Here is a 103,972-nt window from a genome sequence, read left to right on the forward strand (position 1 = left end):
TTGGTAGACGCGCATGGTTCAGGTCCATGTGCCTTCGGGTGTGGGGGTTCGAGTCCCTCCGTGGGCACCAACTACCGAATATGTAAGCGAAACGCCGTAATCTTTGAAAAGAGATTACGGCGTTTTTCTTTGTGCGCGCCGTTTGAACGGTTATGCTCAGTCCGATGATGTTTCTCGCTCCCCTCCTCGCCGGCATGCTGATGTCGGTTCAACTCCATGCCGCACCGGCGCCCTGGTATCAATGGCGCAGCAAGGTGGACGGCAAGCAGACGTGTTCGCAAACGCCGCTCGGACCGGGCTGGGAAAAGGCGGCCGGCCCGTTTAGCGATAGTCGTTGCGAGAAACGTATCGTTGTTAAATAATAGGTCAGACATAAAAACACGAAGGTCCCATCCGCACGACAAATCTGAGGAGAAAATCGATGTTTACCAACCCTGAACAATTCGCTGCCGCCACCAAGACCCTGTTCGATCTCCAGATGCAGACGTTCAATGCACTGACGAGCAAGGCGGTGCAAGGCGTCGAGCAAGTGGTCAACCTGAACATGGCCACCGCCAAGAAGGCGTTCGAAGGTACGATGAGCGCAGGCGCGCAAGCTGCGCAGGACCCGAAAGCGGCGATGGCGGCAGCGGCACAGATCAAGCCGGATATGGCGGGTGCGGTGCAGTACAACAGCCAGTTGAAGGTCATCATCGACGACATCCAGAAAGATTTCCGCCAGGCCGCAGACGCCCACGTGGCCGAAGCGAAAAGCACGCTCACGGCCCTGATCTACGATGTCACGCAAAACGTCAAGCCGGGCCAGGAAAACGCGGTCGAGATCATCAAGTCGGCCATCGACAATGCGTTCCAGGGCTACGAAAAAGTGACACAGGCGACGCGCCAGGCGGTCGAGGTAGTCGAGCAGCAGATCGCCAAGGCCACGGCGCAGGTTGCGCCCGGCAGCAAGCCGGCAGAAAAGCCGGCTGACGAATCCTGACAGGCATGGTGAGGTGAGCAAAACAAAGCCGGTCGCGATGACCGGCTTTTTCATGGTGCCTCGCTCTGCAAACCGAGCAGATCTTCGAACTGCGCGAACGCGGCGTCGTCCTTGACCACCGCGCGCAGCCAGACGTGCAGGGGCTGTTCGCCCCAGTGCGCGGCCTTGTCGGCCAGGTAGGCGACCGGGCTATGCGGCTCGGTGCGGCGGAAGAAATCGGCCACCGCGCGCAGCTGCGCCAGCGCCTGGGCGCGACCCTGCGTGGTGCCCTCGACTGTGTGGGCCGGCTCGGATACGGTTGTCGCTGCGGCCGGCCCGGCGGCGGCAGCAGGCCCACCCGCCAGCTGGCGCACAAAATGCAGCACCGTCTGAAGGGCTGCTTTCGCGGCCGTCAAACCGGGACCGTCGTCGGGCAAGCGCGCATCGATCACGGCTTCCAGCCGGCTCAGCGCGGCCTCGCACAGTTCGCAGTCCTGCAACAGCGCCGCGGCGAATGCGCGCGAGCTGCGCCGGCGCGCCGTGTCGAGCGCGCTGGTGGCCTCAAGCCCCGCTGCATTCGCGCCGGCCACGCGCTGCATTGAAAAGGCGCCATCTTCCGTCACGGGCATTTCGAGCATCAGCTGCGGCGCGCGCGCGGCGATCCAGGACAGGTTGCCGATGCGTTGTTCGACACCGTCGTCGAGCGTCGGATACAGATGGTCCCAGAAGCGCTCGCACAGTTCGGCCAGCACGACCAGGCTGTCGGCCAGGCCGCGCATGCCTTGCGTCTTCGCGCTCGCCTCCACCAGCCAGACCGCCAGCTGCAGGTCCTTGCTGCGCTGCGCGATCAGGCTGGCGCATTGTCTGGCCACGAACTTCCAGTCCGCTTCCTTGAGCGTGGTGACCCACGCGCCCTGGTCGATCGACGGATCGTCGGCCTGGCGCGCACGGTTGACCGCGTCCAGCTCGGGCGAAAAGGCCAGGTCGTCGCCGCAGGGCTGGTCGGCGCTGATCGGCGCCAGTAATTCTTCGAGGTTGAGCATGACAGTCTCCTTAGGCTGGCTCGATGGCGTACTTGAATTTGCCGGCGCGGGTGGCGCCGACCTTGATGCGGGAAATCGGCGCGCCTTCGGCCAGCCGCGCCAGTACCGAGTCGGCAATCTCCGGCAGCAGCGTGCCATTGAGGATCGTGTCGACGTTGCGCGCCCCCGAATCGACTTCGGTGCAGCGCGCCAGTACGGCCGCCACCAGCGCGTCATCGTAGACAAAGCCGGCCTTGTGATTGTCGAGGATGCGGCGCGCGATTTTATCGAGTTTCAGGCGGATGATATTGGCCAGCACCTCGTCGCGGATCGGGTAGAACGGCACCACCACCAGGCGGCCCAGGAACGCCGGCTTGAAATGCTTGACCAGCTGCGGGCGGATCAATTCGGCCAACTGGTCGGGTCGCGGCAGTTCCGCCACGGTCTTGTTCAGGCACGCCTGCATCATCTGGGCCGAGGCCACGTTCGACGTCAGGATAATGATGGTGTTGCGAAAATCGATGGTGCGGCCTTCGGCGTCGTCCAGCACGCCCTTGTCGAACACCTGGTAAAACAGTTCGAGCACGTCGGGATGGGCCTTTTCCACTTCGTCGAGCAGCACCACGCTGTACGGATTGCGGCGCACCGCTTCGGTCAGCACGCCGCCCTCGCCATAGCCAACGTAGCCCGGCGGCGAACCTTTCAGGCCGGAGACACTGTGCGCTTCCTGGTATTCGCTCATATTGATCGTGATGCGTTTGCGTTCGCCGCCATACAGCAGCTCGGCCAGTGCCAGCGCGGTCTCGGTCTTGCCGACACCCGAGGTGCCGACGAACAGGAACACGCCTTTCGGCTTGTTCGGATCATCCAGGTTGGCCCGCGCCGTGCGCACGCGCTGGGCCACCGCCTGCATCGCGTGGGGCTGGCCGAGGATGCGCTCTTCCAGCAACGGCTGCAACTGCATCACGGTGCGCACCTCGTCCTTGACCATGCGGCCCAGCGGGATGCCGGTCCAGCCGGCGACGATGTCGGCGACCGTGTGGCCGTCGACCTGCACGGGCACCAGCGGCGCTTCGCCCTGCACCTCGCGCAATCTGGCGAGCAGGTCGCGCAGCGATGCGGTGTCGCCTTTGGCGTCACCGTTTTCGAGGGCGGTGCGCAGGAGCCCGATCTCGACGCAGAGCGCCTGTTCCTTCTCCCAGCGCTGCTGCTGGTGGGCCTGGTCGTCGAGGGCCATGGCGCGTTCGCTGCCAAGCGCGGCGAGCCGTTCGCCATGCTCCATGCCGGCGCTTTGCTCACGCATCAGGCTTGCCACCTGCGCATCGATCTGTTCAAGGCGGCGCGTGCACATTTCGATCAGCGCCGGCGTCGCACTCTGGCCCAGCGCCACCTTGGCGCAGGCGGTATCGAGCACGCTGATGGCCTTGTCGGGTAGCTGGCGGCCGCTGATAAACCTGTGCGACAGGCGCACCGATTCCGTGATCGCGTCGTCGTAAATGCGCACATTGAAATGGGCTTCCATTAACGGCGCCATCGCGCGCAGCATGGCGCAGGCGGTCGCTTCATCGGGCTCCTCGACCTTCACCACCTGGAAGCGGCGCGCGAGCGCGGCATCCTTTTCAAAATATTTTTTGTACTCGCCCCAGGTGGTCGCGGCAATCGTGCGCAGTTCGCCGCGCGCCAGTGCCGGCTTCAACAAATTGGCCGCGTCGTTCTGACCCGCCGCGCCGCCGGCGCCGATCATGGTGTGCGCTTCGTCGATGAAAAGAATGATCGCGTGCGGGCTTTTTTTCACTTCGTCGATGACGTTTTTCAGGCGGCTTTCAAATTCGCCTTTCACGCTGGCGCCGGCCTGCAGCAGGCCCATGTCGAGGGTGTGGATCTCGACGCCGCGCAGTACTTCCGGCACGTCGCCGCTGGCGATGCGCAGCGCCAGTCCTTCCACCACGGCGGTCTTGCCGACGCCGGCCTCGCCGGTGAGGATCGGGTTGTTCTGGCGCCGCCGCATCAGGATGTCGATGGCCTGGCGGATCTCGCCATCGCGCCCGATCACTGGGTCGACCTGGCCCGCGCGGGCGCGCGCGGTCAGGCAAGTGGTGAACTGGTCCAGGGCCGGCGTTGTCAAGCCGGCCTGCAATTGCGTGACGGGGTCGGCGCCACGGTCCTGTACCGGCGCCGTCACGGGCGACTCCTGCGAGCCGCGCATCAGTTTGTCGAAATCGTGCTTCAGGCGATCGAGTGGAAATTCGGCGAACAGGGTCGAGCCGCGCTGGGCCAGCTGCGCCAGTGCCGGCTCGGTTAGCAGCGCCAGCAGCAGGTGGCCGCTGCGGATCTGGTTCGGGCCGGCCGTGCCGAGCGAGGCGATCAGCCAGGCGTGTTCCAGCAGCAGCGGCAGGTGGCGCGAAAACACCGGCGTGCGCGTGCTGCCGCTGGCGAGGTGCTCGACTTCGCGGCGCAGGTCCGCCTCCAACGCCGTCACGCTGATGCCGCAAGCGCGCGCGGCCACCGCCAGATCGCACTTCGGTTGCTCCAGCAGCGCCAGGAACAGGTGCTCGATGTCGACTTCGTACTGGCCCATGCCGACGCACAGCGAAGCGGCGCGGGTCGCAGCCGCACGGGTGGTGTCGTTCAACTTGCCGATCAGGGTTTTCAGGTTGATATCCATATGCTCCTCAAGTGATGTTATGCGCGCGTGGCGCGCGCGCCGCGGCTGATGGCGTAGTGCAGCGACGACGGCTGCAGCACCGCATTGAAGTTGACCGGCTCGGCCCCCGATTCGAGCTCGAGCGTGCCGTTGATGACGAAATTGAGCCGGTTCACGCTGCCCGGCTCCTGTTCCAGCGCGGCGCAGACGCCGGACAAGCGCGGCTCGTGCGCGACCACCGCCTCGACCAGGCTGGCACAGATCTGCGCACGCTCCTCTGTGCTCGACAGGCAGTAGCCGGCGAAGTCGATCAGGCCATAATTGAGAACCGATTGTTTCGCCTCGGGATACTGGTCGAAGGTCTCTTTCGGCAAGGCCAGCCGGGTGTTCAGGAGCGCTTCGAGATCACGGGCGATGCTGTCCTTGAGCTGCTCGATGCTCATGCGCGGCAGGACGCCGCCGCTGGCCTGGTGGCGCGGGTCCATCAGGCGGTCCAACAGACCGGGCACATTGCCTTTCATGCCACTCTCCAAAGAAAACCGCGGCGCATGGCCGCGGTCGGGTCGCTTGAGCGCTGCGTGCTGTTAGACGATCTTGTTGGTGGACAGGTCCCAGCCGCCGGACGTGTTGCCGCCGGCGCCGCCGGTGACTTTCTGCTGGGTGTACTTCCACTTGATCTTCGAGAATTTCAGGCCGACGCTTTCGTTGAGGATGTCGCCTTCGGTCACCATCGGTGTGACTTCGCCGATGAGGACGTTCTCGATTTCGATTTCAAAGTACTTGATGCGTTCACCCTGGCCGTCGGCGCGCATGAATTCGAACTTGGCCTTGGGGATGGTTTTGCCCGACGAGCAGGTTTGCAGCAGCAGCGGCGTGGCCAGGTCGGCCAGCTTGTTGAGGGATATTTCGGAGTGCTCGCAGCGCTCGGCGGTGTGACCACCGCCGGTCGATGCCGTCGCCGATTTTGGCTGCGAAACACCCCACGACACGGATTTGCACTCGATCCAGTCGCGGTGCTTGTCGTCGGCCGACTCGCCCTTGATACCATCAATTTGCAGATATACGTCAATTGCCATGTCTTGCTCCAGTTAGGTTAAAAAACATCAGGATTTGGTCGATTGCGGCAACTCCGCGACCAGTCGGAGCGAAACGGACAGCTCGTCGAGCTGGAAATGCGGACGCAGGAACGACACCGCGCGGTACACGCCCGGCCGGCCCGGCACTTCGGATACCTGCACACTGGCTTCGCGCAGGGGAAACTGGGCCTTTTGCTCCTGGCTGGCGTTATCGTCGAGCAGCACGTACTGGGTCAGCCAACGGTTCAGGTAGTCTTCCACGTTGACCGCCGCGGCAAAGCTGCCGATCTTGTCGCGCATCATCGCTTTCATGTAGTGGGCAATGCGCGAGACCGCATAGATGTATTGCAGTTGCGACGACAGCACGGCGTTGGCATTGGCCGCGTCGGTGCTGTATTTGCGGGCGCGCTGCGCCGACTGGGCGCCGAAAAATGCGGCGTACGAGGTGTTCTTGCAATGCACCAGCGAGATAAAACCGAGGTCCGACAATTCCTTTTCGCGCCGGTCGGTGATCGACAGCTCGGTCGGGCATTTCAGCGCGACTTCGCCTTCGTCGGTCTTGAAGGTGTGCGTGGGCAGGTTTTCGACCAGGCCGCCGCCCTCGACGCCGCGAATGGCCGCGCACCAGCCATAGTCTTCGAATGCGCGCATCAACTTGGTGCCGAAAGCATAGGCCGCGTTGCACCACAGGTATTTTTGGTTGTCCTTGCCATCCACGTCTTCGATGAAATTAAAACCTTCGGTGGTGCTGCCGTCGATCGGGTTGAACGGCAGGCGGCCCAGGAAGCGCGGCACGGTCAGGCCGACGTAGCGCGCATCTTCCGAGTCGCGGAAGGCTTTCCACTTGGCGTATTCGACAGTATCGAAAATCTTGGCCAGATCGCGTGCCTTGCCCAGGTCGCTGAAGCTGTCGACGCTGAACAGCTCCGGATCGCATGAGGTGATGAACGGCGCGTGGCTGGCGGCGGCCACGTGCGACATCTGCTCGAGGAAGTACACGTCTTCCGGCTGGCGCGTCATTTCGAAGTCGCCGATCAGGGTGCCGTAGGGTGCGCCGCCGAAGGTGCCGAATTCTTCTTCGTACACTTTTTTGAACAGCGTGCTCTGGTCGAATTCCATCGCGGCCTGAAAATCCTTGACCAGTTCGCGCTTGGTGGCATTGAGCATGCGGATCTGCTGGCCGGCGCTGGTGGTGGAGTTGCGCACCAGGTAGTGCAGGCCGGTCCAGCTGCGTTCAAGCTTTTGAAATGCCGGTGCATGCATGATGGCCGAGAGCTGCGTCGAAATCATGCGGTCCAGTTCCGCCAGGCGCGCGTCGAGCGTGGCCGACAGATTGTTCGACATGACCACGGTGCCTGCCATCACCTGCGTGACCAGCTCCGAGATGATGTCGCGGGCGCGCGCATGCTCGCTGTTGGATTTCGCCACACGGCTGTCTTCGACGATCTGGTCGAGCAGGCTGGTGTCGAGTTCGATGGCGGCGGGTGCGTGCGCCTGTTCCAGGATGGCGTCCATGTCAGTCCTCCTTGCCGGCACGGCGCAAGCTGGCCAGTTTTTCGGTGTTGCCCAGCACTTCGCTGAGGATGTCGTCGAGCAGGTCGTTGCCGGCCAGCTTGTTGCGCAGGTCGGCCAGCCGGGTGCGCGCATCGAGCAGGCCTTTCAACGGCGCCACCTGCTGCACCACCGCTTCCGGACGGAAGTCCGCCATCTGGCGAAACTGCAGCTCGACGCCGAACTGGCCACCCTCCCCGCTCAGGTGGTTGTCCACCTTGAACGCGGCCACCGGTGCGATACCACCGAGCACTTCGTCGAAATTGTCGGAATCGATATTGACGAAGTTGCGGTCCTTCAGGCGCTTTTTTTCGCTGGCCGGATCGGCGCCGAAGTCACCGACGACGCCCACCACAAAGGGCAGTTCCTTGTTTTCGATCGCGTCGCCGATTTCCACGTCGTAGGTCATCTGCACGCGCGGGGCGCGCACTTTTTGCAGGCGCTTCTGCACGCTGTCATTTTTTGCCATGTCCACTCCCGGAGAAATTGCTGAAATTATTTGAGCGCGCTGAATGGATCGCCGCTCGGCTTGGCGTTTGTAGCTGCCGCTGTCGTCGCCGTCGCCGTGGTCGCGGTGCTCGCTTTCGGTTTGACCGGCACAACGCGCGGCGCCGGACGAACCGCCGGTACCAGGATCTCTTCGCCGAGGCTGTTGCGCAACAGCCTTGCCAGGTCCTGCGCTTCCGTGCGCACCGTGCCCGACAGGTTGTTCTTGCGGGTCAGGTCGGCCAGCGCCTTGCTCGACAGGCGCAGCCCGCTGACTGCCACCACGCTGTTGGCCAGCGTGTCGTCCGGGTCGCGGTGCAGAGCTTCGAGGGCGTTGACGATCGCCTCGCCGTAGTTGTTGCTGTCGAAGCGCATCTGGGCCATGCGCACCCATGGCGCCTTGTCGGCCGGGTAGGTGGCGCTGGCCTGTTTCAGCAGGGCGTAGGCCTTGTCGGGATGGCCGGACAGCGCGGCGGCATTCGCTTCGGCCATGGCGGCCTTGATGCTGACCGTCCTGGCGACCGGTGTGTCCGCAGGCGTAGGGGACGTCGCACACGCGCTCAGCATGGCAACGCAAACAAGGCTAGGCAAAATGCAGTGGAACTTCATCGCTCTCTCCGGTGGCTAAAAACAGACGCCATTATTCGGCAAGCTTTTTTTCGTCAATTGCGCAGAGTCAACTCCAGTTTAGTTCCTGTTACTTTCGCGACCGATGCTCGAAAGCTTGTGCAGGCGCAGATATCAACGTTGTACATCCCGTTAAATGGGCGCTGTGAATAATTTACGAAAGGAAAGGAATTCCATGAGAGCAAATTATCTGGCCCTGCTGACCAGCGTTGCCTTGCTCGCGGCCTGCGGTGGCATGGGCAAAGCGCCGGAACTTGCCGATGCGCAAAAACCGGCGCGCACCGTCAGCGTTCGCCTGCACGCAGCCAACAAACTCAATACCGATGCACGCGGCCACTCGCTGGCCCTGGTCGCGCGCGTGTACAAGCTGCGCCAGTCGGCCGCGTTCGAGTCGGCGCCGTATGCGGCGTTTTTATCGCCCCAGGCGGAACAGGCCGCGTTTGGCGCCGACCTGCTGGAAGTGAAGGAAATCACGCTGGTACCCGGCCAGAAATACGAAGTGCAGGAAAAGGTCAGCCGCGAGGCCGGCTACATCGGCATTGTCGCCCTGTTCAACAAACCGGCGCCGCAACGCTGGCGCCTGGCCTACACAGCCGCCGAGGCCGAGCCGGTCGGCGTGACGGTCGGCCTGTATGCCTGTTCGCTGGCGTCTGGCGCAGGGGCCAAGGCGCACCCGCCGAAGCTGGCCTTGCCGGATGGCGTGCGCTGCCAATAATCCAACATCTCGAGGTGCCATGAATACGCCATTAAAAGTCATGTGGGGCGAGGGCCTGTTCCTGCGCCCCCAGCATTTCCAGCAGCAGGACCGCTACCACGAGGCGCGATTGCACCAGACCGCCAGTGCGCTGCACCCGTACGGCTGGGGCGTGCGCAAGCTCGTGCTCGACCTGGAAGCCTTGCGCAGCGATACCCTGCGGGTGCTGGCGCTGTCGGTCATCTTCCCGGATGGCGAGGTGTACCATGCGCCGGACGGCGACACGCTACCGCCGCAAGTGCGCCTCGACCAGCTTGCGGCCGGCGTCCAGACGGTGACCTTCCATGCCGCCCTGCCCGCCATCAAGACCCACGGCGAGAATTGTGCACCGCGCGGCGGCAACGCGAGCGACACCCGGTTCGCCCAGGATGAACACGAAACGCAGGACATGTTCAGCCGCGCCGCCGACGCCCCGGTGACCTTCCTCACCAAGACCTTGCACCTGGTCGCCGACGCCGACGCACTCGATGCATTCATCAGTTTTCCACTATTGCGCTTGCGCCGCATGGCCACCGGCGGCTTCGAGCCGGATCCTTCGTTTGTCCCACCCTGCGTATCGCTCGAGGCGGCGCCGGGGATGCGTCTGCAACTGGCGCGCCTGATGGAAAAGATGCTGGCCAAGGTGAATGCACTTTACGGCCACCATCGCGAACCGAGTAAAAATGTGGTCGAACTGCGCGGCGGCGATGTCTCGTCGTTCTGGCTGCTGCACACGGCCAGCACCGGTTACGCGGCGCTGTCGCACCTGTACAACCAGGCCGACCTGCATCCGGAGCGCCTGTTCGAGCAGCTGCTGCACCTGGCGGGCGGCTTGATGACGTACTCGCGCAGCTACCGGTTGGAGGAGCTGCCGGCTTACCGGCACGACGATCCGGGGCCGGCGTTTTTCCGCATGGACCACATGATCCGCGACCTGCTCGATACCGTGATTTCGTCAAAATACTTTTCGATTGCGCTGTCCAACGACCGCCCGCCGTATTACCTCGGCACGCTCGACTCGGGCAAGATCAACACGCAAACGGTCCTGTACCTGGCCGTTTCTGCCGACCTGCCGGCACTGAAACTGGTGGAGATCGTGCCGCTCCAGTTCAAGCTGGGCGCGCCGGAAGACGTCGATCGGCTGGTTCTCTCCGCCCTGCCCGGCGTGAAACTGGTGCACGCGCCGCAGGTACCGGCCGCGCTGCCGGTGCGGCCCGATACCTATTACTTTGTGCTCGACAGCCGCGGCACGCTGTACGAGAACATGCTCAAAGCGCAGGCGATGTCGCTCTACGTTCCGGCCGGCCTGCGCGACCTTAAACTTGACCTGATTGCGATCTCCCAATGAGCTCACTGAGCACGCCCATCGATCGCCGTGACGCCCCCGCCAGCGCCAGCGCCCGCTGCGCCGGACCGGGCAGCCTGGTCGACATGATGTACGAAGGCTTCTACGCCCTGTTCCTGCTGAAGAACGGCTGCTGCCCCCGGGACCAGGCCGGCTTCACCGGCCACATCAACCAGTTCCTCGCTGACATCGATCGCAATGCCAAAGCCGCCAGCATCCATGTCGACGACGTCACTGCCGCCAAATATGCATTCTGCGCAGCGGTCGATGAAATCATCCTGCGCTCGCAGTTCGACCTGCGCGATGCATGGGAAACGCGGCCGCTGCAGCTGCGCATCTTCGGCGATCAGCTGGCCGGCGAACACTTTTTTGACCGGCTGGAAGAGCTGCGCGCGCGCGGCAGCGCACATCTGCAGGCACTGGAGGTATTCCATATGTGCCTGCTGCTGGGATTCCAGGGCCGCTACGCGCTCGACGGCGACGACAGGCTGAACTACCTCAGCGCCCGCCTGGGCGACGAGATCGCGCGCATGCGCGGCAAGAGCCGCGGCTTCGCACCGCACGCCGACCGGCCCGACCAGGTCGCCAACAAGCTGCGCAGCGACCTGTCGCTATGGGTGCTGGCAGGGGTCTTCTCGGTGGCGGGACTGGGCGCGTATCTGGGCTTTCGCGCCACCCTGGAACACGATACATTGACCACGCTGGCGGCTTACAACGACCTGATCAAGCTGCCGCCGCGCGCGGCGAACGTGACTATCACACTGCCGTAAAACCGCTGCTTACTGAATGACCTTGAATTCGATGCGGCGGTTACGGGCCCGGCCCTCGGCAGTGCGGTTGTCCGCCACCGGCCGGTCCGGTCCTTCACCGGAAACGGCAATCGCATCCAGTGCCACGCCGCGCCCGGCGACATAATTTTTCACTGCATCGGCGCGCGCCTGGCTGAGCGACAGGTTACCCGCGCGCGAACCGGCGTTGTCGGTGTGTCCGATCACTTCCACCTTCTTGTTTTTGAGCTTCAGCAGCGCCACGCTCATCTGGTCGAGGATGGCCTTGCCCGATTCCGTCAAGGCAGCCTTGCCCGATTCGAACTCGATGATGCGGTTGCCCAGCGCCGTGTCGAGCACCGCCTGCTCCGCGACCACCACGCGCAGCCCGTTGTTGACGGTGTAGGTGGGATTGAGCGTGGTGGCGATGTCGTTGGCGATTTGCTGGCGCTGCGCGTCGTCGGCGACGTCGCCGCGCAGGCTGACCACATTGCCGTCAACCTTCAGCTGGCCACGCGTGACCATCTTTAAATTCGGCGTGATCAGCTTGTGCAAATACGCGTTCCAGTTGGCCGGCACCGCGACCGTGCCGACGGCCAGCTGGTCGACCACGCGGTTGGCGCCGTAGACTTCGCGCAGGCGCGCCAGCAGCGCCGCCTTGGAGGCTTCGTCGGCCAGCGTGCCGCTGACGACGATAGGCGCTTCGGGCACGGCAGGCGCCTGCGCGTGGGCGACCGCTACGGTTGCGGCCAGCAGGCAGGTGCAGAGGACGATGGCTTTCACGGGGCAGCTCCAATAAACGTTTGCAGGAAAAGTTCACGCGCCATATTCAGGGTCAGCTGTGGCCCGGCGAGGTAGCTGGCCAGCGTGCGCGCGTCGACGTCCTGGCGCAGCTGGTGGTCGACCCAGCCGGTATCGGCAAAGCGAATTTGCTGCTCAGCCGCGGCCAGCGGGTCGATGATGGCGCCCAGCGTTTCGGCTGCAGCGTCGCAGGCGGCCAGTACCAGCACCGGACTGTCATCGATGCAGGTGAAAAATATCGCCAGGTCGACCGCGGGCTGGCGCAGGAACGGCGCCGTCAGCGCCAGCCAGAATGCAGCCACGCGATGGCGCTGGGCCGGATCGCGCGGCAGCGGCAGCACCAGACTTTTGTTCAAGTCCGCGCTGCGGCTGTGCATCACCGGTTGCAGCACCAGGCCCAGGGCCAGGATCAGGCGCGCGCAATCGAACGGCGCGCCCGACTGGCGCAGCAGGCCGCCCAGCGCACCGATGGTGGCGGTCTCCATGAAGCACGCCAGCGCATCGGCCGCGGCCACGCCGTCGACCGGCACCTGGGCCGCCGGTATCGCGTGCAGCATCGCGGACGGGTCGCGGCTGGCCAGCAGCTGGTCCGCCGCCATTGCGCTGTAATCCCACAAGGCTGCGCAAGCGAGCGGCGCCCCCACCACGAAGGCGGCCGGATCCGGCACGTCGAGGCTGCGCATCAGCAGGAATGGAAAGCGCCGGCCGGACAAATCATGGCTGGCGACCAGGTGCCCGGCCAGGGCGTGATGCCGCGCCGCACCGAGGAAGGCGAAGCTGACCGGCGCCATGGCGTCGTAATTGATCTTCCAGCGCGCACTGGCCGGCAGCTGGCGCATCACGCTGGCCATCCATTCATCGAGCACTTCGACCGCCGCCAGGTCGTGCACCTCCTTGACGAAATCGGCGCAGGCCGGCAATTTTCCGAAGTAACCGATCTGCTCGGGCGCCGGCGCGCGCATCATGGCGTGCCCCCGGCCAGCGTGGCCACTGCCGGGGTGCCCGGCGCCACCAGGACACGCCCGACGATCGCATCCGGCAGGCGCAGGCCGGCAAAGCCTTTGCCTTGCGGCGAACTGCTGCCATTGCCGTTGCTGGAGGCGTCGCTGACGATCTTCAGTTCCACCGCCACGGCGACGCCGGCGACATTCCAGCGCAGCTCGAACCAGCGCTCGCCCTTGCGCGTCTTGGCCGCGCTTTCGATCAGCCGCTGCAGGCCGAACTGGCCCGGCTCGTTGAACAGTTCCACCGTGCGCCCGTCGAACGTGACGGCGCTCACTTTCGCGCCAGGTGCGCCTTGCGGGCCGGGATGGACCATATTCGTCCACACCGGCGGCGTATTCCGGTAGCGCAGCTGCTGGCCGTCGATTTCGACCGTGTACTCGGTGGTGCCGGGCGCCGGCAGGGCCTGCAGCTGGAACACCGTTTGCGGACCGCTGGATGCGGCCACGCCATTCGCCGACAGCGGCGCGATCCAGCTCGGGAAGCTGGCAACCGCCTGCGGCGCCAGCGTGATGCCAATATCGGCCCAGGTGCGCGCGGCCAGCACATCGCCGCGCCGCACCACCAGCGGTCCCATCGAGCTTGTGACGAATTTGGCGACCACGCCGTCGGGACCGAACACCTGGCCGATCTCCGCGTTGGTCGCTTCGACTTTCGAGCCAGGCGCAAACGGATATTTGTCGGCCAGGTTCTTGTGGAACGGTTCGACCACCTGCACCTGCCAGGTCTTGTTGATTTCGGACTCCGACGGCAGCACGATCATTGAAAACGTCTGCATCAGCGGACGCACCAGCAGCGGGCGCAGAACCTGTTTCTGGGCGTCGGCCATCCCGGTCAGCATCTGCTCGTCGACGTACTTCAGGGCGTCGGCCAGTTCGGAGCCACTGCCTTCCAGCGTCTGCTGCATGAACTGCTTCGCGCCCGGTCCCGGGTCGCCCTGGTTCTTGAGCTGATTCAGGCGCGTGCGCAGGCGACCCAGCGCATCGAGGTAGCCGGTCATCAGCGACGCATCCCTGTCACGCAGGCTGACCAGGCGCGCCACGCCGGTGAACTCACGCCCGATCACGCCCTGCGCGCCGGGCGCCGCAGCGGCGTTACTACGGGCCGGATCGACTGCGTCCACGACCGTCCGCGCTTCGCTCGGTGCACGGCGCAGCACCGTTTCTTTGAACCACGCCAATGCGCCCTTCTTGACCGCGCCCATCTCTGCCCGTGCCGGCGCCCCCGTGTTGTCCCATGAGGTTTCCTGGTAAATCGTTTTGAGGAGCTTGGCGATTGGCGAGGCCTGGGTGTCGCCCAGCCGGTTCATGGCCTGCACGCTGGCATCGAAACCGGCCAGGTCGCTGATCGAGACGCCCTGCACGAACTTCGACCATTCGCGCGCATATTCCGCTTTATACAAGTCGGTGAGGTTTTTCTGGATCTGCTCCGGGCTGCCTTCGAGCGTCAGGTCGTCGCGCGAAGCGGTTTTGAGGACCCAGTCGCTGCTGCGCAATTCGCCGTTGGCGGCGTTGCGCACCGCCTGCGCCACGTACTGTTCCCACGCGTCGCGCGTAAAAGCGCCGCTGATGGCGTGGCTGCCATTGACCAGACCCTGGTCCTGTTCGCCGACGATGCGCGCCACCGTCATCATCGGAAAGCGGGTGGCGGCGCGCGCCTTGATGTCGCCGTAGACGCGTTCCCGGGCCGGCGTGCCGCGCACCACGCGCCGCAGGTTTTCGCGCGCGCCATCGAGCAGGCTCAGTTTTAGCGGCAGCTGCGGCCAGGCCGGGTCGTCGATGTGCGACAGGTGAAACGTCAGCAGGCGCTCGGCACTGCGGATCATCTGCTCGCGCGGCATGGTGCCGCGGTTCACGTCGAGCCAGCCGCGCCAGTAGCGGGTCAGCTGGTCGTTCAGGTGGCCCTGCTCGGCGCGCGTCTTGTCGCCCAACATCAGGTAAGTTTTCAGCGCGTTGTAGCTGTCGGTGATGCTGGCCGGCGTGGCGCCGGCCGACGCGTCGAGCTGGGCCGGATTGGCGATCAGTTCGGCCAGCACGGCTTCGAGCGCGCCGGCGACCGGCTGCGCCATCACTTCGCGCACGCCGGCGAAATACTCGTCGCGCAGCTTGCGTTCGAGCGCATCGCCCTGGTACAGGCCGAAACGCAGCATCAGCGGACGCTCGGCGTGGTATTGGTCCAGCTGCACGATGCGGTCCTGCAGCACGTCGAGCCCCTCCAGGCGCGACTGCAGATCGAAGCGCTTTTGCTGCAGCTTCACGACCTTGTCGAGATCGGCCTTGACGTTGGCGACCAGCTGGCGGTTGCTGATGTACGACCAGCTCCAGCCGCCCAAGGCGCAGCCAAGCAGAATGGTCGCGGCAAAAAACGCCGTGTATTTCAGGCGCGTCGAGGTTGGACTGGCGTAGCGCTTGACCAGGTCCTTGTCGGCAAAGATCACCTTGCGAAACAGGTCGAGCAAAAAGTAGCCGGACTGTTCGCCTGCTTCGCCAGCACGGCTTTCCTGCAGCTTCAGGTCGAAGCGGGTTGCCACGCGGGCGCTGGCGAGGTTTTCGACTGCCCCTTCCTGCAAGGCGCTAGTGAAATAGAAGCCGCGAAAGACCGGCTTGAACTGGTACGTGTTTTCTTCGAACAAGGTGGCCAGAAACGCGCGCAGCGGCTGCTTCAATGTGGCGAACTCGAGCGGAAATGTGAACACACCCGGGCGCATGCGCGCGCTGCGGTTGCCGGCCATGCTGGCCAGGCTCATCTCCTTGAGGCCATCGTGCAGTTCCTCAAAGTGCTGGTCGAAAAAACCGAGTACGTCAACGCTGGTGCTGCGCCGGTTGTAGCGCAAGGTCGCGCCCCAGGTGCGCTCTCGCTCGGCCGGATCGGCATCGTGAAAAAAGTCGGCAAAGCCGGCCACCAGATCGACCTTGGTGAAAATCACGTAGACCGGTGCGTACACGCCAAGGCGTTCGGTCAGTTCCTGCACGCGCGTGCGCAGGTTTTTTGCCAGCTCCATCGATGCTTCCGGCGCACCTTTGGCCAATTCGGCCACGCTCACTGCAATCAGGATGCCATTGATGGGCGCGCGTTTGCGATGGCGCTTGAGCAGCTCGAGAAAACTGAACCATTCCTCGCGGTCGCCATCCAACACCGAATAGCGCCCGGCCGTGTCGAGCAGAATGCCGTCGGTGGTAAAAAACCAGTCGCAGTTGCGGGTGCCGCCCACGCCCTGCACCGCCCTGCTGCCGGGAATCGGAAACGTCAGGCCGGAGCTGCCGATGGCGCTACTTTTGCCTGCGGCCGGGTTGCCGATCACCATATACCAAGGCAGTTCGTACAAGGCCGCTGCGCCCCGCGTCAACCCGATTTTGGAGGTTTTAATGGTCGTGATCGCTTCAAGCATCCCTTTGCGCAGCACGGCCACGTCGTTGCGCATGGACGACGGACGCAGGTTGCCGCCATCGTTGTCGCCAGGCGCACCGTCCACCAGCGCATCGGCCAGCCGATCCGCGCCGCGCCCGCGCCACCAGCGCCGTACTAGCCAGAACAGGCCCGCGCCCACGGCCAGCGCCAATGCCGCAAGCAGCGCCCACTTCGCGGCCAGCTCGAGGCTTTCAGCGCCGAGGAATAAAAAGGCCGCCAACGCGGCCAGACCGAGCACGCCCAACACGCGGCTGTTGGTCAGGAATTGCCAGATTCGAGACATCATGGGAGCGCTCACAGGAGGTTTCAGAAAAGTCCTGCGGGCAATGTTGGCACTGTTTCCCAACGCCAAATTTGATCGAACGCAATCCTTCCAGACTGGGTCAGCCCGGCGCCGCCGCGTGCGGCATCACGCCCCGCATGCGCAGTTCGGCATGGCCGAAATCCATCATTTTCCAGCGGCCACCCCAGTTCATACCCAGCGATTCGGCCACCTCGCCATACAATTGATAGCCGCGCATCGCCCACGGGTCCTTTTCCGAAATCACCAGCTTGCCGTCGCGCACGAACGCGCAGTCGGCGGCCAGGCCATACTGGTGCCAGCTCTGGAACGCGCGCGCGTTGGTTACCTGGCTGCCCATGCTGGCCAACAGGTCCTGGCGCGCCGGGCTGCGGTAGCCCTCGAGGATGGCCATGTCGTAGCCATGCTTTTCTTTCATGATCTTGAACACCAGCAGCAGGCGCTGGCTGAAGTCCGGATGCAGCAAGCCCCAGTTGCGGCTCGCGCTGGCCAGCATCGGACGCACCAGTTCCACTTCCTGGGTGCTGAATGCCAGCGGTGGCAAGGCCGTCGGCGGTACCAGCTGTTCGCCCTTGAGCAAGGCGGCGATCTGCGCGTCCGGCAAGGGCTCGACGGCCTGGTAGGCCGGCAAGCCGCTGCGCTTGCCAATCACCAGGGCCAGTACAACGGGCACCACGATCAGCGGCGCAGCCAGCGCGAGATACTTCCACTTACGCTGCAAAAAGGACAGCTGCGCGTGCACCAACTGGTGCGCATCGGCGCGTGCATTGCTGACCCGGCGCGCATTTTGCCAGCGCCATTGCGTGACCTGCTGGCCGGTCCGGCGTCGCCACAGTTGCAGCACATTTGCAACGGCATCACGTCCGGAAGGGAAAAATGCCAGCCAGATTCCCGTACAAGCCACAGAAAGATAAAGAAGGGCGAGAAAAATCAGCATCCGAATCTCCAGATTGTTTCTAATCGGAACTTCCACGCCCAATATTAGGAGTAACACCGTGCGCCCATCAGACGAAAATCAACATGGCTCCACGCGCCCCAATCTGCTGTCCGGCGCGCGTCGCCATGTCGGCGGCGATGACAATATCCTCGAACGGCTCGAACGTGATTCCGCCCGACATGCGTCGGGCAACCGCAGCCGTGCGGCCTGGTATGCGGCCGCGGCGTCGCTGGTGCTGTTGCTCATTATCGTGCTGGCCTGGACGGCGTACGACAATGCCAGCACCGTGCGCGTCGTCCCCATGACGCGCGTTCCTGACAGTGGCGCCGCGGTAAGCGCGCCGGCCATGCCGGCTCCGGCATCCATCCTGGGGCCGGCGCTCGTGCAGGTGCCGGAAACGCCACCGCCAGTGCCCGTTGCCCCGCAAGCCAGCGCCGGGGCGCCGCTGCCGCCTCTCGTTTTACTCCCTCGCCATGAAGCGACTGCCGGCAAAGCGCTGACGTCAGCACCTCCCAGGACAGCCGGGCTGGCGTCGACGGCGGCGCCCGTGCCAGCCAGGCCCGCAGTCCGCGCCAGTCTGGTCGCCGCGCCGGCGGCAAGCGCAGCGCGCCCTGCCCCGCGCCCCGTGGCGGCTGTGCGCCAGCACAAGCCTGGGAGTGGTCCCTTGCAAGCCGATGCCGACGCGGATACCGATGTCGCCCTGCTCTCCGCGATCATCATTCATGACAGCGCGCACGCTGAAGAAAAGGCACAACTGGAAGCGGCGGCGGCGTGCACGCGCGCTGGCGCAAAAAAGTGTCCGGGACGTCCCGGCAGTCGTGCCGCTCTGGCGAACTGAACGCCGGGCGAAAAACCACGCGCGGCGCGGGAATCGTGGAAATGAACTGGGTAAAACCGCGTTGACAGCGCTATACTGTATAAAAGCACAGTTGTCAGCCAGTTTGCCCCATTTTCCCGCCATGATCAGAGTTCTTGAGAACGCGTTTTATTACCTTGATAATTTTCAGCGGGTGCTGGACTGGATAGGCGAACGGTACAGCGACTTGCTGACCGAAGACGAGCACGCGTTTATCGCCACCTTCCCCACGCTGCCCCAGCCGGCACGGGCATTGTTTGTCCGCATGGTCATGCGCAAGGGCGAGCTGTTCCGCGCCACCAAACTCAACTATCCCGAAATCGGCTGTCCGGTCGCTGCCGCCGAAGCGCTGGCACCGACCGGCTGGATCGGCGCCGACCCGGTCATCTCGCTCGACGAATTGTTCAATTTACTGACGAAACCGGAACTGGCCGCGGTGCTGTGCATGCCGCGCCAGCAACGGGCCGCGCGCAAGCTCGACCAGCGCGATTTGCTGCGCGCAACCGTCGGCGACGCCCGCCCCTTTTCGGCGTGGTGCAACGCTGGCGCCGCCGCTCATGCGCCCGGCAAGCTGGACGACCGTGCCTATCGCATCCTGGTGCAACCCCTGTGTGACCGCCTGCGCCTGATTTTCTTTGGCAACCTGAGCCAGGACTGGACCGAATTCGTGTTGTCCGACCTCGGCGTATTTCAATATGAACAGGTCGATATCTCGCAGGCCTCACGCGGCTTTCGCAGCCGCCGCGATATCGACCACTACATGGCACTGCACAGCTGCAAACAGCGTTTCGCCGCTGCCGAACCGGCTGCCGACGTGTTGCAGGCGCTGCCCACCGAACCATTCGATAACGACTGGCTGGAAAGCCGGCGTGAAAAACTGCTGTTTCAAATTGGCCAGCACTTCGAACGCCAGCAAGACTGGCCCGGCGCCCATGCGGTGTATGCGCGCTGCCGCTTTCCCGGGGCGCGCGCACGCGCCATCCGCGTGCTGGAAAAAGATGCGCAGTTCACAGGCGCCCAGGCCCTGCTCGAACAGGCCCAACAGGCGCCCGAAAGCGAGGCCGAGCGCCAGCACTTGCTGCGCATGGCGCCGCGCCTGGCGCGCAAACTGGGTCTCGTCAAACCGGCCAAACCCCAGGCCACGCCGGTCGAACGGCTGGATTTGTGCCTGCCCATGCCACGCGCCGGCTGGTGGGTCGAAGGCGTCGTGCGCGATCATCTTGCCAATGACGACGCGCCCGTGTTCTTTGTGGAAAATGCGCTGATCAATTCGCTGTTTGGCTTGCTCTGTTGGCAAGCCATCTTCAGCGCGATTCCTGGCGCTTTTTTTCACCCATTCCACCGCGGGCCAGCCGACCTGTACAGCGCCGATTTTTTCCAGCGCCGCGCCATCGATTTTGCCGCCTGTTTCGCTCAGCTCGACGACGAGCGCTACCGCGCCACCATCTGGCGCAATTTTGCCGCCAAGCGCGGTATCGCCTCGCCATTCGTGGCTTGGGAATGCCTCGATGAAAAACTGCTCGGCCTGGCGCTCGATTGCATCCCGGCGGCACACCTGAAGAAATGGTGCCAGCGCATTTTGCAAGATGTGAAAGCCAATCGCACCGGCTTTCCCGATCTGATCCAGTTCTGGCCCGCGCAGCGGCGTTACAACATGATCGAGGTCAAGGGCCCGGGCGACCGCCTGCAGGACAACCAGTTGCGCTGGATCGACTACTGCACCGCGCACCAGATGCCGGTCGCCGTCTGTTACCTTCAATGGGCACAGCAAGCGTGAGTGGCCGCGATCAGATGGCCGCTTACGTCGTGGCGGTGCGCGCCTTGTGTGAATTTACCGCCAAGGTGGGCGACCTCGACTTGCGCTTCACGCCTTCTCCCACGGCGCAGGAAGGGATGGCCGGCCACGGCATCGTCACCGGCCGGCGCGGTGGCAACTACCAGACTGAACTGAGTTTGTCAGGCGACTTCGGCCCGCTGCACGTGCGCGGCCGCGCCGACGGCTACGATCCGGACCAGAATCTGATCGAAGAAATCAAGACCCATCGCGGCGATCTGGCCCGCACGCCCGCCAACCACCGGCAACTGCACTGGGCCCAGGTGCGCGTCTACGGCCATTTGCTGTGCGCCGCGCGCGGCCTCGCCGAAGTGAATCTGGCGCTGGTCTACTTCGACATCGGCAGCCAGGCCGAGACGGTCCTGCGCGAAACCCGCACGGCCACCGAGCTGGCTGCGCTGTTCGCCGCCCAGTGCACGCGGTTTGTGGCCTGGGCAGAACAGGAACTGGCCCACCGGGCGGCGCGCGACACGGCATTGACGACGCTGCGCTTTCCTCATGCCAATTTCCGCCCCGGCCAGCGCCAGCTCGCCGAAAACATCTTCAAGGCGCAGGTGGCGGGACGCTGCCTGCTGGCGCAAGCGCCCACCGGTATCGGCAAAACAGTCGGCAGCCTGTTCCCGGCGCTGAAGGCAGCGCCGGCGCACAAGCTCGACAAGATTTTTTTCCTGGCCGCAAAAACGCCGGGGCGCCAACTGGCGCTCGACGCCGCTGCCACGATCACCGCCAGCGATCCGGCGCTGCCCTTGCGCGTGCTGGAACTGGCGTCACGCGACAAGTCATGCGAACACCCCGATAAAGCGTGCCATGGCGAATCCTGCCCCCTCGCACGCGGCTTCTACGACCGCTTGCCCGCTGCCCGCGCTGCCGCACTGGGCGTGCGCGTGCTGGACCGGGCCACCCTGCGCGACGTGGCCCTGGCGCATGCTGTCTGTCCGTACTATCTCGGCAGTGAAATTACGCGCTGGAGCGATGTCATCGTGGGCGACTACAATTATTATTTCGATGGGGGCGCCATGCTGTACGGCCTGGCGCAGGCCAACGGCTGGCGCGTCAGTGTGCTGGTCGACGAAGCCCACAACATGGTGGCGCGCGCCCGCTCGATGTATTCCTGCACACTCGAGCGCGTGGCACTCAAGGCAGCCAAGGCTGTCGCACCGGCGATGCTGCAAAAAGCGCTCGACAAGCTCGATCGCGCCTGGGGCACGCTGGTCAAGGCCAACCCCGTGCCCTACCAGGTGCTGCCGGCCTTGCCCGACAAGCTGCTCGCGGCCCTGCAGGTGGCTGTCAGCGCCACGACCGAACTGCTGGTCGACGCCACCGCGCCGTTGGAACCCGCGCTGCAACGTTTCTATTTCGATGCGCTGCACTTCACGCGCCTGGCGGAGTCGTTCGGCCCCCACTCCTTGTGCGACCTGGCACCCGCCGAAAGGGCCGGCTCGACACTGAGCATCCGCAACATCGTGCCGGCCCATTACCTGGCGCCCCGCTTTGCACAGGCCCATTCGACGACACTGTTTTCTGCCACCCTGAGTCCCTGGAATTACTACAGCGACGCACTCGGCATGCCAGCGAGCACCGGCTGGATCGATGTCGCCTCCCCGTTCCACGCCAGCCAGTTGGCCGTTCACGTCGTCGACCGCATTTCAACCCGCTACCAGCATCGCGCCGCGTCGCTGGCGCCGATTGTCGCGCTGATGGCCCACCAGTACGCCGACGCGCCGGGCAACTACCTGGCGTTTTTCAGCAGCTTCGATTACCTCGAACAGGTTGCCAGTCTGTTCGCCGAGCGCCATCCAGAAATTCCGGTCTGGCTGCAGGCACGCCGCATGAACGAGACCGAGCGTGCGGCATTTCTCGCCAGCTTTACCGAGGACAGCCGTGGCATCGGCTTTGCGGTGCTGGGTGGCGCGTTCGGCGAAGGGATCGACCTGCCCGGCGCACGCCTGGTCGGCGCATTTGTCGCCACACTCGGGCTGCCGCAAATCAACCCGGTCAACGAACAGGTCCGGCTGCGCATGCAGGCGACCTTTGGCGCAGGCTACGACTACACCTATTTATATCCCGGCATCCAGAAGGTGGTACAGGCGGCGGGGCGCGTCATCCGCACCGAGTTTGATCGCGGCGTGGTGTACCTGATCGACGATCGCTTTGCGCAGCCGGCCGTGCGCGCCCTGCTGCCTGCCTGGTGGGGACTCGATACGGATACCGTCAGCGCAACAGCTGCCTGAGCTTCGGGTAACCGGTGCGGCTGACGGGAAGGCGCGCGCCGCTGTTGAGCACCGCGCAATACGTATCCTTGGTCACCGGCTCGATCCGCGCCACCGCGCGCAGCGCCACGATCCACGAGCGGTGGATGCGCACAAAGGCGGCGGGGTCGAGCTGGCTTTCCAGCTCCGACAGGCTGGCATGCTTGAGCCAGGACTTGGCGCCGACCGTGATGTTGATGTAATCGTCCTGCGCCTCCACTGTATCGATATCGGCCGCCGGCACCACGTGCACCTGCGCGCCGTCGCGAATCAGCACGCGCGTAACGGGGCCGTGACGCTGTGCAGCGTCGGCCAGCATCGGTCCGGCGTTCGCCGGCGCGCGTGCGCGGGCATGCGCGAGCGCCTGGTCGAAGCGCGCCTGGCTGAACGGCTTGAGCAGGTAATCGATGGCGTGCACCTCGAAGGCGCGCAGGGCGAACTGGTCGAAGGCGGTCACGAACACATACTGCACTTTCGCGCCGGCCAGTTCGGCCACTTCGAAGCCATCGAGCTTGGGCATCTGGATGTCGAGGAAGACCAGGTCCGGCGCCAATTGTGCGATGGCCTTGACCGCTTCGAAACCATTCGCGCATTCGGCCACGATCTCGATATCGGCATGCTGGCGCAGGTACTCGCGCAGCACGACACGCGCCAGGTGTTCGTCGTCGACGATGATTACGCGCATGGTTTCTCCCCGGTTTGCGCCGGCAGCGTCAGCTCGACGCGAAAGTTGGTGTCCGTCCGGCGCCAGTGCACGCTGGCAAGGTGGCCATAATCGGTCGCAAGACGGGCGCGGACATTGGCCAGGCCGACGCCCTGCCCGCGTGTCGGTGCCGGTGATACATCAAGATCGACATCGTTGTCTACCACGACGCGCAAGATCGATCCAGCCCGGGTGGCGGTGACCCGCACGCAACCGCCCTGCGGCAGGCCGCCGATGCCGTGCTTGACGGCGTTTTCAACCAGGGGCTGGAGGATCATGGGCGGCAGCAGACACGCGTCGGCCCCGACCCCGCAATGCGGCTCAAAGCGCAGGCGCGTGCCAAATCGCACCTGTTCGATGGCGACGAAGTGGCTCACCAGCGCCAGTTCCTGCGCCAGCGTCACCTTGCCCTGTGCCTCAAGTCCCAGGCTGTGGCGAAAAAAATCGGCCAGGCGCAGCGTCATTTCACGGGCGCCGGCCGGGTCGAACGCGGTCAGCGCGCTGATCGAATTGAGGCTGTTGAACAGGAAGTGCGGATCGATCTGGGTGCGCAGCATGCGCAACTCGGCATCGCGGGCTTGCAGTGCCCGCTCCAGTTCGCGCCGCTCGGCCCGGCGTGCGCTGGCGTATTCAATGACCAGGTAGTGCAGCACGGCAACAACCGTATAAAGCAGCATGCCGAGGCCGAACATGCCCATGAGCAGACGGCGGCGCTCAATGCCCAGGTCGATCATGCCTGGCGCGAGCATCAGCCACAGGTCCTGCCAGGCGATGCCGGCGGCGCTCCACAGCATTGCCGCGCAAGCCGCAGCGAGTATAAATACCGGCACGATCATGCCCGGACTGCGGCTTGCCAGCGGATAGGCGCGACACAAATAATAAGCCGAAAAACCGATGGCGCTGCCGTACACCAGCGTGAGCGGCACGGCAAACAGCAAGGATGCGCTCAAGCTAGCGCCACCGCCCAGGGTAAGCAAGGCACCCAAGCCCGCGCCCAGTATTATCCATGCTGCGCCCGCAAGCAGAGCGCTGTACCGGGTCTCTAGTCTCGCTTGCATCAATTACGAATCTCGACACCACCCATGATGGCATAGCCGCGGATGACCAGGCGCTTGCGGTTGTCAGGTGCCGGGACGGTTTTTTCGTCGAAGCCGCCCAGGATCGGCGTTCCTTCCAGCACGACGGTCCAGTCGATCGGGCATTTGATGGTAATCCCGCCCATCACTGCGAAGACATGGATGACGGCCTCGCCGTCGATCGACGCCTCACGCATGTCGAGCTCGCAGCCGCCCATGATCGCCGTAATTTCGCCCCCCCGCAGCTTGCGCGTGGCGACCCGGCGCTGGAAGCCGCCGAGGATCGCGGTCACGTCGACGTAGTCCTCCTGTTCTGTGCTGTCCTTGGCGAGCTTGAGCGTTTCCTCGCGCCGCCCGGATGGGCGCAGCAACACCGCCGCGCCGAGTGCGACCAGCGCCAGCGGCCACAGCGCGCGCCAGCTGATATAGAAAAAACCGAGGCGGTTGAGCAGCATCACGACGCCGGCCCCTGCGAGGGCGGCGCCGACCAGCAGGCTATTGCGGCTGCCACTATCGCAAATCTTGACTACGCCGACCACGAACAGCACCAGAGGCCAGAATGGCAAAGCGTGACGGAAATTGACGATGTCCAGGTTATCCAGGAAAAACAGGATGCCGAGGCCAATGGCCAGGACGCCCAGCACGACCTGGCTCGACCTGCCGCGCGGGGATCGTTCAGAGCGCATTCTTGTTCTCCTTCGTGATCGCGTCCGCGACCGTTTGCCTGCCGGCCAGGCGCTGGTGCAGAACCGGGCGCAGCAGCATCGTGATCCCCCAGCCGATCAGCAGGGCAGGCCAGCTATTGCTGAAGTTGATGCCATACCATCCTTCAAAATTGGCGAAGAGCCAGAGGCCAATGAGCATGGTCCAGCATCCTGATGAAACATCGCGCGGCGACGCCGGGTCGGTCATGCGGATCAGGCCGCCGACCACCAGCATCAAGGGCCAATATTGCCACACGTCCTGCATGGCGACGATATCCATCTGGTCGAGGAAAAAGACCGTACCGAGGATGATCAGTGAAACGCCGACCATGGTCTGGCTGCGGCGGCGGGAAATGTGCGGTGACACGGCGACTCCTGTGGTCTCAACAGGATTGACAATAGCGCGCCTTCGAAGTGCAGAAAAGGACATTTCGGCGAATCGCGTATGCGTGTCGGTGGACTGCGAAAATATCGGCAAACGACCTGGTGTGGCAGGCAAGCCCTGCGGGCAAAAAAAAGCCCGCATCGTTGCCGAAGCGGGCTTGCGGGCCTGGCCGTACGGCGAACCGATCAGGCTGCGGCTGGCTGATTCTTTACCTGGTTGCGGTACTTGGCTTTCGCTTCAGCCTGCTTGACCGCTTCTCGCGCAATATTCATACGCTTGATGGCTTTCTTTTCTTCATATCCGCGGTGTTGGGCCTCGTCCTTGTTACCGATGCGATTGGTCATCTTATTTCTCCTAGATTACATTTATAAAACAGCTGACGCTCATTTGCGACCGCTGCCGTTAGCGAACTTAAGTTCGGGAAACATCAACGGCCAACCGAGGCGGCGCCGGATCTCTTCCGGCGCCGGCGGCGGGCGTCGTTCGCGCCATCGCTGCGCCAGATAAGCCCGCACCAGGTCTTTCGGTGGATAAGTAATCGTAGACATCACAGCCTCCGCGATGGCGCACCCGCGATCGGGTGCGCTTCTGCAATCTGGTGCCGATCCTCGAGGCGACCGGCTAACCTGCTGAGATATTTGGCTGGCCACACAGTCCAACCGTGGCGCCTCACTCACACAGATCGATCTTACGTCAGCGCGGCCGCGCCTACCGTTAGATGACGCACACTGGCGCAACTCATCACTAAAGATGCTGATCCTTGCCTCGCTGATGTGATATTCCGCAATATCTCATCACGCGCGATTTGTTTTTAAAGAATTAATTCCAAGAGTGCTGTTGACACTTGTCAAACCGGTTATTTCATCCGAGCGTGATAATAATTTTCAACGCAACGAGCGATTATTAAAAAGCTTCCCGGACAATTCTCCAACGTTGATTTTTCTCATAAAAATTTTATTGATTTCATAGACTTAGCCAATTACCAGCGCTTTATCCAGCGCCAAACATATTCTACTCACCAGCCACCGCATTAATCACCTGTCTTTTATTGCTCCTTCGACGCGACGCACGCCATGTCCAACTCACACGCTAATGTATTGATGCAATTTTGTGCTGGCATGGTTTCACTACATCGCACCACGAAAATCGCCGTCATGGTCATGGCAGACCTGTTGGCGCTGCCGTTCTGCTTTCTGATTGCGATGATGTTACGCGGCGGCGACCTGAAGCTGGCCATGCACTACGGCCCTGCTTCATATGTCCTGGTTGCGGTGGTCACGATCGCAGCGTTCTCCCTGTCAGACCTCTACCGCGCAGTAATCCGGTTCATCGACCAGCGCTTGCTGAGCGTCACAGGCCTTGCGCTGGCGATTGCCGTGCTGTGTGCCTATATTGTCCTGTTTGCCATCAACGACGAAATATTCCCGCGCAGTGCCCTCGCCATCTACTGGTTCATCGTCTTCTCCTATGTCGTCACTTCCCGCATCGGTATCCGCAATTTCCTGCGCAACCACAGCGCGCGGCGGCGCCCTCATTGCGAGCCAGTCGCCATCTATGGCGCAGGCGAAGCAGGCGCGCGGCTGGCGCTCACCATGCGCAACAGCGATGAATATCGTCCCATGTGCTTCTTTGACGACAAGCATTTGCTCAACGAGCGCAGCATCGCCGGACTGCGCGTCTTTCACACTGACCGGCAAACAGAAATCGTCGGTGCCCTCGGCATACGCTCGATCGTCATCGCCATTCCCACCGTATCACCAGAACGTCTGCGCGACATCATGCAACGGCTGGCGCAGCCTGGCGTCACCATCAAGATTTTGAGCCGGCTGGTCGATCTGGCCGACGACAAGGTCACCCCGCGCGATTCCATTCGCGAACTCAAATTTGAAGACTTGCTAGGCCGCGCGCCGGTGCCGCCACGCATGGAGCTGTTCGCCAGCTGCGTGCGGGGCAAGAACGTTCTGGTCACAGGCGCCGGGGGTTCGATCGGAAGCGAGCTGTGTCGGCAGATCGCCACGCTGGCGCCGGCGCGACTCCTGTTGCTGGACCACTCGGAATACGCGCTGTACACCATTCGCCAGGAACTCGCGACGCGCTTTCCGGAGGTTCAGGTCGAGGCGCACCTGGGTTCTGTCTGCAACAGCGACCTCGTCAACAGACTGATGCAACAGTGCGAAGTCAATACGATCTATCACGCCGCCGCTTACAAGCACGTCCCGTTGGTAGAGGCCAATATCGTTGAAGGCTTGCGCAACAATGTGCTGGGAGCACAAGTCATCGCCAGCGCAGCCGCCGTACACGGCGTGGAGACCTGCGTCCTGATCTCCAGCGACAAGGCTGTGCGACCCACCAACATCATGGGGGCGAGCAAGCGCATCGCCGAGTTGATATTCCAGGCCGCCGCCACCAAGCACAGTGCGGCAACGAATTTTTCCATGGTTCGCTTCGGCAACGTGCTCGGTTCGTCCGGTTCCGTCATTCCCCTGTTCCAGCGCCAGATCGCGCGTGGCGGGCCGTTGACGATCACCCACCCCGATGTTTCGCGTTATTTCATGTTGATACCCGAAGCCGCGCAACTGGTCATTCAGGCAGGCGCCATGGCCAAAGGAGGCGATGTCTTCGTGCTCGACATGGGCGAACCGGTACGCATCGTCGATCTGGCGCGCACGCTGCTTGCGCTGTCGGGTCTCACCGAAAAAACGCCACAACAGCCGACTGGCGATATCGATATCCAGTTCGTCGGGCTCTTCCCTGGAGAAAAATTGCATGAGGAACTGCTCACCGATGGCGTCGTGTTCCCCAGTGAGCATCCCCGCATCATGCGCATGAAAGAAAACGCATTGCGCCCAAGCGTCCTCGACACCTGTATTACCTGCCTGATGATGGCTTGCGATACCCATGAGCGCGCCATGATCGAGTCAATGGTCAAAGCCATCGTTATCGAGTACATGCCAGCGACACCAGCGCCGCCGCCCCCTGCGGCAGAGATTGCGGAGCTTCCCGAAGCGCCCACGTGGCGTGTACGCAAATTTGTGCCTTTCCGAATCTAAAACATGCTTTTCAACCCACCACCTGTACTGGCGAGGATTCCCATGCGCGACGAACAAAAAATGACCTACCTGCAGCATCTTACCGACAAGTTTCACGAACGCCGTGCCGTCATCGGGATTGTCGGCCTTGGATACAGGGTGTTCAGGTAACTCTTCAGATCGACCTGGCTATCATCGCCATAATCAAGCGGTCGCGGATCCCAATGTGCACTGAGAATCGGTGGACTATGGACAAAGTTACTCAACGGATTTTGCTCACCATGCTTAGTCATGAAGGACTCCTGATACGCGTCACTTTCAGGGACGGCTGACGCCAACGGCCGACGTTAAAGCGCCCGGAAAAAGAAGACTGAGCTTGCGATTCCAGTTTGCCAAGGGGGTAGCAGCAACGAAAACGATATCCTTGGGCTGCAGTTCGAAGGACTCGGCCATCGCTAGCGAGCCGGTCTGGCGAGCGTCAAGTTGAAACACCCTTGTACGTTGAGGCGTCTTGCGCACCACGTAGATTTGCCTGGCATCGCCACTGAGGGGACTGATGCCACCGGTTTCACCCAGCGCTTCGTTGAGCGTCAGGCGTCCGTCATGCATGGTCAGCGCTTTCGGCGCAACAACTTCGCCGGAGACGAACACCTTGCTCTCTTCACGAGAATGCACACGCACGACGTCGCCATGCGCCAGCAGCAGACTGCCGGGATTGACACCTTTCTGGACCAATTCGCGCAGATTGATGCTGTAGCGGGCCTCTCCACGCTCCAGCCAGATCCGGCTCTGGTCGGCAGTAGGCAGCAAACCGCCGGCCCGATTTAGCGCTTCCACCAACGTCATGGGCAAATCGTTGATGGCCTGGACACCTGCGTTTTTGACTTCCCCATCGACATAGACCCGCTTGCTGCGGAAGGCCTGTACCCGCAACGTGACGTTGGGGCTCGCAATATACTTTGCCAGCCTGCGTACCAACAAGTCGCGGGCCGCCTCTTCCGTCAAGCCGGCAACCTGCACCTGCCCGGCATACGGAAACTGGATGGAACCGCGATGATCAACAGAGAAACCTTGTTGCGGTGTATTGGCGACGGCGGCACCGGTATCGAACGCTGCAGCAGCCATTCCGGCACCGGCCAACTCTGGATGGTCCCATACAGTGATCGACAAAATATCGCTGCTCCCGATCGTGTAGGGAGGTGGATCAGGCTGTACAAGGTCGCGCCAATTCATTCCGGATGGGACCACCTGAATGGCCTTTTCTTGCGCGACCAGTTGCTCTGTGATCATTTCGGTCACAGGTGCTGCGCTCTGCCCGACGTTGCCGTCCGTGGACGCGTCCTGCAGGTGCAGGTCGGATGCGCAGCCCAGCACATTGCAGAGGGCGAAGACCGTGCAGAGTACGCGCGCTGTAAAATAATAATGAGAAGACATAATGACAACCTGATCAAAAGCACTGCCAGAAGACAGCTGTGATAGTCAGGTTAAGTCTCGTCAAACTGCCGGGCTTTGCTGCACGTCAAACGCCCGCGGGAAGTAAAAACTGGGGCGTCAGTGTGGCACGTCATCCCCGCATTTCTCACCATGCATATTTTTACCTGCCTTAGGGGGCAATCGAACTTTATGCCGGCCGGGTCTGGGTGCCGGCGCCACGCGTGATGTGCAACATACGGCAGGGCGAGGTGACCTTGGCCGTGTGCCAGATTCCGCGCGGCACGATGACGGCGCCGCTCCCGCCCAGCACAATAATGTGAACGCCGTCTGCTTGTTCCAGATGGAGCGTGGCCGTACCTGACAGCAGATACACGAACTCGTCGGCATACGGATGCATTTCCCAACTGTGCCAATTCGCTTCAAACAAATATTCCGACACCAGCCAGCCGTCACCGCAATGCGCAAGATCAACTTCCGGCAATTGCCAGAATTGGTCTCCGCCAGGCAGGGGCGTAGCAACGCCATCGGCACCGAGCAGAACATAGGTTTCCTGGGGATTGAGCGACATGGACACTCCTTGAACGAAATGCAGTACGCGGGGCAACGAAAATACTGGTCTGCCCAACAGGAATCGAACCTGTGACCCTCAGCTTAGAAGGCTGATGCTCTATCCAACTGAGCTATGGGCAGTAAAATCAATTGGCGCGGCAAGATATACCGCGCGCATGTGAAAACGGGCTGTCAGATTGACAGCCCGTTTCACTAAAACTTTGGTCGGAGTACAAGGATTCGAACCTTGGACCCCCTGGTCCCAAACCAGGTGCGCTACCGGACTGCGCCACACTCCGAAGCCGAAATTATAACGCGCCACACTGCGTACGTCAATGCAGTTGGCGCATCCAGATTACTGCGCGACCTTGGCGGCAATACGGCGCGCGCTGGTCTCAGCCAGTTCAGCAGTCTTCGCTTCCACCATGACACGAATCAGCGGTTCCGTACCGGAGGCGCGGATCAACACCCTGCCCGCGTCGCCCAGTTCGCGCTCGACCGCTTGCTTCTCGGCGACCATCGCAGCGTTCTGCGTCCAGTCGAAATCCGATGCGACTTTGATATTGATCAAGGTCTGCGGATACAGGACCAGACCGGCGCACGATTGCGCCAGCGTCTTGCCGCTACGAACCAAGGCCGACAGCACTTGCAACGATGACACGATACCGTCGCCGGTGGTGTGTTTATCGAGTGCCAGCAAGTGGCCAGAGCCTTCGCCGCCAAACAGCCAGTTCTTTTCTTTCATGACTTCCAGAACGTAGCGGTCGCCGACCTTGGCGCGGGCGAAGCCGACACCGAGTTCCTTGAACGCGACTTCCAGCGCCATGTTTGTCATCAAGGTGCCAACGGCGCCTGCAACCGGCCCGGCAGTCATCCGGTCGCGCACCATTACATACAGCAGCTCGTCGCCGTTGTAGAGACGTCCAGTGGCGTCGCACATGATCAGGCGGTCGGCGTCGCCATCGAGTGCGATCCCGAGATCGGCCTTGTGCGCCACGACAGCGGCAGCCATGGCTTGCGGCGCGGTGGCGCCAAAACCAGCGTTGATATTGAAACCATCCGGCGTCGCGCCGATGGAAATGACTTCAGCGCCGAGCTCATGGTAGACGTGCGACGCGATGGCGTACGCAGCACCGTGTGCGCTGTCGACAACGATCTTCATGCCCCGCAGATCGAGCTCGTTCGGGAAGCTGCCCTTGCAAAATTCGATGTAGCGGCCCTGCGCATCACGCAAGCGATTGGCGCGGCCCAATTTTTCGGACGGCACACAATCCATCGGTTGATCGATGGCTTCCTCGATCTCGTGCTCGACTGCATCCGGCAGCTTGGTGCCGTTGGCCGAAAAAAATTTGATGCCGTTGTCCTGGTAGGCATTGTGGGACGCCGAAATGACGACACCGGCGGACAAACGCAAGGCACGCGTCAGGTAAGCGATGGCCGGCGTTGGCATCGGGCCGGCCAGCATGACATCGACGCCTGCCGACGCGAACCCGGCTTCCAGCGCCGCTTCCAGCATATAGCCGGAGATGCGCGTATCTTTGCCGATCAGGACAGTGGGATGCCCGGTGCCGGAGCGGCCTTTGGCCAGCACTTTGCCAGCCGCGTGGCCAAGGCGCATGACAAAATCTGGGGTGATTGGCGTAACGCCCACCAGCCCGCGAATGCCATCAGTTCCGAAATATTTGCGTGACATTTGTATCTTTTCTTATCTAGTTAATCAAGCTTGCTGTTTGCCATACCTTGATGGCGTCTACTGTTTCCGCTACATCATGCACGCGCACGATACGCGCACCCTGCGCCACCGCAGCCAGAGCGCCGCCCAGGCTGCCAGCGAGGCGTTGTTCGACAGGACGACCGACGACGGCGCCGATCATCGACTTGCGCGACAGGCCCGCCAGCACCGGCAGGCCCAGCTCACGCTTGATGCGCGCGATGCCTGCCAACAAGGTATAATTATGTGCCACCGTTTTGCCAAAACCAAATCCTGGATCGATGCAAATACGTTCGCGCGCAATGCCGAACGCCGTCATGGCGTCGACTCGCTCGCGCAAGAACGCGATGACTTCCGCCAGCACGTCGTCGTAGTGCGGTTCCTGCTGCATCGTTGGCGGTGTTGCCTGCATGTGCATGATGCAGAGGCCACAATCGCTGTCGCGCACCGCCTCGAGTGCCCCTGGTGCACGAAAGCCGTTGATATCGTTAATCATGTCCGCACCAGCAAGCAGGACTTCACGCATGACTTCCGGCTTGAACGTATCGATGGACAGAGGCGTCTCCAGCCCTTGCAGCGCGTAGACGACCGGCATGACGCGGTCCAGTTCATCGACGATGGAGACAGAAGGCGCGCCGGGACGCGTCGACTCGCCCCCGATGTCGATCATCCCGGCACCTGCGGCAACCATCTCTTCGGCCCGCGAGATGGCGAACTCGAGTTTGTTGAAACTGCCGCCGTCGGAAAAGGAATCGGGTGTGACATTCAGAATGCCCATCACAACAGCCTTGCTGTCGAATGTAAAGCCGAAGCGGCCGCATTGGAGATATTGACGCATGAAGAGAGAAGAATGAGGCTTGCAATAAGAAAAAGGCATCCGCGAGGATGCCTTTCAGGAAAAACGAGGACGAATCAGGCTGGCGCGGTCGCGTTCGGCGACACACCACCTGAGCCACTGTCAGCCGGCGGCGTGCGCTTGGTGACGGTGCCCGCCTTTGGTGGCTGCGGCTCATTGCCAGCCATGATATCGTTGATCTGCTCTGCATCGATGGTTTCCCAGTCAAGCAGCGCCTTGGTCATCTTTTCGACCTTGTCGCGATTCTCTTCCAGCAAGCGGCGCGCCAGGGCGTACTGCGTGTCGAGGATGGCACGGATCTCGGCGTCGACTTTTTGCTGGGTCGCTTCCGAAATAGTCTTCGTTGCGCCACCGAAGAAACCTTCGTTTTCGCTGTCTTCGTAGACCATCACGCCCATGCTATCGGACATGCCGAAGCGGGTCACCATGGAACGGGCCAGCTTGGTCGCACGCGAAAAGTCATTCGATGCGCCGGTCGACATTTGGCCGACAAAGATCTCTTCAGCAATCCGACCACCGAACAGGATCGAAATTTCCTCCAGCATCTTGTCCTTGTAACCAGACAGTGCATCGTGCTCAGGCAACTGCCACGTCAAGCCCAGTGCGTAACCACGTGGCATGATGGTGACCTTGTGGACCGGATCTGCCTTCGGCAACAGCTTCGCGATGACTGCGTGGCCGGACTCGTGATAGGCCGTATTGCGGCGCTCTTCTTCACGCATGACCATGGACTTGCGCTCCGGACCCATGAAAATTTTGTCCTTGGCATCTTCGAAATCGTTCATTTCGACCAGGCGCTTGCTACGGCGCGCAGCAAACAAGGCTGCCTCATTGACCAGGTTGGCCAGATCGGCGCCAGAGAAGCCCGGCGTGCCACGGGCCAGGATATCGGCCTTGACGTCGGTTCCGATTGGCACTTTGCGCATGTGAACGTTCAGGATCTGCTCACGGCCGCGAATATCCGGCAAGCCAACCATGACCTGACGGTCGAAACGACCCGGACGCAGCAGCGCCTTGTCGAGTACGTCGGCACGGTTGGTGGCAGCAACCACAATAACGCCGGAGCTCGCTTCAAAGCCGTCCATCTCGACCAGCAACTGGTTCAAGGTCTGTTCGCGCTCATCGTTACCGCCGCCCATACCGGCGCCGCGATGGCGACCGACCGCGTCGATCTCGTCGATGAAAATGATGCAAGGCGAATGCTTTTTGGCATTTTCGAACATATCACGGACACGGCTGGCACCGACACCGACGAACATTTCGACGAAATCGGAACCCGAGATCGAGAAAAACGGCACTTTGGCTTCGCCTGCGATGGCGCGCGCCAGCAAGGTTTTACCGGTACCCGGTGGCCCCACCATCAACACGCCTCGAGGAATGCGGCCACCCAGTTTCTGGAATTTGGTCGGATCCTTGAGGAAGTCGACGATTTCGTTGACTTCTTCTTTCGCCTCATCGCAACCCGCAACATCGGCAAACGTGACCGTGTTGTTGGTTTCATCCATCATGCGCGCTTTCGACTTGCCGAACGAGAATGCCCCGCCCTTGCCGCCGCCCTGCATTTGACGCATGAAGAACACCCAGACGCCGATCAACAGCAGCATCGGGAACCAGGAAATGAAAATTTGTTGCAGGAAGGAAGGCTCTTCAGGCGGCTTGACGTCGAAATGCACGCCGCTCGCGACCAGGTCGCTGACGAGGCCTCGATCGAGCAAGGTGGCGGTTGCGCGCACCTTGCTGTCGTCGGCGCGGACTGCCGTGATGTTCTGGCCTTCGATGACCACATCCTTCAGCCGGCGCGACTTGACGTCGTCCAGGAGCTCGGAATAAGCAATGGTCTTGCTGCCGCCAGTGGCGGTGTGATTGTCAAACTGCTTGAACAGCATGAACAACAGCAGTGCGACAACCACCCAGATGGCGGACTTGGAAAACATATTATTCACGAAAACTCCTTCGATGCGATGCGCATCTTTACCTGTACCAGAACGCCGATATTACTCGTCGATTTTACTCGGAATGCGCAGCCGGTGCCACACACGCCCCGCTGCACACGCTGAAAATACCACTTTAGCGGTTCGTCGCGCGCGGTAACGTCACCGGGCGGACAGTTTGGACTGCATTAACGCAGCCCTTAGCGTGTGATGTGCGGCTGGCAGCTCAAATATCAAGGGCAGATTGCTCGGGTTCGATGGCATTTGCACTGGCAGGGTTCTTCAGGCCACGCCCCAACAGGAAAATCTCGGACGACTTGTCGCGGCTTGCCTTCGGCTTGACCTGCTTGACGACTTTGAATTCGGCGCGAAACTTTTCCACAACCTGGCTGAATCCCATGTCTTTAAAGCATTTGACCAGCAAAGCGCCACTCGGTTTCATGTGCAGCTGTGCAAATTCGATCGCCAGATCGATCAGATGCTCCATGCGCGCCGAGTCCGCAGTCGGGATGCCGGACAGGTTTGGCGCCATGTCGGACATCACCACGTCGGCCTTGCGCCCCGCCAGCAACACATTCAGTTCGCGCACCGGGCGAGCCTCGCGGAAGTCGCCCTGGATGAAATCGACGTCGGCAATCGGCTCCATCGGCAACATATCCAGACCAATGATGGTGCCGGAAATGCCACCGCCCTCGGCGCCGGACAGCTTGCGCCGCGCGTACTGGGCCCAGCTGCCCGGGGTGCAACCAAGGTCGACAATGACCTGGCCGTGTTTGAGCAACTTTTCGCTCTCGTCGATTTCCTTCAGCTTGTAGGCAGCTCGTGCCCGGTATCCGTCTTTCTGCGCTTGCTTCACGTACGGGTCGTTAATGTGGTCGTGTAACCAGTTCTTGTTTAATTTTTTCTTTGCCATTCGCGTAGAATACTGCTTTTAAAGGATTTCAAAAAAGGTTTTAAATAAATACCATGCTTAAACTTACACCCGTCGAGCGCAGCGCCCTGCGCGCAGAAGCCCATGCGCTCAAGCCAGTGGTCATGATTGGCGAAGCGGGCTTGACCGATTCGGTCAAGAAAGAAATCTCGTCCAGCCTCGATTCCCACGGCCTCATCAAGGTTCGCGTCTTCGGCGACGACCGCGAAGCCCGTGTCGAGATGTACAACACCATCTGCACCGAACTCGATGCCGCGCCAATTCAACAGATCGGCAAACTGCTGGTCCTGTACCGCCCGAAAGTGGAAGTGGTCAAGGAACGCAGCAGCAAAGCCGGCAAAGGCATGCGCGAAGTTACCATCGTCAAGGCCAGCGCCAGCGGCACCAAACGCCCGAGCGTCACCAAGGTCATGATCAAGGGGAACGAGCGCGTCACCGAAGGCGGCACCATCAAACGTGCCAAGCCGCGCCAGACCAGCCCGAAGAAAAGCGCGCTGGGGAAGTAAAAGCACCACAAATCGTCGCTCCCCGTTTCCGGGGGCGACGAACATTCCGATGCGCTCAGCGCATCCGGATTACCAGCACTGCCGCCAGCACACTCTCCACCACATACAACAACTGCGACACGCCGTGCAGGATGGCGAACTGCGTCCATTGCGGCGACTGGCGCATGCTCATGCCGCCGGCTGCTTCCTTCAGCGCCGCCATGGCCGGCTGCACGCCGAAGTAGATCCCCAGCGCGCAGCTCACCATGACGCCGATGACAATGTTCAGGCGGCGCTTCTGCACAGCATCGATTGCAGCAGCCGTATTCACCAGCACCAACAGCAGCGCTGCACAGATGATCGCTACCCATGCCTCGCGTGCCAGCAGGCTGCCGACGATGGTGCCGGCCAGCGCACTGTCATGCAAGGTCGCAAACAGCGTCGGCGCCACCAGATAGCCGATGGTCCACAGGCTGCCAGCCCAGAACACCGCCACCAGCAGGCGTGCACGCTGCAGTGCTGACCCCAGCCACATCAGATGTAGCGCACTTCGAGGATTTCGTATTCGCGCGGGCCGGACGGCGCCTGCACTTCAACCACGTCGCCGGCGTACTTGCCGATCAGCGCGCGCGCGATCGGCGACGTCACCGACACTTTCGACAGTTTCAGGTCCGCTTCATCGAGGCCGACGATCTGGTAGCTGACTTTCTGGCCGCTTTCCAGGTCTTCCAGGTCGACCGTCGACGCAAACACCACGCGCCCTTCGGCGTCGAGCGTGGTCGGGTCGATGATCTGGGCGGCGCCCAGCTTGCCTTCGAGTTCGGCGATACGGCCTTCGACGAAGGCCTGGCGCTCCTTGGCGGCATCGTATTCGGCGTTTTCGGACAGGTCGCCGTGGGAACGCGCTTCGGAGATCGCATCGATGACGATCCGGCGCTCCTTGGTTTTCAGCTGGTGCAGTTCATTTTTCAGCAGCTCGGCGCCGAATTTGGTCAGTGGGACAGATGTATTCATGGAGTTCTGCTTTATTCGGTGGGTTGCAAAAGGGATGGGCAAATAACCTGCTGCGCGTTGCACTGGCGGTCTGCGATGCTCGCTGTACACCTGTACAGCTGCGCTTCTCAACCACCATTGCTGCCGTTCGCGACGGTTCTTCGAGATCCCCAAAAGAAGCGCAAAAGCGAAAACCACAGAGCCGCGCGCTTGTTCACCGCGCGATGCTCTGTGGTTGACGGGTACTGCCTGGCGCTTAGTTTAAGGTTTTCTGCAGACCTTGTAAATCGTAGACCTGCATCTCGTCGAGATGACGCATGCCTTCAATTGCCGCTTCCGCGCCGGCGATGGTGGTGTAGGTGACGCTGCGCGCGGCCAAGGCCGAGGTACGTATGGTACGCGAATCGACGATGGCACTGCGCTTTTCTTCGACCGTATTCACCACAAACGCGATCTCGTGGTTCTTGATCATGTCGACGATGTGCGGCCGGCCTTCCAGCACTTTATTGACCGGCGTGACCGGGATACCGGCAGCGGCAATCACCGCTGCCGTGCCCTTGGTGGCCACCAGCGTAAAGCCCAGCTCGACCAGGTCGCGCGCCACCTGCACGGTGCGCGGCTTGTCCGAGGCTTTCACCGACAGGAACGCTTTACCGGACGTCGGCAGTTTGATGCCCGCGCCCAGCTGCGATTTCACGAACGCTTCGCCGAACGTCATGCCGACGCCCATGACTTCACCGGTCGATTTCATCTCGGGTCCGAGGATGGTATCGACGCCCGGGAATTTTACGAACGGGAACACGGCTTCCTTGACGCAGAAGTAAGGCGGCACGACTTCTTTCGTGATGCCCTGCTGTTCCAGGGTCTGGCCGACCATGCAGCGCGCGGCGATTTTCGCCAGCTGCAAACCGGTCGCTTTCGACACGAACGGCACCGTGCGCGACGCACGTGGATTGACTTCGAGGACGAACACGGTGTCCTGCAGCGCGCCGTCGACTTCACGCTGCTGGATCGCGAACTGCACGTTCATCAGGCCGATCACGTTCAGGCCCTTGGCCATCAGCGAGGTCTGGCGTTTCAGCTCGGCGATGGTCTCGTTCGACAGCGAGTACGGCGGCAGCGAACAGGCCGAATCGCCCGAGTGCACGCCAGCTTGCTCGATGTGTTCCATCACGCCGCCGATAAACGTCGTTTCGCCGTCGGAGATGCAGTCGACGTCAACTTCAATGGCGTCGTTCAGGAAGCGGTCCAGCAGCACTGGTGAATCGTGCGAGACCTTGACCGCTTCGCGCATGTAGCGCTCGAGGTCGCGCTGCTCGTGGACGATTTCCATGGCGCGGCCGCCCAGCACGTACGATGGACGCACCACCAGCGGATAACCGATTTCCTGGGCCAGCGTCAGCGCTTCGGCTTCGGTACGCGCGGTGCGGTTCGGCGGTTGACGCAAGCCGAGGTTCTGCAACAGCTTCTGGAAGCGCTCGCGGTCTTCGGCAGCATCGATCATGTCCGGCGAGGTGCCGATGATCGGCACGCCGTTCGCCTCCAGATCCAGGGCCAGTTTCAACGGGGTCTGGCCGCCGTACTGGACGATCACGCCAACCGGCTTTTCCAGTTCGACGATTTCGAGCACGTCTTCGAGCGTCAGCGATTCGAAGTACAGGCGATCGGACGTGTCGTAGTCGGTCGACACAGTCTCCGGATTACAGTTGACCATGATGGTCTCGTAACCATCTTCGCGCATGGCGAGGGCCGCGTGCACGCAGCAGTAATCGAATTCGATACCCTGGCCGATACGGTTCGGACCGCCGCCCAGCACCATGATTTTCTTTTTGTCGGTCGGATTCGATTCGCACTCTTCGTCGTACGTCGAGTACATGTACGCCGTGTTGGTCGCAAATTCCGCGGCGCAGGTGTCAACCCGCTTGTAGACCGGACGAATGCCCATTTCGTGGCGGCGCGCGCGCACATCAGCAGGCTTGGTCTGTAGCAGGAACGCGAGACGGCGATCGGAAAAACCTTTTTGCTTCAGCTTATACAGCAGCGGCTTGTCGAGCGCGTCGAGCTTTTGCGTATCCAGCCACAGTTCGATGTCGACGATTTCCTTGATCTGCACCAGGAACCATGGATCGATGTGGGTCAGTTGATGCACTTCTTCCAGCGTAAAACCCTGGGCGAAGGCGTCGCCCACATACCAGATGCGGTCCGGACCCGGCTCGCCGAGTTCTTCTTCGATGGTTTCGCGGTCGCGCGTCTTTTCGTTCAAACCGTCGACGCCCACTTCCAGGCCGCGCAGGGCTTTCTGGAACGCTTCCTGGAAGGTGCGGCCAATGGCCATCACTTCACCAACCGACTTCATTTGCGTGGTCAGATGCTGGTCGGCGGTCGGGAATTTTTCAAACGTAAAACGCGGGACTTTCACGACGACGTAATCGATCGACGGCTCGAACGAGGCCGGCGTGGCGCCGTCGGTGATGTCGTTGCGCAGTTCGTCCAAGGTAAAACCGACCGCCAGTTTGGCAGCCACTTTCGCGATCGGGAAACCGGTGGCTTTCGAGGCCAGTGCCGACGAACGCGACACGCGCGGATTCATCTCGATGACGATCATGCGGCCATCATCCGGGTTGATGGCGAACTGCACGTTCGAGCCGCCCGTGTCGACGCCAATTTCACGCAGCACCGCGAGACTCGCGTTGCGCATGATCTGGTATTCCTTGTCGGTCAGCGTTTGCGCCGGCGCCACGGTGATCGAGTCGCCGGTGTGCACGCCCATCGGGTCGAGGTTTTCGATCGAGCAGATGATGATGCAATTATCCGCCGTGTCGCGCACGACTTCCATCTCGTACTCTTTCCAGCCGATCAACGACTCTTCGATCAGCAGTTCGGAGGTCGGCGAGGCTTCCAGGCCGCGCTTGCAGATGGTCTCGAATTCTTCTTCGTTGTAAGCGATGCCGCCACCGCTGCCGCCCATCGTGAACGACGGCCGGATGATGGTCGGGAAGCCCATCTCGCGCTGGACGACCCACGCCTCTTCCATCGTGTGCGCCACGCCGGAGCGCGCCGAACCGAGGCCGATTTTGGTCATCGCCTGTTTGAATTTGGAGCGGTCTTCGGCCTTGTCGATGGCTTCCGGCGAAGCGCCGATCAGTTCGACGTTGTATTTGTCCAGCACGCCATTGTGGAACAGGTCCAGCGCGCAATTGAGCGCAGTCTGGCCGCCCATGGTCGGCAGGATCGCATCCGGCCGTTCCTTGGCGATGATCTTCTCGACCACCTTCCAGGTAATCGGCTCGATGTAGGTGACGTCCGCCATGTCCGGGTCGGTCATGATGGTGGCCGGATTGCTGTTCACGAGGATGACTTTGTAGCCCTCTTCGCGCAGCGCCTTGCACGCCTGGGCGCCGGAATAATCGAATTCGCAGGCCTGGCCGATGATGATCGGGCCAGCGCCAATGATCAGGATGCTTTTAATATCACTACGTTTTGGCATATCAGTTCTTCTCCGCGGCTTGCATCAGGCCGATAAAACGGTCAAACAGGTAGGCGACATCGGCAGGGCCTGGCGAGGCTTCCGGGTGACCCTGGAAGCAGAATGCCGGCTTGTCGGTGCGGGCAAAACCCTGCAGCGAGCCGTCGAACAGCGACACGTGCGTAACGCGGCAGTTGGCCGGCAAAGTGGCCGCATCGACTGCAAAACCGTGGTTCTGCGACGTGATCATCACCTTCTTCGAATCCAGATCCTGGACCGGGTGATTCGCGCCGTGGTGGCCGAATTTCATTTTTAAGGTTTTGGCGCCGGAAGCCAGCGCCATGATCTGGTGACCGAGGCAAATGCCGAAGGTCGGAATGCCTTTTTCGATCAGCTCGCGGCTGGCGGCAATCGCGTAATCACACGGTTCCGGGTCGCCCGGACCATTGGCCAGGAAGATACCGTCCGGGTTCAGTGCCAGCGCATCGGCGGCAGTCGACTGGGCCGGCAGCACGGTGACCTTGCAACCGCGTTCGGTCAGCATGCGCAGGATGTTGCGCTTGACGCCGTAGTCGAAGGCGACCACGTGAAATTTCGGGTCGGTGAGCTTGCCATAGCCTTCGCCCAGTTTCCACTCGGTCTCGGTGAATTCATACGGCGTCTTGGTCGAGACAACCTTGGCCAGGTCGAGGCCGGCCAGGCCAGGGAACGAACGGGCCAGCTCCAGCGCTTGCGCGGCGGATGGCTCGTTGCCCTGCTGCCCGACGACGATGGCGCCGCTCTGGGCACCCTTCTCGCGCAGGATACGGGTCAACTTGCGCGTATCGATGCCGGCGATGGCGACGATGCTCTCGGCTTTGAGGTAGTCGCCCAGCGACTGGCTGGAACGGAAGTTCGACGCCAGCAGCGGCAGGTCACGGATGATCAGGCCGGCAGCGTGGACTTTCGACGCTTCGACGTCTTCCGGATTCACGCCGGTGTTGCCGATGTGCGGATAGGTCAGCGTGACGATCTGGCGCGAATAGCTCGGATCGGTAAGAATTTCCTGGTAACCGGTCATGGCGGTGTTGAACACCACTTCCCCGGTGGTATGGCCGGCCGCGCCAATGGAAAAACCTTTGAACAAGGTGCCGTCTGCAAGAGCCAGGATGGCTGGAACGGCTGGGCCAGAAAAAAATGGCGGCAAGGTAACTCCCGAATAAAGTTACCGTAGCTGCGCCACGTCAGACCGACATCCAAGGTTGCCCGACGGCTAAAAAGGCCAGGTCTGGAGGTCGCGTTGAATGAGGGATGGTGGGTAGTCGCTACGGCAGGTAAGTGAATGGCTAAACCTCTGGAGTATAGCGCTTTTTACCCAATTCGGCAATCACCGCCCGGGGATGGGCGGCGATTTTCGCCTCAGCTTGCCGACATCAGGCTGCCAGGGCGGCAACCCCGGCCTTGGCGATCTGCGCATCTTCTGCCGATTTCACGCCCGACACGCCGACTGCACCGACCACGTGGCCATCGACGATGATCGGCACACCGCCCTCCAGCATGCCTTCGAGTTCCGGTGCGCTGAGGAAGGACATGCGGCCATTGTTGATGATGTCCTCATAAATCTTCGATTCGCGCCGGCCTAGCGCCGCCGTGCGGGCTTTGGCCGGCGCCATTTGGGATGAGATCGGCGCGACGCCGTCGAGGCGCTGCAGCCAATGCAGATGGCCACCGTCGTCGACAATCGCAATGACGACATTCCAGTGATTGGCGACAGCTTCGGCTTCGGCTGCGGCGGCGATTTTCTTCACGTCGGCAAGGGTCAGATACGGTTTGGTTTGCATGGTTCGCTTTCTATTGTGGTGATAATTGTTGTTGCCTGGCGCGTAACTTGGCTTTAATTTGCGGCATCATCGCCGCAGCCGCCTGCTCACCGGCCAGGATGGCGCGGTTGCGGCCGGCAAAATCGCTGCTGCCCATGGCGCCGAGCGCGGGCGCAATAACGATGTCGGCTTCCTTCAGTTCAAAGAAATTCAGGCGCTGGCCCATGATGCTGAAGGTTTGCATCAGCACTTCCAGCGAACTGGCCGCGGCCTGGGCTTCGGTTTGTGTCGAAATATTTACGGCGATGATGAACTCGGCGCCCATGTCCTTGGCAAACTTGACCGGCACCGGCGCCACCAGGCCGCCGTCGACGTAGGAATGGGTGCCGATTTTCACCGGCTGAAACACGCTCGGTACCGACGACGACGCGCGTACCGCCTGTCCGGTGTTTCCGCGTTGGAACAGGATAGGCTTGCCCGTATTCAGATCAGTCGCCACCGCACCGAACGGTATTTTCAGGCGTTCGATCGGCACATTCTTGACCGCCTTGTTGACGTAATTCTGCAGCGCGTCGCCCTTGAGCACGCCGGACACCTTGCTGAAAAACGGCATGGCCCAGTCGGAGATGGCCGCTTCATCCATATCCATGGCGGTGCGCTGCAATTCGAAGCCACTATTCCCGGCCGCATACAGGGCACCGACGACGCTGCCGGCGCTGGTGCCGACGACGATGTCCGGCACGATGCCCTGCGCCTCGAGCGCCTTGATGACGCCGATGTGCGCAAACCCGCGCGCCGCACCGCCGCCGAGGGCCAGTCCAATCTTGATTTTACGGGGTGGAAGTGGTGGCGCGAGGACGGCGGCGGCGACCGGCGCCGGGGGCGCTGCGACCGGCGCGGAACCGCAGCCAGTCAGTGCAAAGGACGCCAGCGCGGCCAGGGTCAAGCGGCGAGAAATCATAGAGCCCATACAGAACGAAGTGAACAGCGATTGTACCGCGTCCGATGTCGGCCCATCAAAACGGGGAAACCGCTTTTAATTCGCTGGGAGCGATGCCGTAAACGTGCTGCCCTGGCCGGCTTCGGAGGCGATCGAGAGCTTGCCGCCGTGGCGCAGCAGGACGTGCTTCACTATGGCCAGCCCCAGGCCGGTGCCCTGCGTTTCGCGCGAGCGGCTCTTGTCGACGCGATAGAAGCGTTCGGTCAGCCGGGCAATGTGCTGGCGGTCGATGCCGATGCCGCTATCGGCCACGGAAAACTGCAACTCGTCTTCGCCGCGCTGCCAGCGCAAGGCGATCGTGCCGCCGGCAGGCGTGTAGCGCACCGCGTTCGACGCCAGGTTGCCGAACGCACTGCGCAACTCTTCCGCACTGCCCATCACGTCGGGACCGTCGATCGCCACTGTAATATCATGGCGCCCGCCGGACAAGGCGCGCGCTTCGGCGGCAACCGATTCGACCACCGCCTTCACATCGACCACTTCACGTTTCAGTGGCGCATCCGTCGACTCCAGCCGCGACAAGGTCAGCATGTCTTCGATCAGGCGCTGCATGCGCTCGGCCTGCTCGGTCATCAGGCTCAAATGCGCCTTGCGGGTGGCCGCATCGAGACCAGGATCGTTCACGGCAATTTCCAGGAACCCCACCACCACCGTCAGCGGCGTGCGCAGCTCGTGCGAGGCATTCGCGATGAAATCGCGCCGCATCTCTTCGATGCGCTCGGTCTCGGTCGCATCGTGCGTCACCAGGATCTGGCGCCGGTTTTCAAAGGGAATGATCTGGCAGACCAGCTTGCGCCCGCGAATCGACAGCGTCAGGGGTTGCTCATACCTGCCCAGGATGATGTAGTCGATGAATTCGGGATGGCGGATCAGGTTGGTAACCCGGCGGCCTTTATCGCGTTCCAGCGTCAAGCCGAGGTGTTTCTCTGCAGCGGGATTGCACCATTCCAGGAACAACACGTCGTCCATGATGGCGACGCCTTCCGGCAACAGGTGCATGGCCTGGCGAAAGCGTGCCAGCCACTCGGTCAATTCGGCCTGGTTGCGCTCGTCACCGCGGCGCAGTCGGTACAGGCGCGCAAAAATATCGGTCCAGGCGCCCCACCCGTCCGGCAGCTTGATGCTCTCCGGATCGTTGAGCCAGTCGCCCAGCTGTTTCAGGTAGACCAATTGCGCGACCAGGGCCGCGACAACAATGACCAGCACCAGCGTCAGCGCCGGCACCGGTCCGGCGATCCACCACGACAACAGGCCCAGCAAGGCGGTGCCGGCGGCGCGCAGCACCGCCGGCACCCAGAATACCAATTTCGGGTTCATGATTTTTCAGACAGCATGTAGCCAACACTGCGTATGGTGCGGATCAACCCCTCCTGCTCTTTTAGGGCCTTGCGCAGACGCAGCACGTGCACATCGACGGTACGCTCTTCAATCACGCTGGCGTCGCCCCACACTTTATCGAGCAACTGGCTGCGCGAAAACACCCGCTCGCGATGGGCCAGCAGGAATTTGAGTAGCTTGAATTCCGCATTGCCGATATCGATTTTTTTGCCATCGATTTCGACCGAGACACTCGATGGGTCCAGCACCAGGTTTCCGGCGCGCATGGGCTCTTCAGTGTCGTGCGGATTCTTGCGACGCAGCAGTGCGCGCGAGCGTGCCAGCAATTCGCGCGGCGAAAACGGTTTCGTGACGTAATCGTCAGCGCCCGTATTCAAGCCGGCCAGCTTGTCTTCTTCCATGCTCTTGGCAGTGAGCATGATCACCGGGATATCGGCGAAGTTGCGGTCCGCACGCACGCGCGAGAGCAGGCGCAGCCCGCTCTGGTCGGGCAGCATCCAGTCCAGCAGCATCAGTTGTGGTCGTTTGTTGCACAGTGCGGTCCAGGCCGCACCGGCACTCGACACCGACTGGATCGTCCAGCCGGCTTCGCGCAGGGAGTAGCTTACGAGCTCGACAATCGCCGGCTCGTCCTCCACCACCAGCACGGTGGTTTCCATAGATGCCATCGTTACGGTGCCGATTTCTCGGGCTCAGCCGGCTTGGTGTGGCGAATATCCTTGCCTTCGACAACATAAATCACGTACTCGGCGATATTTTTTGCATGGTCGCCGATGCGTTCGATGGCTTTCGCCACCCACAAGGTGTCCAGCGCCGAGGAAATCGTGCGCGGGTCTTCCATCATGAAGGTGATCAGGTTGCGCAGGATCGACTTGAATTCATGGTCGATCAAGGCATCCTGGGCGATGATGGCCATCGCCTGCTTGCCGTCGAGGCGCGCAAACGCGTCGAGCGCATCGTGCAGCATTTCGGTGGTGGCCACGGCAATGGTGCGCATCATGTCATAGTGGTTCAGGCCATTCACGGCGCCACGGCTGTGCAGGCTTTTCGAAGTGCGCGCGATCTTGCTCGATTCGTCGCCGATGCGCTCGAGGTCGGTAATCACCTTGATGGTGGCAAACACCGTGCGCAAATCGTTGGCGGCCGGCTGGCGCCGCACGATCAGGTGGCTGCAAGCATCGTCGAGCGATACTTCGAGCTGGTTGACCGCATGGTCGTCGGCCATGACGCGGTCGGCGGTTTCGTCGTTACCGACGCGAAAGCACTCCATCGCGCCTTCGAATTGGGTTTCTACCATGCCGCCCATGAGCAATACCTTGGAGCGGATCGCTTCCAGTTCATGGTCGTACTGCTTGGATGAATGCTCACCTATCATGCTGCTCTCCGTCTTGTAATGTGGAATCAGCCGAAACGGCCGGTGATGTAATCCTGGGTTTCTTTGCGCGCAGGATTCATGAACAATTGGTCCGTTTCGCCGAACTCGACCACTTCGCCCAGGTACATATAGGCGGTGAAGTCGGAGCAGCGCGCCGCTTGCTGCATATTGTGGGTCACGATGGCAATCGTATAGTCCTGCTTCAGCTCGCTGATCAGCTCTTCCACCTTGGCGGTCGAGATCGGATCGAGCGCCGAGGTCGGCTCATCGAGCAGCAGCACGTCGGGCTTCACCGCCACGCCGCGTGCGATGCACAGGCGCTGCTGCTGGCCGCCCGACAGCGACAAACCGCTCTTGCTCAGCTTGTCCTTCACTTCATTCCACAGGGCGGCTTTTTTGAGTGCCCATTCGACGCGCTCGTCCATTGCGCCTTTCGACAGGTTTTCGTACAGACGCACGCCAAACGCGATGTTGTCGTAGATCGACATCGGAAACGGCGTCGGCTTCTGGAACACCATGCCGACCTTGGCGCGCAGCATGTTCACATCCTGGCCTGCTTCGAGGATGTTGTGGCCGCGGTAGCGGATCGAGCCTTCCGCGCGCTGACCTGGATACAGGTCATACATGCGGTTGAGCGTGCGCAGCAAGGTCGACTTGCCACAGCCGGAGGGGCCGATAAAGGCCGTCACCTGCTTGTCGTGGATGTCGAGGTTGACGTTGGTCAGGCTTTGCGTCTTGCCGTAGAAGAAATTCAGGCCAGAAATTTCAATCGTCTTGGCAGGCCGCGGGGTCACGGTCGGGATCGGCGTTGGCATTGGAGGGGTCATGGTCGTATCGTTCAATTAAGTCGGCGTCTTCTGGCTGAAGACGGTACGCGAGAGTATGTTCAAAAGCAATACGCTGAAGGTTACCAACAGTGCACCGCCCCAGGCCAGCGCGCGCCAGTCGTCGTACGGGCTCATGGCAAACTGGTAAATCACCACCGGCAAGTTGGCCAGCGGCGCATTCATGTCGGCGCTGAAGAACTGGTTGTTCAGGGCGGTGAAGAGCAGCGGCGCGGTTTCGCCGGCGATGCGGGCCAGGGCCAGCAGCACGCCGGTGACCACACCCGCCTTGACGGCGCGCAGGCGCACCATGGTCGACACCTTCCAGCGCGGCGCACCGAGGGCAAATGCGGCTTCCAGCAGGCTGTTCGGCACCAGGCGCAGCATATTGTCGGTCGTGCGCACCACCACCGGCACGGCAATGAGCGACAGCGCAATGGTTCCGGCATAGCCCGAGAAATGGCCGACCTTGGCGACATACAGCGCATACACGAACAGGCCGATGACGATCGACGGGGCCGACAGCATGATATCGGTCACAAAGCGGGTCACCTGGGCGAATTTGTTCAGTTCGCCGTATTCCGCCAGGTAGATGCCGGCCAGGATGCCGATTGGCGTGCTGATCAAGGTGGACAAGCCCACCATCATCAGGCTGCCGACGATGGCGTTGCGCAGACCACCGCCTTCGCTGCCAGGCGCCAGCGTGTCATGGGCAAACATGGCCACGGACAAGCCGCCCACGCCCTTGACCAGCAAGGTGCCCAGGATCCACAACAGCACGGCCAGGCCGAAGGTCATGGCCAGCACCGACAGCACGATGCCGAAACGGTGCATCATCAGGCGCTTGCGGTAGACCGGATTCATGGCCGGATTGGCCGCTTTCACGACGGCGTCGTTCATTTCGTGCCTTCCTTGCGGGACATGCCCGCCAACATCAGTTTGGCTGCCGAGAGCACCACGAAGGTGATGGCAAACAGGATCAGCGCCAGCGCGAACAGCGACGACACGTGCAGTGGCGTCGAGGCTTCGGCAAACTCGTTGGCCAGCGTCGAGGAAATCGAGTTACCGGCGGCAAACAGTGACCAGGACAATTTATTCGCATTGCCGATCACGAAGGTCACCGCCATGGTTTCGCCGAGCGCGCGGCCGAGGCCCAGCATCACGCCGCCGACCACGCCGGTGCGGGTGTATGGCAGCACGATCTTGCGCACCACTTCCCACTTGGTGCAGCCAAGGCCGTAGGCCGATTCTTTCAGCACCTGGGGCACGACTTCGAACACGTCGCGCATCACCGAAGAAATGAAAGGGATGATCATCACGGCCAGGATCAGACCGGCGGTCAGGATGCCAATGCCCATCATCGGGCCGGAAAACAGCTGACCGATGATCGGCAGCGTGCCCAGCGTGCTTTTCAGGAACGGCTGGACGTGGTCGGCAAAGATCGGTGCAAACACGAAGAAGCCCCACATGCCGTAAATGATCGACGGAACGCCGGCCAGCAGCTCGACCGCCATACCCATCGGGCGGCGCAGCCAGACCGGGCAGATCTCGGTCAGGAACAGGGCGATGCCAAAGCTGATCGGGAACGCCAGCAGCAGCGCAATGATGGAGGTGGCCAGGGTGCCGACGATAGCGATCGCGGCACCGAAATTTTCATTGACCGGGTCCCACTCGACGGTCGTGATGAAGGACGGGCCGAAGGCCTGGAAGGCAGGCGCGGCGCCGATCATCAGGGAGACGATAATGCCCATCAGCACCAGCAGCACCGATGCGGCGAACACTAGTGTGACTTTATGGAAAATGAAATCCTGGATGCGCTGGGTGCGCATGGTATTGCGCAGGGCGGTGTATTGCGCCTCGGCTTCGGCCAGGGCCTGGGCTTCGAGCCCGCCGGGAACGGCAGCGTCAGGTATCGCGACGGAAGGATGTGCGCTCATGGATATGCTCTAGTAGGAGTAGTTGCAGCCGCCCGGAGAGAGATCCCTGGGCGGCTGCAAATTTTTAAAACGTCGTCAACAACGCCGCAGTCGAACGTTTGTTACCAGATGGCCTTGCCGGTGCTGTCTTTCGCGTTGGTCTTCCACGAAGCTTCCACCAGTTTGGCGACCGAATCAGGCATCGGCACATAGTCGAGTTCAGCGGCAGCTGCGTCGCCGTTCTTGTAAGCCCAGTCGAAGAACTTCAGGACTTCCTTGCCTTTGACGCCGTCAGTCTGGTCTTTGTGCATCAGGATGTACGACACACCCGTGATTGGCCAGCTGGCTTTGCCGGCTGCATCGGTCAGCACGATGGCGAAACCTGGGGTCTTGGTCCACTCGGCGCCGGCAGCGGCAGCCTTGAAAGCGTCGTCGTCAGGCTGCAGGAACACGCCATCCTTGTTTTTCAGCTGGGTGTGCGACATTTTGTTTTTCTTGGCAAACGCCCACTCGACGTAGCCAATCGAACCCTTGATACGCTGCACGTTGGCGGCGACGCCTTCGTTACCCTTGCCGCCGACGCCGGTGGCCCACTTGACTGCCGTGCCCGAACCGATTTTCGCTTTGAAGTCGGCGTTGGTTTTCGACAGGAAGTCGGTGAACAGGAACGACGTGCCCGAGCTGTCGGCACGGTGCACCACGGTGATTTCGTCAGCTGGCAGGGCCATGCCCGGGTTCAGCGCAGCGATTTCAGGGGCATTCCACTTGGTGATTTTGCCCAGGTAGATGTCGGCGACCACAGGACCGGTCAGTTTCATCGCGCCTGGGGCAATGCCTGGCAAGTTGACGATGGTGACAACACCACCCATGATGGCCGGGAACTGGAACAAGCCGGCTTCGGTCAGCTCGGCTGCCGACAATGGCATGTCGGATGCGCCGAAATCGACGGTCTTGGCCTTGATTTGCTTGATACCTGCACCGGAACCGACCGATTGGTAGTTCAGGCCATTGCCACTGGCCTTCTTGTACATCTCGGCCCATTTGGCGTAGATCGGGTACGGGAAGGTCGCGCCAGCGCCGGTCATGTCAGCAGCGGAGACGATCGACATCGTCATGGCAGCCGAGGCGCCGACAACGAGGGAGGCAAACAGGTGCTTCATGCGCATAACAGTTCCTTAACAGTGGTGGGGTGAGTGCGATGCAGTCTAGCGGACCAATATGACAGGTTTATGACAACCAAAAATGCATGTCATAAACATTGTAAGTCGAGTGTGACCGGGGCAGGCAAGTTTCGGCGCCACGTATCCACCAGCAAAGAATCGTAACCACCTTGGCAAGCTTGCCAATTAGATGTGGCTATCAGTCCTGGACAACAAAAAGCGGCGAGGCCCGGGGAGGGCAATCGCCGCTGTCGTCGCACAGGAATTACACCTAGCGCAGGAAACGCGCGAGGGTGGTGGCCGTGACGGCGTCGATTTGGGTGAACTGGAAACCGATCCGGTATTCGCCACTGCTGAAAATACAGTACTGGACGCGTGCGTGCGTGTGAATCGGGTCAACCACGCCGTTGACGAGCAGGCCGATGCTGACGCGTGCCTCGATGCCCGTCTTGAGCGGCACGTCCAGCAGGATTCCCACACCATTGTCGGCCAGGTCGAAACTGCGACCCATGATTGCCTCGCCGCCTGTAAGTTTGACCAAAGTTTTCACCTTGACCATCTTGCGTTCGGCCTTCCTCTTATCTTCCACGACATTCCCGGTGCATTGATGAGCTGAGCCACATTATAAATGTTCAGCAAGTTTTCACTTCGTAAATATGTTCAGGACTCGCTAGTCGAGTTCACGCAATTTGTTGAAGGCCTCGTCGATGCGCTCGACGGCAACGATGGTCATGCCTTCGATCTTTTGCTTCGGTACATTTGCTTTGGGGATCATGGCAATCGAAAAGCCCAACTTGGCCGCTTCGCGCAAGCGTTCCTGCCCGCGCGGCGCCGGACGAATTTCGCCGGCCAGGCCGATCTCGCCAAACACGACCAGGCCGCGCGGCAGCGGCTTGTTGCGCATCGATGAATTAATTGCCAGCAAGACCGCCAGGTCGGCGGCCGGCTCCGTAATCTTCACGCCACCCACCGCGTTGATGAACACGTCCTGGTCAAACGCGGCGATGCCGGCGTGGCGATGCAGCACCGCCAGCAGCATGGCCAGGCGGTTTTGCTCCAGCCCCACCGACAGCCGACGGGCATTCGGCAAGTGACTGGTATCGACCAGGGCCTGGATTTCGACCAGCAACGGCCGGGTTCCTTCTTGCGTGACCATGACACAGGCGCCCGGCACCTGGGTGTCGTGCTGTGACAGAAACAATGCAGATGGATTGGAGACGCCCTTCAAGCCTTTTTCGGTCATCGCGAACACGCCCAGTTCATTCACGGCGCCAAAGCGGTTCTTGATGGCCCGCACCAGGCGGAAGCTCGATTGCGGGTCGCCTTCGAAATACAGCACCGTGTCGACAATGTGCTCGAGTACGCGCGGACCGGCCAGCGCGCCCTCTTTCGTGACGTGACCGACCAGGATGATGGTCACCCCGGTCTGCTTGGCAACACGCGTCAGCTGGGCCGCACATTCGCGCACCTGCGCCACCGAACCGGGCGCGGAGGTGAGCGCGTCGGAGTACACCGTTTGAATGGAGTCGATGACGGCCACTTCCGGCTTCAGGTCGGCCAGTGTGCCGAGTATCTTCTCGAGTTGGATTTCGGCCTGCAGCTTCAGTTCGCGCCCGTCGACACCCAGCCTGCGCGCGCGCAAGGCGATCTGGGCGCCGGATTCTTCGCCACTGACATATAAAGTACTTTTATGGGCGGAGATATTCGCCAGCGCCTGCAGCAGCAGGGTCGACTTGCCGATGCCAGGATCGCCGCCGATCAGCACCACGCCGCCGGCGACCAGGCCGCCGCCCAGCACACGGTCGAATTCCTCGATGCCGGTGCCGAAGCGCGGCACGTCGACCGCCTCGATGTCCGACAGCGACAGCACCGGCGCTGTCTGGGCCAGGCTGCGGTGCGGGCCCTGCTGTGACAGGCGGTTCACGCCTGCGGTTTCCTGGACGGTTTCGACCAGCGTGTTCCAGGCATGACAAGCGGCGCACTGCCCCATCCAGCGGCTGGACATGGCACCGCACTCACTGCAGGTAAAACTGGTTTTTGGCTTAGCCATTGGTGCCCAACCGTCCTTCCTGCACGCGCACGCGCGGCGCGACAGCGCACATCAACTCGTAACCGATGGTGCCGGCAGCGTTGGCCACCTCGTCGATCGGCAAGCCATCGCCCCACAGCGTGACCTTGCTGCCGACCCGCGCATTCGGGATCGGGCTCAAATCCACCGTCATCATGTCCATCGATACCCGCCCGACCAGCGTGGTGCGCACGCCGTCGACAATGACCGGCGTGCCGTGCGGCGCGTGGCGCGGGTAACCGTCGGCATAGCCGCATGCCACCACGCCGACCGGCATTGGCGCCGTGGCCTGGAAGCTGCTGCCGTAACCGACGCTGTCGCCCGACTGAAGTTGCTGGATGCCGATGATTTCGGACGCCAGCGTCATGGTCGGACGCAAGCCGAATTCGTGGGCCGTCTTGCCGCCCGGCGTACCGCCGTAGAGCATGATACCGGGGCGCACCCAATCGCTGGCAAGCTCGTCGCCGAGCACGGATTGCTGCAGCACACCGCCCGAATTCGACAAGCTGCGCTCGCCCAGCAAACCTGCCGCACCGAGGCGAAAGCGGCGCACCTGTTCGACAATCTTCAGGCGCGGATGCTCCAGTTCATCGGCATTGGCAAAATGCGTCATCAGGGTGATGTGGCGGATGCCGGGAATGGCGCGCAGGCGCGCGTAGGCAGCGGCGTACTCGTCCGGCAAGAAACCGAGCCGGTTCATACCCGTGTTCATTTTCAAATGCACATCGATCGGGCGGTACAACTGGGTATATTCCAGCATCTTGATCTGTTCGATGCAGTGCACCGCACTGTCGATATTGTGTTCGGCCAGCAGGGCAACATCGGTCGGATCGAAAATTCCTTCCAACAACAAGATCGGCTTGATCCAGCCGAGGGCGCGCAGGCGCACTGCGTTGTCGGTTTCGATCAGCGCCAGGCCATCGGCCAGCGCGAAGCCTTGCATGCCCAGTTCGAGCCCGTGTCCATAGGCATTTGCCTTGACGACGGCCCAGATTTTGGAAGCCGGCGCGCAGATGCGCGCGCGCTGCAAATTGTGTTGCATGGAATCGACGTGAATCGTGGCAGTAAGCGGACGCGGCATGGATAGTGGCAGGCAGAAGAATCGACAAGCGCGTATTTTAACGGACACGGTTGCCGAGCACACCGCTGATTTCTTGGGATTGCTACCCGTTCATGGTATAAAGCAACCCAGACTAGTTACCCGAACTCTCGAATGAACCGTGGTTTTTACACCATCATGGCGGCGCAGTTTTTTTCGTCGCTTGCGGACAATGCGCTGCTGTTTGTCGCTATCGATCTGCTCGTTTCACGGAATGCCCCGGAATCGCTCAAGCCCCTGCTGAAGCTCTCGTTCGTGCTGTTCTATGTGATCCTCGCCGCCTTTGTCGGCGCGTTCGCCGACGCCTTGCCCAAGGGTCGCGTGATGTTCATCGCCAACCTCGTCAAGATCTTCGGTTGCGGCCTGCTGTTCCTGCACATACATCCGCTGTTGGCGTACTCGGTGGTCGGCTTCGGCGCTGCGGTGTACTCGCCCGCCAAGTACGGCATTCTCACTGAATTGCTGCCGCCCGAAAAACTGGTCGCGGCGAATGGCTGGATCGAAGGCTTGACGGTCATGTCGATCATTCTGGGTACCGTGCTGGGCGGCCTGCTGGTCAGCGTGAAGGGGTCCACCTTTTTGCTGGGCATCGATATACCGATGATCGATACTGGCATCGACACGCCGATCGAAGCATCGCTGAGCCTGGTCGCTTTTCTGTATGGTCTGGCCACGCTGTTCAACCTGCGCATTCCCGACACCGGCGCGCGCTACGCCAAGCAAAAGCGCGGCGCCGCACGTCTGATCCGCGATTTCGCGAACTGCTCGACGATTCTGTGGAAAGACAAGCTGGGCCAGATCTCGCTGGCAGTCACCACCCTGTTCTGGGGCGCCGGCGCCACCTTGCAATTCATCGTCCTGAAGTGGGCGGAACGCTCGCTCGGCATGCCGCTCGATAAAGCCACGTCACTGATCGGCGTGGTCGCGCTTGGCGTCGCCATGGGCGCGGTAGCGTCGGCCAAGATGATTCCGTTGCAGCGTTCGCTGACCGTGATCCCGCTGGGCATCGTCATGGGTCTGGTCGTGATGAGCATGACGATGGTTCACTCGGTGGTCGTCGCCTACCCGCTGCTGGCACTGATCGGTTTGCTGTCAGGTTTCTTCGTGGTGCCAATGAATGCACTGCTGCAGCATCGCGGGCATGTCCTGATGAGCGCCGGCCACTCGATTGCGGTACAGAATTTCAACGAAAACCTGTCCATCCTGACCATGCTGGCCATCTACGCAGTGATGCTGACGCTGAACATCGACCTGAACATCATCATCATGCTGTTTGGCCTGTCGGTCGCCGCGATCATGTTCCTGATCATGCGCCTGCACGCCGCCAACCAGCGCGAACACGATTCCCTGGCGCTGATCGGCGAGCACAAACACTAAGTGCCCCTCGGCTCTTACCCAACAATTAGGGTCAGAGTCGATTAATTCTGCAATTTTTCGCGCCGTAACGTTTTTACGGGAGGGTCAGTGTCGAATTATTTGGCAACCTGGCGCGATATCTCGACGGCAAGCTTCAATTCGTCAACTTAGCTGAACAATTGCTCGGAAATTCGACTCTGACCCTAATTGTTGGGTAATGGCTTGGCGGCAGCGTTGGCACGCCAGGTGGCGGGGACGATGAAGCCGCGGTCGATTTCGACGACGTGGCCAGCTTGCTGGCGCAGGATCGCGACCAGGACTGGTCCGTCCGCGCTCTCGAACTGCGCACAGAGCGTGGCGTGCAGCGCGGCGCGGGTCTGCATGGCGGGGGCGCTGGTGGCGCGAAATGGCGCCAGCCACTGCAGCTTGGGCAACACCAGAAACAGCGCGTCCGGCAACAGGGCGAACTCGTCGATGGCGCACCAGAAGCCATGGCAGTGCGCACGGTTGATGGCGCGCATCGGCGGCGCGCTCACCGCCGGTGCCGCGAGCGGATAGAACAACCAGCCTTTTACCAAGGCACGCGCACGCACGACCGGGCCGGGTAACTGCGCCTGGGCGGCAGGATGCTGGCCAAGCACCAGCTGCTTCTCGACGATCTTGCGCATCTTGGCACCCAGGCTGTCGGCCAGGTTCGGGCCGACCAGGGCGTCGAGGTCGTCTGGCTCTGGCCGCTGCAGCAGGTAGAACTTGGTGGCGAACTCGATATGTTCGAGGCCGCCGCCGGCATCGAGCAAAAAGTCGAATTCACCCACCGTGTCGTTGCGCGCCGCCCGTATCTGCAGGCTGTGCGCAACCAGCACACCCTGCTCGCGAAAATAAAACGCCATCAGCTTTTCGGCGTACAAGCCCAGACGCGTGAAGGCACGTTCGCCCAGCGCGGCGTCGAGCGGCGCCGGATCGTGGTCGAGCGCGAACAGCCAGCGCTCTGTCTCTGGCGTCACCGGCGTCAGCGACATCACCTCGCCGTGCCAGCATGGGTCGCCCGCGTCGAGCAGGTCGGGCGCGTCGAGCAGCCACGCCAGCGCGCGCACGCGCGCGTGACGCAGCGCGCCCCAGCGGCGGTCGAAACGCCCCTGATACGTGTCCGGCGCCGCAGGGTCAGGCGGCGCGCTCATCGCCTTCAGGCGCGCTGGCAGTCACGGCGCGGCACAGGTCGGCCCAGGCCAGGGCCTTGTCCAGACCGCGGCGCAGCAGTTCGCCCGGATGGAGTGTGGCGACCAGTGCGGCGCCAGCGACCGCGTGCACCTGCCCGCGCGCGCCAGCCAACGCCTCTTGCAATGGTTTGCCCAGCATCGCGTTGGCCGCGACCTGGCCGAGCGTCAGCATGACCGTCGCCCCGGTCAAGGCCAGCTCGCGTTCGACGAAGGGACGGCACGCGGCCACTTCGTCGGCAGTCGGGGCGCGGTCGCCGCCGTTGGCACTCACGGGGCGGCATTTGACCAGGTTCGTCACGTACACGTCGCGCGCGCGCGCGTGGCCGGCTGCGGCCAGCATGTTGTCGAGCAGCGTGCCAGCCTCGCCCGCCACCGGCAGGTTCGCCGCCTCATCGGCAACACTGGTGGCGCCCGCGGCAACCAGCCACACGGCCGCTTCGGCGCCGGCCCCATGGACCGGCCTGGCGCCGGGACGGCAGGCGCCGCAGCGGTCGCAACTGGTGATGGCCGCACGCAGCGCCGGCCAGTCCATCTGCGCGATGTCCGGTTCGGCCGGCGTCGACGGTTGCTGGTCAACCGGGACGAGGGCATCGGCCGGCGGCTGGTGACGCAAGGTCCACAGCGGCCCCACACCCATCTCGGCCAGGAAGGCGCTGTCGCGGCGGCTGACAGTATTCATAAGGTGTAGCGCATGACGATCGCGTCCTCGCGCTGGCCCTGGTGAGCGGGATAATAGGCGCGGCGCCGGCCGATCTCGGCATAGCCGTAGCGCTGGTACACCGCCAGCGCGCGCATATTGGACGGGCGCACTTCGAGCAGCATCGATGCCATGCCGAGCCCGCGCGCACGCGCGGCCGCCTTGTCGAGCAGGTAGCGACCCAGACCGCGGCCTTGCAGGCTGGCGGCCACCGCCACGTCGAGCAAGTGTGCTTCATCGACCGCCGGCATCAGCAAATAATAGCCGTGCAGTGCGCCGTGCGCGTCGCGCAGCACCCAGGCATCGTAGCCACTGGTGAGTGAATCGGTAAAATTGGCGCGGCTCCACGGGTGCGGAAACACGCTCTGCTCGAGCGCCAGCACGTCGTCGACGTCCTGCAGGCGCATCGGCGCGTAATCGAGCAAGTCGAAGCTGTCGTTCATAGTGCCGCAGCCTTGGCGGCATTGATCACCTGGCGCTCGGCGCTGGTGTAGGCGATTTTGTTGCGCAGGTATAGCGGCTGCGCCGCCGCCGCATCGACGCCCTGCCCGGCCGCCAGCGCCGTCGCGCCCAGGCGCACCAACTCGCGCGCATGCGGCTGGACGTCGACCAGTGCGCCCACGGCGAACGATCTGTCGGCAAACGCCGCCGGATACGCCGCCAGGCCATTTCCGCACGCGACCAGGCCGGACACCGCCACCGGCGTCACCGCTTCTGGTGCGCACAAAGCGGGCGCCACGACTGTTTGCCAGCCGTCGGCATAACGGTACTGGGCCCAGTAGACTTCGCCCATGCGCGCGTCGAGGACCACCAGCACATCGCTGGCGCCGACAGCGGCGCGGCAGGCCAGCGCCATGGCGTCCAGCGTCACCAGCGGCAGCACCGGCAAGCCGGCACCGAAGGCCAGGCCCTGGGCGATGCCGCAAGCGGTGCGCACGCCGGTAAACGAGCCAGGGCCGGCGCCGAACACGATGGCGTCAACCTCGGCCAGCTTGATATGGGCCGCTGCCAGCAGGTCCTGCACCATCGGCAGGATGGCTTGCGAATGGGTGCGTACGCCCGAAGATTCTCGGGTGGTGATGGCCTCGCCCACCAGCAAGGCGCAGGAGGCGAGTTCGGAAGAGGTTTCAATGGCAAGCAGAATAGGCATGGGGCGTATTTTAACCTGTGCGGGCGCTGCCGAAGCACCGGCCAATGGCGCAGATGTGCAATGCCGCGCCGCACAGAGTAGAATCGCGCTCATGCACAGCCTGACCCTCGATGCCACCAACCGTTATGATGTCGCCGCCCGTATTGCCGGCCCACGCTGGATCGTCGCGTGCCTGTGCGCCGCCTGGTGCGGCACCTGCGGCACTTACCGCGCCGCGTTCGAGGCGCTGGCGGCGCGCCATCCGGACAAGGACTTCCTCTGGATCGACATTGAAGACCAGGCCGACGTGGTCGGCGACCTCGATGTCGACAACTTCCCCACACTGCTGATCCAGCACCAGGACACGGTCGCCTTCTTCGGCACGATGCTGCCCGATGCTGCGCTGGCCGACCGCCTGATCAAGGCGCAGGCGGCGCAGTCGGACGCCGAACTGGCGCGCCTGGCCGTGTCCAGCGAAGAGCGGCGCGGCTGGCAGCGTGAGTGCAACCTGCGCACGCTGCTGCACGCCGCCGGCTAAATCAGTACCGTCCCCCACGCCTGCTGCAACTGGTCGGGCGGCACCGGGCGGCTGAAATAATAGCCCTGGGCGCGGTTGCAGCCATGGCGCAGCAGGAACGCCACCTGCTCGGCATTTTCCACCCCTTCCGCGATCACCGACAGGTTCATGCTTTTGCCAAGCTGGATGATGGCAACCGCAATTGCCTCGTCGTCGGCATTCGAGGCGATGTCCTTGATGAAGCTCTGGTCGATCTTCAGCGTCTGCACGGGTAGCTGTTTCAGGTAAGCCAGCGACGAATAGCCGGTGCCGAAATCGTCGATCGCCAGTTCGACGCCGATCGCATGCAGCTCATTGATCAGGATGAGCGCGTCGCCAGTATTCATGATCACCGATTCGGTCACCTCCAGCTGCAGGCGTTGCGGCGCCAGCCCGGTCTCCTGCAGGATCTGGCGCACCACGCCGGCGATCGAGCCGCGCTCGAACTGGCGCACCGACAGGTTGACGGCGATCTTCGGCACCACAAAACCGCGCGCCTGCCAGCGCATCATCTGGCGGCACGCCTCGAACAGTACCCACTGACCCAGCTGGTTAATGAAGCCGGTTTCCTCGGCCAGCGGAATGAAGTGCACCGGCGCGACCTCGCCCAGCTCGGCGTTTTGCCAGCGCACCAGCGCTTCCGCGCCGATCAGACGGCCGCTGTCGATTTCCACCTGCGGCTGGTAATCGAGATATACCTCGTCCCGTTCGATCGAGCGGCGCAGCAGCGCCTCGAGGCGCAGACGCTTGACGCCGTCGCCGGTCATCGAGGGCGCATAGAAACGGAAGTTGTTGCGCCCACGCGCCTTGGCCTGGTACATCGCCACATCGGCATTCCGGATCAGCATGTTCAGGTCGTCGGCATCGTCCGGGTACAGACTGATGCCGACACTGCCAGTGACGAACAATTCATGTTCGGCCACCACGAACGGCTGCTCGAACATGGTCATCAGTTTTTCGGCCACCTGCGCCGCGCCAGGCTCGCCGGCCACGTTTTCGAGCAGGACGATGAATTCATCGCCACCCAGGCGCGCCAGCGTGTCGCCATGGCGCAAGCGGCGCGAGAGCGCCTGCGCGACCTTTTTCAGCAGCGCATCGCCGACGTGGTGCCCGAGCGTGTCGTTGACGTTCTTGAAGCGATCAAGATCGATGAACATCACGGCCAGCTGCTCGCCTTCGCGCGCGGCGCGGGTGAGCGCGTGCTGCAGGCGGTCGTGGAACAGCAGCCGGTTGGGCAGCGCCGTCAAGGGGTCGTGGTGGGCCATGTGGTCGAGCTTTTCCTTGGCTTCCTTGACCTGCGTGATATCGCTGAACACCCCGACGAAGTGCGTGATGACGTTCTCGCCGTCGCGCACCGCCGACACGGTCAACGCTTCGAGGTAGTGGGTGCTGTCCTTGCGGATGCGCCACAATTCGCCCTGCCAGAAACCGCTGGTATCGAGTTCGTCCCACAAAGCCGTATAAAACGCATCGTCGTGGCGGTCGGACCGGACAATGGTCGCATCGCGCCCGAGCGCTTCCATTTCGCTGTAGCCCGTAATGTGCGTAAACGCCGGGTTGGTGGCGACGATGCGGCGCTGCGCATCGACCACCATCACGCCGTCGGCGATCCGATCCAGCACGGTGGCGGACAGGCGCAGCTTTTCTTCGGCCACGCGACGCGCCGTGATGTCCGCGTACACCCAGATCGAGCCGGCCGACGGCTTTGCCGGATCGACCGCGCGCCCGCTCGCCAGGCACCAGATCAGCGCACCATCGCTGCGCCGGTACTGGCGCTCCTCGCTGAAATCCTGGCCCAGTACCAGCCGGCGGGCCTGGCGCGCAGCGACCTCGGCATACTCGCCCGGCGTGGCAAACACGATCGCCACCGAACTGCCCTCCAGCTCTGCGCTGGCGTAGCCAAACAGCTCATCGCAGCGGCGGTTGGTCGAAACGACCCGCTCGTCGCGCACGAACATCACGCCGAACATGACGTTTTCCAGGATGGCATCCTGCTCGGCCAGCAGTGCGTCGATGCGCATTTCGCTGCGCTTGCGCTCGGAAATGTCGGTGATGATGCCATCGACCCGGTAGTGCGGGCTGCCCGGCAGGTCGTGCGGCTGGCCGTTTTCCATCAACCAGCGCTCAACGCCACCGGCGTCGATGATGCGGTATTCGAGCGCGTACGCCTGGCCCTCGGTGATCGCGGCACGCAATTCGCGCCGATGGCGGCGCCGGTCGGCGGGATGAATCAGGTCGGACCAGGCATCGGTCCCGTTGCGCATGAAGTGCGCGACCGAATAGCCGGTGATGTCAGCCAGCGCATCGCTGACGAAATCGATGGGGCCACCCGGTTGCGAACGGAACACCGCACCCGGCACCTGGCTGACAATGGTGCGGAACTGTTCTTCGTTGCGGTGGATATCGACAAACAGCTTGCGGATGGCGCTGCGCATCTGGTCCATCTGGCGGCCCAGGCGGCCCAGCTCATCGCCGCGCTCGAGCAGCAGCGGGGCATCGAACTGGCCGCGCGCCAGGGCCTCCGAGAACGCTTCGAGCTGGCGCAGCGGGGTTTGCAGGCGCAGTTTCAAAAACAACACGATCAGCAGCAGCGACACGCCCAGCTGGATGGCCAGCACCACCAGGTAGGTCGACTGGCGCACTTGCAGGTCATGGCGGATGCGCGCATCGTCCATGTCGATGGCAATGCGTCCGACCCATTCGCGCCGGAACACGATATCGCGTTCGGCGTGCGACAGCCTGGCCGTCGCGCGCGCGGCCGCGGCGGCAGGAGGCAGCGGCGCAGCCCGTACATCGATGATGGCAGTGTTCGAGGAATCGAGCACCCGCACCCGCTGCACGGCAGGGTCGCGCATGACCGAATCGACCAGCGCACGCGCCCCGTCGATATTCATGTTCCAGAGCGACTCCTGCATGCCGAACGCGAGCACCTCAGCGTTGCGCTGCAAGGCCTCGCCCAGCAGGCGCGCGGCAGACTGGCGCTCCTGCATGACCAGCACATAACTGCCCACCATGGCCGGCACCAGCAGACCGGCCACGACCACCAGCAGCAGCGCCCCGAACATGGACTGGCCGTAGAGCGAGCTCAGTCTCGAGATCAGGGAGCGAATGTGGATGCGGAACATGCAGTGTCAGTACAAATGGCGTATCGCGGTGATTATGCACACAGACTTGCCGTGTGTCATCACAATGTCAAGCAAAGTACGCCCGGCGTGCACATCGCACCACGCTGGCAGGGCTTGCCCAGGCTTGTTATGATGCTGCCACTTCAACCAAGGACTTCACCATGACATTCTCGATGTATGCCGCCTCCGTGCCGGTCTTCCGCCAGATCCTGACCGCCCTGTCCGCCGTACTGGACAAGGCCGAAGCCCATGCCGCCGACAAAAAAATCGAACCGGCCGCACTGCTGCAGGCGCGTTTGTTCCCGGACATGTTCCCATTGGCGCGCCAGGTACAAGTGGCGGCAGATTTCGCCAAGGGCACCTGCGCCCGACTGGCCGGCGTCGACGTGCCGAAATACGACGATGTCGAGAGCACGTTCGCCGAATTGCGCGCGCGCATCGCCACCACCCTGGCATTCATCGCAACCCTGGACCAGGAAGCCATCGCCAGCAGCGCTGACCGCGCCATCACCACCGGCAGCGGCGAAAAAACCCGCCACTTCACCGGCCAGGAATACCTGCTGCACTACGCTTTCCCGCATTTCTTTTTCCATGCGACGACTGCGTACGACATCCTGCGCCACAACGGTGTGGAAGTGGGCAAGAAAGACTTTGTCGGCAGCTACAAGTAAATTACTTGTTACGGCGCGGATAACCCTGGGCCAGGATCCGCGTCCACACCAGCTCCTTGTCGACATCCGACATGGCCACCCAGTGCGCCACTTCGACGACCGTGCGCCCGCAGCCGCGGCAAACGTCGTCGAAGGTGGTGGAACACACCGCCACACAGGGTGTGTCGGGACGCTCGACCGCCGGCTTGCACACCTCGTCAGGCCGGTCCGACATGCAGCGCATCCCAGCCGTCATGGCCCAGCTTTTCCATCGTTGCAATATTCTTCTCGAAAATTTCTTCCGCTTCAGGAAAGGCGTCCACCGCGCGCTCGATGCTCTCTTCGCGTAGCAATTGCAGGATCGGGTAAGGCGAGCGGTTGGTGAAATTTTCGATATCGTTAATGTCGGTATCGGCAAACTGGTAGTCCGGGTGAAAACTGGCGACCTGCAACTCGCCTTCCAGGTCCATGTCTTCGAGCGCGGCATCGGCCACGTCGAGGAACTCGTTGTAGTCGAGGAAATCGGTGAGGACGAACGGGTGGATCAGCAAGGTGGTGTCGATGGTGCCCGCATCGGTATCGGACAGCATTTGCAGTTCATCCATCAACTGCTCCAGCAACGCTTCGGGCGTGGTGGCAGGCGACACCACATAGCGCACCTGCTCCTTGACGTAGACGGCCTTGGCAAACGGACACAGGTTCAGGCCGATGACGGCATGCTCGACCCAGCGGCGGGTGGCGGCGACGATGGCGTCGTCGTCAAGGTTGGGGTTGGTCTTGCTGGTCTTGCTCATGTGGCACTCTCGAACGCTGTACAAAGCTAGATTGTACGCATTTCCATGCGCGCCTGGCCGGCTGGCGCACTTTTGCGCCAGCGCAGAGATGCACGGTGCGCAGCGGGTAAGGTCGAACTGCCACAGCATCCCGTGATGTTCGAACGACAAAATCGGCAAAGCGGTATTGATATGGAGCCATGTTTCTTGATCCAGAAAGACATGGCTGAGATCGCCTGTAAATTGGCAGCCTGATAATACCTTGGAGATCATACCCCCAGGGGTATATGCTCCAATTCAGGAATCACATTGAATAAACTTAATTTTTTGCGTTATACCCCTGCCATCCCTTGTTTTAATTGCAAATATATTGACAAAACACGTCGCAAATAATTTTTGTAACTGTGCTGACATATTTCTTGACGAGCCCAATAAGTGGTCCGTACACTCCGCTGAGTTAATCGAGGTCCGGCACGCAATTCATGTCAATTTGGACGCCACATTGGAGAGCCATGCACGCCACCATCCGCCCTACCCTGTCCCGCCTTGCCGGCGCCGCCGCACTGCTGGCCGCCACCACCGCACCCATGCTGGCCCAGGCCGCCGATCCGGCGCCAGGCAGCGTGATGCAGGCGTCGTCGAGCACCATCCTCGCGGCCCGTACGGCGCTTCCAGGCACGCCAGCGCTGAAAGCGGACGACTTCAAGGAGACGGATTTGTGGGGCCGGCTGCGCAGCGGCTACGCCATTCCTGACATCAATAACGACCTCGTCACCAAGCACACCCAGTACTACGCAAAAAGTCCCGACAACCTGGCCCGCATCTCCGGTCGCGCGTCGCTGTACCTGTATCACGTGGTGCAGGAACTGGAAAAACGCAATATGCCGACTGAACTGGCGCTGCTGCCGGTAATCGAATCGGCCTTCAATCCGCAAGCAAGTTCGCCAGTGAACGCCGCCGGCATCTGGCAGTTCATGCCGGCCACCGGGCGCGATTTCAGCCTGAAGCAAAACCTGTTCAAGGATGATCGGCGCGGCGTGCTGGCCTCGACTGATGCCGCCCTGACCTACCTGCAGCGCCTGTACACCATGTTCGGCGACTGGCAACTGGCCCTGGCCGCCTACAACTGGGGCGAAGGCAATGTACAAAAAGCCATCAAGCGCAACCAGTCGCTGGGCAAGTCCACCGATTTCGAAAGCCTGGCCGAGCTGATGCCGGCCGAAACGCGCAACTACGTGCCGAAACTGCAGGCGGTCAAAAACATCATCGCCAACCCGAGCCAGTACGGCGTTACGCTGCCGGCCATCGACAACACCCCGTATTTCACCGCGGTCGACAAGACCAGCGACATCGACCTGACCGTGGCCGCCCAGCTGGCCGAATTGTCGGTCGACGAATTCAAGGCGCTGAACCCGCAATTCAAGCGCCCGGTCATCACCGGCGACGAGCAGACCAAGATTTTGCTGCCAAAAGAAAACGCCGAGAAATTCCACCTGAACCTGGCGCAATGGGGCCACGCCCTGTCGAGCTGGACCACGCATAAAATCGTTGGCGCGCGCGAAAGCATGTCGTCCCTGGCCCAGCGCCTGGGCACCACGCCCGAAGTGCTGCGCCAGGCCAACAACATCCCTGCCCAATCGCGCCTGAAAGTCGGCTCGACGATCCTGGTGCCGAAAGTATCGGCTTCAGTCGGCAACGATATTACCGATACCATCACCGACAATGCCACGGTCGCCTTCGAAGCCGACCGTCCGGAGCGCCGCAGCCGCAACGCCAATCTGACGCGCGCCCAGCGCATCAAGGCCAACGCCGCCGACGCGGTCGATGAAATCCGCAGTCGCGTCTCGCGCATCGGCAAGAAGAAGGAAGCAGCACGCGTGAATGGCCGCAAGCATCGCTGATCAAAACACGCATTGTTAAGCAATTGGCAGCGAATAAAAGACAACTCGCTGCCTCTCCTGCATTCCTCCGCACGAAATTCAGTTCGTCCTGTACAAACACAGTGAAACTACTGTATAGTCTCGTTTGTGCACTGCAATAAGCAACGGCGTCACCCGCCGACTCAATCAGCGCACCGCATTACCGCATTACTAAACCCGCAGTAAAAACCTAGCAGCTTCGCAAGCCCAGGCATATCCTCCGGATAGCCTCTATAAAGCCCTCCCGCCTTGTGTGTCGCACCTGACACCGTCCCGGCGCAAAGCTTTTGTGCCGAAATTTCTTTAGTTCTGAGTCATTTCGTTGTGTTGGTTGGCGTTGCTATTTTGCGCTCGCAGCTTTCGCTCGGGCGCTGATGTATACCGAAAGAAAAGAAAACAATGACTTTTGAAGCCTTAGGCCTCCACGCGTCCATCGTACAAGCAGTGACCGACGCAGGTTACACCGTTCCTACCCCAGTCCAGGAGCAAGCCATTCCTGCTGGTATCGCCGGCCGCGACATGCTCGTCTCGTCGCAAACCGGTTCAGGCAAGACTGCCGCATTCATGCTGCCTGCCCTGCACAAATTCGCCGTCGCCGAAATGTCGGACGCCGCCAAAGCTGCCGCGCAAGAAGCGCAGGCTGCCCGCACCCGTGGCGAGCGCCCACGTTTCAAAGCTGCCCAGCCAAAAATGCTGGTGCTGACCCCGACCCGCGAACTGGCCCTGCAAGTGACCAGCGCGACCGAAAAATACGGTACGCAAATCCGCCGCATCAAGGCTGTGTCGATCCTGGGTGGCATGCCTTACCCAAAACAGATGCAACTGCTGGCCAAGAACCCTGAAATCCTGGTAGCCACCCCTGGCCGCCTGATCGATCACATGGAATCGGGCAAGATCGACTTCTCGCAACTCGAAATTCTGGTGCTGGACGAAGCCGACCGCATGCTGGACATGGGTTTCATCGACGACATCGAAAAAATCATCGCCGCCACCCCGGCCAACCGTCAAACGATGCTGTTCTCGGCAACCCTGGATGGCATGGTCGGCAATATGGCCCGCCGCATCACGACCGACCCGCAGATCATTCAGATCGCCAGCTCGTCGAGCCGTCACGAAAACATCGTGCAGCGCGTCCACTTCGTCGACGACCTGTCGCACAAGAATCGCCTGCTCGACCACCTGCTGCGCGACGAAACGCTGGATCAGGCCGTGGTCTTCACCGCCACCAAGCGTGACGCCGACATGATCGCCGACCGCCTGAACATCGCCGGTTTCTCGGCTGCCGCCTTGCACGGCGACATGCACCAGGGCGCGCGTAACCGCACGCTCGACGGCCTGCGCCGCGGCAACGTCAAGGTACTGGTTGCCACCGACGTCGCAGCGCGCGGTATCGACGTGCCGAACATCACGCACGTCGTCAACTACGACTTGCCGAAGTTCCCGGAAGATTACGTCCACCGCATCGGCCGTACCGGTCGTGCTGGCCGTAACGGCCTGGCGATTTCGCTGGTGAACCACGCCGAAAGCATGAACGTCAAGCGCATCGAGCGCTTCACCAAGCAATTGATTCCGGTGAATGTCGTCGAAGGTTTCGAGCCTAAGCGCTCGGCATCGGCACCGCGTTCGTCGACCCGCCCAGGCGGCTGGAAACCGGGCGACAACCGTTCGCCGGCTGCCAAGCCAGGCCAGCGCTCGTTCAGCAACCCGGCCGCACCACGCCGTGAAGCATCGGGCAGCGGCTACAAGGGTTCGCACCCACGTTCGACTGACGGCGCGCGCCGCACGTTTGGCGAATAATCAGCTTGACTGAATAAAGAACGGCTGCCTCGGCAGCCGTTTTTTTTCGTCCCGACACTAGCGGAAGTAGCCCAACTGGGCGATGCACATCATGGCCACGTCGACCACGCGCCGCTCGCCGCTCATGAAATCGGCCGCCACCTTGTTGACGCAGCCATGCACATTGCGCGCCTTGTTGCGCGCCTCGATGGGGTCAGTAATATTGAGGATCTTGACGACGATGTCAGTCATGGTTGCCATCTGGTCGCGCGACGATTCGCCGCGCCACGAACGCAGGCTCTCGCCATGCAGGGCCGAGTTCGGTTCGAACTGGGCCGAGGCGGCGCCGCAGACCAGCAGGAGCAACAGCAGAACACAGCGCATGGCGCACTCCACGAGGCTTGAGATACACCGAGCCTAGCGCGGTCGATGGCAGCGCCTTTGCGCCAGGTTAAAGAGCGCAGGTGCGCAAGCCGCCGAACAAATCATCACGCTCGGGCATGAAAAAATTGCGGAAGTATGGCGAGCGAAAGCGCGCCGGCGTGGCGAACGACGCGCCGCGCAAGACCTGGTGGCTGGCGAACCAGGGCGCCGAATAGTCCAGGTAGCGGTCCGGCATAAAGCCCGGATACGGCTCGAACGGGGTGGCGGTCCATTCCCACACGGCGCCCCAATTGAAACCCGGCTGCGACGACGTTGCGGCAAATTCCCATTCGGCTTCGAGCGGCAAGCGGCGCCCGGCCCAGGCGCAATACGCTTGCGCTTCAAACAGACTGATGTGGCGCACCGCCTCATACGGATCGAGCGTCTGCGCCTTGCCGAAGCGGGTGGTGCTCCAGGCGCCACCGGCGCGCGACCAGTAGCGCGGCGCCGAGCGCTCCTGCGCCATCAGCCACGCGCGTGCCGCCGGCGTCCAGAATTGCGGGCGCTCGTAGCCGCCGTCGCGCACGAATTCGCCGAACTGGCCGTTGTCGATGGCATCTGCATCGATCCGGAACGGCGCCACGTAACATGGGTACGGCGGTTTTTCGTTGTCGAACACGAATCCAGCGCGGGCTTGCCCGCCGAGCGTGATGCTGCCGCCGGGAAAAGCGATGTCGGTTCCGGCCACGCGGCGCGGCGCGTCAGGCAGCGCTCGCGGCGCCGCCACGCCCAGCTTTTGCAGGGTGTACAAAAAGGCTTCGCCGTGCATGTCTTCGTGGGCCAGCGCCAGCCGGAACGGATACAACGCCGCATCGTCGTCGGGCGTGTGGCGCAGCTTCTCGAGTATCCGGTCCAGCACTTCACGGGTGTAGGTCTTGATGGCGCCCGGCCCCGGCAAATCGAGGCTCCAGCGCGATGCGTGGGCGACCAGGGCGGAATCGAACCAGTCGTCGCCGCGCGCCAGTAAACCGGTGCGGCGGGCACCGGTGGGGTGGCTGCTGGTGGCCTCGCGCAGCACAAACCATTCGGCGAACCAGGCCGTGTGGCCCAACTCCCACAACGGCGGATTGACGGTCTTGATGCGCGGGACGTTGGCAGCGTCGTCATAACCGTGTGCGGCCAGGGCATCGAACAGGGCCAGCGTATAATCGCGGGCATCGACCAGCGCGCTGGCCAACTGGCCAGCGGATGCATGCCGGAATGATGTATCAGGAAGTTTATCGGTCATGCCAGATTCTAACCAAGTCCAGAGGAAACTGCGGATTGTCATTGCCAGCCCCGCGCTGGCGCAGCAAAACAATGGCAACTGGCAGACCGCAAGCCGTTGGGCCGGCTTTCTCGCGGACAGTTACGCGGTCGACATCGTGCCCGAATGGCAGTCCGGCGACGCCGCCCCCGACTTGCTGATCGCGCTGCACGCGCGCCGCTCCGCGCCCTCGCTGGCCGCGTTTACTGAAGCCTTCGCGCAGCGCCCGTCGGTGCTGGTGCTGACCGGCACCGACCTGTACCGCGACATCGCGATCGACGCCAGCGCGGCCCACTCGCTCGAGCTTGCCAGCGCGCTGGTGCTGCTGCAGCCGGCCGGCATGGCTTACCTGCCCGAGCAGGTGCGCGCCAGGGCGCACGTCATTTACCAGTCGGCCGAGGCGCTCGCGCACGATCCCGCACGCAGCCGCGAAATCTGCATGCTGGGCCACCTGCGCGATGAAAAAGATCCGCTGACCTTCATGCGCGCCGCCAGTCTGGTGCCGCACACGCTGGTGCACATCGGCGCCGCGCTCGACCCTGCCCTCGAACGCGCGGCACGCGACACGCAGGCAGCGCAGGCCAACTACCACTGGCTCGGCGCGCTGCCACGCGAGGCAGCCCGCGCCCGCCTGGCGCGCAGCCACGCGATGGTGATTGCCTCGCGCATGGAAGGCGGCGCGAATGTCATCATCGAAGCGGTCACCAGCGGCGTGCCAGTGCTGGCCAGCGCCATCGACGGCAACCGCGGCATGCTGGGCGACGACTACGCCGGCTACTTCGCGCCGGGCGACGCCACGGCGCTGGCCGCGCTGATCGCGCGCAGCTTCGAACCGGGCCTGTATGCACGCTTGCAAGCCCAATGCGCCGCGCGCGCGCGCCTGTTCGCACCGGCCGCAGAAAAAGCGGCGCTGCGCGAACTGGTGGATAATCTGCTCCACGCAAGTTCGCATCCAACACATCGACAGGAATCTCCATGACCGACGCCATCGCCAAGCCCCTCATCAAACTGACCTCGTTCTCGCACGGCGGCGGCTGCGGCTGCAAAATCGCCCCGGGCGTGCTGTCCGAAATCCTGAAAAACTCGAACGGCTTTCCGATTCCGCCCGAACTGATGGTCGGCATCGAGACCGCCGACGACGCCGCCGTGTATCGCCTCAACGACACCCAGGCCCTGATCGCCACCACCGATTTCTTCATGCCGATCGTCGACGACGCCTTCGATTTCGGCCGCATCGCCGCCACCAATGCCATTTCCGACGTGTACGCGATGGGCGGCACCCCGATCATGGCGCTGGCCCTGGTCGGCATGCCGATCAATCAGCTGCCGCTGGAAACCATCGGCGATGTGATCCGCGGCGGCCAGACCATCTGCGCCGAAGCCGGCATCCCGATCGCCGGTGGCCACACCATCGATTCGGTCGAGCCGATTTACGGCCTGGTCGTGCTCGGCCTGGTGCATCCGGACCGCGTCAAGCGCAACGCCGACGCGCGTGCCGGCGATGTGCTCATCCTCAGCAAGCCTTTGGGCGTGGGCATCCTGTCGGCCGCGCTGAAAAAAGATGCGCTGGACGCCGCCGGGTACGCCGCCATGATCGAGAACACCACCAAACTGAACAAGCCAGGCCAGGCGCTTGCTGCCATGGATGGCGTGCACGCGCTGACCGACGTCACCGGCTTCGGCTTGCTCGGCCACCTGCTGGAACTGGCGCGCGGCGCCCAACTCGCTGCCGAACTCGACATGGCCAGCATCCCGCTACTGCCGAACGTGGAACAACTCGCGCGCGATGGATTTATTACCGGCGCCTCAGGCCGCAACTGGGACGCCTACGGCCAGGATGTCGTCCTGGATGCCGACCTGGCGCCCTACCAGCGCGCCTTGCTGACCGATCCGCAAACCTCGGGCGGCTTGCTGGTTTCGGTCGATGCGGGCAGTGTCGACGCCGTGCTGGCCCTGTTTGCCGACGGCGGCTTCGGCGAAGCCGCCGTCATCGGCCGGATGGTGGCAGGCGCGGCCCGTGTAACAGTTGCTGCCTGATTGTTACCTGAACGTCACAATGTTGCTATCTTTAGTGATAAATTGTTCTGCATAAACTTTATTGACCTCCCGCTAGTATAATCTCGTCAAGCAACCGACCGGTTGCCGTTGTATCCGACGAACGATTCCTTTCGGCGCCGATAGTCCATGCAGAATTTCACTCGTCCAGCGCGCACAAGTTTGGCTCTCCTGTTCGCTGGCGGACGGCGCCTGGCGGATCTGGTCCTGAGCACGGATCCGAAGCAACGCCGCTGCATCGTGGTTCAATTGCTCACTGCGTTGATCATGGTGGTGTGTACGGGTGCGATGGCGCTCGGCGCGCGCTACGGCATGGCCGACGCGCGCCATGTCGGCGCCCTTGGCGCGCTATGCGCCCTGGCGTCGCTGACATTTTTTACGCTGATCCGCAGCGGCCGCAACCAGCGCTACCGCGATCCCACCCTCGCCTTTGCACAAACCATCGTCGCCCAGACGCTGGTCGCCCTGGCCTATGCCATCGGCGGGCCGTTTCATGCCGTCGCACTGATGGTGCTGTCGCTGGTGATGGTGTTCGGCATGTTCAGCATGCGCGCCAGCGCCGTGCGCATCGCCTGCCTGTACACGATAGCGATCCTGGGGCTGGTCATGGCGTGGCGCGTGAAGACCGATCCGCTGCATTTCCCCTTGCGCATCGAGCTGATTTATTTCGCTGTCATGGCCACCACCTTGCCGGCCATTTCCGGCTTGTCCGGCCACTTGATGGGCATGCGCCAACGCCTGAAACTGCAGAAATTCGCGCTCGAGGAGGCGCTCGAACGGATCCATGAGATGGCCACCCGCGACGAGCTGACCAGCCTGCCGAACCGGCGCTTCATGATGGCGCAGCTGCAGGAACACGCGCTCCAGCGCGCGCGTGGCGGCCAGCCGTTCTACATCGGCATGATCGACCTGGATCACTTCAAATCGATCAACGATACCCATGGCCACGCGGTCGGCGACGAAGTGCTGCGCGCCTTCGGTGTGCAAGCCAGACATGCCCTGCAAACGACTGACCTGATCGGGCGCTGGGGCGGCGAAGAATTCCTGCTGGTCCTGCCCGAAACCCAGGCAGGGGCGCCGACCCGCGCCGTGGCGCACCTGCGCACCAAACTCGGCGCTGCGCAAGTCTCGGCGGCGGTGCCGCAGCTGCGGGTCGGGTTCTCGTCCGGCTTTACCCGTTACCTCGATGGCGAGCCGATCGACCAGGCCATCGAGCGCGCCGACCGCGCCCTGTATCAGGCCAAATTGGCCGGGCGCAATCAGTGCGTCGTGACATAGTTAGGCCGTCTGCAGCGGCTGCGCCACGCCCGGTTCGCCATCGCGCCCCACCCGTTCGTATTCGGAGATGACCTGGGCGCCGAACAGCAGCAAGGTGGCAATGATCTCCAGGCTGAACATGACGACGATGGCCGTCGTCATCGAGCCGTAAACCAGGTTTACTTTCGACAGAGTGGAAAAATACCAGACCAGCACGTGGCGCGCGATTTCCCACAGCAGCGCCGCGGTCACGCCGCCGATCAGCGCATGCGACAAGGACAGCCGCCCGGCCGGCATCACCAGATAAATCGAGGTGAGCAGCAGGATTTCACCGCCCAGCCCCAACAGATACAGCAAGGCGCCCGACAAGCCGCCCAGCGACCAGGCGTAGCCGAACAGTTGCACCTGTTCCTGGCCCATCACCTGCAAGGTCCCGGCCACCAGGGTGACGATCATCAGGCCGAAGCCCAGCGCCAGGATGTAGCAATACGGCAGCACGGCCGAGATGAGGTAATGGCGGCGCCGGATCGATACCCGGTGCACGAAGATCACGCTCATGGCGTTTTCCAGGACCGTGAAGGCGAGCGAGCTGAAAAACAGCATGGTGATGGCCAGCACCCACGTGATGAGATCGCGCGTGTCGAGGAAATGCGCCACTTCCGCGGCGATCGCCTTCGACTGGCTGGGCACGATCAGTTCCAGGTAGCGGCGCAAGGTGTCGAGCACCTCGGCCGGGCTGATGAAATGCGACAGCACCACCACGGTCAGCATCAGGAACGGCACAATCGACAGCAGCGCGTAATACGCCACGGCGCCCGCCAGCAGCAGGCCCTGGTTGGCGCGGAACGCCTTCAAGGTTTGCCAGAGAAATGCCAGCGGGTGCGCCACGATATACGCGTTGGCGCGCCGGTTCAGGATCTGCAGGTGGCGCAGGTCGAGGGGGCTCACCGCGCCAGCCTGATGCCGGAAAACTGCCAGCGCGTGCCGGCCGGGAAGAAATTACGGTAGCTGGCCCGTGCATGACCGGGCGGCGTGGCGCAGGACGCGCCGCGCAGCACATACTGGTTGATCATGAATTTGCCGTTGTATTCGCCCAGCGCCCCGGCTGCCGCCGTGTAGCCAGGATACGGCGCATAGCTGCTGGCAGTCCATTGCCAGCAGGTGCCGAACAGGTCAGCCAGGCTGCCGCCTGCTGCTGCTGCCGCAGCCGTCTCCCATTCCGCTTCGAGCGGCAAACGGGCGCCGGCCCAGCGCGCGTAGGCATCGGCCTCGTACAGCGACACGTGGGTGACCGGCGCGTGCAGGTCGAGCGGACGCAAGCCGTGCAAGGTGAACACATGCCAGCCATCGGCCTGCCTGATCCAGTAGAGGGGATGGGCAACGCCATTCTGCGCGACCGCGTCCCAGCCTTCCGACAACCACAGCGCCGGATCGCGGTAGCCCCCGGCGTCGATAAACGCGAGGAACTCGCCGTTCGTCACCAGCTGCGAGGCCAGGGAAAACGGTTGCAGGTAAGTACGGTGGCGCGGCAATTCATTGTCGAAACAAAAACCGGCGCCAGCGTGACCGACTTCGACCAGGCCGCCGTCGAACGCCATCCATTCGGACGCGCGCGCGGGCGCCAGGGCCGCGTCGCTGTGGCCGGCCGGATGGTAGGCCGGATACAGCGGGCTTTGCGCCAGCAGGTGCAGGACGTCGGTCAGGATCAGTTCCTGGTGCTGCTGCTCGTGTTGCAGCCCGAGTTCGACCAGGGATGCCAGTGCCGCGTCGTCGGGACAGGCTGCCAGCAGGCGCCCCATGCGCGCATCGACGTTGGCGCGGTAGGCGCGCACCTCGCGCATGCCGGGCCGCGTGAGCAGGCCGCGGCGCGGGCGCGGATGGCGCGCACCGACGCCGTTGTAATACGAATTGAACAGCACGCGGAAGGCCGCATCGAAGGGCACGAAGCCCGCCTCGCGCGGCTCCAGCAAAAAGGTCTCGAAAAACCAGGTAGTGTGGGCCAGGTGCCACTTGACGGGGCTGGCGTCCGGCATCGACTGGGCGCCGCAGTCTTCGTCCGACAGCGGCTCGGCCAATTGCAGCGAGCGGCGCCGCACGTCCTGGTAGGCGGCCGCCAGGCTGGTGTCGTGCATGCCGTCGCTCATGCCGGGGCTCCCGCGCGGGCGTAGATAACGGCAAACCATTGCTCGGGATCGGTCCAGACCTGGGCTTGACCAAAGCCGGCGCGCCGCAGCAGGTCGAGCGCGCTGGCCTGGCGGTATTTGTAGCTGTTTTCGGTATGGATGCGTTCGCCTTCGCTGAAGCGGCGCGACCCGCCCGGCCAGCGCACGGTGAGGTTGCTGCGCGCGGTCAGGTGCATCTCGACGCGCGCCAGGGACGGGTTATAAAAGCCTTCGTGGCGCCACTGCCGTACATCGAAATCGGCACCCAGCAAGGTATTCGCGTGGCGCAGGATATTCAGGTTGAAGGCGCCAGTAACGCCGAGTGCATCGTCATAGGCCGCGTCCAGGATGGCGTGGTCTTTTTCGAGGTCGATGCCGATCAGGATGGCGCCATCGTCACCACAGGCGCGGTGGATGCGCTGCAGGAAGGCCAGTGCTTCGTCGGGCGTGAAATTGCCAATCGATGAACCGGGATAGAAAAACAGCCGCTGTTGCGCGCCGACCGACGCGGGCAGCGCCAGCTCGCTGGAGAAATCCAGGCCCAGCGCCTGCATCGCGATGTGCGGATAACGCTGCTGCAAGCCGTGCACGGCGTCACGCACGAAATCGGCCGAGATGTCGACCGCCACATACTGGCTCGGCTGCAGCAGCGGGAACAGCGCCGCGGCCTTGGCGCAGTTGCCGGCACCCATGTCGATCAAGGTCGCGCCGCGTCCGCTGGCGCGCGCCATCGCGCCGCCGTGGCTGGCAAAAATGGCCGCCTCGGTGCGGGTCGGATAATATTCCGGCAGTTCGCAGATCGCTTCGAACAGTTTTGACCCGAGGTCGTTATATAAAAACTTGGGCGAGATCCAGGCGGACTCGGCCAAGAGGCCCGCGGCCAGCTCGTCGGCGCCTGGCGCGGGGGTACGATCGTCTATCGTGCAGGGCATCAGCATAAGGTTTATCATTCGTGCCGCCACATGCAGCGGGGCGCATGGCGAGCGGGTTGGTTGCCGTTTTTGCTATGATAACCGAACGCCCGCAACGCACCATTACCCTACTGTGCGCGCATTACTGGATTAATCGTGCCCTTGAACCCACGGTTTCCCTCGATTGTTTCCAAGTTTTACTTTTCACACAAGAAAGTCCTCCTGATGACCCACTTCTCCGCCCTGCGCTCCCTGAAATCCCTGCTGGCCGCCTCCGTCGCGGCCGGGCTGATGTTCACTGCCGTCGGTGCTTCCGCCCAGAACACGCCTGGCGTGCTGCGCGTGTCGGCCATCCCCGACGAAGCCCCGACCGAACTGCAGCGCAAGTTCAAGCCGCTGGGCGAGTACCTGGCCAAGGTCACCGGCCTGAAGGTGGAATTCACGCCGGTCACCGACTACGCCGCCTCGGTCGAAGGCCTGATCAACCACAAACTGGACATGGTCTGGTTCGGCGGTTTTACCTTCGTGCAGGCGAATGACCGCAGCAAGGGCCAGGTCATCCCGCTGGTGCAGCGCGTGGAAGACGAAAAATTCCGTTCGGTGTTCATCACCGCCTCGCCGACCATCAAAACCCTGAACGACCTGAAAGGCAAGACCCTGTCGTTCGGTTCGGAATCGTCGACCTCGGGCCACCTGATGCCGCGTTCCTACCTGCTGGCCGCAAAAATCGACCCGGACACCGACCTGAAACGCGTCGCCTTCTCCGGCACCCATGACGCCACCGTGGCAGCCGTTGCCGGCGGCAAGGTCGATGCCGGCGCGCTGAATATCTCGGTCTGGGAAAAACTGGTCGAATCGAACAAGGTCGACACCAAGGTCGTGCACGTGTTCTACACCACGCCGGGCTTCTACGATTACAACTGGTCAGTAAGCACCAGCATGCCAGCCGCGCTGCAAAAGAAAATCACCGACGCGTTCCTGGCGCTGGACCCTGCCAAACCTGCCGACAAGGAAATTCTCGACCTGCAACGCGCGACCCGCTTCATTCCGACCAAGGCCTCGAACTACACCGCCATCGAAGCAGCCGCGAAGAACGCCAAGCTGCTCAAGTAAGGTAGCCGCACGATGACCTATCGACTGCAACAACTCACGGTGCGCCACCTGGGGCCGGACGGTCCGGTGGCACTGCATGCACTCGACCTGGTCATCGAACCAGGCGCGCAGGTGGCGCTGATCGGCCCTTCCGGCGCCGGCAAGACCACGCTGCTCGCCACCCTCGCCTGCGCCCACCAGCCGGCCTCCGGCAACTTCACCGTGCTGGGCGTCGATCCGTGGACATTGACGCAGGCTGCGCGCCATCGCTTGCGCGCGCGCCTGTTCCTGGCGCCGCAAACGCCGCCGCTGCCGCCGCGCCAGCGCGTGGTGACCACGGTGCTGGCCGCGCGCCTGCCGCACTGGACCCTGTGGCAGGCACTGTCTTCCCTGTTCAAGCCGCGCGAACCGCGCGCGGCCTTCGATGCGCTTGCCCGCTTCGGTCTCGGCGACAAGTTGTATGCGCGGGTCGACCGCCTTTCCGGCGGCGAGCGCCAGCGCTGCGGCCTGGCCCGGGTGCTGCTCTCGAGCGCCGAAGCGTTCCTGGTCGACGAACCCTTGTCCGCGCTCGACCCGACCCTGTCGCAACTGACGCTCACCGCGTTGCAGCAGGAAGCGCGCGCGCGCAACGCAACGCTGGTATGCAGCCTGCACCAGGTCGACATCGCGCGCGCCAATTTCGCGCGCATCATCGGCCTGCGCGCCGGACGCATCGTGTTCGACGCAGCGCGCGAGAACGTCACCGATGCGATGATCGCCGCGCTGTACCTGAACGAATCGATGGAGGCGCCCGTGGCGGCCTTCCACGACAGCCCCGCGCGGCTGGCCGTCGGCGCCTGCCTTTGATGACGGCAGTGCTGCGCTCCTACCCCGACCCGGCACTGCGCAAGCGGATGGTCACGGTCGTGCTGTGCCTGCTGCTGCTGTGGCCGATGCTGGTCTACAGCGAATTCAAACCGTGGATCCTGTTCGACCAACAGAGCATGCGCGCCACCGGCGCCTTCCTCGCCGATTTCCTGACGCCGGCGCACTCCCTTGAATTTTTGACGATGGTGCTCCAGCAAACCTGGATCACCGTCGCCATTGCCACCTGCGGGCTGGTGCTGGCCCTGCTCGGCGCCATTCCCGCCACCTTGCTGATGACCGAACGGCTGTCGATTTCGCTGCTCGGCACGGGCCGCATGCGCCTGCCCGCGCGCATCCTGCGCCAGTGCGTGCGCATGGTCCTGATCCTGCTGCGCAGCGTGCCGGAACTGGTGTGGGCGCTGCTGTTCGTGCGCATCGTCGGGCTCGGCCCGACCGCCGGCGTGATCGCCATCGCGCTGACCTACTGCGGCATGCTCGGCAAGGTGTATGCCGAGATCCTTGAGTCGTCCGACGCCCACGCCAGCGACACGCTGCTGGCCAACGGCAGCAGCCGCATGGGGGCGCTGCTGTATGGCGCCCTGCCCGAATCGGCCGCCGAACTGGTGTCGTACACCGTGTATCGCTGGGAGTGCGCGATCCGCGGCTCGGCGGTCATGGGTTTTGTCGGGGCCGGCGGCCTGGGCCAGCGCATGGATGAATCGATCAAGATGATGGCCGGCAGCGAAGTGGCCACCATGCTGATCATGTTCGTGCTGCTGGTGGCCGCGGCCGACCTGGTCTCGAAGTGGCTGCGCCGGGATCTGGTATGAACCATATAAACAATATGCCGTCGGCGCCGCCGCGCAAGCGCGCCAGCCTGGCGCTGGCGCTTGGCATGGTGGCGCTGGTCGTGGCCAGTTTCTGGACGCTGAACCTGGACTGGTCGGGCTTCTGGAGCCCGACTGCGCTCAGTACGACGCAAGAGTTCCTGTCCGGCTTTGCGCCGCCGGAAATGTCGGCAAAGTTTTTGTATAAAACCTTCAGCGCGACGCTCGAGACGCTGGCCATGTCGGCACTCGGCACAGTGCTGGCCATGCTGGCCGGCCTGGCGCTGGCGCTGGTGGGCGCCGGGCGCTTTGGCGCAGCGCCGCGCGCCCTGGTGCGCCTGGTCCTGAACGTGATGCGCTCGATTCCCGAACTGGTGTGGGCGACCATTTTGCTGGTGGCCGCGGGCCTGGGCCCGTTTGCCGGCATGCTGGCGCTGGCCTTCCACACCACCGGCGTGCTGGGGCGCCTGTTTGCCGATTCGCTGGAAAACGCCAACCTGCATGCCGAAAACACCCTGCGCAGCAACGGCACACCCGCGCTGGCGGCGTTCGTGTATGCCACGCTGCCACTGCTGCTGCCGCAGATGATGTCGTACACCCTGTACCGCTGGGAAAACAATATCCGTGCCGCGGCCGTGCTGGGCGTGGTCGGCGCCGGCGGCCTGGGTGGCATGCTCAAATTTCACCTGTCGCTGTTCCAGATGCCGCAGGCGGCCACCGTCATCATCGCCATGTTGTTGATGGTGGTGCTGGTAGACGCCGCCAGCTTCGGCCTGCGCCGCGCTCTGACAAGGTAATCACCCATGCTGGAACTGCGCAACCTGTCCAAATCCTACGCCGGCCGGCCCGTGCTGGCCGCGCTCTCGCACGTCTTCAAGGCGGGCGAATTCGTCGCCATCATGGGGGAATCGGGGGTTGGCAAATCGACGCTGTTGAACCTGATTGCCGGTCTGGATGTACCCGACACGGGCGAGGTGCTGGTCGACGGCCAGGCCATGTCGGCGCTGGACGACAATGCCGCCACGCGCCTGCGGCGCACGCGCATGGGCTTTATTTTCCAGGCCTTCCACGTCCTGCCGCATTTGACGTTGCGCCAGAACGTGGCACTGCCGCTGCTGCTGAACCGGGAAGCGACCGGGCGCGCCGACAGCATGCTCGACGCGGTCGGCCTGCATGGCCGCGGCGCCGATTTCCCGGCCCAGCTGTCGGGCGGCGAAATGCAGCGCGTGGCGATCGCGCGCGCACTGGTGCACCGCCCGGCCCTGTTACTGGCGGACGAACCGACCGGCAATCTCGATCCCGACACCGCGGCCAGCGTGCTGGCACTGTTGCGCGCCGAAATCAAAGCGACTGGCGCCGGCGCGATCATGGTCACCCACTCCACTGCCGCGGCCGCCATGGCCGATCATGTCCTGCTATTGACCCGCTCCGGGCTCCAGTTGCGATAGCAAAAATAACGAATAACCACAGTTGGTAAGATAAATACGCCTAATTGCGGTTTTTACCGGATTCCGCGTAGTATTATCACAACTCACCCTCCAGCAAGAAACACACGCTTTATCACGCTCGAGCCGCTTTTTTGCAGAAATCCCATCTGGTTGCAAACTGTGGAGTCAATATGAACGTACGGCAGAAAAAACAGGAAATGCTCGAAGCGATGCAACGGGCACGGGCCATGGAACCATCGAGTTTCGTCCCGAACCCCTTGCTCGATACCCTGATCGACAAACTCAAGCTTAAAAACGACGCGGAATTATGCCGGGTGCTGGAAGTGCAGCCCCCGATCATCAGCAAGATCCGCCACGGCAAGTTATCCGTCGGGGCGACCATTTTGCTGCGGATGCACGAAAAATCGGAACTGAGCATCCGCGAACTCAAAGAACTGTCGAGCACCTCGACGCACTAGCGCAGCCTTATTCGCTGCGCGGCCGTCCGGTTTTCAGTTGCGGCAGGCCGGACAGCACGGCTTGCAGGGTTGCCACGTCGAGCTGGCCGACCAGCGCCATGCCAATGCGCAGCAGTTCGCTTTTCTTGACCTCGACGCCGGCCTGGAGGCAGCGCAGCTTGGCGCTGGCGAAGACCGCGTATTCCGCTTCCGGCATCGTGAAACTGTCGCGCACCAGGGATGGATTGCCCGCAGCCGGCAGCGGCGCGGCCGCGACGGCTTTGGCGGCCCGTTTCAGGGCCACCGGCAGCGCTGGCGCGCGCTTGGCGACAGGCTTGGCGGCCGGCTTCACGGTCGCCTTCACGGCCGGCTTCACGACCGCCTTTACACTGGCTTTGGCAAGGGGTTTGCTGGCCACCTTGGTGACCGGCTTGGCGGCTGGTCTGGCCGGCGCTTTTGCTGCGGTTTTAACGGCAACTTTCGGGGTGCTCGCAACGGCGCGTTTGCTGGCAACTGCCTTGATCGGCGCCTTGACGGCGCGTGGTTTGGTGGCCATAGGGCACTCCATTGTCTAAAAAGCTAAACAATATAGTCGATTTTGGCCCAACCCGGGTGTTCACGTGGCAGCCGGCACCGGCGGCGGCGCCTGTTGCACCCGGTTTCGTCCATGTGCCTTGGCCGCGCGCAAGGCCACATCGGCGCGCTTCATCAGGCTGATCGTGCTGTCGTCCGGGCGGATGGTGGTGACCCCGAAACTGGCCGTCATGCCGATCAGCGCGCGCTCGACCTTCACCGGGGAGGCGGCGATCGCGGCGCGGATGCGTTCGGCCACCAGCGTCGCTTCGGCCAGGTCGGTGCGCGGCAGCACGATGGCAAATTCGACCCCGGCCATGCGGCCCAGCGCATCGCTGTCGCGCAACTGCTGCTGGCAAGCCTCGACCACGCAGCGCAGCACGGTGTCGGCGGCGGCGTGGCCGTAACTGTCGTTGACGCGCTTGAACTGGTCGAGGTCGAGCAGGATCAGCGCGGTGGGCAGGCCGGGCCGGCGCGCCAGCGCCATCCACGGCGCCAGCGCCGCAAAAAAACCGCGCTGGTTCGGTGCGCCGGTGAGCGGGTCGCTGGTGTCGAGGCGCGCCAATTCTCCCTGCAATTGTTCACGCCCCAGCAGCAGCCAGCCAAAGGCATTGACCAGCGCCAGCAAATAAAACGCTACCGGCGCCACCTGGCGCAGCAGCCGGTTGCCCAGCCACGTCCAGCCACCCGGCGCCAACAGCACCATCAGGCCGCGCGCGGCAATGGCCAGGGCCAGCACCAGGGTGGCCAGCGCCAGCATGCGCTGCAGGCCGCCGGCGCGGCGCCAGTCGCGCAGCAGGGCGAACGCGCCCACCAGGTAAAGCGCGCCCAGCAACAGCGACAGCGACACCGTGCGCAGGCCGACCATGTCGATCAGGCTGCAGACCAGGAAGATGACCAGCGCGGCCACGATGAGCGGCACCGCAAACCGCCGCCAGCGCAGGCGTCCCGCCGCTTCCCACTGCGCGCCGGCTTCCCAGCCGACCCCGGCAATGAGCAAGGCGTAACCGGCCTGCATGGCGAGCGCATCGGGCAACACGCCCTGGGTGCCCAGGTACAGCACGCCCCACGCCAGCGTCTGGGCCTGGCGCGCGCCGCCCCAGGGCGTGAGCCCAAGGGTCAGGCCATCGCGGTCGGTAAAGCAGTACAGCACGGCGCACAGCGCCAGGTTGCCCAGCGCCAGCGCCAGGATCATGGTGGTGGCGTCCATCAGCGGGCGAATAATACGGGGGGAAGCATGGTCGTGGTCTCCGGTCAGTTACACCGCGACTGTAGCAGAGTAGCATCAAGGGAAACAAGGCGGCCTTATACTTGCGTCATGCAATCCTCCCTTGACGACACCGCCGCACCGCAGGTGATCACGCGCCGCGGCCGCCGCACCCTCGAATTTTCGCCTGGCGATATCCAGAGCGAAATGCGGCTGGCGCGCCCCTGGGCGCTGGTGCTGGCGTATTCGCGCGCCATGATGTGCTTTGCGCTGTTCGTGCCGCGCCCGCGCCACATCGTGATGGTGGGCCTGGGCGGCGGCTCGCTGGCCAAATTCTGCCACCGCGCCTTTCCGCACACGCACATTACGGTTATCGAGGTACGCGCCGACGTGATCGCCTTGCGCGCCCAGTTCTGCATCCCGCCCGACGACGCGCGCTTCCGGATCGTCGACGCCGACGCGGTCGACTGGCTGGCCGACCATCCAGCCTGCTGCGATGTGATCGTGCTCGATGGCTTCGATCGCAGCGGCCTGCCGCCGGCCCTGGCCAGTGCGGCCTTTTATGGCGACTGCCGCCGCGCGCTGCTCGATGACGGCGTGCTGGTGGCGAACCTGTTCGATTACGACCCCGCCTGGCAAGCCATGCTGGCGCGCCTGGACGCGGCGTTCGAGGGCAAGCTGTGCTGGTTCGACGGCATCGCCGCCAGCAACCACCTGGTGTTTGCCGTGACCGGCGCCGCGCGTCCACTGCGCCTGCAGCGCCGCATCCGACAGCGCCACGGCCGCGGATCGGGCCTGCTGGCACGCTTGCTGGCGCGCGCACTGGTGACCTGGCTGGGGTGGCGCAGGGTGGCTCAGGCGCCACAACAAGGTTAAATCGCCAACTCGTGTCAAGGTAACATTGCGGCATGTTCCCAGTTTGTGACACACTTGCATCATTACCAGCCGGGAACACCTTTGTTCCCCGCATGCTTACCGGGATCAGGATGGCGCGTCGGGTTTTACCGTTCTCACTTAACGCAGCAGCCGCGTTGACGCTTGCCGGCGGGCTGGTCACCACGCTGGTCCTGTTTGCCGGCGTCGGGCGCCTCGAAAACGACAATCTGTCGCTGCTGTTCGCCCAGCGCGCCGACCTGCGCGTGGCGGCCCTGCGCCAGGGCTTCGAGGAAGCGGTGGAAGTGCTTACCGTCACCCACACGCTGTTCGACACCATCGGCCCGGTCACACGCGCGCAGTACCACGATTTCACCCTGCCCCTGCTGGCCCGCCACCCGTTCATCCAGGCCTTCAACTTCCGTCGCCTGGTGAGCAACGCCGACCGGTCCGGCGTAGAAGCCGGACTCGCGCAGCTGCGCCCGGGCCTGGTGATTACCGAAATGGTCGACGGCAAGCTGGTACCCGCGGCGTCCAAGAACCAGTACCGCGTGGTCGACTACATCGAGCCATTCGAGGGCAATGAAGCGGCACTGGGTCTCGATATCAGCAACAACGCGGCCGTGATGGATGCGCTGCGCCAGGCCGAGGCGAGCGGCCGCCCCACCGCCACGCGCCTGTTCCGGCTGGCCCAGAACCGCGTACCGGAACCCAGTTTTAGCGTGGTGATGCCGGTGTATGCGCGTACCCGGCCCGACGGCAGCCGTGGTGCACTGCTGGGCGAAACCGCCGTCATCATGCGCGGCCGCACCCTGGTCGAGAGCATCCTGGCGCGCGCCGGCCACCGCACGGCCACGGGCATCGCGCTGGCGGTCTACAGCGGCGACCGGCCCGACCCGGCCGCGCTGGTCTACGCCAGCAACCGCCACGCGCTGGCCGCGCCGGAACGCGCGCCCTGGTATCTGGCGCAATGGGGCCCGCAGCGCAGCGCCGCGCGCACGCTGGTGGTCGCCGAGCGCACCTGGCTGGTCACCGTCAACGCCATGCCGCGTCCATTCCTGGCCGACCACTTCGGCTCGCTCCTGGTGCTGCTGGGTGGCCTGCTGTGCACGCTGATCTCAACCGCCTTCGTGCAGCTGACCATGCAGCGCACGCGCCGCGTCAACCGGGTCGTCGAGGAACGCACGGCCGACCTGAAAAGCATCAACGCGCGCCTGCTCGACGACGTGAGCGCGCGCCGGCGCACCGAGAAAGCCCTGCAGGAGAGCGAGCAGCGCTTCCGCCAGCTGGTCGCGATGTCGTCCGACTGGTACTGGGAACAGGACGCCAGGCTGCGCTTCACATCGGTCACCGGCGGCCTGTCGGCCAAGGGCGGGATCCGGGTCGAGTCGCTGCTGGGCAAAACCCTGTGGCAGCGCGTGCCGGCCATGCTCACTACCGAATGGGGCCAGCGCCATATCGCCCAGCTGGAGGCGCGCCAGCCGTTTCTCGACCTGGAGTACGAAGCGCTCGATGACGCCGGCGTGCGGCGCTGGTACGCCATCAATGGCGAACCGATTTTCGACGAGCTGGGCAACTTCCTCGGCTACCGCGGCACCGGCAGCGACATCACCGAGCGCAAGCAGGCCGAACACCGCGTGCACCACGTGGCCCAGCACGACGCCCTGACCGGCTTGCCCAACCGCAGCCTGCTGCAGGACCGGCTGGGCCAGGCCGTGGCCTACGCCAACCGCACCGCGATGCCGGTGTGGGTGATGCTGCTTGACCTCGATCGCTTCAAATTCGTCAACGACAGCATGGGCCACAAGGCCGGCGACGTCCTGTTGATGACGATTGCGGCGCGCTTGCGCTCGGCGCTGCGCGACACCGACACCGTGGCGCGCCTGTCGGGCGATGAATTCGTGGTGATCCTGTCCGAGCATCCGGGCCAGCCGCTGACAGCGGAAATCGTGCAGCGCCTGATGGATGCGGTGGCGCGCCCGGTCATGCTGGGCACGCATGAATTTTTCGTCACCTGCAGTGTCGGTGTGGCCACCTACCCGCACCACCTGGCCGAGCCCGACACGTTGATCGAACACGCCGATATCGCCATGTACCGCGCCAAGAAACTGGGCCGCAACAATTTCCAGTTCTACACCCCGGCCATGAACGAGGAGGCGCTCGAGCGCGTCAGGATCGAGAGCGCGCTGCGCAACGCCCTGGAGCGCAACGAATTCGTGCTGCACTACCAGCCGCAGGTGCACCTGGGCAGCGGCGCAATCGTCGGCATGGAAGCGCTGATTCGCTGGCGCCACCCCGAGCTGGGCATGGTCGCGCCGATCCGCTTCATCGGCGTGGCCGAAGAAACCGGCCTGATCGTACCAATCGGCGCCTGGGTGATGCGCACCGCCTGCGCCCAGAACAAGGCCTGGCAGGACGCGGGCCTGGGCAATTTGCGGGTGGCGGTGAACCTGTCGGCGCGCCAGTTCGGCGCCATCGATCTGGTGCCGAGCCTGGAAGCGGTGCTGGCCGACACCGGTCTGACGCCGGCATGCCTCGAAATCGAGCTGACTGAAAGCCTGTTCATGAGCGACATCACGCCGGCCGTGGAAACACTGCACCGGATCAAGGCGCTCGGCGTGAACCTGTCAATCGACGATTTCGGCACCGGTTACTCGAGCCTGTCTTACCTGTCGCGCTTCCCGATCGACGTGCTGAAAATCGACCGCTCCTTCGTCAGCGACATCGGCCAGGATGGCCCCGAGTCGCCGATCGTCGCCTCGATCATCACCCTGGCACACAACCTGAAACTGGCCGTGATCGCCGAGGGCGTGGAAACGCTCGCCCAGCTCGACTACCTGCGCGCGCTCGGCTGCGACGAGATGCAGGGCTACTATTTCAGCCGGCCACTGCCAGCCGACGAATTCGAGCAACTGCTGCGCCAGGGCCGCCACCTGCCGCCAGCCACCTTGCGCGACCTGGACGTAGTTGCTTAAACAATATCCTTGTTGCAAATTAAGCTAGCCGTTTCAATATCGTTCGCCTACAATCAACTGTCCGCCTGATCAGACGCAAAATGCTACCGGCAGCGTTTATGCGTGATCAACGATTAACGAAAGAGGAAACGATATGAACACCACCATGGAACGCCAGGGCAGCCGCATCCAGCGCACCGATGTGCGCACCTGCGATTTGATCAACCAGGCGATTGCCTCGATTCCGAGCGTGGGCCTGCAGCGCGCCGCGCAATTCCTGGCATCGATGAACGTGCCGGCGGAAATCGCCATCCGCACACTGGTCTATCCGGCGCGCCGCCGCACCTGATTTCGTGATGCAAAAAAAAAGCCGCGCACGATGCGCGGCTTTTTTGCGTGACGCCGTCAGGCGCTTACTTGATCTGTTCCTGGATGGCGATATCGGCCAGCGATTCGCGGCCGCGCTCCGTCACGTCGAAACCGCCCGCTTCGCGCGCGGCGATGTGCGATTTCTTGATCAGGAATTGGGCCACGTCATGGTCGACGCTGGCGGCAGCGTCGGCGCAAAGCGCGCGCAAGCCGGCGATACAGCGACGCAGGAACAGGATCTGGGTGCCCTTTTCCGTCATCGTGACCGAGCCGTCGCGGCCGTAGGAAATCATTTTCAGGCCATTCAGGCGCTTGGCATTGCGCCCGACGCAGGCGTTGACCTTGTCGTGGCGGGCCCCGCGCTGGATGAAGTCCAGGGCGTCAAATTCATCGGTAGTCAGTTTTTCGTTTTTCATGCGCGCTTTCAATGTAGCCCGCCATGGTAACCGCCCTACCCCCGCACGGCAACCTGCACTGCAGCACGCGAGCGCCAACCACCGCGCTTCGGTATCAGCCGCTGACCAGCAACCAGGCAAGCGCCATGCCGACAATGGCTGCCACCAGCAGCGCGCGCTGGACCAGGCGAGCGCCGAATGCACCGTGGCGGCCCAAATAAATCTTGTTGTGTAAGGAATTACCCATGGCGCGCCTCCGTGATGTCGTGCATTGATTATAGAAACATTCCTAGCCCCGCACGTGGGTCGTATTTACAAAAAGTTCGGGCTGTAGCCAAACGGCAACAAGTCGCTCCGAACCAGCGTGGCGACGTGGCGCGCGCCGGCCTGCTAGCATGCCTTATTGATTAATCAACAAGGAGCATCCGATGAGTACGAGCGAAAACAAGCCAGCGGCAAGCACAGAGCCGGGTGCGCAGGCGCCCGGCATGCTGCACGAAGCCGATATTGGCAGCGGCGAAAAGACGCCGGGCGAGCAGGACACGCAGGAGATGATCGAGGCGATTCCGCCCTTGCCGAAAGACCAGGCACCGTCGGGTGGAAAGCAGAAGCAAGCCTGAAGCAAAACCTTACTTCAGGCGCGTATCGGCCGTTCCGGCATGCCCGGTTCGGTCACCGGCGCATGGGTCGGTGCCGGCACGTCGTCCGGCACCGGCACGGTTGTCGGCGGATCTGGTTCCGGCACCGTGACGGGCGGCAGCTCGGGGTCGGGTGTGGTGTGGGCTTGCATGGTTTTTTCTTGATGCATCGTTGTGCCTCCGGCTGGTCAATATTGACGTTTTGTGAAGGTTAGCACGGGTGCCGCTCACCTGAAGGACCGGTTCAATCGTGCGCCGGCGTGTCTTGTCGCAGCAGCTGTGCGCTTGGTATAGTCGCCCCACCGTTCACTTCCCTGCCCCCGCCATGACCCTGTCCTCCCGCAGCCTGCTGCCCCTGTTGTGCGCCACCGTCACCCTGCACGTCGTTGCCGCCCCGATGCCCCTGAGCGCTTACCTGGCATTGGAAGGACCCGCCCCTGGCGCCACCTATGCCTATGGTCCGGCACCGTCGCAATACGCCGAGCTGTTTGTCCCCAGCGGGCCCGGCCCGTTTCCGGTGGCCGTGCTGGTCCACGGCGGCTGCTGGACCAAACAATACGGCGGCATCACCCAGTTGCGGAATATGGCCGGCGCCCTGCGCGCGCGCGGCATCGCGGTCTGGAACGTCGAATACCGCCGCGTCGACGAAGCAGGGGGTGGCTATCCCGGCACCTACCAGGACATCAATGCGGCCCTTGACCTGCTGGCGGCCAGGGCGCCGGCCAGCAAGCTCGACTTGCAGCGCATCGTCGCCGTGGGCCACTCGGCCGGTGGCCAGCTGGTGCAGTGGATCGCCGGCCGCAACCGCATCGCCGCCAGCAGCCCGCTTTACCAGGCGCAACCGCTGCCAATCCGCAGCGTCGTCAGCCTGGGCGGCCTGGCCGACCTGCGCAGCGAGCAGGCGCTCATCAAGAGCAGCTGTGAGCGCGATCTGGTCGACCTGACCGGTGTGCCAAGCGCCACACGTCCGGACGTATTTTCTGACACAAATGCCGCTGAACTCATGCCCAACGGCAGCCATACGCTGCTGGTCACCGGCGAACTGGACACGGTGTCGCCGCCGCGCGTGGCGCACGACTACGCGGCGCGCGCGCGGAAGGCGGGTGACCGCGCCGAGGTGGTCATTTTGCCCGGTGCGAGTCACTACGATGAAGTGGCGGCCACATCCGCCGCCTGGCCGACCGTGCTGGAAGTGATCGAATCAGCACTGCAAAGCGCTCGTCACTAGCAAACAGTCGGTATTTTTGATGCTGACAAGCAAAAAATCACTGGATTTTCCGATTTTTCCGTTACCTAGTTGCAACAATTTGCATGAATGGTATTTCAATCGCGGCGCAAGCTGGGTAAGGTTGATTTCTCGCATGACTTATTCAAGGAACACCGATGTTTGCAACGATGACGGTACGAACCCGCCTGCAAGGGGGCTTCATGATCATTTCCCTGCTGGGCGCCCTGGTGGCAGGCATCGGCGTGTTCAACATGGCAGCCATGAAAGACCGCGCCGACCTGGCCTACACGGTCGACCTGCTCGGCATGTCGGCCCTGAAACAGGCGAACATCAATATGGCCTACATGGGCCGCGAAATTCGCAGCGTGCTGCTGACGCAAGACGAGGCCACCCGGGCGCGGCTCGACGAGGGCGCCGGCAAGGCGTACCAGGAGATGGAGCGCCAGCTGGCCGTGGCGCGGCCCCTGTTCCGCACCGTGGCCGGAAAGGCCCTGTTTGCCGAAGTCGACAGCGCGATGCTGGCCTTTGAAACCAAGTTCAAACAATTACGCGCGCTGTCACGCGTGGAGGGCGAGGCTGGCCACCTGGCCGCTACGGCCTTTCTGCTGGGCGAATACAAACAGGTGGCCACCCAGTTCGAGACCAGGATGGCTGAGTTGAGTCAGCAAAAAGAAAAGGCTGCCGGCGTCGTGGCCGAAGAGTCGCACGCCATCTACCAGAATACGCGCCTGCTGATGCTGGCGATGGTCATCGCCAGCCTGGCCATGGGTATCGGCTTCGGTCTGCTGATCACGCGCGGCCTGACGCGCCAGCTCGGCGGCGAGCCGGGCTATGCCGCCGAAGTGGCGGGCCTGATTGCGGCGGGCGACTTGTCGCACGTGGTCGTTACCCGTGCCGGCGACCAGCACAGCCTGCTGGCGGCAATGGAAACCATGCGCACCAGCCTGGTCAAGATTGTCAGCGAAGTGCGCAGCGGGACCGACACCATCGCCACCGCCGCCGGTGAAATCTCGAGTGGCAACCTGGACCTGTCGTCGCGCACCGAACAGCAAGCCAGTTCGCTCGAAGAAACCGCCTCCTCGATGGAGGAATTGACCAGCACCGTGCGCCAGAATGCGGACAATGCGCGCCAGGCCAATGTGCTGGCCGCGTCGGCCTCCGAAGTGGCCTCGCAGGGTGGCGCGGTGGTGGCAGAAGTGGTACAGACGATGGCGTCGATCAATGCCTCGTCAACCAAGATCGTCGACATCATCGGCGTCATCGATGGTATTGCCTTCCAGACCAATATCCTGGCACTGAACGCCGCCGTCGAAGCGGCCCGTGCCGGCGAACAGGGGCGCGGCTTTGCGGTCGTCGCCTCCGAAGTACGCAACCTGGCGCAGCGCTCGGCGTCGGCGGCCAGGGAAATCAAGTCCCTGATCGATGACTCGGTGGTCCAGGTAGAAGCCGGCGGCAAGCTGGTCGACAAGGCTGGTAACACCATGACCGACATCGTCGCGTCAATCACACGTGTCACCGACATCATGGGAGAAATCGCGTCGGCCAGCCACGAACAGACAATTGGCATCGAGCAGATTAATTCGGCGATCGCGCAAATGGACGAAGTGACGCAGCAAAATGCGGCGCTGGTCGAACAGGCCGCCGCTGCGGCCGGTTCACTGCAGGACCAATCAGGCGTGCTGGCGCAGCTGGTGAATACCTTTAAACTCGACGAGGCCGCTGCGCGCGCGCCCGCGCAGGTCCACAAGGCGCCTGCCAACAAGGCGCCGCTCAAAGCTGCGCCGCCGCGCATCGCACCGGCGCTACGCAAGCCGACCGCCGCAGCTGCAACTGCCGGCACGGACCAGTGGGAAGCGTTTTAGCCCGCGCGGCGCGCGTGCGGCGCTGCCAGCACCAGGTCCGATAAGGGGACGGCGACACAGGTCAGGATGTCGCCGTCCCTTTTCTCATCGAGCGACAAGCCGGGCCAGTCGACCAGGTAGCGCACGCTGCCGCTCTGCATGCGGCACAAACAGGTGCGGCAGGTGCCGTTGCGGCAAGAACTGGGCAGAGTGATGCCGCCCGCCTCGGCGCTGTGCAACACCGACCTCGCCCCGTCGCCGGCGCAGGTCAGGCCAGAGGGAGAAAATGTGATCTGGAAAGTCATGCGCGCATTCTAGCGTCAGTACGATGCCGCACAGACCAACATTCCTGTCGGCACTAAGCTGGTTCCATTGCAAACTTTGCGGGAACCACGTGAAAATCAGTCATCCATCGATTCTGTTGTCCCTTCTGCTGGGCGCCAGCCTGCCAGCGTTCGCCCAGGTCGCCGGCGCCGACGCGCCGGCCGCGGCCCCGGCTGCCACTGGCGTCACCTTCACGCCCGCCGTCCAGAAACTGTTGCATGCCCAGGTCCTGCTCGACCGCGCCCACTTTTCGTCAGGCGAAATCGACGGCACCTTCGGTTCAAATATGAAAAATGCGCTGTCGGGTTTTCAGCAGGCCAGAAGCTTGCCGGTCACCGGCGCGCTCGATGACGCCACCTGGGCCGCGCTGGCGCAGGACGGCGCCGAGATGGTTGTAACGTATGTCCTTACCGATGCCGACACTGCCGGTCCGTTCGTCGCCATTCCCGAAGCCATGGCCGGCAAGGCAGCACTGCCGGCGCTCGGCTACGCGAACGCCGCCGAGGGTCTGGGCGAGAAATTCCACGCCAGCCCGACCTTGCTGGCACGCCTGAACCCGGGCAAGGATTTCGCGCGCACGGGCGAGCAGATCATGGTGCCGAACGTGCTCGGCACCGAGCCGCTGGCGAAAGCATCGAAAGTCATGGTCAGCAAGGCTGGCCGCGTGCTGACCGTGTACGACACCGAGGGCAAGCTGATGGCCCAGTATCCGGCCTCGACCGGCAGCAAGCATGACCCCCTCCCGATCGGCACGTGGAAGGTGAATGGCGTGGCGCGCCACCCGACTTACCACTACAACCCGAAACTGTTCTGGGATGCCAAAACCGGCGACAAGAAAGCCACCGTCCCGGCCGGCCCCAACAATCCGGTGGGCGTGGTCTGGATCGACTTGTCGAAACCCCATTACGGCATCCATGGCACCCCGGTCCCGCGCACGATTGGCAAGACCGAGTCGCATGGCTGCATCCGCCTGACCAACTGGAGCGCGCAGGAAGTTGCCGCACTGGTGGCGCCGGGTACGCAAGTTGTCCTGACCAACTAAGGAGCACTCCCCATGAAATGGCTGTTGACTCTGATTATCGGCGCCGTGCTGGGCGCCGCAGGCTTGTTCGTCTACCTGCGCCAGGTGCCCCATGACGCGGCCCCGGGCGCGGTCGTGACGCCCGGCACCACCGCATTGCCGGCGCCGGCCGTGGCGCCCGCGCCGAATTCGGCCGCGGCATTGAATGGCCAGTTGCCGCCCGCCCCGGTGGTCGCGCCCGACCTGACCGAAGCAGACTTGCCGGTACGCCCGAGCGAGCCGGTGCCGATGCCGGCCGTGAACGGCGCCGACGCTCCAGCCGGCAAGTTGCTGGTGCCGGTCGACGGCGTCAAGTTCAGCCAGCTGAGCGACACCTACAACGCCCCGCGCGGCAGCGAGCGCCAGCATGAAGCGCTCGACATCATGGCGCCGAAAGGCACCAAGGTGTTTGCCGTGGCCGACGGCAAGGTCGCGAAGCTATTTAACAGCGTGCCGGGTGGACTGACCGTCTACCAGTTCGAGCCGGCCGAGAAATTCGCCTATTACTATGCCCACCTCGACAAGTACGCCGATGGCATCAAGGAAGGCCAACTGCTGAAACGCGGCGACTTGATCGGGTATGTCGGCGTGACCGGCAATTCGGATCCGAAAGCGCCGCATTTGCATTTCGCGGTGGTACAGCTGACGCCCGAAAAACAATGGTGGAAAGGAACGCCCGTCAATCCGTATCCATTGATGGCTGAATAGGGGCAAGCTGCAGGCGATGGTATCCGGCGCCGCCGCTTAGCGGCGGTGTTTCACCAGAAACTGCCAGATCACCTCGTTGGCATCGAATGCGCGGCTGGTCGTGCCAATTGGCAGGCCAACATTGAACGGATCGGCGCCCGGCCACGTATGGCCGCCATCGGCGATGGTGAGCAGGGCCACGCTTTCCCGGCCGTTGCCGGCCTCGATCCGGGACACGCCCGTTCCAAGGGCCTGTTCTTGCGCAGTGCCCGCGATGGCATTTTTACCCAACCAATACCGATAGCTTTCCCGAGCGGACAGGTACGCGCCCGGCTTGCCGCCATACGCCACCACCTGGTCGGCCGTGCCATGCACCAGCAGTACGCCGACCTTGCCCGTGGCCGCATGGTGCTCGATGACTGGCTCGGGCATGGGCGCGCCGACCGCCGCCACCGCCGCGAACAGGTGGGGCAGCTCGGCGCCGATCCGCAGCGCAAAAAAGCCGCCGCGCGACAAGCCGGTGGCGTACACGCGCGCAGGATCGACGCGATACGCCTGCCTGAGTTTGGCAAGCAGCGCTTCGGTAAAACCAATGTCATCGCTGCCCTCGCGGTAGGGCATGCCAAAACCGACATTCCAGTCCTGTTTCAGTCCGGCCGGATAGACCACGATGAACTGGTGGCGCTCGGCTGCGCGATTCATCTGCGTGTAGAGCATCTGTTCCGCCATGCTCATGCCGCCGCCGTGAAAATTAAAAACCACGGGATAAGGCCGCTGCGGTTCCTTGCCATAGGCTTCAGGCACGTACACGATGTAGCGGCGCTTCTCGTTCTTGTGAACCAGCGAATTGACTTGCGCCAGCGCCGGCACGGCGGTGCCGGCCAGGACCAGCAGGATGGTCAGGTGTTTCATGGAATGGACCCGGATGAAGTGGACGAGTACGCAGCTTGGACGGGCGTGGGTGAAAAGCTGGTGAAATCCAGCAGGTTTCAGGCGGCGCGCAGCACCGTGATGTCGACCCGGTAAGCCTGTGCGCCCTGGTGCACCCCAAGTTCCCAGTCCATCGCAGCGGCCAGGCGCTGCAACAAATTCTGGCCATGCAGGAAACCTTGCATGCCGCCTTCCCGGTCCGTGTCGACGGTGTTGGCAACGCTGAGCACCCCGTCCGCAAACGACAGTCCCAGCAGCGCTGCCGGCCCGCCATGGAACACGGCGTTGCCAAGGCAATTGTTGATGAGAATGGTTGCCAGATGCGGATGTCCGTGCACCGCCAGCCTGTCCGGCAAATCGAGTTGCAGGCGGGCGCTATCGAGCAAGCCTTGTTCGACCAGTCGCAGCAGGCAGTCCTCGATCACGCCGCGCAGGTCGAATGCGGCACTGGCAATCTGCTCGGCGCGCGCTAGTGCAAACAGGACGTCGATGGTATTGCCGATCTCGGCCAGTCCGGCCTGCGCCTGCGCCGTCTCCATCCGGTCCAGCGCGCGCCCGCTTGCCTGGCCGAAGGTATTGTGCAAGATGGTCAGTGGTGTGCGCAGTTCATGGCTGACGTCGCGCGTAAAAGCGTGCTCGCGCGCGAGCGCGGCGTGAAGGGTCGCCGACGTGTCACCGAGCTTGCGCGCCAGGTAACCGATTTCATCAGGGCGCAGGCGCGCCGTGAACGCCTGCGCCTGGTCAAGCTGGTGGCTGCGCACTTGTTGCGCCAGTTCCTGCAGCGGCAGCACCAGTCGCCGGGCCAGCAGGTACGCCAGCAAACATGCGAGGCCGGTCAGTCCCAGCGCGACAGCGAGCAGCAGAGCGCCGATGTCGCCGATCAGCGCCGAGACCACCAGTAGCGGCGCCACGTCCGCCACCAGGTAGCGCCGCTGCTGCGGCCCGGCACCCAGGTCGAGCGTGCGTACATGGTAGTGCTGACCAGTGCGCGTAAACACCTCGGCGCGCTGGACGCCAGCCTGCATGCTGCGGCGTACCTCTGGTGGCAAGGCGTCGATGCTGCGGTATGCACGGATCAGGTCGTATGAAGGTGGCCCGGCATCGCCGTGCTGGACATACTGCGCCGTCATCGATGCCGCTTCGCGCACCAGCAGGCGGTCGACCAGCATGTCTTCCGTGACATACGCAACGACCAGGGCGAGTCCGGTGTAGCAGACACAGATGCACACCGTAAATCCGCCGATGGCCGCAAACAGGCCACGCCGGATCGTGCTAAACATCGCCCGCCGGCGGGACGTCCAGTCGATAGCCGAGCTGGGCAATGGTGGCGATCATGTTCACGCCGCCGGCCGCGTCGAGCTGCTTGCGCAAGCTGTAGATGTGCGATTTCAGCGCATCGCTGTCGGGTGGATTCGCGCCCCATAGCGCGAACATCAGTGCGGCGCGCGAGACGGCATGCGGAGCGGCATGACACAGCGCCAGCAAGAGCGTGAAGCCGCACTGGGTCAGCGCCAGCGGCACGTCCTGATAGGTCGCGCGGCGCTCCCGCACCAGCAGCGTCAGGGCGCCCAGATGCATTGCCTGGTCGGCGTGCAGTTGCCCGCGCCGGGCCAGCGCTGCGCAGCGCAAGGCCAGTTCGCGCAGGTCGAACGGCTTGGTCAGGTAATCGTCGGCACCGCACTCGAAGCCGCGTGCCTTGTCTTCAAACGCGTCACGGGCAGTGAGCATCAGTACCGGCACATTGCGCGGGGCACGCAACTTGATCGCACGGCAAACCGCCAGCCCGTCGACGTCGGGCAGCGTCAGGTCGAGCAGGACGACGTCATACGCCTCGCGCGTGGCCAGTTCGATGGCCAGTGTGCCGCTGGCGGCATGGTCGGTCAGCCAGTGCAGGCCATCGAGGAAGGCGACAATCTGGCGGGCGATCGCCGGGTGATCTTCAACGACCAGGATGGACAGAGGACGGCGCATGGCAATTGCAGGCAGGTGGGCACGGATGCCTGCATTGTAGCGCGGCAACCCGCTTATTCCGCGACATCCGCACCGACATTGATGGCCGCATACGCGCGCTGCACGGCAATCGCCTCGGCACTATCCTTGCCGTACAGCTCCTGCGCCGCCTCGAGCATCTTGCTGCGCGCCGTCGCGTAATTGGTCTTCGACGTAAACTTGGTGGTTGCCGCCTTGAACCAGATCCGGTACGCCTTGTCGAGGCCGATACCGTGCATGGCGGCCGGCTGCTTGACCAGGTATTTGCTGTACGCGTCGCTGGCCTTGTCGGCGTTCGAGCCCTGCGCCAGGAAATAAAACATCCGGTTGTTGGGGCCGCTGCTGTAATGCACATCGAGCCGTTTCAGGCTGCGGCTCCAGGCATCCGGGCTGGCGCCGTCCCGGCTGGGCTTGACCATCCAGCGCAGCGGCTCGCCGTTCTTGCTGATTTCCGTGCCCAGCATCCAGTCGTTGCCGCTGGCCGGCAATTGATCGCCCTTGCCGCCCGCGCGCGCATACGCTTCCACCGCTTCGCCGCTGATGTCGGAACTCGATTCGTTGAGCCCACCCGACTCGCCCGAATACACCAGGTTCGAGGTGGCGGCGGTGACGCCATGGCCCATTTCGTGGCCGATTACGTCGATCGCGCCGAGGCTGTTGAAAAACGAACCGTCGCCGATGAACATGCAGGTGCAAGTGTCGCTGTAATACGCATTGTCGTAGGCCGTGTTAACGTGGGCGGCAATGTAGGTGGCGGTATTATTGCCATCGAGCGACTGCCAGCCCAGCACGTTTTTCAGCATGTCGTAGGTGTTCATCAAGCCCCACAGGGCATTCACGGCAGCGGTCTGGCCGTTGGCATCGATGGTGGAGCCGCCGTTGATGTACTGCTTGCCGTCGCCCCAGGTATTGGTGGCGCTGGTGTAGACCTTGCCGGCGCTGCTGCCATGGTCGGCGTTGGTGATCGCCATGCCGCCGAAGCTGCCCTTCACGCCGCGTTCCGGGTCAATCATCTGGAAGCCGTCCTGGGTGGCGGTCGTGCTGACCGGCACCTGGCCGTTGTACTGGCTGTTGCCCACACCGACCACGGTTTGCAGCATGTTCCACTGATCGAGAATGGCGGCGCTGCGCGCGTCGACCACGGTATCGTGGTAGAGCGGGCGGTCGCCGTCGACCAGGCGGGTGTGGACCAGATAGCCGAGCGCATAATGGTCGACCACTTCCTCCAGGTCGAGCGCATTGAGCTGCGCTTCCGGCTTGTGTGCGGCGGCGGCCACGCGCCGGGTTCTCATCATCGGATAAATGATCAGCTCGGCGACGGCTGGCTTGATGTGTTGCACGCCGGCCGTGCGGGTCGTTACCGTGGCGAGTGCCGCGGCAATCGCGGCCTGGCCGGAGATGGCGGCTACCACATTGAAGTCGCCCGTCACGCGGCGCAGCTTGTTGCTTTTTCCCTTGCCCAGGTACTGGCGCCGCTCCGACGCCGACTCGGCCACAATGGTGCCGCCCGGATCGACCACCAGCACCGACTCCGAGCCGAACACGGGCACGCCCTTGTAGGTATGTACGGTGCGCACCACCTCGGTGCCGGCCACGCCGGGGTGCTGCTGCACCAGAACGAAGCCATGATCCTGGTCCAGCCCGCGCGCGCCGCGCTGGGCCACCAGCTGACTGGTCAATTCGGTGAAGCGCGCCGCGTTTGGCACCAGCGGGCCACTCATCAGCGGCGCTGCCAGGCTGGACAGTTGCAGGCCGCCGCAGAGCGCGGCGCACACCAGTTTCGTCATCGTCCTCATCACATCTCCTCATAGCGCCCTGCCAGAATGGCGAGCTGGGCATTTGAGGATCGTCGCCGCGTGGCGCAGCGCGGCTTTGCTGAAACGCAAAAACCCTGCACCAATCGAAGCGTGCAGGGTTTTTTATGCTTAACGAATGAAAATCGTTGCCGGCTTACAACTGGCGCGCCTTGAAGGTGTCGCACTGGCCGACTGCGCCGCTGTCGATGCCCTTTTTGAACCAGCGCACGCGCTGGGCCGAGCTGCCGTGCGTGAACGAATCGGGCACCACGGTGCCTTGCGACTGACGCTGCAGGGTGTCGTCACCGATCGCCGTGGCGGCCGCCAGTGCCGCCTCGATGTCGCCGGTTTCAAGTATGGAGCGGGCCTGGTTGGCGTGATTCGCCCAGACGCCGGCGAAGCAGTCAGCCTGCAATTCGAGGCGCACCGACATGGCGTTGGCCTGGCTTTCCGAACTGGTACGGCGCGCGGCATCCATTTTGTCGGTGATGCCCATCAGGTTCTGCACGTGATGGCCAACTTCGTGGGCAATCACGTAGGCCTTGGCGAAATCGCCGGCGACGTTGAAGCGCTGCTCCATCAATTTGTAGAAATCGAGGTCGATATACACCTGCTGGTCGCCCGGGCAGTAAAACGGGCCGGTGGCGCTGCGCCCGGTGCCGCAGGCGGTATCGGTCGAGCCGCTGAACAATATCAGTTTCGGCTTCACATAGGTGCCGCCGTTGGCGCGGAAAATCTCGGTCCAGACGTCTTCGGTATCGGCCAGCACGGTTTTCACGAAAGACGTCTGGCGGTCATTGGCGGGCGTCGCGGCGGGCGCCTGCGACTGCACCACCGGAGAACTACCACCTCCGCCCAGCAGGACCGACGGGTCGATGCCGAAGAAATAGGAGCCGATCAGCGCTATGACGATCGTGCCAAGGCCGATCGACTTGCCGCCAATACCGAAGCCGCCGCCACCGCCGCCACTGCCACGCCTGTCCTCGACGTTATCGCTTTCGCGGTTGCCTTCCCACTTCATGACTGGGACCGCTTGAGCTTGACCGCGCCGCCGCTTTCGCGCGCATCCTTGATGCGGTATTCCTCGTCGGCGCCGAGGCCGGCCTTGGCGTCGTCGTTGAGGGAACGTTGATGTTGTTCCCGTTCAAGTTCACGTTCGAGGCGGCCATTCAGTCCGACAGGGGGCAATTTATTTTTCATTTCAGTATTCCAAAAAAGGCAATCACAGGATCAACTGCTCGCAGTATGCGAGAAAGATCGCACGCAGTATGTTCGAGCTTTCACATATGCACTGCATTGTGCCGAATACAAGGCCCCGCACGCCAGTCCATATGTTCGCTAGCGTACGGAGTATCCCGCGCCCGCGTGCGACAGTGTGGCCTCCGATGGCTGACCTTATTTTTCGCACACTCCATGACCCTGATTCTCCGCGACCGCGATGCCCTGTTCGCACTCGGCCGGGCGCTCGAAGCGGCCCACTATCGTTTTACCACCATCACGCCTGCCAGCCATGCACGCATCAACGCCCGCCCCGGCAATGCGCAGGCGCTTGACCTGCGCGGCGTGTTCGGCTGGAGCCGGCCGTTCAGCCCCGATGCCTTCGACCCCGCCATCGTCGAGTTGATGCGGCGCGCCGGGGTGCTGGACGCGTCCGGTCCCCTGCTGCGCAGCAGCGTGCGTGCGGCCACCCTGGGCGAGCGCTGTTATTTTCATAGCGCCTGGCCCACCGAGCACGGCGACAGCGTCTTCTTTGGCCCGGACACCTACCGCTTCGTTGCAGCGATCGAGCGCGCACTGCGCCAACTGGCGGCGCCGCCGGCGCGCGTGGTCGACATCGGCTGCGGCGCCGGTCCCGGCGCCGTGCAGATCGCGCGCCGCTTTCCCGACGCTGAGGTGTTTGGCGCCGACATCAACCCGGCCAGCCTGGCCCTGACCTCGATCAATGCCGGCCTGGCGGGCGCGCGCAACGTCACGCCGGTGGCATCCAACCTGCTCGACGGCATGGACGGCGAATTCGACCTGATAGTCTCGAATCCCCCGTTCATGCTCGACCCGGGCCAGCGCACCTACCGCAACGGCGGCGGGCCGCGCGGCGCCGCCCTGTCGGTCGAGATCGTCAAAGCCGCGATGGCGCGCCTGCGTCCGGGCGGCAGCCTGCTGCTCTACACGGGCGTGGCGATCAGCGCCGACCAGGACGATTTCCAGGGTGCGATTGCGCCGCTGCTCGACACCGCCTGCCAGGCCTGGACCTACGAAGAGCTCGACCCGGACGTGTTCGGCGAAGAGCTGGCCACGCCCGCCTATGCCGGCGTGGAACGCATCGCCGCGGTCTGGCTGCACGCCGTGAAACGCACCCGCATGCGCAAGAGCGATCTGTAGTCAGCCAGCCAACAGGCACAAATAAAGCCCGGATCGGCACCCGCGCCGTGTGGCTTTTGAGAAACAGTCAGGTTTTTTCGGGCAACATTCCCGCTATACTTCCTGCAGAGCTGTGGCCTGGCGCCACCGCTCCTGCACGGCCGCCGTACGCCGTTTGTTTGCGCAATGCGCAGCCACCATGTCGATTCCAGGATCAGGCGAAGCCACCCTTCGCCGCGCACCCATGCACCGCTCCCCACCGCGATTTCTTTTCAAGGCGTCAGCATGATTTGCGGCGCAGCACTTCCAGACCGGTCGCTCACGCGGCACAAAGCTGCTTCAGGCTGGCGGCGGGTACGGCACGCGACAGAAAGTATCCTTGTGCGTAATCGCAAGCCATATGCTGCATTATTTCGAATTGCCCCGCCGTTTCGACGCCTTCGACGGTAACCCGCAGCCCCAGTGTGTGGGCCATGGCGACGATGGCCTGGCACAGGGCGCGGTCTTCCGCATCGGTCTCGATGTGCTCGACAAAGGCACGGTCGATCTTGAGGAAATCGATGTCGAATTTTTTCAGGTAGGCCAGCGAGGAGTAGCCGGTGCCGAAATCGTCCAGCGCAATCTGCATGCCGGCCCGCCCCAGCGCCGCCAGACTGGTGCGCACTTCAGCGCTCATATTCAGTAACAACCCCTCGGTGATTTCGACCGTTATCCCGCCCGGGTCGATGCCGCGCTCGGCCAGGTGGGCCAGCCAGCGCGCCGGCAAACCATGGTCGTTCTGGAATTGCACCGGCGAGACATTGATGCTGATTTCAAAGTGCGGATCAATCTCGGCGCGCAACTGGCCCAGCACACTGGCGGCCTGCTGAAACACCCAGTCGCCGATGGCGATGATCTGCCCGCTCTGCTCCGCCACCGGGATGAACTCTGCCGGACTGACCTGGCCACGCACCGGGTGCTCCCAGCGCAGCAGCGCTTCGGCCTTGTTGATACGCTGGTCGCGCATGTCGACGATGGGCTGGAACGCCAGCGCAAACTGGCCGCCGGCCAGGGCGCCGCGCAGGTCGTTGGTCAAGGTGGCGCGCTCCTGGGCCGCAGCCTGCAGGGACGGCTCGAAATGGCAGAACCGGTTGCGCCCGGCGCTCTTGGCCGCGTACATGGCCTGGTCGGCATGGCGCAGCAATTCTTCCGCGCCGGCGCCGGCATCCGGATAGCGCGCAACGCCAATGCTGGCCGAGACGAACACAATGTCGGCGCCGAGCGTGAACGGCAGCGCCAGCGCGCGTATCAACTGGCCGACGATGGCCTCGGGCGCGCCGTGCGCCTCTTCTTCACAGCGCAGCAGCACGGTAAATTCGTCGCCGCCCAGGCGCGCCACGCTGACCTCGTCTCCCAGCGTGGCGCGCAAACGCCCCGCCACCGCCACCAGCAACTGGTCGCCGACCGCATGGCCGAGGGTGTCGTTGACTTCCTTGAACTGGTCCAGGTCGATCAGCAGCACCACAAACGGTGACGCGGCCGGCTGTGACTCGGCCAACAGCGCTTCGAGCCGGTTGCGGAACATGTGCCGGTTGGGCAGGCCGGTCAGGCTGTCGAAATTGCCCTGCTCCCAGATCAGCTGTTCGCGCCGCTTGGTGTCGGTAATGTCGCGCACGATCCCCATCACCAGCGTTTCATTGTCGCTGCGGACGATTTCTCCGGACATGCTGCCGATGCGCTCCTCCCCCGATTTGATGCGGAAGCGCGCTTCCACGTCGATCACGCGGCCATCGCGCGCAACCGCGTCGAGGAAGGCGGCGCGCGCGGCGGGATCGACCCACAGGCTGGCCGTTGTCATGCCTGCGTCCAGCAATTCCGCGCGGCTGTAGCCGGTCATGCGCGTGACCGAATCGGACACCTCGATGAAGCGCCCGCTGTCCATCGACGTGAGCAGGATCCCGTCCGGGCTAGCGCGAAACGCGGCGGCAAATTTCTGGTCGGAGCGGTGCAGCGCCGACACCGCGTCGTGGGCCCGGTCCAGGCTGCGCCGCAACAGCAGGAACAGGCCGGTGAAGGCGGCACTGCCGATCAGCCAGAACAGGGTTACCAGCATGGCCAGGTTGCGCCACGGCGCCAGCAAGGCATGCTGCGACCGGCTGGCCGCCACCTGCAGGTCGGGATAGCCGGGCAGAACCGCGCGCCGGGTCAGATACTTGATTTCTAGGTGGGTCGCGTCGGCCGTGCGGCGGCTCAATGTGGTGGCAAAGTGCAACAGGCCGGCGCCGGATGCCGGCAAGGCGGCAATCACCATGCCGTCGCTGCGCAACATGCCGATGCGGCCGTCCCGGCCCAGATCGACGCCGTTCCAGAGCGCGCTGAAATAGGCTGGCGCCAGGCGCGATACGGCAATCGCCAGGATGGCGCCATCGGCGGCGCGGCGCGCCAGCGCGGCATAGATGGTGGTCTTGCCATCGACCTGGATCAATTCGAAGAGCGGGCCGCTGGACGCGCTCCGGTGCACCCGCGCCACCACGGCGCGGATGCCGGCGGCATCGACCGGATCGATTTCATCGCGCTGCGCGGCACTGCGGTTGCTCGCGCTGAACAGGACGTGGCCCGCCCCGTCCAGCAGGGCCAGGCCCTGGCAATGGGGCAGCGCCGCGCGTTCCACTTCCAGCAGCGCGCGCGCGGCCGCGCCGGTCGGCGCCTGCGGCCCGCTGAACTGGGTGCTCACGTGCAGCAGCCGGTACTCCACCGCCTCGACCGAACGGGCGGCCTGTTCGGTGACGATGCCAGTCACCGAGCGGGTCAGCTCGGCGCTATTGGTCAGCGCCTCATGGCGCGCGTACCACAAGGCGGCGATGCACAGGACTGCTGCGCCGCCAATGACGACAACGGGAAACCAGCCCTGCTGGGAAAAGGTGCGATGCGGATTCGATTTGGCTTGCATGTCCACCTTTGCGCTGCGCGCGCCTTATCTGGATTGGTTGTGTACGATCACGCCCGCACAGTGCGGCGCAGAGTTTCGCGGATCTTCTGCGCCAGCTGGCCGCGCTGGTACGGTTTGCTCAGCAGCTGTACGCCGGCCTGCAAGCGCCCGTTGTCGGTCAGCGCGTTGCGGGTATAGCCGGAGGTGAACAGCACCGCCAGCTCGGGCAGGATGCGGCGCGCCTGGGCCGCCAGTTCGGTGCTCGTCACCGGCCCCGGCATGACGACGTCGGTGAACAGCAGGTCGACTTTGGCGCCGCGCTCGATCAGCGCCAGCGCGCTGGCGCCATCGGCCGCATCGATGACCTGATAGCCAAGACCACTGAGGGTGCCGACCACGGTCAGGCGCACTTCTGCATCGTCTTCCACCACCAGGATGGTTTCGCTGCCGCCGCTGGCCGATTCGAGCTCCGGCAGCGCGCGCGGCAATTCGCGCTCGTTCGAACGGGGCAGCAGGATCTCGACGGTGGTGCCCACGCCGGGCGTGCTGGAAAGCGCGATGTGGCCGCCGCTCTGCTTGACGAAACCGTAGGCCATCGACAGACCCAGGCCGGTGCCCTCGCCCACCGGCTTGGTGGTGAAAAACGGCTCGAAGGCCAGCGCCCGCACTTCGTCGCTCATGCCCGCACCGGAGTCGGACACGGCCAGCAGCACGTAGTGGCCGGGTGCGATGTCGGCCAGCGCCTGGACGTCGGCCGCTTGCAGCACGCGGTTGCGCAACACGATGGTGAAGACGCCGTCGCCTTGCGCGGCCATCGCATCGCGCGCATTGATGGCCAGGTTGACCACCACGTTTTCCAGCTGGCCGGGGTCGACCATGATGTTCCACAAATCGGGGTCGCACTGGTAATCGATGCGGATCGATTCGCCCAGCGCCCGTTGCAACAGGTCGTCGCGGTTGCGCACGATGCGCAGCGGATTGAGCGCCACCGGCTGCAGCGGCTGGCGGCGCGCGAAGGCGAGCAGCTGCGAGGACAGCTTGGCGCCCTTGTCCACCGCGGTGGCGATGCTGCGCAGGCGCTGCTGCAGCTTTTCTTCGGAGGGCGGCAAGTGCTGCAGCAGCTGCACGTTGCCGCTGATGATCTGCAGGACATTGTTGAAGTCGTGCGCCACGCCGCCGGTGAGTTTGCCGACCGCTTCGAGTTTCTGGGCATGCTGCAGGGCCTGGCGCGCATTGTCGAGCGCGGCGCTGCGTTCGGCCGCATGGCGCTCGGCCTGTTTGCGCTCGGAGATATCGCGGATGAACGCGCTGGCGGCGAATCCGTCGCCTTCAGGGAAGTCGGCCAGCGCCAGCTCGGCGGGGATCATGCGCCCGCTGCGGTGCAGCAGCTGCACTTCGACCACCCCGCGCGCCGGTGCGTCCGGGTCGGTGTCGACCAGGCTGGCGAAACCGGCCTGGCCCGGGCGCCGCGCGGCGGGCGGCACCAGCAGCTCGGCCAGGGCGCGTCCGGTCGCCTCGCGCGCGCACCAGCCGAACATCGCCTCGGCGCAGGCGTTCCAGTCGGTGATCAAGCCGCTCGGGCTGACCGCGACAAACGCATCGTGGGAATGCTGCAGGATCACATTGAAGCGCTGGCGCTCGCTGGCCAGGCGCGCGTTGGCGTCGCGCATGGCCGCTTCGTTTTCCTTGGTGCGGGTGATGTCGGTGTGGGTGCCGATGGTGCGCACCGGCTTGCCCTCGGGGTCGCGCGTGACGGCCATGCCGCGCGCCAGGATCCACTTGTAGCTGCCGTCCTTGCAGCGCATGCGGAACTGCGCTTCGTAGTTGGCGCCGCTGCTGGCAATGTAGGCGTCGAGGATGGCGACGGTCGACCCCAGGTCGTCAGGGTGAAGCAGCTCGCGCCACGCAATGTGCGTATTCGGCACCTCGGTCTCCAGGTAGCCCAGCATGCCCTTCCAGCGCTGCGTGTAGATCACTTCATTGATGCCGCGGTCCCAGTCCCAGACGCCGTCGCCGGCGCCTTCCAGGGCGTATTTCCAGCGAAATTCGCTGACGCTCAGTTGCTGCGTCATGTGCCCGGCAATGGCGATGGCACGGCGCCGCCCGGTCGCCAGGATCCACACCAGCAGGCCGATCAGCAAACTGCCGGCGCTGCCGATCAGCGCGATCAGGTGCGGCTTGCTGCGGTCGATGCGGCGTTCGAACTGCAGGCTGGAACGGATGTCGAGCGTCCACGGCTGGCCAGCCACGGCAATGCGCTGCACCGTGCTGTAGAGGGGGCTGAAGCCGGCCGGTTCACGCCCGGCGCCCGGCGTCGCATTGCGCGCCGCCGCGCGCGCGTCGTACAGGCGCGCGCCTTCCTGCACGGCGTCGCCGTCGTAGATCGACAGCGTCACGTCACCGGCGCGCTCGCCTGCCAGCCCGGCCATCAGGTCGTCCATGCGAAATGGCGCGCCGACCCAGCCGACCAGGGCGGCGCGGCGGGGGGGGGGGGGGGGGGGGGGGGGGGGG

General features: G+C 63.2%; 98 protein-coding genes and 2 tRNA genes. 33 read left to right on the top strand and 67 right to left on the bottom strand.

Annotated features, from left to right (window positions below; all coding sequences use genetic code 11):
- Positions 1-152 precede the first annotated feature (152 nt).
- Together V6M87_RS21505 and V6M87_RS21510 are read left to right on the top strand one after the other, a co-directional pair.
- Entirely contained in the window at positions 153-362 is a 210-nt protein-coding gene (locus tag V6M87_RS21505; RefSeq protein WP_332878713.1) for a hypothetical protein, read from the top strand.
- Between the two features lie 59 nt (positions 363-421).
- Positions 422-979: a phasin family protein gene (locus V6M87_RS21510; RefSeq protein ID WP_332878714.1), complete on the top strand. Its 558-nt coding sequence runs from the start codon at positions 422-424 to the stop codon at positions 977-979.
- Positions 980-1,029: 50 nt separating this feature from the next.
- On the opposite strand, the gene tssA is transcribed toward V6M87_RS21510, so the two are convergent.
- The 7 genes from tssA to V6M87_RS21545 all read right to left on the bottom strand — a co-directional run bounded on the left by tssA (position 1,030) and on the right by V6M87_RS21545 (position 8,304).
- Positions 1,030-2,001 carry a type VI secretion system protein TssA gene (tssA, locus tag V6M87_RS21515; protein WP_332878715.1) on the bottom strand — a complete coding sequence of 324 codons (972 nt, stop codon included), beginning with the start codon at positions 1,999-2,001 and terminating at the stop codon, positions 1,030-1,032.
- 10 nt (positions 2,002-2,011) lie between these two features.
- Entirely contained in the window at positions 2,012-4,645 is a 2,634-nt protein-coding gene (gene tssH, locus V6M87_RS21520; RefSeq protein ID WP_332878716.1) for a type VI secretion system ATPase TssH, read from the bottom strand.
- A gap of 17 nt (positions 4,646-4,662) precedes the next feature.
- On the bottom strand, positions 4,663-5,145 hold the full coding sequence (gene tssE / locus V6M87_RS21525; protein ID WP_332878717.1) for a type VI secretion system baseplate subunit TssE: 483 nt from the start codon (positions 5,143-5,145) through the stop codon (positions 4,663-4,665).
- A 63-nt stretch (positions 5,146-5,208) separates the two neighbouring features.
- Positions 5,209-5,700, bottom strand: a complete 492-nt coding sequence (locus V6M87_RS21530) for an Hcp family type VI secretion system effector (RefSeq protein ID WP_332878718.1) — start codon at positions 5,698-5,700, stop codon at positions 5,209-5,211.
- Positions 5,701-5,727: 27 nt separating this feature from the next.
- On the bottom strand, positions 5,728-7,215 hold the full coding sequence (tssC, locus tag V6M87_RS21535; protein WP_332878719.1) for a type VI secretion system contractile sheath large subunit: 1,488 nt from the start codon (positions 7,213-7,215) through the stop codon (positions 5,728-5,730).
- A gap of 1 nt (position 7,216) precedes the next feature.
- Positions 7,217-7,720 carry a type VI secretion system contractile sheath small subunit gene (tssB, locus tag V6M87_RS21540; protein WP_332878720.1) on the bottom strand — a complete coding sequence of 168 codons (504 nt, stop codon included), beginning with the start codon at positions 7,718-7,720 and terminating at the stop codon, positions 7,217-7,219.
- Between the two features lie 26 nt (positions 7,721-7,746).
- Positions 7,747-8,304 (bottom strand): tetratricopeptide repeat protein, encoded by a 558-nt coding sequence (locus tag V6M87_RS21545; RefSeq protein WP_332878721.1) that lies wholly within the window; start codon positions 8,302-8,304, stop codon positions 7,747-7,749.
- Positions 8,305-8,539: 235 nt separating this feature from the next.
- On the opposite strand from V6M87_RS21545, the gene tssJ reads away from it, so the two are divergent.
- From tssJ to icmH, 3 genes are read left to right on the top strand one after another with little or no spacing between them, the layout of a single operon-like run.
- Entirely contained in the window at positions 8,540-9,079 is a 540-nt protein-coding gene (gene tssJ / locus V6M87_RS21550) for a type VI secretion system lipoprotein TssJ (protein WP_332878722.1), read from the top strand.
- A gap of 19 nt (positions 9,080-9,098) precedes the next feature.
- Positions 9,099-10,445 carry a type VI secretion system baseplate subunit TssK gene (gene tssK, locus V6M87_RS21555; protein ID WP_332878723.1) on the top strand — a complete coding sequence of 449 codons (1,347 nt, stop codon included), beginning with the start codon at positions 9,099-9,101 and terminating at the stop codon, positions 10,443-10,445.
- Positions 10,442-11,212, top strand: a complete 771-nt coding sequence (gene icmH / locus V6M87_RS21560; protein ID WP_332878724.1) for a type IVB secretion system protein IcmH/DotU — start codon at positions 10,442-10,444, stop codon at positions 11,210-11,212. The genes tssK and icmH overlap by 4 nt, the downstream gene beginning before the upstream one ends.
- 9 nt (positions 11,213-11,221) lie before the next feature.
- Here the strand turns inward: icmH and V6M87_RS21565 are convergent, their stop codons facing one another.
- From V6M87_RS21565 to V6M87_RS21580, 4 genes are all read right to left on the bottom strand, one after another.
- Positions 11,222-11,992, bottom strand: coding sequence for an OmpA family protein (locus tag V6M87_RS21565; RefSeq protein ID WP_442920625.1), 771 nt, complete (start codon positions 11,990-11,992; stop codon positions 11,222-11,224).
- A complete protein-coding gene (tagF, locus tag V6M87_RS21570; RefSeq protein WP_332878725.1) occupies positions 11,989-12,975 on the bottom strand; it encodes a type VI secretion system-associated protein TagF in 987 nt (328 codons plus the stop codon). Before tagF ends, V6M87_RS21565 begins: the two co-directional genes overlap by 4 nt.
- Positions 12,972-16,703, bottom strand: a complete 3,732-nt coding sequence (gene tssM, locus V6M87_RS21575; RefSeq protein ID WP_332878806.1) for a type VI secretion system membrane subunit TssM — start codon at positions 16,701-16,703, stop codon at positions 12,972-12,974. Before tssM ends, tagF begins: the two co-directional genes overlap by 4 nt.
- Positions 16,704-16,803: 100 nt before the next feature.
- The gene (locus V6M87_RS21580; RefSeq protein ID WP_332878726.1) at positions 16,804-17,658 is read right to left on the bottom strand and encodes a M15 family metallopeptidase; all 855 of its coding nucleotides are present in this window, start codon (positions 17,656-17,658) and stop codon (positions 16,804-16,806) included.
- Positions 17,659-17,716: 58 nt separating this feature from the next.
- Between V6M87_RS21580 and V6M87_RS21585 the strand changes: the two genes are divergently transcribed.
- The 3 genes from V6M87_RS21585 to V6M87_RS21595 all read left to right on the top strand — a co-directional run bounded on the left by V6M87_RS21585 (position 17,717) and on the right by V6M87_RS21595 (position 22,579).
- Positions 17,717-18,496, top strand: a complete 780-nt coding sequence (locus V6M87_RS21585) for a hypothetical protein (protein WP_332878727.1) — start codon at positions 17,717-17,719, stop codon at positions 18,494-18,496.
- 121 nt (positions 18,497-18,617) lie between these two features.
- A complete protein-coding gene (locus tag V6M87_RS21590; RefSeq protein WP_332878728.1) occupies positions 18,618-20,291 on the top strand; it encodes a VRR-NUC domain-containing protein in 1,674 nt (557 codons plus the stop codon).
- Positions 20,292-20,305: 14 nt separating this feature from the next.
- Positions 20,306-22,579, top strand: a complete 2,274-nt coding sequence (locus V6M87_RS21595; protein ID WP_442920629.1) for a helicase C-terminal domain-containing protein — start codon at positions 20,306-20,308, stop codon at positions 22,577-22,579.
- On the opposite strand, the gene V6M87_RS21600 is transcribed toward V6M87_RS21595, so the two are convergent.
- The 6 genes from V6M87_RS21600 to V6M87_RS21625 form a co-directional block, all read right to left on the bottom strand.
- Complete coding sequence (locus V6M87_RS21600) at positions 22,560-23,282, bottom strand: LytR/AlgR family response regulator transcription factor (protein ID WP_332878730.1); 723 nt, start codon at positions 23,280-23,282, stop codon at positions 22,560-22,562. The two genes, V6M87_RS21595 and V6M87_RS21600, sit on opposite strands and share 20 nt — an antisense overlap.
- Positions 23,273-24,250 (bottom strand): sensor histidine kinase, encoded by a 978-nt coding sequence (locus V6M87_RS21605; protein WP_332878731.1) that lies wholly within the window; start codon positions 24,248-24,250, stop codon positions 23,273-23,275. The genes V6M87_RS21600 and V6M87_RS21605 overlap by 10 nt, the downstream gene beginning before the upstream one ends.
- 107 nt (positions 24,251-24,357) lie before the next feature.
- Positions 24,358-25,062 carry a LiaI-LiaF-like domain-containing protein gene (locus V6M87_RS21610; RefSeq protein WP_332878732.1) on the bottom strand — a complete coding sequence of 235 codons (705 nt, stop codon included), beginning with the start codon at positions 25,060-25,062 and terminating at the stop codon, positions 24,358-24,360.
- Positions 25,052-25,447: a LiaF transmembrane domain-containing protein gene (locus tag V6M87_RS21615; protein WP_332878733.1), complete on the bottom strand. Its 396-nt coding sequence runs from the start codon at positions 25,445-25,447 to the stop codon at positions 25,052-25,054. The genes V6M87_RS21610 and V6M87_RS21615 overlap by 11 nt, the downstream gene beginning before the upstream one ends.
- 203 nt (positions 25,448-25,650) lie before the next feature.
- A complete protein-coding gene (locus V6M87_RS21620) occupies positions 25,651-25,809 on the bottom strand; it encodes a hypothetical protein (protein ID WP_332878734.1) in 159 nt (52 codons plus the stop codon).
- Between the two features lie 39 nt (positions 25,810-25,848).
- Entirely contained in the window at positions 25,849-26,013 is a 165-nt protein-coding gene (locus V6M87_RS21625; RefSeq protein WP_332878735.1) for a hypothetical protein, read from the bottom strand.
- A gap of 525 nt (positions 26,014-26,538) precedes the next feature.
- Here V6M87_RS21625 and V6M87_RS21630 point away from each other — a divergent pair.
- Positions 26,539-28,515, top strand: a complete 1,977-nt coding sequence (locus V6M87_RS21630) for a polysaccharide biosynthesis protein (protein ID WP_332878736.1) — start codon at positions 26,539-26,541, stop codon at positions 28,513-28,515.
- 297 nt (positions 28,516-28,812) lie between these two features.
- Here the strand turns inward: V6M87_RS21630 and V6M87_RS21635 are convergent, their stop codons facing one another.
- The 8 genes from V6M87_RS21635 to V6M87_RS21670 all read right to left on the bottom strand — a co-directional run bounded on the left by V6M87_RS21635 (position 28,813) and on the right by V6M87_RS21670 (position 35,888).
- A complete protein-coding gene (locus V6M87_RS21635) occupies positions 28,813-29,928 on the bottom strand; it encodes a polysaccharide biosynthesis/export family protein (protein WP_332878737.1) in 1,116 nt (371 codons plus the stop codon).
- Positions 29,929-30,115: 187 nt separating this feature from the next.
- Positions 30,116-30,496, bottom strand: a complete 381-nt coding sequence (locus V6M87_RS21640) for a cupin domain-containing protein (protein WP_332878738.1) — start codon at positions 30,494-30,496, stop codon at positions 30,116-30,118.
- Positions 30,497-30,541: 45 nt separating this feature from the next.
- A tRNA-Arg gene (locus V6M87_RS21645) sits at positions 30,542-30,618 on the bottom strand.
- A gap of 81 nt (positions 30,619-30,699) precedes the next feature.
- A tRNA-Pro gene (locus V6M87_RS21650) sits at positions 30,700-30,776 on the bottom strand.
- 56 nt (positions 30,777-30,832) lie between these two features.
- Positions 30,833-32,170: a phosphoglucosamine mutase gene (gene glmM / locus V6M87_RS21655; RefSeq protein WP_332878739.1), complete on the bottom strand. Its 1,338-nt coding sequence runs from the start codon at positions 32,168-32,170 to the stop codon at positions 30,833-30,835.
- Between the two features lie 16 nt (positions 32,171-32,186).
- The gene (gene folP / locus V6M87_RS21660) at positions 32,187-33,026 is read right to left on the bottom strand and encodes a dihydropteroate synthase (RefSeq protein ID WP_332878807.1); all 840 of its coding nucleotides are present in this window, start codon (positions 33,024-33,026) and stop codon (positions 32,187-32,189) included.
- Positions 33,027-33,100: 74 nt separating this feature from the next.
- The gene (gene ftsH, locus V6M87_RS21665; protein WP_332878740.1) at positions 33,101-34,987 is read right to left on the bottom strand and encodes an ATP-dependent zinc metalloprotease FtsH; all 1,887 of its coding nucleotides are present in this window, start codon (positions 34,985-34,987) and stop codon (positions 33,101-33,103) included.
- Positions 34,988-35,201: 214 nt separating this feature from the next.
- Complete coding sequence (locus tag V6M87_RS21670) at positions 35,202-35,888, bottom strand: RlmE family RNA methyltransferase (RefSeq protein ID WP_332878741.1); 687 nt, start codon at positions 35,886-35,888, stop codon at positions 35,202-35,204.
- Positions 35,889-35,941: 53 nt separating this feature from the next.
- On the opposite strand from V6M87_RS21670, the gene V6M87_RS21675 reads away from it, so the two are divergent.
- A complete protein-coding gene (locus V6M87_RS21675) occupies positions 35,942-36,412 on the top strand; it encodes a YhbY family RNA-binding protein (RefSeq protein ID WP_332878742.1) in 471 nt (156 codons plus the stop codon).
- A gap of 55 nt (positions 36,413-36,467) precedes the next feature.
- Here V6M87_RS21675 and V6M87_RS21680 read toward each other — a convergent pair whose 3' ends face one another.
- The 16 genes from V6M87_RS21680 to alr all read right to left on the bottom strand — a co-directional run bounded on the left by V6M87_RS21680 (position 36,468) and on the right by alr (position 53,411).
- Positions 36,468-36,926, bottom strand: coding sequence for a DUF4149 domain-containing protein (locus V6M87_RS21680; RefSeq protein WP_332878743.1), 459 nt, complete (start codon positions 36,924-36,926; stop codon positions 36,468-36,470).
- Positions 36,926-37,405: a transcription elongation factor GreA gene (gene greA / locus V6M87_RS21685; RefSeq protein WP_332878744.1), complete on the bottom strand. Its 480-nt coding sequence runs from the start codon at positions 37,403-37,405 to the stop codon at positions 36,926-36,928. The genes V6M87_RS21680 and greA overlap by 1 nt, the downstream gene beginning before the upstream one ends.
- 235 nt (positions 37,406-37,640) lie before the next feature.
- Positions 37,641-40,871 carry a carbamoyl-phosphate synthase large subunit gene (gene carB / locus V6M87_RS21690; RefSeq protein WP_332878745.1) on the bottom strand — a complete coding sequence of 1,077 codons (3,231 nt, stop codon included), beginning with the start codon at positions 40,869-40,871 and terminating at the stop codon, positions 37,641-37,643.
- A gap of 1 nt (position 40,872) precedes the next feature.
- On the bottom strand, positions 40,873-42,036 hold the full coding sequence (gene carA / locus V6M87_RS21695) for a glutamine-hydrolyzing carbamoyl-phosphate synthase small subunit (protein WP_332878746.1): 1,164 nt from the start codon (positions 42,034-42,036) through the stop codon (positions 40,873-40,875).
- A 226-nt stretch (positions 42,037-42,262) separates the two neighbouring features.
- On the bottom strand, positions 42,263-42,670 hold the full coding sequence (locus V6M87_RS21700; protein ID WP_332878747.1) for a heme-binding protein: 408 nt from the start codon (positions 42,668-42,670) through the stop codon (positions 42,263-42,265).
- Positions 42,671-42,680: 10 nt separating this feature from the next.
- Entirely contained in the window at positions 42,681-43,610 is a 930-nt protein-coding gene (locus tag V6M87_RS21705) for a patatin-like phospholipase family protein (protein ID WP_332878748.1), read from the bottom strand.
- 75 nt (positions 43,611-43,685) lie between these two features.
- The gene (gene phoR / locus V6M87_RS21710; protein WP_332878749.1) at positions 43,686-44,966 is read right to left on the bottom strand and encodes a phosphate regulon sensor histidine kinase PhoR; all 1,281 of its coding nucleotides are present in this window, start codon (positions 44,964-44,966) and stop codon (positions 43,686-43,688) included.
- A complete protein-coding gene (locus V6M87_RS21715) occupies positions 44,963-45,655 on the bottom strand; it encodes a response regulator (protein ID WP_332878750.1) in 693 nt (230 codons plus the stop codon). Before V6M87_RS21715 ends, phoR begins: the two co-directional genes overlap by 4 nt.
- A gap of 2 nt (positions 45,656-45,657) precedes the next feature.
- Entirely contained in the window at positions 45,658-46,362 is a 705-nt protein-coding gene (phoU, locus tag V6M87_RS21720; RefSeq protein WP_332878751.1) for a phosphate signaling complex protein PhoU, read from the bottom strand.
- 26 nt (positions 46,363-46,388) lie between these two features.
- Positions 46,389-47,189, bottom strand: coding sequence for a phosphate ABC transporter ATP-binding protein PstB (pstB, locus tag V6M87_RS21725; RefSeq protein WP_332878752.1), 801 nt, complete (start codon positions 47,187-47,189; stop codon positions 46,389-46,391).
- A gap of 15 nt (positions 47,190-47,204) precedes the next feature.
- Positions 47,205-48,086, bottom strand: coding sequence for a phosphate ABC transporter permease PstA (gene pstA / locus V6M87_RS21730; RefSeq protein WP_332878753.1), 882 nt, complete (start codon positions 48,084-48,086; stop codon positions 47,205-47,207).
- Positions 48,083-49,015, bottom strand: coding sequence for a phosphate ABC transporter permease subunit PstC (gene pstC / locus V6M87_RS21735; protein WP_332878808.1), 933 nt, complete (start codon positions 49,013-49,015; stop codon positions 48,083-48,085). The genes pstA and pstC overlap by 4 nt, the downstream gene beginning before the upstream one ends.
- Before the next feature lie 209 nt (positions 49,016-49,224).
- Complete coding sequence (gene pstS, locus V6M87_RS21740) at positions 49,225-50,262, bottom strand: phosphate ABC transporter substrate-binding protein PstS (RefSeq protein WP_442920626.1); 1,038 nt, start codon at positions 50,260-50,262, stop codon at positions 49,225-49,227.
- 271 nt (positions 50,263-50,533) lie between these two features.
- Positions 50,534-50,851, bottom strand: a complete 318-nt coding sequence (locus V6M87_RS21745; RefSeq protein ID WP_332878755.1) for a PilZ domain-containing protein — start codon at positions 50,849-50,851, stop codon at positions 50,534-50,536.
- An 81-nt stretch (positions 50,852-50,932) separates the two neighbouring features.
- On the bottom strand, positions 50,933-52,312 hold the full coding sequence (gene radA / locus V6M87_RS21750) for a DNA repair protein RadA (RefSeq protein ID WP_332878756.1): 1,380 nt from the start codon (positions 52,310-52,312) through the stop codon (positions 50,933-50,935).
- Complete coding sequence (gene alr / locus V6M87_RS21755; RefSeq protein ID WP_332878757.1) at positions 52,305-53,411, bottom strand: alanine racemase; 1,107 nt, start codon at positions 53,409-53,411, stop codon at positions 52,305-52,307. Before alr ends, radA begins: the two co-directional genes overlap by 8 nt.
- A gap of 132 nt (positions 53,412-53,543) precedes the next feature.
- On the opposite strand from alr, the gene lplT reads away from it, so the two are divergent.
- Positions 53,544-54,806 carry a lysophospholipid transporter LplT gene (gene lplT, locus V6M87_RS21760; RefSeq protein WP_332878758.1) on the top strand — a complete coding sequence of 421 codons (1,263 nt, stop codon included), beginning with the start codon at positions 53,544-53,546 and terminating at the stop codon, positions 54,804-54,806.
- 182 nt (positions 54,807-54,988) lie between these two features.
- Here lplT and V6M87_RS21765 read toward each other — a convergent pair whose 3' ends face one another.
- From V6M87_RS21765 to tsaB, 4 genes are read right to left on the bottom strand one after another with little or no spacing between them, the layout of a single operon-like run.
- Complete coding sequence (locus tag V6M87_RS21765) at positions 54,989-55,963, bottom strand: DUF1853 family protein (protein WP_332878759.1); 975 nt, start codon at positions 55,961-55,963, stop codon at positions 54,989-54,991.
- On the bottom strand, positions 55,947-56,681 hold the full coding sequence (locus V6M87_RS21770) for a uracil-DNA glycosylase (protein ID WP_332878760.1): 735 nt from the start codon (positions 56,679-56,681) through the stop codon (positions 55,947-55,949). Before V6M87_RS21770 ends, V6M87_RS21765 begins: the two co-directional genes overlap by 17 nt.
- Positions 56,678-57,142, bottom strand: coding sequence for a ribosomal protein S18-alanine N-acetyltransferase (gene rimI / locus V6M87_RS21775; RefSeq protein ID WP_332878761.1), 465 nt, complete (start codon positions 57,140-57,142; stop codon positions 56,678-56,680). Before rimI ends, V6M87_RS21770 begins: the two co-directional genes overlap by 4 nt.
- Entirely contained in the window at positions 57,139-57,849 is a 711-nt protein-coding gene (gene tsaB / locus V6M87_RS21780; RefSeq protein WP_332878762.1) for a tRNA (adenosine(37)-N6)-threonylcarbamoyltransferase complex dimerization subunit type 1 TsaB, read from the bottom strand. Before tsaB ends, rimI begins: the two co-directional genes overlap by 4 nt.
- A gap of 91 nt (positions 57,850-57,940) precedes the next feature.
- On the opposite strand from tsaB, the gene V6M87_RS21785 reads away from it, so the two are divergent.
- Positions 57,941-58,366 (top strand): thioredoxin family protein, encoded by a 426-nt coding sequence (locus V6M87_RS21785; RefSeq protein ID WP_332878763.1) that lies wholly within the window; start codon positions 57,941-57,943, stop codon positions 58,364-58,366.
- On the opposite strand, the gene V6M87_RS21790 is transcribed toward V6M87_RS21785, so the two are convergent.
- Positions 58,363-61,509 (bottom strand): EAL domain-containing protein, encoded by a 3,147-nt coding sequence (locus V6M87_RS21790; RefSeq protein WP_332878764.1) that lies wholly within the window; start codon positions 61,507-61,509, stop codon positions 58,363-58,365. The genes V6M87_RS21785 and V6M87_RS21790 overlap by 4 nt on opposite strands.
- Positions 61,510-61,670: 161 nt before the next feature.
- Here V6M87_RS21790 and V6M87_RS21795 point away from each other — a divergent pair, with 161 nt between their 5' ends.
- Positions 61,671-62,180: a DUF1993 domain-containing protein gene (locus tag V6M87_RS21795; protein WP_332878765.1), complete on the top strand. Its 510-nt coding sequence runs from the start codon at positions 61,671-61,673 to the stop codon at positions 62,178-62,180.
- 1 nt (position 62,181) lies between these two features.
- Here the strand turns inward: V6M87_RS21795 and V6M87_RS21800 are convergent, their stop codons facing one another.
- Both V6M87_RS21800 and V6M87_RS21805 read right to left on the bottom strand, forming a co-directional pair.
- On the bottom strand, positions 62,182-62,394 hold the full coding sequence (locus V6M87_RS21800) for a DUF1289 domain-containing protein (protein WP_332878766.1): 213 nt from the start codon (positions 62,392-62,394) through the stop codon (positions 62,182-62,184).
- Complete coding sequence (locus tag V6M87_RS21805) at positions 62,378-62,953, bottom strand: DUF1415 domain-containing protein (protein WP_332878767.1); 576 nt, start codon at positions 62,951-62,953, stop codon at positions 62,378-62,380. The genes V6M87_RS21800 and V6M87_RS21805 overlap by 17 nt, the downstream gene beginning before the upstream one ends.
- Positions 62,954-63,444: 491 nt before the next feature.
- On the opposite strand from V6M87_RS21805, the gene V6M87_RS21810 reads away from it, so the two are divergent.
- Together V6M87_RS21810 and V6M87_RS21815 are read left to right on the top strand one after the other, a co-directional pair.
- Positions 63,445-64,833, top strand: a complete 1,389-nt coding sequence (locus tag V6M87_RS21810; protein WP_332878768.1) for a transglycosylase SLT domain-containing protein — start codon at positions 63,445-63,447, stop codon at positions 64,831-64,833.
- 417 nt (positions 64,834-65,250) lie between these two features.
- Entirely contained in the window at positions 65,251-66,648 is a 1,398-nt protein-coding gene (locus tag V6M87_RS21815; protein ID WP_332878769.1) for a DEAD/DEAH box helicase, read from the top strand.
- A gap of 57 nt (positions 66,649-66,705) precedes the next feature.
- On the opposite strand, the gene V6M87_RS21820 is transcribed toward V6M87_RS21815, so the two are convergent.
- The gene (locus V6M87_RS21820; RefSeq protein ID WP_332878770.1) at positions 66,706-67,011 is read right to left on the bottom strand and encodes a hypothetical protein; all 306 of its coding nucleotides are present in this window, start codon (positions 67,009-67,011) and stop codon (positions 66,706-66,708) included.
- A 67-nt stretch (positions 67,012-67,078) separates the two neighbouring features.
- Positions 67,079-68,278, bottom strand: coding sequence for a selenoneine synthase SenA (gene senA, locus V6M87_RS21825; protein WP_332878771.1), 1,200 nt, complete (start codon positions 68,276-68,278; stop codon positions 67,079-67,081).
- On the opposite strand from senA, the gene senB reads away from it, so the two are divergent.
- From senB to V6M87_RS21840, 3 genes are all read left to right on the top strand, one after another.
- Positions 68,277-69,275, top strand: a complete 999-nt coding sequence (gene senB / locus V6M87_RS21830; protein ID WP_332878772.1) for a selenoneine biosynthesis selenosugar synthase SenB — start codon at positions 68,277-68,279, stop codon at positions 69,273-69,275. The two genes, senA and senB, sit on opposite strands and share 2 nt — an antisense overlap.
- Positions 69,272-70,333 (top strand): selenide, water dikinase SelD, encoded by a 1,062-nt coding sequence (gene selD / locus V6M87_RS21835; protein WP_332878773.1) that lies wholly within the window; start codon positions 69,272-69,274, stop codon positions 70,331-70,333. The genes senB and selD overlap by 4 nt, the downstream gene beginning before the upstream one ends.
- 147 nt (positions 70,334-70,480) lie before the next feature.
- Positions 70,481-71,629, top strand: coding sequence for a GGDEF domain-containing protein (locus V6M87_RS21840; protein ID WP_332878774.1), 1,149 nt, complete (start codon positions 70,481-70,483; stop codon positions 71,627-71,629).
- Here V6M87_RS21840 and V6M87_RS21845 read toward each other — a convergent pair whose 3' ends face one another.
- Genes V6M87_RS21845 through egtD form a run of 3 tightly spaced genes read right to left on the bottom strand, consistent with a single transcriptional unit; the run spans position 71,630 to position 74,720 of the window.
- Positions 71,630-72,556: a YihY/virulence factor BrkB family protein gene (locus V6M87_RS21845; RefSeq protein ID WP_332878775.1), complete on the bottom strand. Its 927-nt coding sequence runs from the start codon at positions 72,554-72,556 to the stop codon at positions 71,630-71,632.
- Positions 72,553-73,752 carry an ergothioneine biosynthesis protein EgtB gene (gene egtB / locus V6M87_RS21850; RefSeq protein WP_332878776.1) on the bottom strand — a complete coding sequence of 400 codons (1,200 nt, stop codon included), beginning with the start codon at positions 73,750-73,752 and terminating at the stop codon, positions 72,553-72,555. Before egtB ends, V6M87_RS21845 begins: the two co-directional genes overlap by 4 nt.
- Complete coding sequence (gene egtD, locus V6M87_RS21855; RefSeq protein WP_442920627.1) at positions 73,749-74,720, bottom strand: L-histidine N(alpha)-methyltransferase; 972 nt, start codon at positions 74,718-74,720, stop codon at positions 73,749-73,751. Before egtD ends, egtB begins: the two co-directional genes overlap by 4 nt.
- A 186-nt stretch (positions 74,721-74,906) precedes the next feature.
- Here egtD and V6M87_RS21860 point away from each other — a divergent pair, with 186 nt between their 5' ends.
- The 6 genes from V6M87_RS21860 (at position 74,907) to V6M87_RS21885 (ending at position 79,352) form a co-directional block, all read left to right on the top strand.
- On the top strand, positions 74,907-75,794 hold the full coding sequence (locus V6M87_RS21860; RefSeq protein WP_332878777.1) for a putative selenate ABC transporter substrate-binding protein: 888 nt from the start codon (positions 74,907-74,909) through the stop codon (positions 75,792-75,794).
- A gap of 12 nt (positions 75,795-75,806) precedes the next feature.
- Positions 75,807-76,619 (top strand): phosphonate ABC transporter ATP-binding protein, encoded by an 813-nt coding sequence (locus tag V6M87_RS21865; protein WP_332878778.1) that lies wholly within the window; start codon positions 75,807-75,809, stop codon positions 76,617-76,619.
- Positions 76,619-77,449 (top strand): PhnE/PtxC family ABC transporter permease, encoded by an 831-nt coding sequence (locus tag V6M87_RS21870; protein ID WP_332878779.1) that lies wholly within the window; start codon positions 76,619-76,621, stop codon positions 77,447-77,449. Before V6M87_RS21865 ends, V6M87_RS21870 begins: the two co-directional genes overlap by 1 nt.
- Positions 77,446-78,243: a phosphonate ABC transporter, permease protein PhnE gene (gene phnE, locus V6M87_RS21875; RefSeq protein ID WP_332878780.1), complete on the top strand. Its 798-nt coding sequence runs from the start codon at positions 77,446-77,448 to the stop codon at positions 78,241-78,243. The genes V6M87_RS21870 and phnE overlap by 4 nt, the downstream gene beginning before the upstream one ends.
- A gap of 6 nt (positions 78,244-78,249) precedes the next feature.
- A complete protein-coding gene (locus V6M87_RS21880) occupies positions 78,250-78,894 on the top strand; it encodes an ABC transporter ATP-binding protein (protein WP_332878781.1) in 645 nt (214 codons plus the stop codon).
- A gap of 170 nt (positions 78,895-79,064) precedes the next feature.
- Positions 79,065-79,352: a hypothetical protein gene (locus tag V6M87_RS21885; protein ID WP_332878782.1), complete on the top strand. Its 288-nt coding sequence runs from the start codon at positions 79,065-79,067 to the stop codon at positions 79,350-79,352.
- 7 nt (positions 79,353-79,359) lie between these two features.
- On the opposite strand, the gene V6M87_RS21890 is transcribed toward V6M87_RS21885, so the two are convergent.
- Both V6M87_RS21890 and V6M87_RS21895 read right to left on the bottom strand, forming a co-directional pair.
- Entirely contained in the window at positions 79,360-79,887 is a 528-nt protein-coding gene (locus V6M87_RS21890; RefSeq protein WP_332878783.1) for a hypothetical protein, read from the bottom strand.
- A 60-nt stretch (positions 79,888-79,947) separates the two neighbouring features.
- Positions 79,948-81,114, bottom strand: a complete 1,167-nt coding sequence (locus V6M87_RS21895) for a GGDEF domain-containing protein (RefSeq protein WP_332878784.1) — start codon at positions 81,112-81,114, stop codon at positions 79,948-79,950.
- Positions 81,115-81,222: 108 nt separating this feature from the next.
- On the opposite strand from V6M87_RS21895, the gene V6M87_RS21900 reads away from it, so the two are divergent.
- The 3 genes from V6M87_RS21900 to V6M87_RS21910 all read left to right on the top strand — a co-directional run bounded on the left by V6M87_RS21900 (position 81,223) and on the right by V6M87_RS21910 (position 85,287).
- Entirely contained in the window at positions 81,223-81,987 is a 765-nt protein-coding gene (locus V6M87_RS21900) for a fused MFS/spermidine synthase (RefSeq protein WP_332878785.1), read from the top strand.
- 155 nt (positions 81,988-82,142) lie between these two features.
- Positions 82,143-84,959: a bifunctional diguanylate cyclase/phosphodiesterase gene (locus tag V6M87_RS21905; protein WP_332878786.1), complete on the top strand. Its 2,817-nt coding sequence runs from the start codon at positions 82,143-82,145 to the stop codon at positions 84,957-84,959.
- Between the two features lie 133 nt (positions 84,960-85,092).
- Positions 85,093-85,287 carry a hypothetical protein gene (locus tag V6M87_RS21910; RefSeq protein ID WP_332878787.1) on the top strand — a complete coding sequence of 65 codons (195 nt, stop codon included), beginning with the start codon at positions 85,093-85,095 and terminating at the stop codon, positions 85,285-85,287.
- A gap of 64 nt (positions 85,288-85,351) precedes the next feature.
- On the opposite strand, the gene V6M87_RS21915 is transcribed toward V6M87_RS21910, so the two are convergent.
- Positions 85,352-85,723, bottom strand: a complete 372-nt coding sequence (locus V6M87_RS21915) for a hypothetical protein (protein ID WP_332878788.1) — start codon at positions 85,721-85,723, stop codon at positions 85,352-85,354.
- 94 nt (positions 85,724-85,817) lie between these two features.
- Positions 85,818-85,949 carry a hypothetical protein gene (locus tag V6M87_RS21920; RefSeq protein ID WP_332878789.1) on the bottom strand — a complete coding sequence of 44 codons (132 nt, stop codon included), beginning with the start codon at positions 85,947-85,949 and terminating at the stop codon, positions 85,818-85,820.
- Positions 85,950-86,130: 181 nt separating this feature from the next.
- Between V6M87_RS21920 and V6M87_RS21925 the strand changes: the two genes are divergently transcribed.
- Positions 86,131-86,322 carry a hypothetical protein gene (locus V6M87_RS21925; RefSeq protein WP_332878790.1) on the top strand — a complete coding sequence of 64 codons (192 nt, stop codon included), beginning with the start codon at positions 86,131-86,133 and terminating at the stop codon, positions 86,320-86,322.
- A gap of 14 nt (positions 86,323-86,336) precedes the next feature.
- On the opposite strand, the gene V6M87_RS21930 is transcribed toward V6M87_RS21925, so the two are convergent.
- The gene (locus V6M87_RS21930) at positions 86,337-86,492 is read right to left on the bottom strand and encodes a hypothetical protein (protein ID WP_332878791.1); all 156 of its coding nucleotides are present in this window, start codon (positions 86,490-86,492) and stop codon (positions 86,337-86,339) included.
- A 173-nt stretch (positions 86,493-86,665) separates the two neighbouring features.
- Here V6M87_RS21930 and V6M87_RS21935 point away from each other — a divergent pair, with 173 nt between their 5' ends.
- Together V6M87_RS21935 and V6M87_RS21940 are read left to right on the top strand one after the other, a co-directional pair.
- A complete protein-coding gene (locus tag V6M87_RS21935; protein ID WP_332878792.1) occupies positions 86,666-87,568 on the top strand; it encodes an alpha/beta hydrolase family protein in 903 nt (300 codons plus the stop codon).
- Positions 87,569-87,723: 155 nt separating this feature from the next.
- Positions 87,724-89,430, top strand: a complete 1,707-nt coding sequence (locus V6M87_RS21940) for a methyl-accepting chemotaxis protein (RefSeq protein ID WP_332878793.1) — start codon at positions 87,724-87,726, stop codon at positions 89,428-89,430.
- Here the strand turns inward: V6M87_RS21940 and V6M87_RS21945 are convergent.
- A complete protein-coding gene (locus V6M87_RS21945) occupies positions 89,427-89,714 on the bottom strand; it encodes a 2Fe-2S iron-sulfur cluster-binding protein (protein ID WP_332878794.1) in 288 nt (95 codons plus the stop codon). The genes V6M87_RS21940 and V6M87_RS21945 overlap by 4 nt on opposite strands.
- Positions 89,715-89,803: 89 nt before the next feature.
- Between V6M87_RS21945 and V6M87_RS21950 the strand changes: the two genes are divergently transcribed.
- Together V6M87_RS21950 and V6M87_RS21955 are read left to right on the top strand one after the other, a co-directional pair.
- On the top strand, positions 89,804-90,775 hold the full coding sequence (locus V6M87_RS21950) for a L,D-transpeptidase family protein (protein ID WP_332878795.1): 972 nt from the start codon (positions 89,804-89,806) through the stop codon (positions 90,773-90,775).
- Between the two features lie 12 nt (positions 90,776-90,787).
- Positions 90,788-91,501: a M23 family metallopeptidase gene (locus V6M87_RS21955; protein ID WP_332878796.1), complete on the top strand. Its 714-nt coding sequence runs from the start codon at positions 90,788-90,790 to the stop codon at positions 91,499-91,501.
- Between the two features lie 36 nt (positions 91,502-91,537).
- Here the strand turns inward: V6M87_RS21955 and V6M87_RS21960 are convergent, their stop codons facing one another.
- From V6M87_RS21960 to V6M87_RS21985, 6 genes are all read right to left on the bottom strand, one after another.
- Positions 91,538-92,392 (bottom strand): extracellular catalytic domain type 1 short-chain-length polyhydroxyalkanoate depolymerase, encoded by an 855-nt coding sequence (locus tag V6M87_RS21960; protein ID WP_332878797.1) that lies wholly within the window; start codon positions 92,390-92,392, stop codon positions 91,538-91,540.
- Between the two features lie 77 nt (positions 92,393-92,469).
- The gene (locus tag V6M87_RS21965; RefSeq protein ID WP_332878798.1) at positions 92,470-93,690 is read right to left on the bottom strand and encodes a sensor histidine kinase; all 1,221 of its coding nucleotides are present in this window, start codon (positions 93,688-93,690) and stop codon (positions 92,470-92,472) included.
- Positions 93,683-94,381, bottom strand: coding sequence for a response regulator transcription factor (locus tag V6M87_RS21970; protein ID WP_332878799.1), 699 nt, complete (start codon positions 94,379-94,381; stop codon positions 93,683-93,685). Before V6M87_RS21970 ends, V6M87_RS21965 begins: the two co-directional genes overlap by 8 nt.
- Positions 94,382-94,434: 53 nt before the next feature.
- Complete coding sequence (locus V6M87_RS21975; protein ID WP_442920628.1) at positions 94,435-96,195, bottom strand: M4 family metallopeptidase; 1,761 nt, start codon at positions 96,193-96,195, stop codon at positions 94,435-94,437.
- A 154-nt stretch (positions 96,196-96,349) separates the two neighbouring features.
- Positions 96,350-97,216 (bottom strand): KPN_02809 family neutral zinc metallopeptidase, encoded by an 867-nt coding sequence (ypfJ, locus tag V6M87_RS21980; RefSeq protein WP_332878800.1) that lies wholly within the window; start codon positions 97,214-97,216, stop codon positions 96,350-96,352.
- Complete coding sequence (locus V6M87_RS21985; RefSeq protein ID WP_332878801.1) at positions 97,213-97,395, bottom strand: hypothetical protein; 183 nt, start codon at positions 97,393-97,395, stop codon at positions 97,213-97,215. The genes ypfJ and V6M87_RS21985 overlap by 4 nt, the downstream gene beginning before the upstream one ends.
- A 213-nt stretch (positions 97,396-97,608) precedes the next feature.
- On the opposite strand from V6M87_RS21985, the gene V6M87_RS21990 reads away from it, so the two are divergent.
- Positions 97,609-98,574 (top strand): class I SAM-dependent methyltransferase, encoded by a 966-nt coding sequence (locus V6M87_RS21990; RefSeq protein ID WP_332878802.1) that lies wholly within the window; start codon positions 97,609-97,611, stop codon positions 98,572-98,574.
- Between the two features lie 298 nt (positions 98,575-98,872).
- On the opposite strand, the gene V6M87_RS21995 is transcribed toward V6M87_RS21990, so the two are convergent.
- Together V6M87_RS21995 and V6M87_RS22000 are read right to left on the bottom strand one after the other, a co-directional pair.
- Positions 98,873-101,482: a bifunctional diguanylate cyclase/phosphodiesterase gene (locus V6M87_RS21995; RefSeq protein ID WP_332878803.1), complete on the bottom strand. Its 2,610-nt coding sequence runs from the start codon at positions 101,480-101,482 to the stop codon at positions 98,873-98,875.
- A 47-nt stretch (positions 101,483-101,529) separates the two neighbouring features.
- Positions 101,530-103,972, bottom strand: a 2,443-nt coding sequence (locus tag V6M87_RS22000; RefSeq protein ID WP_332878804.1) for a PAS domain S-box protein, incomplete at its 5' end; no start/stop codon positions are given.

Origin of the sequence: Massilia sp. S19_KUP03_FR1 (assembly GCF_036688685.1) — a bacterium.
Taxonomy (GTDB): Bacteria; Pseudomonadota; Gammaproteobacteria; order Burkholderiales; family Burkholderiaceae_D; genus JALYUM01.

What these genes read in the sequence shown, in the direction of transcription:
- V6M87_RS21505 (WP_332878713.1), top strand. Translation starts at nt 153, where the DNA reads ATGCTCAGTCCGATGATGTTTCTCGCTCCCCTCCTCGCCGGCATGCTG.
- V6M87_RS21510 (WP_332878714.1), top strand. Translation starts at nt 422, where the DNA reads ATGTTTACCAACCCTGAACAATTCGCTGCCGCCACCAAGACCCTGTTC.
- tssA (WP_332878715.1), bottom strand. Translation starts at nt 2,001, where the DNA reads ATGCTCAACCTCGAAGAATTACTGGCGCCGATCAGCGCCGACCAGCCC.
- tssH (WP_332878716.1), bottom strand. Translation starts at nt 4,645, where the DNA reads ATGGATATCAACCTGAAAACCCTGATCGGCAAGTTGAACGACACCACC.
- tssE (WP_332878717.1), bottom strand. Translation starts at nt 5,145, where the DNA reads ATGAAAGGCAATGTGCCCGGTCTGTTGGACCGCCTGATGGACCCGCGC.
- V6M87_RS21530 (WP_332878718.1), bottom strand. Translation starts at nt 5,700, where the DNA reads ATGGCAATTGACGTATATCTGCAAATTGATGGTATCAAGGGCGAGTCG.
- tssC (WP_332878719.1), bottom strand. Translation starts at nt 7,215, where the DNA reads ATGGACGCCATCCTGGAACAGGCGCACGCACCCGCCGCCATCGAACTC.
- tssB (WP_332878720.1), bottom strand. Translation starts at nt 7,720, where the DNA reads ATGGCAAAAAATGACAGCGTGCAGAAGCGCCTGCAAAAAGTGCGCGCC.
- V6M87_RS21545 (WP_332878721.1), bottom strand. Translation starts at nt 8,304, where the DNA reads ATGCTGAGCGCGTGTGCGACGTCCCCTACGCCTGCGGACACACCGGTC.
- tssJ (WP_332878722.1), top strand. Translation starts at nt 8,540, where the DNA reads ATGAGAGCAAATTATCTGGCCCTGCTGACCAGCGTTGCCTTGCTCGCG.
- tssK (WP_332878723.1), top strand. Translation starts at nt 9,099, where the DNA reads ATGAATACGCCATTAAAAGTCATGTGGGGCGAGGGCCTGTTCCTGCGC.
- icmH (WP_332878724.1), top strand. Translation starts at nt 10,442, where the DNA reads ATGAGCTCACTGAGCACGCCCATCGATCGCCGTGACGCCCCCGCCAGC.
- tagF (WP_332878725.1), bottom strand. Translation starts at nt 12,975, where the DNA reads ATGATGCGCGCGCCGGCGCCCGAGCAGATCGGTTACTTCGGAAAATTG.
- tssM (WP_332878806.1), bottom strand. Translation starts at nt 16,703, where the DNA reads ATGTCTCGAATCTGGCAATTCCTGACCAACAGCCGCGTGTTGGGCGTG.
- V6M87_RS21580 (WP_332878726.1), bottom strand. Translation starts at nt 17,658, where the DNA reads ATGCTGATTTTTCTCGCCCTTCTTTATCTTTCTGTGGCTTGTACGGGA.
- V6M87_RS21590 (WP_332878728.1), top strand. Translation starts at nt 18,618, where the DNA reads ATGATCAGAGTTCTTGAGAACGCGTTTTATTACCTTGATAATTTTCAG.
- V6M87_RS21595 (WP_442920629.1), top strand. Translation starts at nt 20,306, where the DNA reads ATGGCCGCTTACGTCGTGGCGGTGCGCGCCTTGTGTGAATTTACCGCC.
- V6M87_RS21600 (WP_332878730.1), bottom strand. Translation starts at nt 23,282, where the DNA reads ATGCGCGTAATCATCGTCGACGACGAACACCTGGCGCGTGTCGTGCTG.
- V6M87_RS21610 (WP_332878732.1), bottom strand. Translation starts at nt 25,062, where the DNA reads ATGCGCTCTGAACGATCCCCGCGCGGCAGGTCGAGCCAGGTCGTGCTG.
- V6M87_RS21620 (WP_332878734.1), bottom strand. Translation starts at nt 25,809, where the DNA reads ATGACCAATCGCATCGGTAACAAGGACGAGGCCCAACACCGCGGATAT.
- V6M87_RS21625 (WP_332878735.1), bottom strand. Translation starts at nt 26,013, where the DNA reads ATGTCTACGATTACTTATCCACCGAAAGACCTGGTGCGGGCTTATCTG.
- V6M87_RS21630 (WP_332878736.1), top strand. Translation starts at nt 26,539, where the DNA reads ATGTCCAACTCACACGCTAATGTATTGATGCAATTTTGTGCTGGCATG.
- V6M87_RS21635 (WP_332878737.1), bottom strand. Translation starts at nt 29,928, where the DNA reads ATGTCTTCTCATTATTATTTTACAGCGCGCGTACTCTGCACGGTCTTC.
- V6M87_RS21640 (WP_332878738.1), bottom strand. Translation starts at nt 30,496, where the DNA reads ATGTCGCTCAATCCCCAGGAAACCTATGTTCTGCTCGGTGCCGATGGC.
- glmM (WP_332878739.1), bottom strand. Translation starts at nt 32,170, where the DNA reads ATGTCACGCAAATATTTCGGAACTGATGGCATTCGCGGGCTGGTGGGC.
- folP (WP_332878807.1), bottom strand. Translation starts at nt 33,026, where the DNA reads ATGCGTCAATATCTCCAATGCGGCCGCTTCGGCTTTACATTCGACAGC.
- V6M87_RS21670 (WP_332878741.1), bottom strand. Translation starts at nt 35,888, where the DNA reads ATGGCAAAGAAAAAATTAAACAAGAACTGGTTACACGACCACATTAAC.
- V6M87_RS21675 (WP_332878742.1), top strand. Translation starts at nt 35,942, where the DNA reads ATGCTTAAACTTACACCCGTCGAGCGCAGCGCCCTGCGCGCAGAAGCC.
- V6M87_RS21680 (WP_332878743.1), bottom strand. Translation starts at nt 36,926, where the DNA reads ATGTGGCTGGGGTCAGCACTGCAGCGTGCACGCCTGCTGGTGGCGGTG.
- greA (WP_332878744.1), bottom strand. Translation starts at nt 37,405, where the DNA reads ATGAATACATCTGTCCCACTGACCAAATTCGGCGCCGAGCTGCTGAAA.
- carB (WP_332878745.1), bottom strand. Translation starts at nt 40,871, where the DNA reads ATGCCAAAACGTAGTGATATTAAAAGCATCCTGATCATTGGCGCTGGC.
- V6M87_RS21700 (WP_332878747.1), bottom strand. Translation starts at nt 42,670, where the DNA reads ATGCAAACCAAACCGTATCTGACCCTTGCCGACGTGAAGAAAATCGCC.
- V6M87_RS21705 (WP_332878748.1), bottom strand. Translation starts at nt 43,610, where the DNA reads ATGATTTCTCGCCGCTTGACCCTGGCCGCGCTGGCGTCCTTTGCACTG.
- phoR (WP_332878749.1), bottom strand. Translation starts at nt 44,966, where the DNA reads ATGAACCCGAAATTGGTATTCTGGGTGCCGGCGGTGCTGCGCGCCGCC.
- V6M87_RS21715 (WP_332878750.1), bottom strand. Translation starts at nt 45,655, where the DNA reads ATGGCATCTATGGAAACCACCGTGCTGGTGGTGGAGGACGAGCCGGCG.
- phoU (WP_332878751.1), bottom strand. Translation starts at nt 46,362, where the DNA reads ATGATAGGTGAGCATTCATCCAAGCAGTACGACCATGAACTGGAAGCG.
- pstB (WP_332878752.1), bottom strand. Translation starts at nt 47,189, where the DNA reads ATGACCCCTCCAATGCCAACGCCGATCCCGACCGTGACCCCGCGGCCT.
- pstA (WP_332878753.1), bottom strand. Translation starts at nt 48,086, where the DNA reads ATGAACGACGCCGTCGTGAAAGCGGCCAATCCGGCCATGAATCCGGTC.
- pstC (WP_332878808.1), bottom strand. Translation starts at nt 49,015, where the DNA reads ATGCGCACCCAGCGCATCCAGGATTTCATTTTCCATAAAGTCACACTA.
- pstS (WP_442920626.1), bottom strand. Translation starts at nt 50,262, where the DNA reads ATGAAGCACCTGTTTGCCTCCCTCGTTGTCGGCGCCTCGGCTGCCATG.
- radA (WP_332878756.1), bottom strand. Translation starts at nt 52,312, where the DNA reads ATGGCTAAGCCAAAAACCAGTTTTACCTGCAGTGAGTGCGGTGCCATG.
- alr (WP_332878757.1), bottom strand. Translation starts at nt 53,411, where the DNA reads ATGCCGCGTCCGCTTACTGCCACGATTCACGTCGATTCCATGCAACAC.
- lplT (WP_332878758.1), top strand. Translation starts at nt 53,544, where the DNA reads ATGAACCGTGGTTTTTACACCATCATGGCGGCGCAGTTTTTTTCGTCG.
- V6M87_RS21765 (WP_332878759.1), bottom strand. Translation starts at nt 55,963, where the DNA reads ATGAGCGCGCCGCCTGACCCTGCGGCGCCGGACACGTATCAGGGGCGT.
- V6M87_RS21770 (WP_332878760.1), bottom strand. Translation starts at nt 56,681, where the DNA reads ATGAATACTGTCAGCCGCCGCGACAGCGCCTTCCTGGCCGAGATGGGT.
- rimI (WP_332878761.1), bottom strand. Translation starts at nt 57,142, where the DNA reads ATGAACGACAGCTTCGACTTGCTCGATTACGCGCCGATGCGCCTGCAG.
- tsaB (WP_332878762.1), bottom strand. Translation starts at nt 57,849, where the DNA reads ATGCCTATTCTGCTTGCCATTGAAACCTCTTCCGAACTCGCCTCCTGC.
- V6M87_RS21785 (WP_332878763.1), top strand. Translation starts at nt 57,941, where the DNA reads ATGCACAGCCTGACCCTCGATGCCACCAACCGTTATGATGTCGCCGCC.
- V6M87_RS21790 (WP_332878764.1), bottom strand. Translation starts at nt 61,509, where the DNA reads ATGTTCCGCATCCACATTCGCTCCCTGATCTCGAGACTGAGCTCGCTC.
- V6M87_RS21795 (WP_332878765.1), top strand. Translation starts at nt 61,671, where the DNA reads ATGACATTCTCGATGTATGCCGCCTCCGTGCCGGTCTTCCGCCAGATC.
- V6M87_RS21800 (WP_332878766.1), bottom strand. Translation starts at nt 62,394, where the DNA reads ATGTCGGACCGGCCTGACGAGGTGTGCAAGCCGGCGGTCGAGCGTCCC.
- V6M87_RS21805 (WP_332878767.1), bottom strand. Translation starts at nt 62,953, where the DNA reads ATGAGCAAGACCAGCAAGACCAACCCCAACCTTGACGACGACGCCATC.
- V6M87_RS21810 (WP_332878768.1), top strand. Translation starts at nt 63,445, where the DNA reads ATGCACGCCACCATCCGCCCTACCCTGTCCCGCCTTGCCGGCGCCGCC.
- V6M87_RS21815 (WP_332878769.1), top strand. Translation starts at nt 65,251, where the DNA reads ATGACTTTTGAAGCCTTAGGCCTCCACGCGTCCATCGTACAAGCAGTG.
- V6M87_RS21820 (WP_332878770.1), bottom strand. Translation starts at nt 67,011, where the DNA reads ATGCGCTGTGTTCTGCTGTTGCTCCTGCTGGTCTGCGGCGCCGCCTCG.
- senB (WP_332878772.1), top strand. Translation starts at nt 68,277, where the DNA reads ATGCCAGATTCTAACCAAGTCCAGAGGAAACTGCGGATTGTCATTGCC.
- senA (WP_332878771.1), bottom strand. Translation starts at nt 68,278, where the DNA reads ATGACCGATAAACTTCCTGATACATCATTCCGGCATGCATCCGCTGGC.
- selD (WP_332878773.1), top strand. Translation starts at nt 69,272, where the DNA reads ATGACCGACGCCATCGCCAAGCCCCTCATCAAACTGACCTCGTTCTCG.
- V6M87_RS21840 (WP_332878774.1), top strand. Translation starts at nt 70,481, where the DNA reads ATGCAGAATTTCACTCGTCCAGCGCGCACAAGTTTGGCTCTCCTGTTC.
- egtB (WP_332878776.1), bottom strand. Translation starts at nt 73,752, where the DNA reads ATGAGCGACGGCATGCACGACACCAGCCTGGCGGCCGCCTACCAGGAC.
- egtD (WP_442920627.1), bottom strand. Translation starts at nt 74,720, where the DNA reads ATGATAAACCTTATGCTGATGCCCTGCACGATAGACGATCGTACCCCC.
- V6M87_RS21860 (WP_332878777.1), top strand. Translation starts at nt 74,907, where the DNA reads ATGACCCACTTCTCCGCCCTGCGCTCCCTGAAATCCCTGCTGGCCGCC.
- V6M87_RS21865 (WP_332878778.1), top strand. Translation starts at nt 75,807, where the DNA reads ATGACCTATCGACTGCAACAACTCACGGTGCGCCACCTGGGGCCGGAC.
- V6M87_RS21870 (WP_332878779.1), top strand. Translation starts at nt 76,619, where the DNA reads ATGACGGCAGTGCTGCGCTCCTACCCCGACCCGGCACTGCGCAAGCGG.
- phnE (WP_332878780.1), top strand. Translation starts at nt 77,446, where the DNA reads ATGAACCATATAAACAATATGCCGTCGGCGCCGCCGCGCAAGCGCGCC.
- V6M87_RS21880 (WP_332878781.1), top strand. Translation starts at nt 78,250, where the DNA reads ATGCTGGAACTGCGCAACCTGTCCAAATCCTACGCCGGCCGGCCCGTG.
- V6M87_RS21885 (WP_332878782.1), top strand. Translation starts at nt 79,065, where the DNA reads ATGAACGTACGGCAGAAAAAACAGGAAATGCTCGAAGCGATGCAACGG.
- V6M87_RS21890 (WP_332878783.1), bottom strand. Translation starts at nt 79,887, where the DNA reads ATGGCCACCAAACCACGCGCCGTCAAGGCGCCGATCAAGGCAGTTGCC.
- V6M87_RS21895 (WP_332878784.1), bottom strand. Translation starts at nt 81,114, where the DNA reads ATGGACGCCACCACCATGATCCTGGCGCTGGCGCTGGGCAACCTGGCG.
- V6M87_RS21900 (WP_332878785.1), top strand. Translation starts at nt 81,223, where the DNA reads ATGCAATCCTCCCTTGACGACACCGCCGCACCGCAGGTGATCACGCGC.
- V6M87_RS21910 (WP_332878787.1), top strand. Translation starts at nt 85,093, where the DNA reads ATGAACACCACCATGGAACGCCAGGGCAGCCGCATCCAGCGCACCGAT.
- V6M87_RS21915 (WP_332878788.1), bottom strand. Translation starts at nt 85,723, where the DNA reads ATGAAAAACGAAAAACTGACTACCGATGAATTTGACGCCCTGGACTTC.
- V6M87_RS21920 (WP_332878789.1), bottom strand. Translation starts at nt 85,949, where the DNA reads ATGGGTAATTCCTTACACAACAAGATTTATTTGGGCCGCCACGGTGCA.
- V6M87_RS21925 (WP_332878790.1), top strand. Translation starts at nt 86,131, where the DNA reads ATGAGTACGAGCGAAAACAAGCCAGCGGCAAGCACAGAGCCGGGTGCG.
- V6M87_RS21930 (WP_332878791.1), bottom strand. Translation starts at nt 86,492, where the DNA reads ATGCAAGCCCACACCACACCCGACCCCGAGCTGCCGCCCGTCACGGTG.
- V6M87_RS21935 (WP_332878792.1), top strand. Translation starts at nt 86,666, where the DNA reads ATGACCCTGTCCTCCCGCAGCCTGCTGCCCCTGTTGTGCGCCACCGTC.
- V6M87_RS21940 (WP_332878793.1), top strand. Translation starts at nt 87,724, where the DNA reads ATGTTTGCAACGATGACGGTACGAACCCGCCTGCAAGGGGGCTTCATG.
- V6M87_RS21945 (WP_332878794.1), bottom strand. Translation starts at nt 89,714, where the DNA reads ATGACTTTCCAGATCACATTTTCTCCCTCTGGCCTGACCTGCGCCGGC.
- V6M87_RS21955 (WP_332878796.1), top strand. Translation starts at nt 90,788, where the DNA reads ATGAAATGGCTGTTGACTCTGATTATCGGCGCCGTGCTGGGCGCCGCA.
- V6M87_RS21960 (WP_332878797.1), bottom strand. Translation starts at nt 92,392, where the DNA reads ATGAAACACCTGACCATCCTGCTGGTCCTGGCCGGCACCGCCGTGCCG.
- V6M87_RS21965 (WP_332878798.1), bottom strand. Translation starts at nt 93,690, where the DNA reads ATGTTTAGCACGATCCGGCGTGGCCTGTTTGCGGCCATCGGCGGATTT.
- V6M87_RS21970 (WP_332878799.1), bottom strand. Translation starts at nt 94,381, where the DNA reads ATGCGCCGTCCTCTGTCCATCCTGGTCGTTGAAGATCACCCGGCGATC.
- V6M87_RS21975 (WP_442920628.1), bottom strand. Translation starts at nt 96,195, where the DNA reads ATGAGGACGATGACGAAACTGGTGTGCGCCGCGCTCTGCGGCGGCCTG.
- ypfJ (WP_332878800.1), bottom strand. Translation starts at nt 97,216, where the DNA reads ATGAAGTGGGAAGGCAACCGCGAAAGCGATAACGTCGAGGACAGGCGT.
- V6M87_RS21985 (WP_332878801.1), bottom strand. Translation starts at nt 97,395, where the DNA reads ATGAAAAATAAATTGCCCCCTGTCGGACTGAATGGCCGCCTCGAACGT.
- V6M87_RS21990 (WP_332878802.1), top strand. Translation starts at nt 97,609, where the DNA reads ATGACCCTGATTCTCCGCGACCGCGATGCCCTGTTCGCACTCGGCCGG.
- V6M87_RS21995 (WP_332878803.1), bottom strand. Translation starts at nt 101,482, where the DNA reads ATGCAAGCCAAATCGAATCCGCATCGCACCTTTTCCCAGCAGGGCTGG.